The organism is Bacillus sp. RC242 (assembly GCF_044908245.1).
Lineage (GTDB): Bacteria > Bacillota > Bacilli > Bacillales > Bacillaceae_G > Bacillus_A > Bacillus_A mycoides.
The window spans coordinates 1-95,187 of sequence record NZ_JBIYCZ010000020.1; the positions used below are offsets into that span (position 1 = coordinate 1).

Sequence of the window (95,187 nt, forward strand, 5' to 3'; positions counted from 1 at the left end):
CCAGGATCAAACTCTCCAATAAAGTTAGTTTGTCTAGCATCTAAAAATAAAAATTGACGTTCACGTTGTTTGTTTCGTTCAGTTTTCAAAGAACTAAAAGCGGGTGAAGAGAATCGAACTCTCGACCAGAGCTTGGAAGGCTCTTGTTTTACCACTAAACTACACCCGCGTGGTCGGGAAGACAGGATTTGAACCTGCGACCCCCTGGTCCCAAACCAGGTGCTCTACCAAGCTGAGCCACTTCCCGTTATGGCGCGCCCGAGAGGAGTCGAACCCCTAACCTCTTGATCCGTAGTCAAACGCTCTATCCAATTGAGCTACGGGCGCTTATTCATGATGTTTTTTCGTCGTTGTATTTTGGCGACTCAATTATCTTACCATACTACATTTTCAAATGCAAGTACTTTTTAAAAGATTTTTTGATGCGGCCGAGAGGACTTGAACCTCCACGGGGTTTCCCCCACTAGGCCCTCAACCTAGCGCGTCTGCCGTTCCGCCACGACCGCGCGGAAAAAACAAAAGTGAGCCATGAAGGATTCGAACCTTCGACCCTCTGATTAAAAGTCAGATGCTCTACCAACTGAGCTAATGGCTCGTAAATGGCTGGGCTAGCTGGATTCGAACCAGCGCATGACGGAGTCAAAGTCCGTTGCCTTACCGCTTGGCTATAGCCCATCGAAATAGTTATCTTCTTTTCAAAGACAAATGTTATTTTACCATAATGTCCAATAAAAAACAACTGCTATATAGCAGAAGTTAAAATGGCGGTCCCGACCGGGGTCGAACCGGCGATCTCCTGCGTGACAGGCAGGCATGTTAACCACTACACCACGGGACCATTTGGTTGCGGGGACAGGATTTGAACCTGCGACCTTCGGGTTATGAGCCCGACGAGCTACCGTACTGCTCCACCCCGCGATAATATTATTTATATAATTTATATGGTGGAGGATGACGGGATCGAACCGCCGACCCCCTGCTTGTAAGGCAGGTGCTCTCCCAGCTGAGCTAATCCTCCGAAGTGGTGACCCGTACGGGATTCGAACCCGTGTTACCGCCGTGAAAGGGCGGTGTCTTAACCACTTGACCAACGGGCCAATATGTATGGCAGAGAAGAAGGGATTCGAACCCTCGCACCGCGTTAGCGATCTACTCCCTTAGCAGGGGAGCCCCTTGAGCCACTTGGGTACTTCTCTGTATGGCTCCGCAGGTAGGACTCGAACCTACGACCGATCGGTTAACAGCCGATAGCTCTACCACTGAGCTACTGCGGAATAATGAAGACAATTTGTATCTTATAAAAATTCTCATCGTAAGTCAAGAAGTTTTTTCACAACATCTTGCGCAAACGTGACATGTTTATAATATACTGGATTGCGTTTTCACTGTCAAGATGTTTTCACTACCAGTTTTAGTTGTCCTTTACACTTTCCACATACATATCTTTGTGTATTTATTTGACGCCTTCTTACATATTGAAAAGAACACCCCATACATTCATACATAGAAACTCTCGTTTCCTCCTCACTAATCATTCGTTTACAAAAACGTGGTGCACCTACTTTCTTTAATAACTCACGAAAATCTCTATCTCGATGCTTATACCCTTTTCCTGTGATATGTAAGTGATAATGACAAAGTTCATGTTTAACAATCCCGACTAACTCTTCTTCTCCATATACTTCGTAATATCGATAATTCAATTCTATATTATGATTCTTCAATAGATAGCGCCCACCAGTTGTACGTAACCTACTATTAAACATCGCTTTATGTAAAAACGGCATTCCAAAGCACTGTAACGATACCTCTTCCACTAACCTCTGAATTTCTTGCTCATCCATTCTCATTCCTCCTAAACTAAAAAATATTTCCACACTTTTCTCCCTTCTTATACATATAGTAAATAGTACATATACCCATCCTCATTCAAGAAGCGTGATTTCTAAAAATGCAGCATTGCTAGAAATCCACTCACCAACCTCTCATCAAAGTTACTTTAACTAAAAGGAGCTACTTTTTTTGAGAGCAGGATTAAACAAGGAGGGATTCCTATGCCCACGTGGCTAAAGAAGCAAATGCAACGTGCATATTTTGAGAAAAACCGGTATCAAATCAAGTTACTAAATGAATGCTGGTTTTATTATAGTAAAATACATCAAAGCTCATAATCAATTAAACCTTCCAGTTCATAAAAAAAGAGCAGTTTCATCTGCTCTCTTTTCTTACTATTCAATCGGTAACATTGATAATGCAACACGACCTTTTTTCGTATCAATATCATCTACCCATACCTTTACAATTTGTCCCACGGATACAATATCTAATGGATGCTTTACAAATTGTTTGCTTAGTTTAGAAATATGTACTAAACCATCTTGCTTCACACCAATATCAACAAAGGCACCGAAATCAACAACATTGCGGATCGTTCCCTCTAATTCCATACCACGCTTTAAATCTTCTAATTTTAAAATCCCTTTTTTCAGAAGTGGCTTTGGCAACTCATCCCTCATATCTCGCTCCGGGCTAATTAAAGCATCCATAATATCAACTAATGTCGGCTCACCAATCTCCGTCTCTTGAGATAATTTAGAAATATCTACTCCTTCGAAACTCTTTTGCAAGTTTGGTTTCCCCACATCATTCTTTGATAACCCTAAGCTCTTCAATAGCAATTCAACATTTTTATATTGTTCTGGATGAATCCCTGTGCGATCTAGCGGATTCGCTCCTTCTAATATACGTAAAAACCCGATACATTGTTCATATGTTTTTGCACCTAAACGTGGGATTTTCTTTAATTCAGTACGCTTCGTGAATTTCCCATCTTCCTCACGCTTAGCTACAATATTTTTCGCAACTGTTTTTGATAATCCCGAAACATATTGCAACAATGCAACTGAAGCTGTATTTACATTAACACCAACTCGGTTAACTGCCGTCTCTACTACAAATGTTAATGATTCATTTAATCTCTTTTGAGATACATCATGTTGATATTGCCCCACTCCAACAGATTTAGGGTCAATTTTCACAAGCTCTGCAAGCGGATCTTGTAGACGTCTCCCAATTGAAACAGCACTTCTTTCTTCAACCTGTAAATTTGGAAACTCCTCGCGAGCTACATCAGATGCTGAGTACACACTAGCACCCGCTTCATTTACAATAATGTAAAATACATCTCGCTCTACATTTTGTAATACATCTACTATAAATTCTTCCGTTTCCCTCGAAGCTGTACCATTTCCAATCGCTATCATTTCAACTTCATATTTATCTATAATTGAAATGATTTTCGTTTTTGCATCCTCATATTTACGAGCAGGCGGATGCGGATAAATAACATCTATGTGAAGAACTTTCCCTGTATCATCTACTACAGCTAATTTACAACCGGTTCTATATGCTGGATCTACCGCTAACACAACTTTCCCTTTCATCGGAGGTTGTAATAATAAATTACGTAAATTCTCAGAGAAAATATGAATCGCTTGTTCTTCGGCCGTTTCCATTAATTCTTTACGAATTTCTCTTTCTATTGAAGGTTGAATTAATCGCTTATATCCATCTTCCATCGCTAATTGTACATAATGCGCACTTTTAGAAGCTTCATCAAGAATCATTTTTTTATGTAAAAACTGAAGAATTTCTTCAATTGGCGTGATAACAGAAACTCTTAATACGTCTTCTTTTTCACCACGATTCATAGCTAGTACACGATGCGGCACTACTTTTTGCAACGGTTCTTCATAGCCATAATACATTTCATATATATTCTTTTCATCTTTTTCTTTATCTTTTACAGATGAAGACATAATCCCTTTTCGGAAAGTAGTATTGCGAATCCAACTACGATATGCCGCATTATCCGAAACAAGTTCCGCAATAATATCCTGCGCACCTTGCAACGCATCTTCTGCAGACGCCACTTCCTTTTCTGCATTAACAAATTCCATAGCCTTCTCTGCTGGATTTTCTTTTTTATATAATAATAGCCACTCAGCTAACGGTTCTAATCCCTTTTCTTTAGCAATTGTAGCTTTCGTTCTTCTTTTTTCTTTATATGGACGATATAGGTCTTCTACTTCTTGAAGTTTTGTTGCAGCAACAATATGACGACGCAACTCTTCGGTTAGTTTACCCTTTTCACCAATAAGACGAAGAACCTCTTCTTTCCTATCTTCTAGTTGCATCATATATTGCCATCTTTCTAAGATTGCACGAATTTGCACCTCATCAAGAGACCCTGTCCATTCTTTTCGGTAACGAGCGATAAATGGAACTGTGTTACCTTCTTCTGTTAATTGAATAACATGACGAACTTGCTTTTCTGTAAAGCCTAATTCTTTCACTAACATTTTCATTAACCCTTGTCGATTATCTACCATTTCCATATCCAACCGTAACCTCCTCTATAATAAAAAAAAGTTGCCCTGTAAAGAGAGCAACTTAAACTGCCGATTTAAAAATCTATTAGTCCTAAACTAATTTGTAACGCTTCATCTACACGACTCATCATCACTTCATCCAAATGAGTGATTTTGTCCGTTAAGCGTTGCTTATCGATTGTTCGAATCTGCTCAAGTAAAATAACAGAATCCCTCTCAAAACCGTACTTTTTCGCATCAATTTCCACATGAGTGGGTAATTTCGCTTTTTGAATCTGTGCAGTAATAGCCGCTACAATCACAGTCGGACTAAAACGATTTCCGATGTCATTTTGAATGACAAGAACCGGACGAACGCCTCCTTGCTCAGAACCAACAACTGGGGAAAGGTCTGCAAAATACACGTCGCCGCGTTTTACAATCAAAATATTACCCCCCGCTAACTAAGCGTTCTACTGTATGAGCTGCTTCATACTCTGCTAAGAAAGCTTCAGATGCAATACCAAGATTAATTTTTCCCATTTCAATGTACCCACGTCGCATTGATTCATGTTGGTAGCGTTTCTTCGTCTTATGTTGACGCAATAACAGTTGTGTTGCCTGGCAAATTAGTTCATGGCGATTCTTATTCTCTTGTTTTCCAATTCCGTCCAATTCCGTTACCATTTGCTTTGGCAACCGAACCACGATTTCAGTAGTTACACTTGATTCGGACACAAAAATACACCTCCACCGTCAACTACACACCCAAATATATATATGACACCTATTGTAATAATACCATTGTATGGAGCCTGTTGCAAAGACTTCCTTATTCCTTGCTTATGTTTTCCAATTCATAAATAAAACATTCATCTTCTTTTACTTTTTATCCCTTTCAAACAAGAAATAAAGCAATCCTTCAGTAATATTCCATTGCAACTTATATTAATAACAAGTATAAAAAGAAGCTCCCCAGCGAAAAAGAGCCTATTCTTTATTAGTGAAACTCCTCCAAATGACGAGATGCTGAGTAATAATACCTCCTTCTATATATCGTTCAAATAATTGATTACTTCTACAACTTTACCGTGTCGTATAAATATTCTCGGTACACGGAAGCTTATCGTTGCAATAATTTCATAATTAATAGTCCCGGAATATTCAGCAACCTCGGTAGCACTAATATACTCATCACCTTGTCTCCCAATGAGTGTAACTTTCGTACCAAGTGGCACTTCACAAGGAAGATGTATCATGAATTGATCCATTGTCACTCGCCCTACAATCGGTACTCTTTCACCGTTTACAAGTACCTTAAACCCTTGCAATCTTCTAAGCCAGCCATCTGCATACCCAATCGCAACTGTCGCAATCCATTCTTCGGTTCTCGTTCGGTATGTGACATTATAACTAATCCCATCCCCTTTAATCACTTGCTTAATATGAGCAACTTTCGTATGAAGTGATAACGCCGGTTCCAATTTAAACGGTAAAAAAGGACGTATTTCTACAGATGGGGATAGTCCATACATCGCAATACCAATTCGCACTGCATTAAATGTAATCCCTTGAAATCTTAACGTTGCAGCACTATTGGCTGTATGGACAAATTTAGGGTTCACTCCAAATTCTTTCAACCAACTTAACTGCTGCAAGAACGTATTATATTGCTTATCAAAGTAAGAAGTCTCAACCTCATCGGATGTTGCAAAATGTGTATATACTCCTTCTAACTCTAAAAATGGCGCGCCTTCTAAACTCTTTAAGAACCCCTTTAATTCTTTGCGTTCGCGTATTCCAATTCTCCCCATACCACTATCAAAATTAATATGGAATTTCATTATTGATGAACCATCCCAGAGCTTTATCGCGTCTTCTACCCATTCTTTTTGAAAAACAGTTAATGCTACATCATTTTCAGCAGCAACATTTACATCACGAGGAGGGGAAGGACCTAATACTAAAATCGGTGCAGTAATACCAGCCCTCCGAAGCACTAAAGCTTCATCTAAAAAAGCAACTGCTAATCTTGTTGCCCCTGCTTCTAATGCGGTTTTAGCCACTGGTACATAATCGTGCCCATATGCATTCGCTTTAACTACAGCAAAAATTTCTACATCACTTGGAATGAACTCTTTAATATGCGTAACATTGTTATAGATCGCATCTAAATCCACTTCCACCCAAGTGTCACGGTAAAACGGCGCTTCTTCCATAAATACACTTCCTTATACACGATATGCGAAGCTTATTCTTTTATATGCTTCTTTTATGAAATCCACCTTCAAACTAAGAAAAGACGTGGTGCACATATATCACCACGTCTAAGAAGTTTACTTCACCTGCTTCGCTGTAACCGAACGAGCAACCATCAACAACTCATTCGGCTCTAAACCTTTAGACACGAGCATATATTCTACTCCGTTATGTGACCACGTTACAGAGTCTTTCGTCAATGCACCAATCGTGAAACCAAGATCAACCGGCTCTCCACTTACACTTACCGCCGATGAGGCCTCTGCAACTTTTGACTTTTCTTGTATTAAAGTAAAGGATTTCTTACTTCCAGTGTATGTGAGTATTGCACGCTTGCCACTGTCTGTCTTCAACTCTTCTTCCTCTTTCAAAGTCATACCTTGCGGTGTATCACGTGGATACAAAATAGCAAACGGTTTGTCTTCTTTCGCTGCCGTCTGAACATCCACTTGTGCTCTAGACATATTTTGTTTCGTATCAAATGCACCTTTATCAAACTTTGCATCAAATTTTACTTTAGTGAAATCTACTTTTACAAGGACATTTTGATCATTATCCATCAGTTTCACAGAAACTGGCGTTAGATCACTTTTATTCAGCTTAATCTCTTGTTTCGGCAACATATTTTGATGTTGATAATTTGTTTTTGTTTTAAACACATAATACTTATCTGTTTTCTCGAAAGAGAGATTTTTCTTATCTTGCAAAATATCTCTTACAAGTGATTCATATAAATAAGCCTGGCTACTATTTTGCGGCCAATCACTTTGAAAACGGAAACTCTTATTAAGTGCCGGTGTTAATACAAATACACCTTCATCATTCCTTAAAATAATTTGACTCTGATCCTTTTTCGCATTCTGCAAATTCACACGATAATACGAAGGTTCTTTATGCCAAATTTCTACATTGTACTCTTGAGGTTCATTTCCTGTTTTAATAGATAATTTCGCTTCAGCTTGATAACTCTTCATACTTTTAACTTTCGTTTCTAAATCTCTCACAACATCTTCTTGTTTCTTTTCCATACAACCCGCCAACACAAAAACGGTCAATAAACCGACAAGAACTAAAAACAGACGCCTTTTCATCACTTCAGCCCCTTTGCCCCTATAAATGAATGGAAGATATGCCTTCCTTATCGCTACCTCAAATATATGAGACAAAGATATAAAATATGCAGACTAGCGTGACGAGCTTTCCAAAACAACTTGAGCAACGGCAAATTCTTTACTATGACTAATTGATAAATGAACAATATGCTCTGTATTTGTAATGATAATCGGCTTACCTCTATCATCATTCCTTACTTCAATATCTAAAAAACTCACTTCTTTCCCGATACCGGTCCCTACCGCTTTAGAATACGCCTCTTTTGCTGCAAATCTTCCAGCTACAAATTCTGTAAGACGACTTCCTTTCAGCCCCTCGGCAACACCACGTTCTCTTTCAGTTAAAATACGTTCCATAAATTTAAGCTTTCCATCTAGCATTTTTTCAATTCGATTTAACTCAATAATATCGATTCCAATCCCTATAATCATTTCAAAATCCCCTTCTTCTATTTAGCTTTCTTCATTCATATTGTAAGAATAACAGAGAATCTTTCTGATGCAAAAGGAGTGATACTAACAACATGCTAATACCATCCACTCGCATTTCCTTACAACCGATTATCATTTCTTTACTTCTTATACAATTAGTCATGATTATATTGAGCGACTTTTCCCTCTTTCACCTGGCAGCCTACAATGAATATATCGCTAAAGGAGAATGGTGGCGTGTCATAACTTCCTTACTTGTACACGTAGACTTACAACATTTCCTTTCTAATAGTATTTGTTTATTTGTATTTGGTTCTTCTATCGAAAAACAACTAGGACACTTTTCTTTCATCATTATTTTTTTCCTTTCTGGCATTCTCGGGAATATTTCTTCTTATATTATTATGCCTCTTGAATATATTCACGCCGGAGCATCTGGTGGTATTTTCGGATTACTAGGCGCCCAATTATTTTTATTGTATAGTCGATATCATTCTTCAAAACCAAGAGACATCGCTATTTTTTCAATAATGATACTTATATTACTACTATTTGCTTTCTTTAATCCCTCTGCCAATCCTATAAGCCATTTAACCGGCTTAATAATCGGCGGCATGTGCACCCCTTTTTTAATAAAGTGAAACTTTAATCAGTGGGGATATTTTCCATCCCCCACTGATTATTAGCCCGCACCAATCGGGCTTTTACGGGCAGCCCGGCTCCCACCTAACTCCCTCGCATTCGCCGAATTTTGAGGCGGGAGTCTTACTGCCCGGCAAATAGCGGGACCAAAAAAAACGATGGCGCAGAGCTTATTTAATATAGAAGCTCGCACCATCGATAATTTCCACATCTGTTTGTTTACTTAACTCTCTCATTAGTTGAAATAAAGACTCGTCCTTTTTCTTCGCCTCAATCATACAATCAATTCGCGGAACACTCCCCTTTATCTTTTTCAAAAAAGATAAGAAAGTATCTACATCAATAAAATCTGCATGTGCTCTCGGGTTCTTTCCATCTCTAGGACTGGAGATGTGCATTTTAACTGGTAACAAAGACGATTCCCACGTATGTACAACACGCGCCCAATCTTCATGCCAATCTTCCTGGTCATTATTCATCATATGGTGGTGCAAATCAAACACCACTGGAATGTCTAATTTCTCACCTAAATACAATGTTTCTTCTAAAGAAAAGGTCGTGTCATCATTTTCTAATATAATCATCTCTTGAATACCTCTTGGAACAGTTGACCAATTTTCTATAAAGCGTTCTAATGCAAGCTCCTTATCTTTATAACCTCCTCCCACATGTAATACACATCGTTGCTTATGTTCAATTCCCATACCCTTTAACAATTTTTTGTGCATCTGCAATGTCTTTACAGATTGTTTGAAAATACTCTCCTCAGGTGAATTTAGTACAACAAAGTGATCTGGATGGAAGTCAATTCGCATATTCATACGAATTGCATATTCACCTAATTCTTTCAGATTTTCTTTTAACGGACGAATATAGTTCCAATCTAACAAATCCTCATGATTCGCTAAAGGAATAAGCTTGGAACTAAGTCGAAAGAAAGATATATCATGCCCTTTATTATGTTTTAATAACCGTAAGCAATTTTCCAAATTCGAATTAGCGATTCTTTCAAGTTTACGAATTGCAGCCTCTCGATCATCAATCCGCTGAAACTGTGCATATGTCATCGTTTGAGATGGAGAAGCATTCTTCAAATGTACACTCATCGCAACATACCCAAGTCTTACAAGCATATAGCACCTCATTTCTATACGAGTTACTATGTAGTATGCACAATTACAGAAATAAAAAAAGAGAATGCCAGCAAAGGGCATTCTCTTTTTTATTAAGCTTGTGGACGGCTATGATGTTTTCTTTCGCCGCGTCCATTTGAAGATCCAGGGCGACCTTCACCTTTACGACCACGGTTACCATCACGGCTACCAGCATCACGGCTACCGCCATCACGATTACGATCACGGTTACGACCATCGCCACTTCCGCTTCCACGTCCATCACGATTGCGATCACGGTTACGACCATCGCCACCGCCGCGTCCATCACGACTACGATTACGGTTACCATCACGGTATCCACTTCCGTTACCACCGCGTTTTTTAGAACCGCCACCGCCACCTCTTGAAACAACTGGTGGTTCTGATGTTAAAGCGATCGGAGTTGTATCCGGCTCTTTTGTCATCATTTTTAAAGCAGCAGCTACTACTGTTACAGAATCATTCTCTTCTAACATTTCTTCTGCAATACGCTTGTAGTATGATAAGTTATCATTTTCAATTGTGCTTTGAAGTTTTTCAGCGATTAAACGTTGTTGACCTTCTAACGCCTCGTCAAGTGTCGGTGCGTCCATACGATCAACCTTACGTTTTGTTGTACGCTCGATATTTTTTAATTGTCCTGATTCACGTGGTGTTACAAATAACATTGCAATACCTTTTTTACCAGCACGGCCAGTACGACCGATACGGTGAACGTATGATTCTGGATCTTGTGGGATATCGAAGTTGTATACATGTGTTACGCCTGAAATATCAAGACCACGTGCAGCAACGTCTGTTGCAACAAGAACTTCAATAGTACCTTCTTTAAATTTACGTAATACAGACATACGCTTCGCTTGTGTTAAGTCACCGTGAATACCTTCTGCTGCATAACCACGTAAGTTTAATGCTTCTGATAATTCATCAACACGACGCTTTGTACGACCGAATATGATTGCAAGCTCTGGAGATTGAATATCTAGTAAGCGTGTTAACACGTCAAACTTTTTCTTTTCTTGCACTTCTAAATAGAACTGCTGAATGTTTGGCATTGTTACTTCTTTTGCTTTTACTTTAATGTGTTGAGGCTCAGTCATGAAACGCTCAGCAATACGACGGATTGGATCTGGCATTGTCGCTGAGAATAATAATGTTTGATGTGTTTCTGGCACATCTGTTAAAATCGCTTCAATATCTTCAATGAAGCCCATGTTTAACATTTCATCCGCTTCGTCAAGAACAACAGTCTCTACGTTTTGTAAGCGAAGTGTTTTACGGTTGATATGATCTAAAATACGACCCGGCGTACCTACAATAATGTGTGGGTGTTTTTTTAGAGCACGAATTTGGCGGTTAATATCTTGACCACCATAAATTGGTAGAATACGAACACGTTTATGTTTACCAATTTTGTATAGCTCTTCTCCAACTTGAATTGCTAATTCACGCGTTGGCGCGATAACAATACCTTGAACTGCTTCTTTATTTGTATCCACTTTATCTAATAGTGGTAATCCGAATGCTGCTGTTTTCCCTGTACCTGTTTGCGCTTGCCCAATAATATCCTTACCTTGCAATGCATGTGGAATTGTTTCAGCTTGAATCGGCGTAGCCTCTTCAAAGCCCATACTTTCAACAGATTGTAGTAAAGACTCACTTAATCCTAGTTCTCGAAATGTTGTCAATGTTACTTCTCCTTTTCTATCCTATACTTATCATTTAAAAAAAGGCGTTTTCCGAACTTGCGGAAAAGCCATTTTCCTGAATACTTACGTATATAACCGGGCGTATATTCTTCACGAAAATACTTCTAAACGTTATTACACTTTATCAATTATAAGTTTTGTAGGTGTAAAAAGCAAACCCCAACTGTTACCTTATTTCATATTCAGAGCTTTTTTCTTTACTTTTATTTTTTTATCGTTTACTGTAAGCGCTTATTATAAGTTTCCACTATTTTCGTGGCTATCATCCCTATTTATATACACCAATTATTTCAACATCGTAATTACTTCTTCTAATTTCATGCCGCGAGATGCTTTTACTAATACAACATCTTTCGTACCGACTACTGCTTGCAACTCTTTTATTAACTCTTCTTTACTATCATACGCTTTTACACGGTCTTTAGGGAAATTAATTTTTGCACCTTCAGCAATTTGAGCCCCTAATTTACCATATGTGAATACATATGAAATTTTTGCTGGATCAATTAATTTACCTACTTCATAATGAAATTGCACTTCTTGATTTCCAAGTTCTAACATATCACCAAGCACAACAATTTTTTTAGCAAATCCATCTAAACCATTCATTAGGTGGAACGCAGCTTCCATAGCTGTTGGACTAGCATTATAAGCATCATTGATAATTGTTAAACCACTATCTGTTTTTACAATTTCCATACGCATACCTGTCATTTGAAGTGTTACTAAACCTTGTTTCATTTCTTCCCACGTTACACCAAAATATTTTGCAATTGCCATTGAAGCAAGCGTATTATATACATTATGCTTTCCTAGTACTGGCAAATAGAATGACAAAGTTTCATCCCTGTTCATCTTAAAGTGTGTCCCAGTAGCCTGCAATGTTACAGTAGTTGGATAGTAATCATTTGCTCTCGCATCACCAAATGTAACTGTTTCAGCTGCTAAATTCATTTCTGGAACACGATTCGTTAATAGCGGCTCATCTCCATTATATACGAACACGCCACCCTTTTGTAAACCTGTAACAATTTCTAACTTCGCTTCAGCAATCGCCTCACGAGAGCCTAAATCCATTAAGTGCGCCTCACCAATGTTCGTAATAATAGCTGCATTAGGACGAGCTAACTTAGATAGAAATTCAATTTCTCCTCGGCTTGACATGCCCATTTCTAATACAGCTACTTCTGTATTTTCCTCTAAATTTAAAATAGTAAGAGGTAAACCGATGTGGTTGTTGAAATTACCTTCTGTTTTTTGAACTTTAAATTTAGTCGCAAGAATACTTGTTACAATATCTTTCGTAGATGTTTTACCATTACTACCCGTTACACCAATAACTTTTACATCTAATTGATCACGATAGTTTTTCGCTAACATTTGCAATGCTGCTAGTGTATCTTCTACAAAAATAACCGGAAGATTTTCAGGTGGGTTTTCTACATCTTTCATCCATAATGTAGCAATCGCCCCATTTTCAACAGCTTTGTCTACAAAAGCATGTCCATCGAAACGTTCACCTTGAATTGGAACATATAAATTTCCATTTTCAATTTTCCTCGTATCAATAGACACTCCTTGTATAGTAATTCCCTCATACTGCTCTGCTAATCCAGTACCATTTATCATCTGCTCTACTTGTTTTAACGTTCGATTTATCATGAAAACACTCCTTACATAGAGGAAGCACTATTCCTTCGAATAGTGCTTCCTCCTTTTTTGTTAGATTGTATATTTAATTTTTTGTTTTTCTTCGTGACGCTCAATCGCTAAGCGAATTAGCTCTTCAATTAATTCCGGATACGGTAACCCTGTATGTTGCCATAATAGAGGGAACATACTAAACGGCGTGAATCCTGGCATTGTGTTTACTTCGTTAATATATACTTCTCCATCTTTCGTTAAGAAGAAATCAGCTCGTGTTAAGCCCGAACCATCTAATGATTGGAATGCGATAATTGCATCTCGCTTAATTACATTAGACTCTTCTTCTATCATTTCAGCTGGAATAATTAACGCTGTATCACCATCGATGTATTTCGATTTGTAATCATAAAAATCTTTTTTCGGTACAATTTCACCTACAACTGAACATTTCGGCTCATCATTACCTAATACACCAACTTCTACTTCACGACCTACAATATTTTCTTCTACAATAATTTTACGGTCAAATTGGAATGCCTCTTCGAATGCATTCTCAAGCTCTTCACGATCGTTACACTTATTAATACCAACACTTGAACCAAGGTTTGCTGGTTTTACGAAGCAAGGATATCCTAATACTTCTTCTACTTTTTCATACGCTGTTTCACGATCTTTTTCCCATGCGCTACGAATGAAAGATGCATATTTCGCTTGTTTCAATCCAGCTTCTGCAAAGATATTTTTCATAACAACTTTATCCATACCAGCAGATGATGCTAATACACCGTTACCTACATATGGAATGTTTAGTAATTCTAATAACCCTTGTACTGTTCCATCTTCGCCATTCGGTCCATGTAATAATGGGAAAATAACATCAATTGCATCTTCTTGTTTAGAAGTTGCCGTTGGGATAATTTCTGTACTTAATGATACAGGAGAAATTGTATTCTCTTCCCCACTCATTTGTAATGCCTCAACATTTGTTACTTCGCCTTCAATACGCTCTCCACGCATCCATTGGCCTTGTTCTGTAATATAAATTGGATGAATCTCGAATTTATCTTGATTTAATGCTTTAATAGCAGCAAGAGCCGTTTGTAACGAAACTTGATGCTCAGCTGATTTTCCACCGTATAATAAACCTAATTTAATTTTTGTCACTGAAATCACCCTAACCAATTGTTTTCATTTTTCTATTTTAGCACTTTTTATAAAAATAGGTAGTTCCTATTTGAAATAAAATGTAACTTCCACAAATAATTAAAAGACACCACTTATTGGTTTTCTACACTTTTTCTCTTTAATTTCTACACACCTAAACAAAATTAAACTTTAAAGCAAAATTGCTATCTAATCTAGTTATGCACCTAAAATATGTAGAAATCCACTTTGTGTGTATGTCATCTATATTACCCTACCATTTGTGGAGGGTGAAAAAACATTGATTAAAGTTTCATTTTATTAAGAAGACTGTTTTGTAGGCGTATCTTTTTGCCTCTGCTCAACAAGACGATCTAAAGAAACATATACAAAGCCTGCAACTACACACCCTATACTTAAAATTGTAAATAAGTAGTGACCAAGCAAACGATCCAATAAAAAACCACCAAGAAGTGGACCGAATGCACTTCCTGTAATCCACTGCAAACTCGCCGCCCCCATATAGGTTCCTCTCAAATGCTCAGGGGCCAAATTCGCTACAAACGTCATCTGTACAGGCGACATAATCATCTCGCCTAACGTATATATGGCATAAACAAACATTAACGTCATTAAAATAATTGTAGCATTTGTATCATATTCTCCAAACCACTTCGGTAACCATCCTATAAAAAACAAACCAATTCCGAACAAACACGCACCGTATAACATCGTCTTTCCAACAGGTTTATCTGTCGCCCATTTTGAAATTTGAAATTGAAATAAAACAACTAATAGACCATTTAATGCCATTAAATATGGGTATGGATTGTTGACTCCAAAAATATCCTTCATTTCGTTATCAAAGTGAAGCGGTAACATGCCTTCTGTTTGAGAAAACCCCATAGAAATAATGATCCCCGCTAACAAATAAATCATTAACGCCTTATCTCTCATTAAAATTTTCCAAACTGCTCCGGATTCCTTCTCTTTATTTTTTTCCGTCATATCCGTAATTTTTGGCATTGTTTCTTTAATAAGTACTAACACTAGTAGCGCATAAAACAACATAGCGGATGAAGCAATAATAAACACGAGGTTCTTTGATAAAACAACTACTGATGCTCCCATTATCGGTCCAATTGCAGCACCAATATTGTGTCCCATTCGCAATAAACCATATGCTTCTGTTCTTTTTTCTGGCGCCGTCACATCTGCAACCATCGCTGATGCTGCTGGATGAAATAAAGAATTACTTAACCCTAAAAAAATAGATAAAATAGCGTATGGAATAAATCCTTCGATAAATAAAAAACCGAGCATTAATAACGCATTACTCGCCATTGAAAATATCATAATTGGCTTTCTTCCATATATATCAGCTATTCTTCCGCCTATAAGCGAGCCAAAGCTTGCAGCAATTGGAGAAAGCGCCATAATAATCCCAACTTGTAATAAAGAATCTACCTTATCTTTTAAATATAGTGCAAAAAAAGGCATTAACATCATCATCGCAATTCCGTTCAAAGTCTCACCGATAAATCGAATCCATACGTTACGATCCATCTCTCTTAACTCACGCCATGTATTTTTCACATTTTCACCCCTTTAGTTCGCCAACAATTATCTTATAATACATTCAGAAAAATGTAAATTTTCAAAATAAAAATCCATCCTAACAGAATTAGAATGGATTTTTCCATTTATAAATTTGCTACATCTTCTTCTTTTTTACTATTATTTAAAACACTACGCTTTCTACTATAGGCGAAATAAACTACTATACCGATAACCATCCAAACACCAAAACTAATCCAAGCTGTCGCTGATAATTGAAGCATCAAATATAAGCAAAAGATAACTGTTAATGCTGGTAAAAATGGTACGAGCGGCGCCTTAAACGCCCTTGGTAAATCAGGATGAGTTCGTCTCATCACAATGACAGCAACAGCTACAAGTGCAAATGCTGACAAAGTTCCCATATTTACAAGATGTGCTAAAACATTTAAATCTATTAATCCTGAAATAAGTGCTGCAATAATACCTGTTGTCCATGTATTTAAAAATGGTGTTTTAAATTTCGGATGAACTTTAGCAAGACGCTTCGGTAACAATCCATCTCTGCTCATTGCATATGAAACACGAACTTGCCCATACATCATAACTAGCATTACAGTTGTAATTCCTGTAATTGCTCCTACTGATATCACTCCCGCCAAACTATCTTGTCCAATAAATTGAAGTGCGAAAGCAACTGGATCTGATATATTCAACTGACCGTATGGAACAATCCCTGTCAAAATAAGTGAAACAACAATGTAAAGAACCGTACAAACTAGTAACGATGCAATAATTCCAATCGGCAAATCGCGTTGTGGGCGCTTCACTTCTTCTGCGGCTGTTGATACAGCATCAAATCCAATGAATGCGAAGAAAACTGTAGCTGCTCCAGCCATTACACCATCTAACCCAAATGGCATAAAAGGTGTCCAATTTTCAGGTTTTACATAATTAAATCCGGCGAAGATAAAAATGAGAACAACTGCTAGTTTAATAAATACCATTATATTATTTACACGTGCACTTTCACGAACACCTCTAGATAAAAGAACCGTCATAACTAGAATAATTAGAACTGCAGGTAAATCAATTATTCCACCCTTTTCAGTACCAGGGGCCGAGGAGAGAATGGTCGGAATATGAATCCCAAATCCCTTTAATAACGATTGAAAATACGCTGACCATCCATTGGCTACAGCAGATGTGGCTAATAAATACTCGAGCATTAAATCCCATCCAATTAAGAAGGCAAATACTTCTCCCATCGTCGCATACGTGTACGTGTAAACACTCCCTGAGACAGGAACTGAAGAAGCAAATTCAGCGTAACAAAATGCAGCAAAGGCACAAGCTAATGCAGCTATAGCAAATGATAATATAATAGCTGGTCCAGAATGTTTCGCTGCTACAACGCCAGTAAGAACAAAAATACCAGTTCCAACAATTGCTCCGATTCCAAGCATTGTTAAATCAAGTGCCCCTAACGTTCTCGATAATGTCTTTTGTTTACTTTCTTGCAGTAACGTTGAAATTGGCTTCTTTTGAAAAATTTGCTTCATACTGTGCTCCTCCATGATTTTAGTTTTCTGAAAATTTAATTTACTTTTTTCATTTTACCCACGGCATGTTTTTTAGTCAATACTTTTGTCGAAATAAACAGAAAACTATCGAGATACATACTATACTCTTATCATCCTTTTGATAAAAAGATTCAGACAATCATATCTATATATATTTTCATAACTTTTTTTAGTATTATTATACATGTCGATTCCATAAAAGAGGCATGCTCCCGTAGTGAGCATGCCTCTTTTTACTTATTTCGCAGTATATGAACCCTCTTCAATCCAGCTATACATATATTTTTCATCTTCCGTCTCATGTGCTTGTTTTACAATACGAAGCGGACGGAATGTATCTATCATAACAGCCAGTTCAAGTGTCTCTTTCTTCCCTATACTCGCTTCTGTTTTCCCTGGATGTGGCCCATGCGGGATCCCGCTTGGATGAAGCGTAATTGAACCTTCTTCTACACCTTTTCGGCTCATAAAATTACCTTCTACATAGTACAGTACCTCATCACTATTCACATTACTATGATAATATGGTGCCGGAATAGATTCTGGATGATAATCGTATAAACGCGGTACGAAAGAGCAAATGACGAAATTATGCCCTTCGAATGTTTGATGTACTGGTGGTGGCTGATGAATACGACCTGTAATTGGTTCAAAATCCTCCACATTAAAGACCCACGGATATAAATACCCATCCCATCCAACAACATCTAACGGATGGTGCCCTAACACATGCTTGTGCATATAACCTCTCGACTTTGTCATTACGACAAACTCACCTTTTTCATCATATGTCTCCAATTTCTCCGGTCCACGCATATCTCTTTCACAAAACGGACTATGTTCTAACAATTGCCCATATTCATTGCGATAGCGACTTGGTGTTGTAATTTGGCTATTTGCCTCTACAACAAGAAACTTAGTCTCTCCCTCATCTGGAATAACACGATAAATCGTTCCAATTGGAATTGTTACATAATCACCTTTTCTATAGTGAATCGTTCCAAACATCGTTTCAATTTTTCCTGTTCCATAATGAACAAATAACATTTCATCGCCATCACCATTACGGTAAAAATAATCCATTTTTTCTGTTGGACTCACTACTCCAATTAATAAATCCTCATTCCCAAGCATAAAGTTTCTTCCGCTTACTGCATCACCAGTTTTTTTATTTTCTTTCGTACGGAAGTGGCGATGAGCAAGAGTAACATCCTCTTCATACTGTAACTGACAAGAATGCGATAATGCCGCATGCCCTACTTCTGTTGGCATATAATGATGATACAAAATAGACTGGGTACCAGAGAAACCTTTTGTCCCCATTACCTGCTCACGATAAAGCGATCCATCTTTTTTACGAAATTGTACATGTCGTTTATGAGGTAGCTCCCCCATGTGACGATAAAACATGCCCATCACCTGCTTCCATTTCTTTTTTGACCGTATTACGTAACGTACCTAAACCCGTAATCGACAGCTCTACAACATCTCCATCTTGCAGCCACTCTTCCGTACCAAGCTCCAAAATACAGCCCGTTCCCACTGTACCAGACCCGATAACATCCCCTGGATATAACGTAACATCTTCCGAAGCACGTTCAATCATTTCAGCAAATGTATAGTAAATATCTTGGAAGTTTCCCTTTGATAATATCTTTCCATTTACATGAGCAGTCATCTCTAAATCATAACGATCACCGTTACGATAAACGTCTAATTCCTCTTTCGTAACGAGATACGCTCCTAATGAAGTTGCAAAATCTTTTCCTTTCGCTGGACCGAGTCCCACTTTCATTTCTGTTGCTTGTAAGTCCCTTGCACTCCAGTCGTTCATAATGCAGTAACCAAAAATATATTCCTCTGCTCGTTCACGAGAAATGTTTCGTCCTTCTTTCCCAATTACGCAAGCAATCTCTAACTCATAATCAAGCTTTTTAGACTTCTTCGGACCAATAACAAAATCATCTGGTCCAATAACAGCACGGTGGTTCGTAAAATAAAAAACCGGGATATCATACCATTCAGGTACAACATCTAGCCCTCTTCGTCCGCGAGCTGTTTTTACATGCTGCTCAAATGCATAAAAATCTCGAATGCTACTCGGATTAGGAATTGCCGCTGCTAATTGAACTTCCTCTAAGGAATATATACCCTTTTCAGGATTCTTAATATTACGCAATACTTCTACATACTCATCTGCTTTCTCTAAAAAGCCGAACATAGAAGAAGGTAATTGTCCATCACTCGCAAGATTCATATCGATTACTTTGTCACCTTCAAGCCATCCAGCTCGCATTTCTTTCGATGGGAGACGAAATGTAACAAATTTCATCGTGATTCCTCCCTATGAAAATGAAATTTCCACCAACAAAGGAACTCTTGCTGGTGGATACAAATTTTATAAATTTCCGCGACGCTCTTGTTCTCTTTCAATTGATTCGAATAACGCTTTAAAGTTCCCTTCGCCAAATCCACGAGAACCTTTACGTTGGATGATTTCAATAAATAGAGTTGGACGATCTACAATTGGTTTCGTAAAGATTTGTAATAAATAACCTTCTTCGTCACGGTCTACTAGAATCTTCAATTCTTTTAATCTATCAATTTCTTCATCAATTTTCCCCACTCGTGCTGTTAACTCATCGTAATACGTATCTGGCGTATCTAAAAACTCCACGCCATTTGCACGAAGTACTTCAATTGTTTTTACAATATCACTTGTTAATAAAGCGAGATGCTGTACACCTGCTCCGTTATAGAACTCTAGATATTCTTGAATTTGTGATTTTCTTTTTCCATCCGCTGGTTCATTAATCGGAAACTTAATACGGCTTCCATTCGTCATAACTTTTGACATTAATGCCGAATACTCTGTACTAATATCATCATCGTCGAAATGGATCATTTGTTTAAAGCCCATAACATTCTCGTAATAACTAACCCACTCTTCCATTTTCTCAACGTTACCAACTACATGGTCTACAGCAATTAAACCAGACTCTTCAAATGGAATATTAAACTCAACCTTTTGGAATCCTGGCATAAATGTTCCTTTATAATTTTTACGCTCTACAAGCGTGTGAATTGTATCACCATACGTACCAATAACCGCTTTTTTCAATGTACCGTCCTCATCTGTTAACTCTTCAGGAGGAGCAATCGCAACAGCGCCACGTTTTACAGCTTCAGAGTATGCTTTATCAACATCATCAACAAGTAAAGCCACATCTTTCACTCCATCACCATGAGTCTTTACAAACTCTGCAATACGACTATCACTACTTAAAGCTCCAGACACAACAAAACGCATATTTTTTTGCACAAGAACATAAGATACCTTTTCACGGTTTCCTGTTTCTAATCCAGAATAAGCTACAATTTTGAATCCAAACGCTCTCGCAAGATAATAACTTGATTGCTTTGCATTCCCTACGTAAAATTCCAAATGATCTACATCACGTACCGGAAAAAAGTCCTCCATTTGTGCAGCTAGCGTATCCATAGATTTTTGTTTCATAATATCTTCATCCCCCTGTAAATAGATTAAATGGTCCATACTTAAAACCAACCGAAAACGCTTCCAATATCAATTAATAGAAATTAGTTAGCAAGCTAACAAATTCTGACCTTTAAAATTTTCTATCTTTTCTGTCAAATTCCTCTTTTTTTCTTACATATAAAATTCGACTTTTTTCTCTTTAAAATAAAGTGAAACTTTAATCGGTGGGGGTTTTGTTCATTCTCCACTGATTATTAGCCCGACTCCTACCTAACTCCTTTTTTGAGGTAGGAGTCTTACTGTCCGCAAATAGCGAGATAAGGGGATATTATTAATACTTGAGGGTTTATATGAGAGGAAAACAAAAAAGACTCCAACATATTAACTACTTACTAATACGTTAGAGTCTTTATTTTTTTTGAATGATTGTATTTATATTTTTCATACTAATATATTTGCAAGGAATAGAATAAATGATGTTAATATTACCGCTCCGCCTAATGATCCTAATAAATCTGTTTTTGTTACTTGTAACACTTGTTCACTGTTCATATTCCTCATTCTCCTTTCATTTTGTACAATTTAAAACTTTTATTATACTAATACACTTGATAGAAATACGATTAATGCTGTTAATACTACTGCTCCGCTTGCTGATCCTAAGAAATCACCTTTTGTTACTTGTAATACTTGCTCTTTCATATCTTTCATTCTCCCTTCATTTATCTTTTGTTACAAAACTTCTATTATACTAATACGCTTGATAGAAATACGATTAATGCTGTTAATACTACCGCTCCACTTGCTGATCCTACGAAGTCACCTTTTGTTACTTGTAATACTTGCTCTTTCATATCTTTCATTCTCCCTTCATTTATCTTTTGTTACAAAACTTCTATTATACTAATACGCTTGATAGAAATACGATTAATGCTGTTAATACTACCGCTCCACTTGCTGATCCTACGAAATCACCTTTTGTTACTTGTAATACTTGCTCTTTCATATCTTTCATTCTCCCTTCATTTATCTTTTGTTACAAAACTTCTATTATACTAATACGCTTGATAGAAATACGATTAATGCTGTTAATACTACTGCTCCACTTGCTGATCCTAAGAAGTCACCTTTTGTTACGTTTAATACTTGCTCGTTGTTCATATCATTCATTCTCCTTTTTTATAAGTTATCTATATGTAATTACTAAGAAATGATTAGTTCATAGTTTTCATGTTAACGTTACATTGAAATTAATTACGTAACGTTTGTAACACTAATGTAACATAACTATTATTACGTTGCAATATAATTACGTAAATTTTATTACACTTTTTTTACGTTTTTTTTAATAAACACTCAAAAACCTTGTTTTAATGCGTTTTCTACTACAATCACATTTGTAACACTAGTGTAACATTAAGGTCATAAAGCGAAATATAATATTATTCATCTCTATTTTGTTAAAAACCAAAGTGAAACTTTAATCAACGAGAGTTTCATTCCCTACTAATTATTCCCCTCACCAATCGCACTTTTACTAGAAATTAATGCGGGATAAAATACTATCTTTCCAAGATAAGTTTATATGTTTCCTCTATATAACTATGTATAATGGAAACAAAGAGGTGGTCATTTTGAAATTAATCGCACTAGATATGGATGGTACACTACTATCATCTAATCTTGAAATCTCCAAAGAGAACTTACAAGCTATCCAAACCGCAAAAGAGGCTGGTCATATTGTAATGATTTGTTCTGGCCGCGCGAAAGAGGATGCTTTGAAATTATTGGAAGAATATAAACTATCTCTTCCAGTTGGAGCAAGCAATGGGGCAATTGTTTATGTGGACGGAAAAGTAATTAACTCGCGTTGTTTACAAAATGATAAAGTATACAAGCTTGCAAAATTACTAGAATCTGAAGGTTTTCCATATAAGTTGTACACAAATAAAGGGGTTTATTCTCCTTATACATGGCAAGGTCAAGTTATGCAGGCATTCGAAGAAAATAAACATACACTAGATGTTACACTTGAGGAACTTGAAAGAATTACAGAAAAACAAAAGAAATCTAACTTAATTACTGATTTCCAAAAAATAGAAGATGTCGTAAATAATCCAGAATTAGAAATATCTAAATTCTTTATTTTGACATTTAATGCTGCTCATCGTTCGCAGCTATTGCAAACTTTACAAGAAGATACGGACATTTCAGTTACCGCATCAGCTCCTACTAATGTAGAAATTATGGATAAGCATGGTCATAAAGGGAACGGCCTACAAGAAATGGCAGCTTATTTCAATATACCAATTGAAGATACTGTTGCAATCGGTGACAACTTTAATGATGTGCCAATGCTACAAGTAGCTGGCTTATCAGTTGCAATGGGAAATGCCGAAGAAGATGTCAAAAAACTATGTGACGTTGTAACATTAACAAACAATGAACATGGTGTTGCTCATGCAATCGAGCAATTTGTATTGAAACAAACTTCATCTAGTAAATAAAGTTCAACTTTAATCAGAGGTGGGGTTCCTCTGATTATTAGTTGAACCAATCGGGCTTTTACGGGCAGTTAATCTCCCACCTAACTTCCCCGCATGTGTCGAATTTTCAGGTGGGAGTCTTACTGCCCGTTAATGCGGGGTAAAAAAAGGACTCTTTCACATTTTGAAAGAGTCCTTTTCTTTTACACATGATGACAAGCAACAAAATGATCTTCACCCAAATTACGGAATTCTGGTACATTCGTTTTACAAATATCTGTAGCAAAGGGGCAACGTGTATGAAAACGGCAACCTGATGGTGGATTTGCAGGACTTGGAATATCCCCTTCTAAAATAATCCGTTCTCGCTTAACTGTTGGATCCGGTATTGGCACTGCTGATAACAATGCTTTTGTATATGGATGAAGCGGATTCGCAAATAACTCATCACGTGGTGCTGTTTCGACAATAGTTCCTAAATACATAATTCCAATTTTCGTACATAAGTGCTCCACAACACTTAAATCATGTGAAATGAATAAATAGGATAATCCCTTTTTCTCCTGTAATTCACTAAACAAATTAATGATTTGCGCTTGAATAGATACATCTAATGCCGCAACAGGCTCATCAGCTACAATAAATTCTGGATCTAATACCATCGCCCTTGCAATAACGATACGCTGACGTTGCCCACCGGAAAACTCATGAGGGTACCGGTCAATGTGATACGGCGCTAAACCACATAACTCCAATACTTCTATCACCTTTGCACGGACATTTTCTTTCGTCGCTAGTCCGTGAGCCAACATTGGCTCACCAAGCGCTTCTCCAATTCTCATTCTTGGATTTAATGAGCTAAATGGATCTTGAAAGACGAGCTGCATATTAGGACGATGCTTTCTCAGCTCCTCATTTGATAAAGCATGAACATCTTGACCTTTAAATTTCACTTCACCTTCTGTTTTTTGAACGAGACGGAGAATTGTTTTTCCTATCGTCGTTTTCCCACTTCCAGACTCTCCTACAAGGCCAAACACTTCTCCTTTATCAATTGTAAAGCTTACCCCATCTACCGCTTTCACATGTCCAATCGTTCTACTAAATACGCCGCCCTTAATCGGAAAATACGTTTTTAAGTTCTTCACTTCTAATAATGGTTCACTCATTGCCCAGCACGCTCCTCATATAACCAACAAGCTACTTTATGATCCTCGTCATGCACATTAAGATTTGGCGCTTCATTTTTGCATATTTCCATGCAATGTTCACAGCGGCCACTAAAGTAGCAAAACTCATCTAAGCCAACTAAATTTGGAACTTGCCCTGGAATAGAATAAAGTTTCTCTGTTCGTTTCCCCATTACTGGTTTTGATTTCAGCAACCCTTGCGTATATGGATGTTTCGGATTTTGAAATATTTCTAGTACCGGTGCCTCTTCAATAACTTTTCCACCATACATAACAACAACGTAATCAGCCATTTCCGCTACAACACCTAGATCATGTGTAATTAATAAAATGGACGTTTTAAATTCCTCTTTTACTTGTCTTAGTAAGTCTAATATTTGCGCTTGAATCGTAACGTCTAGAGCTGTTGTCGGTTCATCTGCAATTAATAACTTTGGATTACAACTAAGTGCAATAGCAATCATAATACGTTGTAACATACCACCGCTTAATTCGTGCGGATAAGAATGGACAATTTCATCAGCACGAGCAATACCAACTTTACGAATTAATTCAATTGCTTTTTTGTATGCTTCGTTTTTGCTAAGTAGTTCATGCTCTCTTAACGTCTCAACAATTTGCTCTCCAACAGTAAAGACCGGATTAAGTGATGTCATCGGTTCCTGGAAAATCATCGCGATATCATTTCCTCTTAAACTACGAAGTTCTTTCTCTTTCATTCCTAAAAGACTTTTTCCTTCATAAAGAATGTCACCACCAACGATGCCGCCAGATTCAGCAATAAGTCCCATAATAGATAAAGCCGTTACACTTTTCCCGCAACCTGATTCGCCTACTACACAAACTGTTTCACCTTCTCGAACTGAAAAGCTAACATGATTGACAGCCTTTACTGTACCTTCTTCCGTCTGAAAGTGTGTTTGTAAATCCTTTAGCTCTACTACTGCTCTACTCATGCTTTCTCACCTACCGCTTCATCTTTGGATCTAATGCATCACGAAGTGCATCGCCAAGTATATTAATTGATACAACTGTTATAAAGATTGCAAAACCAGGCGGGATCCATAACCACGGACGCTTTTGGAAATCGATTAATGAGTTTGCTGCACTAATCATATTTCCCCACGATGGTGTAGGCGGGACAACGCCAAGTCCTAGGTAACTTAGTGCAGACTCACTTAAAATAGATCCTGCCACACCTAACGTCGCTACAACAATTAATATTGGAAAAACGTTTGGAATTAAATGATGGAGAATTTTACGAGAATCTTTTAATCCCAAGACGTCCGCTGCCTGCATAAATGCTTGCTCCCGCAGCGTTAAAATTTGACCTCGTACGAGGCGTGCAAGTCCTGGCCATCCTACTAAACTTAAAATAATCATTACGACATATAACCGATATTCTGATGGTAGTTTCCATTCTGATAAAATTGCCCCCATTATAATAAGCAACGGTAATCCTGGAATGGACATTAACACATCTGCAATACGCATAATTAGATGGTCTACAATGCCACGATAAAAACCAGCAATGGCTCCTAACAGAGCACCGAGTATAACAGATAGTAACATCGATGCTAAACCGATTGTTAATGAAATACGTCCTGCTTGCATAAGCCTAGTTAAAATGTCCCGTCCTAATTGGTCTGTTCCGAGCCAATGTGAAAGGTTAGGTGGTTTATTGATTTGCGTTACTTGTACTGTCCCCGAAGCATATGGTGAAAAGATTGGACCAATGAAACTAAATAAAAACATAAATATTAAAATGTATAAACCAAACAATGCCAACTTATTTTGCTTTATTTTTTTATAGGCTTGACGCCATGGTGATGATTCGTTTCTTTTTTTCGGTTCTTTCTTTTTCTTTATTGTTGTAATAGTCTCCATATCTTCCCCCCCTTACTTCAGTCGAATTCGTGGATCAACAAGCCCATATACAATATCTGCAAAAAAGTTCGCCATAATTGTTAAACAAGAAAGAAACATCGTAAATGCCATTAATACTGTATAATCACGAAAGTTCAATGCTTCTAATTGAATACTTCCAATCCCTGGCCAGTTAAAGATTTGTTCAATAATAATTGCGCCAGAAAATAAGCCTGGTAATTCAAACGCAAGTAAAGTAATCGCTGGTAAAATTGCATTTTTCAATGCATGCTTATAAATAACTTTTCTTTCTTTCAACCCTTTTGCACGTGCAGTACGAATATAGTCTTGTCTTACAACATCCAACATACCTGTTCTAAAATATCGTGTTAATGACCCTACACCGAGAAGCGTTAAAATAAATACAGGCAGAATCATATGACGTAATACTTCCAATATGTATGTGATACCTGTCGAATTACTTCCAATATCAATCATGCCGCCAATTGGTAATAAATTTAAATCAACTGCCAATAATTTAATTAAGAACAATCCTATAAAAAATGATGGGAATGACATTGCAGCAAAAACACCAATTGTTACAAGTCTATCAAACCATGAATGCTGTTTTGTTGCTGAAACAACACCAATTATAAGAGCAATAATCCAAGTGAAAAATAAAGCTGCAACTGCAACAATAAATGTATTCCAAATGAACTTATTAAGTAATGATGTTACTGGTTCTTGATATTGTAATGAGAAGCCAAAATCACCGTGCAGTGCGTTACCTAGCCAGTGAAAGTATCTTTCAATAATCGGCTTATTTAAACCATACAGTTCCCTTAATTCTTGAGCTCTCTCTGGTGTTAACTTTGGATTCGAATCAATATAATCACCTGGCAAGAGTGCAAATAAGAAAAAGATAATAATGGACGTACCAAACAATGTAGGAATCATTTGTAGAAACCTACGAATGATGTATGTTTTCACCTTTTGTCTCCCCAATCCTATTTACTTAAAAATAGAAGAACATTTTTTCAAAGCAGCGTTTATTCCTTGCTGTATGAAAAAATGTCTTCTATTATTTCAGTTAATCTTTATTTTTCAACTGATAGCACTGGTAAGTTAGAACTAATACCATCATATTTTTCTGGATTGATGCCTTGTATACGTGCATTGTGAGCGTAAAGTAGTTTACGATAGTTTAGTAAAATAACCGGTGGATCATCGCTTAACTCTTTATACAGTTCTTTATAAACTGCTCTACGTTTTTCAATATCTGTCGTCTCTATGCCTTTTACAATTAATTCATCAACTTTCGGATTACTATAACCTGTATCACTTTTTGGGTTAGTTGATAAGTAGTCACTTACCACTTCACTTGGATCACTAATTCCTGGTGTTGAAACCGCTGCTAAATCATAGTCACCTTTTCCCACTTTTGAAAGCATCGTATTAAAGTCCATTAGCTCTGGATTTATTTCAACACCGATTGCTTTGTAGCTTTCTTTTGCAATTGGAATAAAGATATCATTTGTTTTTCCTGTATTTGATGCGTAGTATGTTAATTTTAATTTTTGACCATCTTTTTCACGAACCCCGTCAGAACCTACTTTCCAACCAGCTTCATCCAATAATTTTTTAGCCTTTTCTACATCGTATGGATATTTATTAATTCCTTCTTCCGTATATGCCCACGAAACTGGAGCAATTGGTACGTTAGCAACAGAACCATATCCTTGTAAAGCTGTATCAACATACTTCTTACGATCTAACCCATAAGTAAGTGCTTGGCGGACTTTCTTATCTTTCAAATATGGCTTCTTATTATTCACATAAATATAAGCGATATCACTAGAAGACTCGAGATTAATATTCGCAAAACCTAATCCTTTTAATTGTTCTATATTTTCAGGATTTGCTCTAAATCCACTATAATCTAGTTCACCTGTTTGGAATAATTGGAATCCAGTATCACCTGATGTTATTTTGTAAATAAAGTTTTTGATTTTCGGTTTTCCTGCATAATAATGTTCATTGGCAACAAAGCGAACTTCTTGACCTGGAACATATTTCTCAAATTTATATGGTCCCGCAGCAATTGGTTGCCCATACAACGCTTTTAAATAGTCTAAACTTGTATTTTGTTTATATTCTTTTCCATAATAAGCTTTTGATAACACTGACCCACCTAAAGCAGTTAGTGCCTGAGAATTAACTTTTTCAGTTATAATTTTAATTGTTTGTGGGTTAACAACTTGAACTCCTTCAATAGAAGTTGCTTTTCCTTCTTTATATTCTTTCCCACCTTTAATGGCATACTGAGCAATATCCACCCCACCTTCATATGCTTTATCATGGAGTAGTGTTAATGTGAATGCTACGTCATCCGCTGTTAAAGGGGAACCATCACTAAACTTTAAATCTTTACGTAAATGGAATGTATATGTTAACTGATCAGCAGAAATATCCCATTTTTCTGCAAGGTCTGGAGCAGGTTTACCTTGTTTGTCTGTTGTTACTAATGATGCAAAAATAACAGACGTTACGTTTCCATCCCAACCATTCTCTTGGAAATATGGTAAGAAAACGCCTCCTGGCTTAGAAATAGCCGTGATAAAAGTGTCCTTCCGCTGATTTGCTTTTTCTGGACTTTTCTTCTTATCTGTAGCTGGAATTGTTTCAATCTTAGAGTCTTTTAAATCCTGTTTTTGCACTGGTTCTGTAGAAGCCGTATCCTCCTGTCCCCCACAAGCAGATAACACAAGCGAACTACTCAGTAATACCGAAAATACACCAGCCCATTTTTTTGTCTTTTTCTTCATTGTCCCCACCCTAACTTTTTTTTAATAATTACACCTTATGAACTGCTTGCCTAATGTATGCCTCCCACAGCAACATTTCATAGCCGATCGGAAAAGTCGGTTTTAAACGTAAAAAAAGATGTTTTTGAGGGGTAACAATCTTATTCCGACCTTTCCGGTAGACTTTATGGTTATTAGCTTATATCTTTCAGTATATTTTGTCAATTATTTCTATATAAATATTTTGAGAATTCTTTCGAAATTATTGATCAATCTTTAATTTAAATAAACTTAGCAAAAAATTCATTCTATTACCTAATAGTCCCGCATAGAATAATAACAATTAACTACCAAGAAGGGGGCGAAAATATGGACAACCTATTCCAATATGTCCTGCACTATGTGCTATTAACAATCATGATAGTCGGGGCGTTATTACTATTCCCTTTCTTCCCAAAGTTCGTCCTCTTTTTAGCTTTTTTTATTATGCTCGGGATCGCTATTATAATTTCAACAAGGGAAGATACCACACAAAAAGAAAGCAGAGTTCAGCGCGTAAAGCTGTAACTCTGCTTTCTTTTTTCAGTCATAACGTATTCTTGTTAAACCAATTACGAAAAATACTCCTGCAAATAAAATGAGTATACCAATATATCCTCCTATATCTGCTAATGTACCTCCCCTTACAATTAACTCAGTAAAGCCACGCATCGCCCACGTTTGCGGAACAAAATTTGCCGCCGCTTGCATCCATGAAGGCTCAATTTCAATTGGCCAATAAAGACCACCAATCATACACGTTGAAATTACAACGATATTCCCTAGTGCGGACTGCTGTTCTGTTGTTTTCACGATACTTGCCAATAATAAAGCTAGACCAATAACCGCTAATAGCAATACTGAAACGAGTGTAATAACCCCTAATAAATTTCCCCACTGCACATCAAATAATGAATGCGTTAATATCATTAAAACACCAAATTGAATCCACCCTATTAAAAAGAAGGAAAGGATATATCCTGCTAGTATTTGAACTTTTGAAACTGGCGCTCCTAATAAACGAGACCAAACACCAAGTTGTCTAGCTTTCAAAATAGTTCCCGTCGCACTTAACATGACAATCATGACGAATAGAATTGAAAAACCTGCCGCTCGCCCTGTAACGTTATTTAACTTTTGATCATCGTGTAAAATCAATTCTTTTTGAATCGAAACAGGATCTATTTTTGTATAAATTGTTTCATACATCGTTTCCCACGAAGTGTTACTTTTCTTCTCAAAATCTCTTGCTGCACTAACTTCTATCTCCATCTTTTTTAATGCACTTGCTAATACTTGCTCTACAGAAGTTCCACCCGTAAAATCAGCACTGGCTTGAAATTGGATATTTTCTACTTTTCCATCTAGCATACTCTTTTGAAAATCTTTCGGAATGATGATTATACCAGACGCTTTCTTATCTTCGATCCTCTGTGTCCCTTCCCTATACGTTACCTTTTCTATAGAAATTAAATCACTTTTCTTTATTTCCTCATAATACTTGCCAGATAATACAGAACCATCTTTATCTACTAAACTAATATTTACTTTCTCATTCCCACTTCCGCCTAAAAGTCCACCGAATATGAGTGTAAAAATAATAGGCATTCCAAACATGAGTATATAACTTTGTGGCTTAATTAAAATTTGTTTTAATTCTAGCCAACAAAGCGCCCAAACTTTCTTCATCATTTCTCCTCCTATCTCGTACGTAAACGTAACGTTCCAATCATAACGGAGATAATTCCTGCACTACATAAACTTAAAATGACAGGGAATAGCACATCCCAAGATGTTCCCGACATAATATTTAAGAAGCTCGTAAGTGCCCATTTATTCGGAGCAATATTCGCAACTGTTTGAAGTGTATCGGGAAATACGTAAATCGGTAACATTGATCCTCCTAATATAGCTAGTATTTGAATACCGATTCCCCCCATTAAATCTGCCGTTTTTTCCTCACGAATAAAAGCGGCGATTAACATAGATAAACCAGAAACACAAATTGCATAAGAAATTCCCAACACTACTATTTGAGACACATCTGCGCCCCATTCCACATGAAACATAAAGTGTGTAGCAACTATAAATATTCCAAATTGTATACAGGCAAATAGTAATGTACCTAAAAACTTCCCGAATAAAATTGAAAATGAGCTCGTCGGTGTACTGAACAAACGCGCCAACGTTTCAGTTCGTTGCTCTGTTACAACTGACTTTGCACCTACTGTTATGTTATATAGTAAAAACATGACTAACATTGCTGCTGCATAATATTGCATCGCTGCAACTGTTTTTTTGCCTACCGTTCCTTTTTGGATGTTACCCACACTTGCAGTTGCTATCGTCTGTAGACTTCCACTTACCTCTTTTGCAACTTGTGCTACATCACTCTGCTGAGATTTTGCTAATTCTGTTACAACACTTTTAGTAGATACTGCGACTGTTTGAACACGTTCTGAAAAAGAGCGGATCATTGACTCAGCAATTTTTGCTTGTATATCTTTTGATGGGTCTATAAGCACCTTTGGTTCTTTTAATTTTCCATCTTGTACTTGTTCGCTCCATTTATTTGGGATGACAATTCCTACATCGATTTTCTTTCCCTTTAACATATCTTCAAGCTCTTCCTGAGAATTAACTACCTTTACTTTCACATCATCTTTTATTTCTTTAGATTGCAATACATCTTTTTGAAAGACATCTGCAAACTCATCCGTTCCCTCTTGATAATAGCCAATTACTGTTTTCGGTAGTCCACCACTCTCAAATACATCACTTAATGCTGAACCTAAAATGGCCGTTAATACAAGTGGCATAATTAACATCATCATAAATCCGCGCCGATCAATTAAACGGATTTTTAAATCTTTCCATGCAATAATGAAACTTCTCATCTCGTACTAACCCCCTTAATCACGAAGTGAACGTCCTGTTAATTGTAAAAAAAGTGCCTCTAAATTCGGTTCTTTTACTTCCAGTTTTAAAATTTGAGCTTTGTTTTCAACAACTTCTGAAACAACTATGCCAATTGCCTCGCCACCATTTAGTCCAATATCAATCGTGCTACTATCTTCGTCAAAAATAATCCGCTCAACAACAGGTAGTGCCTTCAACTTTTGTAGCAGTTCCGTACTGTAGCGATTTAATTGCAATTTCACCATAAACCCATCTGTTAGACGATTACATAGCTCTCTTTTCGTTCCTAGTGCAATTACCTTTCCATGATCAACGATGGCAATTCGCTCACATAAATACTCAACTTCTTCCATGTAATGACTCGTATAAATGACCGTCATACCTTTTTCATTTAACTTTTTAACAGTCTCTAAAATATGATTTCTCGATTGCGGATCAATCCCGACTGTCGGTTCATCCATAATTAATAACTCTGGTTCGTGCATAAGTGCTGCACCAATATTAATACGCCTTTTCATTCCACCTGAAAATGTTTCAATTTTATCTTTTCCCCGATCCTGTAAACCGACGTAAGCTAACACTTCCTCTGCCCGCTCTTTTGCAACTTTTCCATTTAAACCATACATCTTTCCCCAGAAGATTAAATTTTCCTTTGCTGAAAGTGTCGGATACAGCGCAATGTCTTGCGGGACAATACCGATTTTCTTTTTCGCTTCTAATGGATACTCTTTTACAGATTTCCCACCAACTTTTATATCACCACTATCGTATGGAATTAACCCGCAAATCATTGATATCGTCGTTGATTTCCCTGCTCCGTTTGGTCCAAGCAACCCAAATGTTTCACCTTTTTTCACTTCAAAAGAAACATTCTTTACGATTTCCTTCTTGCCAAATGATTTCGTAATATGATCTATGACTAACATATTGATTCAGCCCCTTTGTATTCATCTACACTTTCATTGTAGAAAAATTTCTTTTCTTCTCCATCACCCTTAAGATAGAAATACAAAATAAAAAAGCAGCAAATTCCGCTGCTTTTTCACACTTATATATGCCAAAAGTCATGTGTACATCGTGACGCCATACCTTACTGCGTATATTGCTGCTTGTGTTCGATCTCTCAGTTCTAGCTTACTAATCAAATTAGAAACATGATTCTTAACAGTTCCCTCTGTAATAAATAGCTTTTCGGCAATCTCTTTATTATTTAACCCCAGTCCAATTGCTCTTAAAACATCTACTTCTCGCTCAGTTAATTGTTTTAGTTGTTCTGGTGGGTTACACTCTACTGCCACTTTCGTCTTTTTTAATTCCTCTATAATTTGCGCTGTTATATCCTGAGGAAGCACAACCCCGCCACTATGCACCGTTAAAATTGCTTGCGCGATTGCATCTGTCTCCATATCCTTCAATAAATAACCACTCGCTCCTTGCTCCAATGCTTCAAAAATAAGCTCACTATCATTGAATGTCGTCAACATAAGAACCTTTATATGAGGGAACTGTTCTCTAACTAAACGTGTTCCTTCAACACCATTCATACGAGGCATCCGAATATCCATCAAAATAATTTCAGGATGTAGCTCTTTCACTTTTTGTATCACTTCGTCTCCATCCGTAGCCGTTCCCACTACTTCAAGTTCTGGACGTAAATTTAATAACATCGCTAAACCATCGCGAATGAGTGATTGATCATCAACAATCATAATGCGAATCATACCGTTCCCCCTATTACCCATGTTTTCTCCTGTAGCGGAAATTCAATCTGTAACTGGAAGCCTTTTTCTATCTCACTCTCAAATTGAATAGTTCCACCATGTTCCTCTACACGTTCTTTCATATTAAGTAAACCAAAACCCGGACTTACCTCGTTGACTCCCACACCATTATCCGAAATACATAGTTTAACTTGTTTCATTGAACAAGTTAAACTCACTTCACATAAACTCGCTTTCCCGTGACGTTTTGCATTTGTTAAAGACTCTTGCATAATACGAAGTAATGTAGGATGTAGCGACAATGGAATTGTAACAGGATCTCCTTGCAATCGAAAAGATGCTTGTACTTTCGTCATTTTAGAATATTCATTCAACATTCCACGCATATTTTCTACTATGTTTCCTAGTTTGCTTTCCTCTTTTAAAGCATGAACAGAAGCTCTTACTTCTTGAAGTGACTTTCTAGCCAGTTCATAACATGTATGTAAAACCGTTTCTGTCGTATCTGAGTTTTGCTTCCATAGCGCTTCCGCTAGTTGCAACTGCACAAGCAAAGCTGTCATATTATGACCCACGGTATCATGAATTTCTCGGGCAATATCATTTCGCTCCCGAACCGCCGTCAATTCCTCTACCTCTTTGGCATATAGCCTTAATTGTTCATGTGCTTCTTTTAAAGCTGTATGAGATAATGCTAATTCCTCATATTGCTCATCTACCATTTTCCGCGCAGCTGTAAGTTTTTTTATTAAGTTTCCAGCTAAAGCACTGAAAATGATAAACATAAAGTTAATTGCATTACTCTCCAATTCCAGACTCTCTGTATGTTGATACGTATGTAGTATATTTATAAACCAACAAAGAAAGAAAAAAGCGATAAAAAAATAAGTCATCCTTTTACGCCAATCATGAATAAATAATCCTACCGCATCAATTCCAAATATAATTAAATATAAACATGTCTCGGGAAATAAAAACCCTAATAATGCTGTGACAATACCGTTTGTGAGCAAGGTATAAAAAACAAGTTTCCTACTCCCTTTTGCTTTTACAAGCAAAATATGATTCACAATATAAATAAAAAGTGCAATACCGACAAAAATTTGTAAATTTTCTGTTTCACGTGAAACATGATTTGCGTAAACTAAGCAAATCATGACGATTGTAGCAATCCGCGCATATCCTAACATAAAATTCTCCCCACGTTTTAGTGACCTAAAGTTCATTCTCTTATCACATTAACAAGAAAATTATACCGATTTTTCTACTTTCATTATACTAGAAAGAGCAAGCCCTCCCCAAAAATATGAGAAAACAACTTGCTCTTTTTCATTCTATTTTCTTTACTCCACAATATTCTCTAACTCATTATATAACTCCGCTCGCAAAAACTCGTTTTTCGTTTTTTCTTCATACAATTGTTCAAGCATTTCAACATCAACTACATGTTCCATTTTACATTCAAGTGCATATATATCTTCTTCTATATGCATTAACTCGTTTTCAACTTCCTCTAAATTCCTAGACTCCTTCTTTTTTATAGGCATTACTTTTAACACTTTATTCCCTTGCTGTTGCTGCTTCTGTTTTGCTACTTGTTTCTCAATTCTTTCTTCCCACTTTTGACGAGCCCATGCATAGTTCCCTGCAAACTCAAATAATTTGTGCTCATCAATCCAATATGTTTTTTCAAATAACTTATTTAAGAAATAACGATCATGTGAAACAGCTAAAATAGTCCCATTATATTGTTCAAGGGCCTCCTCTAAAACTTCCCTTGATTCAATATCAAGATGATTCGTCGGTTCATCTAAAATAAGAAAATTAACATCTTGATACATAAGTTGCGCGAGTCTTAACCTCATTTTTTCTCCGCCGCTAAGTTGCGTTACTTTCTTAAAAACAGCTGGACCATAAAATAAAAATCGCGCTAATATATGTCTTGCTTCTCCCTCTGTTACAGCCACGCAATCTCTGAAAGCTTCCAATACATTGTTCTTCATATTCCCGTACGCATGTTGCGATAAATAACCGATTTTCACACTACTACCAATTCGAATTTCTCCAGCATCTTGCTGTATTTCTTTTAGTAATAGTTTTAATAGCGTAGTTTTTCCTGTACCATTACGTCCAACGATAGCTGCGCGCTCCTGAAAACGAAGATGCAAATTTACTTTCTCAAATAAAGATCGTTCAGCAAATCCTTTACTCACTTCTTTCATTACAACAACATCTTTCCCGCTTCTCTCTTGCCCTTCAAACTGAAGTCCCATCTGTTTTCTATCCAAAATGGGTCTCTTTAGTTTCTCTATACGCTCTAATGCACGTTCCATATTTCTCGCTCTCTTATGCAATCCTTCATTCGGCGGATTCGCTTGATTTGCCCATTCACGTAGACGCTTAATTGCTTCTTTCATTTTCTTTATTTTCTTTTGCTGTTCTTGATACGCTTGAAATTCTTGAAGCAGCCTTTCTTCCTTTTCCTCAACAAACTGTGAATAGTTCGTATGATATACGTGAATTTCTCCATCTTCTAAATCAAAAATTTTCGTTACAACTTCATCAAGGAAATAGCGATCGTGCGAAATGACCATAACTGTTCCTGTATATTCTTTTAGAAATTGCTCTAACCACTCGACTGCAAATAAGTCCAAATGATTTGTTGGTTCATCTAACAAAAGTAGATCTGGTTTCTGCAATAGCATATACGCAAGGCTTACTTTTGTTTGTTCTCCACCACTTATCTCCATAAATGACCTTCGAAATAGTTCCGTCACCTGTAGACCATTTGCTACCTTCATAATATTCGCTTCTATTTCATAACCACCGAGAAACGCGTACCTTTCTTGAATTACTCCGTATCTCTCCATCAATTTTTGTAAAGCAGATGATTCCTGTTCTTCTGCCATATTTTTTTCTAAAGCATGCATTTCTATCTCCAACTCTTTTTCCTTTTTAAAAGCGGAGCTTAATACATCATATACATTCATTTCATTATTGAATTTTGGAATTTGTGCTACATGACCGATGCATGTACCTTTCTTCATATGAATGGCTCCTGCATCCAAACTCTCCATTCCTGTTAGAAGCTGAAAGATAGTTGTCTTCCCACTACCGTTACGACCAACTAATCCAATACGTTCTCCATTCTTTATTTCAAGCGATATATTTTCAAATATGATGTTTCCACCAAAAGATTTCTTTACATTATTTACACTACAAATTGTCATTTTCCGTACTCCTTTCAATATAAAAAACCATGGGAAAGAAACATTCCCCATGGTTTTTGTCATAGAAAAAGGAAGCCAAATAGCTCCCTTTTCACACGTTTATCAAAAATGGGTGAAGAGACTTCTATCGTTCAATAGCTACTATGCAATTGTTAAAAAAGGGCATACGTATCCCGTTAACAACTGCATCATGAAAAATCGCACGACAAATATAGATATAATCTAAAAATTTTGCGCGCGTAGCTAAAGAACATTTCATCTCATTCACTCCTTTCGTACGGAATTTAATACTTACTTCTTTATTATACTTCCCCGATTTATGTTTGAATAGTCATTTTTCTGAAAATAATGAAGATAGACTAAACATTTCAATAAGTGACATCAAATCTTACAAAACTGTTATGTTCACGTAATGGAAAGCGATAGTACGAAAAGATGCCTCCCTATACAATAAAGATATAAACAAGAGAGACAAAAATAAGGAGGAAACAATCATGATGAAAGAAATCGTAAAAGCAATCTTTGAGGTATTAGTGAACGGACAAGCAGTTGTAAAAGAACTAAACGAACTATAAAAGGGAGGAAAGAACTATGATGAACATGGTAAAAATGATCTTACATGCTTTAGTTGATGCGAAAGCAGTTAGCCAAGAATTAAACCAACAATAAAAAGGGGTATATGAATATGAAGAAAGCCATTATTGTAATCGCAAGTACAGCAATTGCCTTATACACAATAAAAAATAGAAAAAAGAAACAAAATGAAAATGCTCTATATTATCCATACACACTATTAAAGAAAAAATAAAAGACAAGGTACCCTATTGCAATGAGGATATCTTGTCTTTTATTTTTCCCTATTCCCTTTAAAGGATTTCCTTCTCCTTTTCCCGAATGTATTAAGCGGGATTTTTACATATATTTTAAAGGGGCATATACAAATGGATACACAACAACTATATTTTTTAAACGATATCGGTAAACAAAAACCAGAAAGCATTCGGAACAGAAGCGCTGCATGTCCTTTTTGTGACAGAGAAAATTTAACGGATATTTTAGCAACTGAGGGCTCTATTATTTGGTTAAAAAATAAATTTCCTACATTAAAGGATACCTTTCAAACCGTGCTAATCGAAACAGATAATTGCGAAGACCATATCGCAACATATACAGAAGAACATATGAGAAAACTAATTCGCTTCTCTATTCTCCATTGGTTAAACTTACAGGAAAATGAAGAATTCACTTCTGTGATTTTATACAAAAATCATGGTCCATTTTCAGGCGGAAGTTTGCATCATGCACATATGCAAATTATCGGAATGAAACATGTAGACTATCTTGAAAATATTGAGGAAGCAAATTTCCAAGGGGTAATTGTTCAAAAAAATGAACGCATTGAACTCAATATTTCAGAGCGTCCTATTATCGGCTTTACTGAATTTAATATCATCATTGAAGATATTGCATTTATAGATGAAATGGCCAATTGTATTCAGCAAACTGTACGTTACATACTGACAGATTTCCATAAAGGATGTAGTAGTTATAACTTATTCTTCTATCACTTAAACAGGAAAATCATTTGTAAAGTTGTTCCTAGGTTTGTCGTTTCACCGTTGTATGTAGGATATAAAATACCGCAAGTTTCTACAAAACTAGAAGATGTGAAAATACAACTAGCGCAGTATTTCACGAAAGAAAAGGATGAAATTATTCATAAAAAAACAGAGTAGGTATAGAAAACCTACTCTTTGATTACACCTTTATTTCGATAGTATACATCCTCTAATCCGATGTTATACTTCATATTGTTATCCGTCCACTCTGGTCCTAAATTCCCTGGCCATCCAGATGTATTCGCTATATATTTCAGTAATGCAAAATCAGTCAAACCTTTTTGCACCCCGCGCTTATAACCTTTCATTAAATGCGGCATTGCAATTTGCGCATTTGTACGTGGATCTTTCAGCTCTTCATCAGTTAAATGATCTGGCGCAAGCCCACCACCGCGGTGTAATTGAAACAATCCGAATGAAGTTCCGTTATCTCCAACACTTCTTGGATTTAACCTACTTTCATGTTCGGCAATTGTAAGAGGTATCCATTCCGGAAGGTTTACTTTCTTTGCTTCCTCTATAATGATTTGTTTCATCTGTTTTGCTTCTTCTGAATCAACATAGCTTGTCTCATTCATTAGCTTACCCATTCCTTCAGACTTTCCTTGGAAATATAAATACACTCCAAGAACAACTAAAAATCCTACAAAGAATTTCTTCACTACCTCTACCTCTTTCTCCGCTGAAATTTGTCCCCTTTCAGCCTTTCTTTTACAATTACCAACACTCTATCATTCTCTTACCTTTCAATCATAGCAAATTACTATACATATTATCATCATGCTTTAGACCGATTTTGCGAAAAAACATATGGTAAATACGTGCAAAAATGTAACTTACATGGACTATAACTTATTTTTTGTATATAATTGTAAATTGAATTCTATATATAGAATAGGGGCATAAATAAATGAAAAAAACTCTACTAATCTTTTTCAGCATTTTACTACTCATTCCTATACATACCTCTGCACAAACATCATCAAAATCAAAAGTACTCGTTTTGTATAGTACAGAAGACAACAAAATTACAAACAATGTACAAATCCTTAATACTCAGTTAGGGCACTTTACAAAAGATATAACAGTAAAAAGCTTAAAGGAAGTAAAGGAAAGTACTGAATCATCTTCTTATACACATATTGTTTATATCGGAGAGAAAAAAGAAGATTTTTCTATTGCAGCAAAACAATTTCTAGAAAACTTCTCAGGTCCCATATTAGTTTTAGGACAAAATGTTGAACAATTATCTAATCGCTTTTCTTTCATTACCTCGAAAGAAACCGATATACGAATTCACACTATAGAATATCCGACTAACCAGTTAAAAAATGAATTACATGAAGAACGCTTAATGAAGAAAATTGAAACAAAAGGAACAACTCTTGCTTACGCCTTGAGTGCTGATGGAACTCATCCGTTAATCATTCAGCAAGGAACATCCTATTATGTTGCAACTCCAAACCTTTTCGATTGGATGTCTCATTACGTCGGTGAAATGTTATTTTCTTATTTCGGACAAAAACCTGAAACAAATAAAACTTCAGCTTATTTACGCCTTGAAGACGTTCATCCAGCTGTAGATGTAAAGCAATTAAAAGAAATCGCTGAATTACTAAAAGAGAAAAAGCTCCCTTATATGATTACGGTTATCCCTGTTTACAAAGATCCAGACACAGGAAAAACAGTACATTTAAAGGATAACTCTGAATTAATCGATGTTTTACACTTTATGCAAGATAATGGTGGCTCTATCGTTATGCATGGTTACACACATCAGTTTTATGATAGTGAAACTGGCGAAGGTTTTGAATTTTGGGATGTAAAAACAGATCAACCAATTCGCCAACCGAACCATGAAAAATCAAAGACAAAAGAAGATTTTCATTCTACAGAAGACTATAATAAATACGTAGAAAACGGAAAATCCTTCGAAGAAAAATATATTAAAGATCATATTGAAAAAGGGATTACAGAGCTTGTAGAAGCTAAATTATATCCAGTTGCCTTTGAAGCTCCGCACTATACAATGTCTCAAAAAGGATATGAAATACTATCACAATATTTTTCAACTTATGTAGGACAAATACAACTAAACGATACAACTTGGAAATCAATGCACTCACCGGCTTATATAAGTACACCGTCATTTTTACATGGGATGAAATTAATTCCTGAAACTGTTGGCTTTATTGAAGAAGGTAAGCCACAAGCTATAGCAAAAATGAAAGAACGTGCTTTATCTATCACTAAACTATCTGATGGAATTATCGGTGCATTTTATCATCCTTACTTGGGCGTTGAACCATTAAAAGAAGTATTAAAAGAACTAGAAAGTATTCCAAACATAGAGTGGATTGATTTACAAAAAGAAACGAATGAAGTAAAAATGAAAGATATTCATATTACTACTAATAAAGACGGCATTCACGTTAAAAAACCAACAAGTGCGAATGACATAATTGATTATATAAAACAATATGGGTTCTTCCTTATAATTGGGTTCATTATAATTGTCTTTCTTTTATTATTAAGACGTGCGAAAAAATTAGAGTCATAAAAAAACACCAAGCGAGATGCTTGGTGTTTTTTTACGACTCACTAACTTTATAAAATCGCACCGTATTCGCATATATTTGCTCAGTAACTTTCTCTACTGATATTTTTTTTATTATACTAATTTCTTGTAATACATCTTTTATCATATAAGGATGTGTCATCGTATCCTTCTGAAATTCCCACGGCCCATCTGTTTCTACCATCATATATTCAAGCGGATAATACGAAACTATTTTTCTAATTTTCTCCTTATGTAAAACATCCGGTGTGATAGAAATATAATAACCGTTCCTCATCATCCGTTTCATTGCCTCTTCACTTCCTTTAAACCAATGAAAGTGTGCACGCGAAACTTTATATTCTTCAAGTAAACCACATACAGTGTCAGTATCTTCATAAACCGCATGCAATATAATTGGTAAATCGTATTTACTAGCTAGTTCCACAAACTTTTTTAACACCGCTATGTATGGATCAATAGCAATATTTTCATCTTCTTTCCTTAAATAATATGGGAGTCCCACTTCACCAATCGCAACGATTTCCTCTACATGATCTTCAATTAATTTATAAATTTGCTCACATTCCTCTTTATGAATCGGCTGCTCCGGATGAAAACCTATTGCTGGATGTACAAAAGGATATCGCTTTGCTAAAGATAAAGTTTCTAGACATGATTGATAATTCATAGATACTGCAATAAGCCCTTGTATCTCTTTACTGTTTTCCACATCTATAAATAATCTACTTTTCTCTTCATTCTCATATTGATCAACATGTATATGGCTATCAATCAATTTCATCTTTATGCCCCCATAAAAAAAACAAGAAAGGGTCTTCCTTCTTGTTTTATCATCTATATTAGTTAACAATTAAATTTGTTATTATATCAAATAATCCAATACATACTACGGCAACAGTAAAGTAGCTACAGAAATCTTTAATTGGAAACTTCACTACTTCTTCTTTACGCATCCCAGTTTTCTCCCTTCTTAATATATCCCTAATTATTTTTTATCTATTTGTATCTATTATGCAAAAAATATGACAAATTTACTATCGAATTAACTTACGTAAACCTTACAATGTTGTAAGGTTTGAAAAAGAGCCTCATCTAAATAGAGATGAGGGCTATTAAAAATTAGTTGGTTTTTCATTCTTCATTAACATTACAAACAGAAAGTGATACAGTGAGACTTTCTAGTTACACTATATGAAATTTACTATATTTTAACCATCGAATTACATTACAGAAGGCTTACATGTTTGTAAGCTATGTGTAATGTAATTCGATAGTTTCCCTTACCTATATTTCGTACAATAAAGTTAGAAAGTAAGCCAAATAAGAAGAACACTCACATAACCAAATTACATTGCTAGTAGCCGACTCTTCTTATACCTTTCACTCATGCTACTACACTGTACCCCCTTCCCCTTTATATAATAAGAAAAGCCTTAGTCCATATGGACCAAGGCTTTTTCACGAACATAAAATACCCCTACCTAGTATTTTTATTTTCGACAAAAAATAGGCAGGGGTATAATTCGCTATCTCATCGTTAAAAGTTTACTCTTCGCATTAATAGGAATATTTACAGCTTCAATTTCTTCAATTGCCTCGCCGTAGCGTCCTTTTGCGTACACCTTTAATGCTTCATCTCTCTTTAACATATGCTTAACAGTCTTCTTTATTTTTTGTTCTCTTCCACGTTCATCAAATGCAATAAATTCATATTCATACCATTCATCACCGACATGCTGACCAATCGCATCCACAATTGTATAGTATTCTTTCGTCGTATAAAGCGGATTATATTTATCAATAACTGGTCCAAGTTTCGTAGGTAGTAATAGTAATACTACTACTATCACTACCATAGCTATTACAGTAGTAATTATTTTTTTCTTCATAATACTGATCTTCCTCCTCTACAGGATACTTATACATCCATTCTAAAGAGCAGGAATTTAATCTACCATTCAATCCCATTACATTACCCTTACATTTTTGTAAGAATAAAGTGAAGCCTTAATCAGCCCTCACCAATCGGGCGTTTACGGGCAGTTGATCTCCCACCTAACTTCTTTGCTCCAGCTGAATTTTGAGGTGGGAGTTCTACTACCCGTTAATGCGGGATAAAAAAAGATGAACGAATTTTCTCGTTCACCTTTTAGCTTGCTTTAAAGCCACCGCCAAGTACATCACGCACATCGTGAATGACAACGAAGGCATCTTCATCAACTCTACTAATAACTTGCTTTAACTTAACAAGCTCTTGTTTATTAATAACGATATATAAAACTTCTTTATTTTTACCAGTATATCCGCCGCGTCCTTCTAATACAGTGACACCGCGCGTCATGTTTTTCGTAATAGTCTCTCGAATTAAGTCTGGTTGATTCGAAATAATCGTAACAGCTGTTTTTGTATCCATACCTTCCACGATGAAATCAATTACTTTCGCTCCGACAAATACAGCTACAAGTGTATACATTGCCTTTTCTTGTCCTATTATAAATACAGAGCCAGCAATTACAACGATATCAATAATAAGTACGCCTTTACCAACGCTCCAACCTAAATATTGATTTGCTAGTCGAGCTAAAATTGCCGATCCTCCTGATGTACCTCCAGCTTTGAACATACAGCCTAATCCGATACCTACAAATACACCAGCAAATAAAGCTGCTAGTAACGTATCACTATTTACTTGATATTCGATATGTTCTGTAACATATAAAAACAAAGATGTTTCCACAATACCTATAATTGTGTAAACCATCGTTTTCTTATCAAAAAATTTATAACCTACAGCTAATAAAATTGCATTCAAACCAAAATTCACAATTCCCGGTGACCAATCAAATAAATAGTACGTAACAACTGTTAAACCAATAATTCCACCCTCTGATAAACGGTTTGGAATTGCAAAGTAATTAATACCAATTGCGAATAATAATGAACCAATTGTAATTAGTGTTATTTCCTTTATACGTTGATTAACCATAGTTCATACCTCCCCCATTTGACATTGTATCACTATCTCCTAGAGGTTTAGAAGTTGTTTTTATTCCGCATTTCCCCTCACAAAGACCAAGATATTATGTTTAAACAAAGGGGTGATTAATTATTCATATTCGCTCTAACTGTACGGACAAAGCGCTCCACACTCCCACTCTGAATATACTTAGCTCTAATGGTTTCACGATTACAAGTACATTCGAAATATGGACGGAAATCTATGTCATCTATATGCAAATACGAATACTCTTCAAATATCGCAGGATAGCACGGAAATTTCCCGTAAAATAGAAGACGTCTAGTAGTGGCAACAAAAATCCCATGTTGATAACATAAAGTAAAGTCATCCTTTTCAAATATCCCTACGACAAACGCTAAAATCTTTTCGTCATCCTCTACATATTTTTTCATACTTAATAAAAGTTCATTCATGCATATCCCTCCAAATTCTATTCATTGTTTTAACACTTGAAAAGAATCCATGGATTATTACAGACCGGTGTAACTCTTTTATAAAGTATGAAACGCGTTTCCTGTCAAAGACATTTCAAAAAATAATCCGTTATGTGATTATACACATAACGGATTATGACTAAACTGTAGAACGTTCCACAAGTTTATATGGAATTTCCATCTTTTCTTGTTTAGAACCCTCATCACTTACTTGCCTATAAAACATTTCAAAAGCCGTCTTACCTATTCCCTTTAAATTTTGGTCAATGGTTGTCAGTTGTAAAACTTGAGAAATCGGTTGATTATCAAAACCAATAATCGCTAAATCCTCAGGAACTTCAATACCTAATTTTTCAACTTCTGTCATGATCCCAATAGCAACTTCATCTCCTGCCACTATTAATGCTTCAGGAGGATTCTCCATCTCCTTGAATTGATGTGCAACTCTTACACCATCTTCTAATGTAAAGCATTCTGTGAAAATCCAATCTTCCATCACTTCTTCATCTATTAATTGTAGCTGTTGTTTATAAGCATCAAAACGTTTCTTACTACTTGGCCCTAACTTTCTTCCCGTACAATATCCAATCTTCTTATAACCTTTTTCAATAAGGTAACTCATCCCTAATTGAAAGGCATTAAAATGATCTGTATATACACTCGATATGCTTTCAATATCATTATCCTCACAAGCAATAACCGCCCCATACGCTGCATAAGGCTCTATAGTTTCCCACTCATTAGCACGAGAACAAATGATAAGACCGTCTAGTTGCTTTGTTTTCAACATATGTAAACTTTTCATTTCTTCTTTTTTATTGTAGTTCGTTTGACAAAGAAGCACCCTGTAATTATGAGCTAACGCAACTTCCATCATTCCACCCACCATCGCATCAAAAGATGGATGATTAATATAAGGTAAAATCACGCCAACAATATTCGTCTTCCCTTTTGATAAATGCACAGCATTTGCATTTTGCGAGTAATTCAATTTCTCAACTATTTCTAAAACAACTTTCCTTTTTTCTTCACTTACATATGGATGATCATTTAATACCCTCGAAACAGTCGTAACTGAAACCCCAGCCATCTTTGCAATATCTTTAATATTAGCCATACACTCACCTCTACTTTTAACTTAATGAATCACATGAACATATGTCAAATCTTCTCATCATGACACTTTCATTCGTTTTTCTTACAAAAGTGTAATTTTCCTGTAAGCTAATTCGATAGTGACTCTCCGCAACATTTCATATAATTAAGTCAGAAACAGGGCAACAACCATTTGAAAAGGAGCGGATCTATATGATGAACAAAATGAAAACGAACAATTTCTTAAATACAATGAGCTTGGTATTTTCCGCTCTTATCGATGCAAAAGCTGTTGCTTCTACATTAAACAAGTAAGGAGAATGCATTATGAACAACATCACTTTTAATAAATTAGATTTTTTAGGACTAGCTAGCGGCACGGTTCTTCTTACTGCTTTCATTTACGCTGCTACACTATAACTTTGTGTCCCCTTTCCCCTTTATATAAATAATAATAGAAAAGACGACCGTCTATACCCGGTCGTCTTTTTTAGCTTTGATTCGGCTGCAAAACTTCCTTTAGTTCTTCAAACTTTGCATTTAATTCATCTGTCATCATCTTCATAGCCGTTTTTCGATCTATTTGTTCTTCAGCATCAATTTGAATTGGGTCTCCAAAAACTAATCGCGCTTTTTTTCCTTTTATCAATTCTTTTATACTTGATGGACCAACATAAGCTGCCGGTATTAACGGAACGTTAGAACGCATTGCAATCGTAACAGCCCCAGCTTTTAGTGAAACGTCTTCTGATGACCTCGTCCCACTCGGGAAAATCCCTACTACTTTTCCTTCTTTTAATAAACGTGATGGAATTTTTAATGTGCTTGGCCCTGGATTCGCACGGTCTACAGGGAATGCATTTACATTTTTAAAAAACCAATTTTTAAATTTCCCTTCAAACAATTCTTTTTTTGCCATGTAATGAATTTGGGTTGGGTACATTCCTGCCGCTAACATTAAAACATCCATAAAACTTGTATGTGTACACGCAACAACATAAGGGCCATCTTCCGGTAATTTCTCTCTCCCTTGTACTTCTACCTTCCCAGCCATTTTAAATATATATTTCAACGAAAATGTAATTGGTTTATACATTTGTTTCGTTCCTTTCTGAATATCCGAAGTATAATCATTTTCTTACAACGATTATAACACTAAGTTTTAGGAGTTGGTAATAAAAATAAGTATTTATTGTTAAATTTCAATTCTTACAAAAGTGTAATTTTCTTGTAAGCTAATTCGATAGTGACTCCCCCCCAATATCTTATACAATCAAGTTAGAAAGTAACAACAACCATTTGAAAAGGAGCGGATCTATATGATGAACAAAATGAAAACGAACAATTTCTTAAATACAATGGGCATGGTATTTTCCGCTCTTATCGATGCAAAAGCTGTTGCTTCTACATTAAACAAGTAAGGAGAATTTATAATGAATAACATGACTTTTAACAAATTAGATTTTTTCGGACTGGCTAGCGGCTCGATTCTTCTTACTGCTTTCATTTACGCTGCTACGCTTATATAACTTTGTGTCCCCTTTCCCCTTTATATAAATAATAATAGAAAAGACGACCGTCTATGCCCGGTCGTCTTTTTAATTTTTTCTTTCCTTCAAGTCTTTTAAAAGCTGTATCAGTTCAGCTTGTTGTTTTATATTTTTACGACCGTTTCGATTAATTGCTGCAAGCTCGCAGGCAACTCCAGCAGCAAAGAAAAACAATAAACTTTCTAACATATAAAATCCTCCAGTTGCCTATTAAACAGCTTGACGCAATTGCTTTTCTTGCAAAATTTGTTTATTTATATTTTCTTCTTTTCTCTGACAAACATTATTACGAATAAGCGCTGCAATAACAAATAATGTTCCTAATACATCAAATGTCGTTATCTTATATCCTTGTATCATCATAATAACTAAAGTAGTAATTGGCACAAAGTTAATAAATAAAATACCATTAATTGATGATAAGATTTTCACACCGTAGTTCCAAGCAAGTAGCGCTACAATACCTGGTAATGTCATCATAAATAATAAATCATATTTCACAATAGAAATCAATCCCATACTTGGGACTGAAACGTATCCAAGCGCCGTAATGATTACCGTTATAATTCCTGTGACAGCCGTACCAAATACACAGGTCAACGTAGAATAACGTAACGTAGACCAATCACTACACGTTTGACCACCCATCGTATAAATAACCCATCCTACAACACCAACAAATATAAATGCTAGTGAAAACATGTTATCTTTCAATGTTAAAAAGAAACTCATATCACCTTTTGTAATAACAAATACAGCTCCTACAAATGCGATAATCATGCTCGTTATCATATACTTCTTCGGCTTTATATTTTTATATCCCCATAAAATACAAATTGAAATCATCGGCATAAGCGCCTCCATAATAGAAGCTACCATCACACCTGATTTTCCCATTAACATTTGTCCTAGAAAAATTAATACATTATATACGGTAAACGCCATTGTTCCAAAAAAGACGAGTAACTTCCCTCTTCCTTCTAAGCGAAATGCTTTCTTTCCTTCTTTCATTAGCAATAATACAATCAGTACAATTGCTACGGCTCCATAGCGAATAAGTGAAAAATAAAATGGATCTATGTATTCTAGTGCATGATCAGCAACAGGAAACATTGCCCCCCATGACATACTTGCAACTAAACATGCCAACGCACCTATTATCATTTGACTTCTTCTCACCGCAATCCCTCACTTCTTTCTATTTGCACAAAGAGAATTGTAAAAGAAAAAATATATCACGTAAAATGATTCAAAATGATGTTAACTATCATTTATAATGATAGTTAACATCAAGGAGGAGCATAAAATGGAATTACGAGACTTACAAATCTTCCAGAGCGTTGCCGACCGCGGTAGTGTAAGCGGCGCAGCAAAGGAATTAAATTATGTACAATCAAATGTAACCGCACGTATTAAACAATTAGAAAACGAGCTGAAAACACCTCTCTTTTACCGTCATAAGCGAGGCATGACTTTAACAGCTGAAGGAAGAAAAATGCTCGTTTACGTTCATAAAATTTTGCAAGATGTTGAAGAGCTAAAACAAGTGTTTTTAGATAGTGAAACACCATCTGGCATATTAAAAATTGGTACAGTCGAAACAGTCAGTACATTGCCTACCATTTTGTCTTCTTACTACAAAAGCTATCCAAATGTCGATTTATCATTACAAGCTGGTCTAACGGAAGAACTTATTAGAGAAGTGCTCGATCACCAATTAGATGGTGCCTTTATATCAGGTCCTATTAAACATCCACTAATTGAACAATACGATGTTAGTACCGAGAAATTAATGCTTGTTACACAAAATAAAGCTTTTCATATAGAAGAATTTACTACGACGCCCCTACTCGTTTTTAATCAAGGATGTGGATACCGTTCCAAGCTTGAACGATGGCTTAAAGATGAAGGTTTGCTACCAAAAAGAATTATGGAATTTAACATATTAGAAACTATATTAAATAGCGTAGCGCTCGGTCTTGGGATTACACTCGTCCCCCAGTCTGCGGTGCAGCACCTTTCTACAGCAGGTAAAGTCCACTGCCATCCAATTCCGGAGAAATACGGCAGTATTTCAACTGTTTTCATACGCCGTAAAGATAGTTACATGACCAATTCGATGCGCAGCTTTTTAAAAACAATTAAAGAGCACCATCATATCAATATGCTTTAAAAGACATTCTTACATGAATGTCTTTTTTTCTTACAAAAGTGTAATCCTCCCGTAAGCTAATTCGATAGTTGCAGCCGGCCATATTTCATATAATTAAGACAGAAAGCAGGGCAACAACAATTCGAAAAGGAGCGGATACACATGATGAACAAAATGAAATCAAACAAATTTTTCAATACAATGGGCATGGTGCTATCCGCACTTGTCGATGCAAAAGCAGTTGCAACTACATTAAACAAATAAGGAGAGATTATGATGAACAACATTACCTTCAACAAATCAGACTTTATCCCGCATTAACGGGCAGTAAGACTCCCACTTCAAAATTCAGCGAAATCAAAGAAGTTAGGTTTGGGATCAACTGCCCGTAAAAGCCCGATTGGTGAGGGCTAATAATCAGCGAGGGATACCCCGCCCTCACTGATTAAAGTTTCACTTTATCGAACTTGCAAGTGGAGCAGCTCTTCTTACAGCTTTCATTTACACACTTGCTCAAAGTCTTATTTAACACTTTGTTTCCCCCAACCCCTTTATATATAGAAAAGGCTGCTCGTCTTATAGACAAGCAGCTTTTTAGTTTGTTTCATATATAATTTGGCCTGTTTTGCTTATATCATATCCACCAATTGCTTTTAATTCATTGTGAAACTCTTCAGATTGCAAAACCTCTTTTATAACCTCAATAAGTTCCTCATTTTCTCTATTCTTCAGAAGTACTAAATCATACTGTTCTTTCATTATTGGAATAAAGTCTACGTTCACAATTTGGGAAAACTTTTCTGATCCTACCCCAACATCAGCTTTTCCATTCGCGACTTGCGAGGCAACGCCAAGGTGATTCGATTCTTCCCATTCATACCCGTTAATATCTTCTTTACTTAATTTTTGAATTCGCAATTGCTCATCCACTAACACCCTAATACCAGAACCTTTTTCTCGATTTACAAATCGTATAGATGACTGAGCTAAATCAGCCCATGTTTTTATATTTTGTGGGTTCCCTTTTTGCACATAAAACCCAACATTTCTTGCTAATAAATTCATCATAATATATGGTTGTCCAACTAAAATACGTTTTACGTAAGGAACATTATATGTACCCGTTTCACCATCAAATAAATGTAAACTAACGACGCTTCCTTCTCCTTGGTACATCTTCACTAAACTCGTTAAACTACCTTGATACGCTCTCAATATATTAGAATTTGGCAATCGATTTTCTATATGCTTTGCCAACATATCTAACGTTAGTTCTTGACCACTAATGATGCGTGTATTCGAACTACTAATTTCATCCTTCTTTACAGGAGTAAATTGTACCTTCCCTGTTTTCATTTGCTTTATATATTGTTCTAAATCAGCTGCATCAATGCGCATTTGTCTACCAACCCTATAAGAAGGAAGTTCTCCTTTTTTAATTAGGTCGTATACAGTTAATTTTGATACTTTTAATCGCTTTGCTACTTCTTCCGTTGTGTAGGAATGATGATCCATAGACGATTCCTCACTTTCTTCCTTCATTGTAACAAAGAAAAGAATATTTCTCCTAGTTTTAAAAAACAACTATACCGTTCAAATTATATTCAATTATAACTAGTTATAATTAGTTATAATTAGTTATAATTAAATATATCAAAACAAAAGGGGATTTTTTTATGAATAAGTTTACATTACGATCCATTGGGGCACTTATACTTTCTTTTCTTCTTATATTTAGTGCTGCATGTACAAGCGGAGAAAAGAAAGAGAAATCAACTGCCAAAGAAGGAAAAACAGTAGAACTTACTATATCCGCTGCTGCAAGCTTACAAGATGCACTAAAAGAAATTGAAACAAAATATAAAGAAAAAGAACCTAATATTAAACTTTCTTTTAACTTCGGTGCTTCTGGTGCACTTCAACAACAAATTGAGCAAGGTGCACCTGCTGATTTATTCTTCTCTGCAGCAGAGGATAAATTCCAAACTCTTGTTAAAAAAGGATTTATTAATGAAAAAGAAGGGAAAAACCTTCTTGGAAATGAACTAGTTCTAGTCGTTCCAAAAGATAGTGCTCTTACAAAATTTCAAGATTTAAAGGGTGAGAAAATCAAGAAAATCGCACTTGGTACACCCGAATCTGTACCTGCAGGAAAATATGCAAAAGCTTCTCTCACATATGAAAATCTTTGGAATGACGTTCAAAATAAAATCGTATTTACAAAAGATGTTCGCCAAGTGTTAACATATGTAGAAACAGGTAATGTTGATGCTGGTATTGTATATAAAACAGACGCTCTCGTTTCAGAAAAGGTAAAAATTGTAGAAGCGGTAGCAGCTAATTCTCATGAGCCAATCCACTATCCTTTAGGTGTTATAAAGGAATCTAAGCATAAGAAAGAGGCGACTTCATTCTATGAGTATTTACAATCAAAAGATGCACAATCTATCTTTAAGAAATATGGATTTACAATCCTGCCATAATCGCTATGAGCTTTGATGCAATTTTGTCACCTGTCTTTCTATCCTTGCGAGTAGCTGCGTGCGCCACAATAATCGTTACGATCTTAGGAACGATTATTGGACGAGCATTAGCGCGCTCCTCGTGGCGATATAAAGTACTACTAGAAACTATTTTCTTATTACCAATGGTGCTTCCACCAACTGTTATCGGCTTTTTTCTAATTATCATTTTTGGAAATAACAGTCCCATTGGAAAGTGGATTGAATCATTATTTCAGCAGTCCATTATGTTTACATCTACTGCTGCTATCATTGCTTCTACAGTCGTTGCATTTCCGCTCATGTACCAATCAGCAAAAACAGGATTTTCTATCGCAAATGTACAAATTGAAGATGGCGCGCGCGATCTTGGTGCAAGTGAATATCAAGTTTTTCTACATGTTACACTCCCGCTTGCATTCCCCGCACTACTTAGCGGTATGATTTTAAGCTTTGTTCGCGCACTCGGTGAATTTGGTGCAACTTTAATGTTTGCAGGAAATATACCTGGCAAAACTCAGACGATTCCAACGGCGATTTATATGGCTATTGATGCGAGTAATATGCAACTAGCTTGGACACTTGTAATCATAACGATTAGTATGTCCCTTCTATTCTTACTATGCATTCAACTCATTAATAGAAGAATTACTACTTCTTAAAGCAACTTTCGACAAAAGTTGCTTTTTATTTCCCGAAAAATAAAATGATTTGATTAATAACTGAATTTTTCTCCTTATTTAAATATACATTTTATTTGAATTCACTTTCTAAAATAGGTAATTTCCTGTTATTATATGAAAGTGTTTCAAAAAATGAAGAAATGAAAACGCATTTATATCGTAAATTCTTCATCCTGTTTTAGCGATCGGTAATCTTCTACTCTATTAGTGGGGCATTACCGATCGTTAGAACGATATGTAATTATATTGGTATAGAAAACCGAAGGGAGTCTTGTAATGGACATTTTATTAGCGCTTCTTCCTGCAATCGCATGGGGAAACATCTTATTAGTAAGCGTAAAAATGGGCGGTGGTGCATATAGCCAAACGGTAGGTATGACAATCGGTGCTCTATTCTTCGCAACAACTATGTATGTATTTACTCAACCAACTTTAACAATGACAGTCTTGATTGTTGGCTTTATTTCAGGTTTATTCTGGGCTTTAGGACAAGTAAACCAATTAAAAACAGTTGAAAAACTAGGTGTTTCAACTACTGTAACTATTTCTACTGGTATGCAACTTGTTGCAACTTCTATCTTTGGAGTTATCGCTTTTCGTGAGTGGACTACTACTACAACGATTGTTCTGGGAACGATTGCAATCCTATTAATCGTAGTTGGTGTAGTATTCACATCACTAGATGATAAAGAAAATGCACAGCCACCAGGACAATTGAAAAAGGGACTTCTTACTTTAATTGTTTCTACTTTCGGTTATCTTGTATATGTAATTATTATTCGTTGGTATAACATTGATGGTTGGTCTGCGATTTTACCACAGGCAGTTGGTATGTTCGTTGGTGCGGTTGTACTGACGTCTAAACATAAACCATTTAACAAATATGCAATTCGTAATGCTGTATCTGGTTTACTTTGGGGAACAGGAAACTTATTCTTACTTCTTTCATTACCACGTGTCGGAGTAGCGACAAGCTTCCCATTATCTCAAACTGGAATCGTTATCTCAACATTCGGTGCGATTGTCTTCTTAGGTGAAAAGAAAACAAAACGTCAATTGATCTTTATTGCTCTAGGTAGTGTTTTAATTATCGGCGGCGCTGTATTGCTTGGTATGACAAAAGCATAAATTTATACTATATTTAAACCCCCTGAAACGTATATGCTTCAGGGGGTTTTTTGATTACAATTATTTTCTAAATATAATTATTTACACGTTCTCGCTCTTTATGGTTTTTCTTCCATTCTAGCAAGCCATCGATACATAAAAATAGATTAATAATAGCTAATACTAACATGACGTATAAGCCCGTTGAAATATAAATCACAATGCTAACTATGTTATACAAAATCCATAAATGCCAATTTTCTAAGATTTTTCGGCTCAGCATAAATTGAGCTACTAATCCTAATACAGCGTTTAAAGCATCTAAATATGGACTTGTCGATTCTAAATAACGGACTTGATAATATCCCCAACCAATCCAAGCAACTAAAATAAAAAGTATATAAATAATCCATCCTTTCAAATCTAAGCGGACTGTCGGTTTTACCTTCTCCTCCCCACTACACGCAATCCAGTAATACCAACCGTACACATTAAATATAAATTGGAAGGCTGCTAATACTGCCATTGCGTATAAGCCTTGTGTAGTGAAAATATACAGAAATACCGCAACTGTAATCATCCCAAATAAAAAGTTTGATACCTTTTCCCTTGCAAGTAACCAAACATTAATAATCCCCATAACCGATGCGAAAATTTCAATATAACTTGATCGGATATAGAATCCAACTAATATGCAAATAATACTAGAAATGAGTAAAAAAAGTGGACTTCTAACCATATTTATCTCTCCCCAGATATGTAATAAACTCCCTATCAACAGTATAAGAAATAACTCTTATACTTACTATAAATTTTCTCCTGTAAAACTCCCCACTCATCTATTCCACTTACGATAAGCCGTTTCTTTTTACAAAATTCTCTTAAAAATGGTATCGTTTTTTATAACATATTCTCATCAGAAAGGAATAAAGGATATGCCTAATAAACATCGAATTTTATTTATTGGTGCCGGTCGTATGGCAGAAGCTATATTTGCTGGACTACTTACAACAAGTAAAGAATACATCGAAGAAATTATTGTTTCCAACCGAAGTAACATAGAAAAACTAACGCAATTACAAACTCAATATGATCTATCGATTACAACAGATTGGAAACAGCATATTAAATCTGTAGATACAATCGTTTTAGCAATGCCGCCTGTCGCACATGAACAGCTATTAGCGGATCTATCCCCTCTTCTAACTAATCAATTTGTCGTGACAGTTGCTGCCGGAATCGGACCATCTTATCTAGAAGAAAGACTTCCCCAAGGGACACCTGTTGCTTGGATTATGCCAAATACAGCTGCTGGAATTGGAAAGTCTATCTCCTTATATACGACGGGACATTCTGTAGATGAAACACATCAAGAAACGTTACAACTTCTTTTAAAAGGTATCGGTACCTCACAGTTTTGTACCGAAGAGGAAGTTCACCAACTTACCGCAGTTACTGGTAGTGCACCCGCTTTTCTCTATCACTTTGCTGAAGGGTTAATTGAAGCAACGAAAAGCTATGGTATTGATGAGGAAACAGCAAAACACCTTGTCATTCAAATGATTGCTGGCTCTGCCGCTATGCTCCAGCAAAATCAGGATCCAGCTATGCTCCGCGAACAAGTAACAACACCAGGAGGTTCAACGGCTGAAGGCTTAAAAGTTCTATATGAAAATAATTTTTCAGAAGTCATTCAACAAGCAGTTGAAGCGACCAATAAAAAAGCTAGGGGGAATTAATATGACTTTAACAAGTTTAAACGACTATACAACATTACATAACGGCGTGAAAATGCCTTGGTTCGGCTTGGGTGTTTTTAAAGTTGAAGATGGTACAGAAGTAATTGATTCTGTAAAAGCAGCTATAAAAAATGGATACCGTAGTATCGATACTGCTGCGATATATAAAAACGAAGAAGGCGTTGGACAGGCAATTCAAGAATCTGGTATTCCTCGTGAAGAGTTATTCATCACTTCAAAAGTGTGGAATAGTGATCAAGGTTACGAGTCAACACTACAAGCATTTGAAACTACATTAGAAAAAATAGGTCTAGAATATTTAGATCTATATTTAGTACATTGGCCTGTAAAAGGAAAATACACTGAATCATGGAAAGCTTTAGAGCAGCTTTATAAAGATGGTCGTGTTCGTGCTATCGGTGTGAGTAATTTCCATATTCACCATTTGCAAGACGTATTTGAAATTGCAGAAATTAAACCAATGGTTAACCAAGTGGAATACCACCCACGTTTAGCACAAGAAGAATTACATGCCTTCTGTAAAGAACATAACATCCAGCTTGAAGCTTGGTCACCATTAATGCAGGGGCAGCTACTTAATCACCCAACATTACAAGAAATCGCTACGAAATATAATAAATCGACTGCACAAGTTATTTTACGTTGGGATCTACAAAATGAAGTTGTAACAATCCCTAAGTCTATTAAAGAACACCGCATTATTGAAAATGCAAACATCTTTGACTTTGAATTAAGCTCGGATGATATGAAAGCAATTCAAGCTTTAAATGAAAATCATCGCGTTGGTCCAGATCCTGATAACTTTAACTTCTAGTAGGGAAACCACTGCCATATGCAGTGGTTTTTTTATTTTTAATAAAACTGAAAATTTAAACTGTATTCCATTTGATTGACACTTCATTATCTAAGGTGTAAGATTTTGAATTATCAAAGAAACACAAAAATTAATAAAATTTATTTGTTTACTCATTGTATCAAGAGAGGTGGAGGGACTGGCCCTTTGAAACCTCGGCAGCAGGTTCATTTTGAATACTGTGCCACTTCCTGCAAGCTTTGTGCTTGAAAGATAGAATGAGGGACTTCGTTTATATACGGGTGCATAACTTGTACGTAAAAATCCCTCTTTCTCAATACGAAAAGAGGGATTTTTTATTTTTCATTTCCCTCATCATCATCCAAACTTAATTATTTAGGAGGAAAATCAAATGAAAAAGAAGTTTGTACCCGGTATTGCATCAGTTGTAGGAGTAAGTATTTTATTAACTGGTTGCGGTAGTTATAAAAACGAAGCGAGCGGAGCAAATGCAAAAGACGAGGCACCTAGTAAACAGGTTTTAAACTTATCTTCACCTACCGAAATACGAACAATGGATACGGCTCGTGCTACAGATACTGATTCTGGTCAAGTAATGAGAAACGTATTTGAAGGTTTGTATAATCTTAGCGAAGGTAACAAGCCTGTCCCTGGCGTTGCAAAATCTCATGAAATAAATGGCGATAAAACGAAATACACATTCCATTTACGAGATTCAAAATGGTCAAACGGCACTCCTGTTACAGCGAAAGATTTTGTCTTCGCTTGGCAAAGAGCTGTCGATCCAGCAACAGCCTCTGAATATGCATTTCTATTCTTTGATATTAAAAATGCAACAAAAATTAACAACAAAGAACTTCCTGCCGATCAACTTGGTATAAAAGCAGTTGATGACCATACGTTTGAAGTAGAATTAGAGCGCCCTGTTCCGTATTTTATTAGCTTAACGGCGTTCCCAACATTTCTACCAATCAACGAGGAATTCTTTAAAGCACAAGGTGATAAGTACGCTTTAGAAGATAACAAAATCTTATACAACGGAGCTTTTACACTAAGCGATTGGAAGCATGAACAAAGCTTTAAATTTAAGAAAAACCCTACCTATTGGGATAAAGATAATGTCAAACTCGAAGAAATCAATTTCAACGTTGTGAAAGAAAAATCAACAGAAATAAATTTATTCGAATCCAAACAATTAGACCGTATAAAACTAACATCTGACTTCGTTGATAAATATAAAAAGGATGCTAACTTTAAAGAACGCCCGAACGTAGGCGTACAGTTTTTACGTATGAATCAACAAAACAAAGTACTTCAAAACGTTTCTGCACGCCAAGCAATCGATCAAACAATTGATCGAAAATCCTTTGTAAATACATTATTAAATGATGGCTCTACACCAACCTTTAGTCTCGTGCCGAAAAACTTTGCAAAAGGGCCTGATGGAAAAGACTTCCGTACTGCAAACGGCGATTTAACAAAAGTTGATACAACATCTGCACAAGAATTATGGAAGAAAGCAAAAAAAGAACTTGGTTCTGAAAAGATAACATTAGAATTATTAACAAGTGATGGTGACCTTGAGAAGAAAACTGGTGAATTCCTAAAAGGGCAACTAGAAAAGAATTTAGATGGCTTAACAGTAAATATAAAACCGCAACCACGTAAACAACAAGTTTCACTCTTATTAAAAGGTGACTACGAGATTGGAATTGACGGTTGGAGCCCTGACTTTGCTGATCCAATTACATTCCTTGAACTATTTACGACGAATAACCCTTACAACTTAGATCATTACTCTAATAAAGAGTTTGATGACACAATTGAAAAAGTTAAAACTACTTTGGCTGGTGATGAAAAAGCTCGCTGGGAAGCGTTACTAGCATCAGAAAAAATCTTATTTAAGGACTCTGTTATCGCTCCTCTTTACCAAAAAGGAGAATCTTATCTAGAACGTTCTTATGTAAAAGGAATTGTGCAAGTAGACTTCGCAGGCCAGTTAAACTTCAAGTGGGCAAAAATCGAAAAATAAAGTGAAACTTTAATCAGCCCTCACCAATCGGGCTTTTACGGACAGTTGCCCCCCCCTTACTTCTTTGCTTTCACTGAATTTTGAGGTGAGGATCTTACTGCCCGTTAATGCGGGATAAAATGCAACTTAGATCATTGTGTTCCCACCCACACCCATTGTTTTTTTAGCAAAATATATTAAAAGCGGATTCCCTAATATGAGGAAATCTGCTTTTAATATATATTATTCCAAGAAATTAACACTCCACTTTTTATTATTGACATATAGTTCTTTCTAGTGTTAATATTCTAAATAATCAAAGAGACGAAATATTTAACCATCAAAATGTAATGTCTACAAAGTTGAAACATATAACGTCAGATTATAGTTCAACATGTATATACATATAGAACACCTGATTACCTATATACACATATTTATAATAGGTTTTCTCTTCTGTAGCTACACTTCAAGACATGGACATTATGGCGTTACGAACAACACATTTAGGGAGGAAAGAACAATGAAGAAAAAAGTTGTACCTGTTGTTGCATCTGTTTTAGGGGCAAGTCTACTACTAACTGCTTGCGGGGGAAATAAAGATAATGCAGGCGGAGCAAAAGCGAATGATAAAGCACCTGATAAACAAGCGATTAACTTATCATTTGCTTCAGAAATTCCAACAATGGATGTTGCAAGAGCAACGGATGGGGAATCCATGAACGTAATGCGAAATGTTTTTGAAGGTTTATATGCAATAGGAGAAGATAATAAACCGATCCCTGGTGTCGCTGAGTCGGTTGACATTAGTTCAGACAAAACAAAGTATACTTTCCATCTTCGTGATTCAAAATGGTCAAACGGTACTCCTGTAACAGCAAAAGACTTTGTATTCGCTTGGCAACGTGCCGTAAACCCTGAAACAGCAGCTGAATATGCATTCTTATTCTTTGATATAAAAAATGCGAAACAAATAAATCAAAAAGAAGCAGCGATCGATCAATTAGGCGTTAAAGCTCTTGACGATAAAACTTTAGAAGTACAACTGGACCGCCCTGTTCCCTACTTCTTAAGCTTAACGACATTCTCAACATTCTTACCAATTAATGAAGACTATTTAAAATCTCAAGGCGATAAATACGGTTTAGAAACAAATCATTTAATTTACAATGGTGCTTTCACATTAGATAACTGGAAACATGAACAAAGCTTCCAATTGAAGAAGAACCCTAACTATTGGGATGCTAAAACTGTAAAACTAGAAGAAATCAACTTCAATGTCGTTAAAGATAAATCTACAGAAGTTAACTTATATGATTCAGGACAAATTGATCGCGTTGCTTTAACTGCGGAGTTTGTTGATAAGTATAAGAACGATACCAACTTCAAGGAACGTGCTGAAGTCGGTATCCAATTCTTACGACTAAATCAGAAAAATGCAGTATTAAAAAATCAACATGCACGCCTCGCTATTAACGAAGCAATGAATAAAAAAGCGTACGTAGAAACAATTTTAAATAACGGTGCAATCCCAGCAGAAGGAATGGTTCCTGCGAAATTCGCAAAAAGTCCAGACGGTAATGACTTCCGTAAAGAGAATGGAAATCTAGTCAAAGATGATGTGAAATCTGCAAAAGAAAACTGGAAAAAAGCGAAGCAAGAACTTGGTACTGACAAAGTAACAATTGAACTATTAACAAGTGATAATGCTTTAGCTAAGAAAACTGGTGAATATTTAAAAGGTGAATTAGAAAAGAATCTAGATGGATTAACAGTGAATTTAAAACCTCAACCACGTAAACAACAGTTAAAGCTACTATTAAGTGGTGATTACGAAATCGGAATCGATGGCTGGGGTCCTGACTTCGCGGATCCTATTACATTCTTAGATCTATTCACAACAGATAGTGCTTATAACTTCGATAAATACTCTAACAAAGAGTACGACGAGCTTATTCGTAAAGTAAAAACTGATTTAGCTGGTGATGAAAAAGGTCGCTGGGAAGCAATGAAGCAAGCTGAAAAAATCTTATTACAAGATGGTGCTGTTGCTCCTTTATACCAACAAGGTCGTTCTTACCTACAACGCGGATTTATTAAAGGACTTGTAACAACTGACTTCGGCGGTGAATTTAACTACAAGTGGACAGAAGTTGCAAAATAATAAACGCTAGTAAAAAAGGTATCCCACGAAGGATACCTTTTTTACTTTATGCTTCTTTAACTACAGAACTTCTCCTCTTTACTATCCCTTTTATACCTATAGTGATTCCCGCTACCAATTGTGTAACTAGTATAATAAGTAATAATGAAATAATATTTTCCTCTAAACTAATTCCACCGAATATTATTGTATAATAACCATTTGCTGCGTATGTTGCGGGAAATAATTCACCGATCGTTTGATATGTTTTAGAAAGCATTGCATGTGGTACGATTACACCTGAACTTACAAGTTGTAACGATAGCGAGATAATATTAAAAATCATACCTGCATTTCCGAAAACAGTTATGAACATTTGTGTTAATGAAAGAAATGCGAAGAAGACTATTGCTTGAAACATCAATATACTCCATACTGTTTCATGCATTTCAATTTGAAATCCTTCCATCAAGCCAATTGTAATACATGCAAGTAAAATTGATACTGTACCGTTAATGATTTGTCTTGATACGAAATTACTCCAACCGTTCTTTACTTCCTTTGCCACTTTCGATAATTCCATACTCATAATCATTGCTCCTACAAATGAAGCTAATACAATCATAAGTGGTACCATATTAACGGAAAATCCTTTTGCATCATTTACTTTATGAACTGTAAAGCCAATTGAATCTTCTGTTAAGCCTTTCATCACTTCTACATTTTCATATCCTACAGCTTGTAATTTTCCAACAATCTCTTGTTTTTTATAACTTGCTATCTCTTTATTTACGTTGTCTCGAATTTGTTTTGCTGCTCCTTCCATCATTTGTTTCGCCATCATGGCATTCGCTTGATTAATGTGGAAGTTTAAATTTGTTTTTCCCGCTTCATTTATATCTTTTGAGAAAGAAGCGGGAATTTCAATAATCATATCGTATGCATGATTGTTCATTTTCTCTTTGGCTTTTTCCATAGACGTTTCTTTTTCTGCTTGAAACGGTAAATTTTTCCGTAAACCTTCCGCCATTTTACTACCTATATTTGCATCCCCATTTACAATCGCAATACGCATTTGATCGGCCCGTTCATCCACTCCATCGTATGCTGTTAACCACACACAAAAGAAAATAAGTTGGAACGATAATGCAACTACCATTCCTACATACGTACCCGGTCGTTTTAAAAACTGTTTTAATGTATCCATCTTCTCAATCTCCTAATCGGCAAGCAAGTACACACTTGCATTTCATTTCAAATAAATACTAGGGTCTCAATGCCCTAGCATATAAGATGATATTATTCTCAATAAAATTCTCATTATCAATTTCTGTCAGTCGATTTGCAAATCGTAATTTAGATAAGAAATAACCAAAATTGATCCATATAAAATTCATTACTTGTGCTTCAATATTCGTATCAATAATCTTGCCCTGTTCCTGCATCTTTGCAAAATAAATCATTAATTCCGTTTTTAATCCTTGTGGTATTTTTGCAATTTCCTCGTCTAATTCAGGGAATTCCCCAGCCTCACGTATACCAATAGAGATAATATCTTTTGCTTCATTCAAAAATTTATGATAATGCCTTGCTAAGTTTTTCAAATCCGTTTCTAATTCCCATACAATCTCTGTTTGCAAAAACTGTTTTAAATGTGGTACATATGAAAATTCAGCAACTGCGGCTTCAATAACACCCTTCTTACTTTTGAAATTGCGAAATATCGTTACTTCATTGACACCCGCACGCATTGCAATTTCCTTCGTTGTCGCCGCTTTATATCCTTTTTCTTTCACTAATTCAACTGCTGCTTGAATGATTTTTTCTGCTGTCTTTGAGCGCGCCATAAAGTCCTCTCTTCCTCATGCAAGTGATCACTTACATTTTGATTATATTACTTTTCTAATAATTGTCAATAATTCTCTTTCGCTTCTTTTTGTATTTCAGTACCTCCTCACAACTTCAATTTACCATATACATACAAATTCTTTTTGATTTAAATTGTGGACTAATCCTTGAAGCTATAAGAAAATAATTTATTTTCATCACATACATAATTACATGAAATTAGGAAAAACTTGTATAGAACAAATTTACATAAGGAGGAATTTATAATGAGAATTTTACTATCAATTTTATTAGCTCTTATGCTAGTACCTGCATTAACAGGATGTAAAGCTCCTGCAAAAGAAGATACAACTTCTAATAAGAAAACGACTGAAGAAGCAAAAAATGAGGCTCCTGCAGATTTAAAACTAAACTTTAATGAATTTGATTTAAAGGCAGACTATCAAGATACAAAGAAAGACTACGAAGCTGATTATAAAAATGTAGCAGCCGATAAAAAAATGGAAGCAAAAGTTGAAGACCATAAAGCAGATGTAAAATTAACAGGCGACGAGGCTATTACAAAATTAAGCCCACTTCTACAAGAGTTGAAATTTGATAAAGATACTCCTGACCAAGAAGTAATTGATCAAGTAGTAAATGTATTCAAACTTGATAAAGACTATCAAAAATTCGCTTTAGAAGTTATCTTCTCTGATGGAACGAAAAAAGAATATAAGAAAGAAATAAAATAAAGAAGTAGGCAATTGCCTACTTCTTTATTTTTTAATTTTTACGTATCTTAGTTCTGGACTAGAACCAATAATGAATTGGACGCCAGATACTGATGATTTTTGCAAATACGAAGCACTTGGGAAAATAATTGGGATCAATGGTGTTTCATCAAACATAATGTCTTCTGCTTTATGCAATATATCAAAACGTTTATTTTCATCTTGTTCTGTTTTTGCTTGATTAATTAAATTATCAAATTCTTTATTGTACCACTTCGCATAGTTGCTCGGACCATCACCTGCATATAATTCTAAACGGGCACTAGGGTCTAAGTTAGAACCTCCCCACCCCATATAAGCTAATTGGAAATCACTTTGCTTGTATGTGTCGATGTAACTCTTCCACTCTTTATTTTCTAATTTAATATCTACACCAAGGTTTTTCTTAAACATTTCTTGCATTGCTTCTGCTACTTTTTTATGTTGTGTATCTGTAGTGAATTTTAATGTTACTTCAGGTAATGTAGACCATCCTTGCTCTTTCATGCCTTCTTCTAATAATTTTTTCGCTTCCGCTGGATCAAATTTTACGTAATCGCCTTTTTCTTTACGGAAATCACGGCCGCCTTGTGTTTTTGCCCCTTCTGGAACAAAAGCATATGCTTCTTGTGCATTATTTTTATACAGTTTTTCAACGATAAACTTACGATCAACCGCTAATGAAAATGCTTTACGTACTTTTGCATTTGTAAACGGCTCTTTTTCTACGTTAAACGAATAAATATAAGATGAGAATCCTGCAACACGCTTATATTCTTTATTTCCTTTTTCTTTCTCAATCATCTCTTGTGGTAAACCACTTAGTAAATCTAATTCTTTTGATTTAAATAATTGATACGCTGTTTTAGAGTCTGGAATAATACGAAACTCAATTTCTTTTAATGTTACCTTTTTATTATAGTATTCTTTATTTTTTTGTACTGTAATTGCTTGGTTATGCTTCCATTCTTTTAACGTGAATGGTCCGTTCGTAATTAACTCTTTTGGGTCTGTTTTTAATTTATTATTATCATCAATTGATTTTTTAGATAATGGAATAAATAATGAACTTGCTAGCTTTTGTTTGAAAGAAGCAACTGGATATTCAAGTGTTACTTTTAACGTTTGAGGATTAACCACTTGAATCCCAACTTGTCCCTCTTCACCTTTTCCAGTATTATATGCCTCTGCACCTTTAATAAAATACATTTCTGTCGCATTCATAGAACCCGTTTTCGGATTTAATAATCGCTTCCATGCAAACTCAAAATCATTTGCTGTAATAGGAGAACCATCTGACCATTTAATATCTTTCTTTAGATGAATTGTATATTCAGTCCCATCAGCATTTACTTCTTCTTTATCCGCTAACTCATTATGGATTTTCCCATTGTTATCCTCAGTATATAAACTTGAAAATAAGTTCCCAATTACATATCTCGAAGTAGTATCTGTCGCAATGGCAGAATCAAGCGTATACGGATCACTGCTAATATTCGTTACTAATCGATCCCCGTCTCCCTTACCAGCACTCGCCTTTTGCGTCTCTTTCTTACCGCAAGCAACAGAAGTGATCGCTAAAACAGTCATAATGACAAATAATAAAAACTTCTTCATCCTACATTCTCCTTTAACCTGAAATTTTTGGTGTTGATGCTAATAATGTTTTTGTATAAGAATGTTGTGGATTACGGAATACTTCGTCCGTATATCCAAATTCAACAAGTTCTCCTTTGTATAAGACAGCCACTTTTTCACATAAATAGTGAACCATCGGTAAATCATGTGCGATAAATAAATATGTATAGCCTTGTTCCTTTTGAATCTTTTGCAGCAAATGTATAATTTGGATTTGCAGCGAAACATCTAATGCTGAAATTGGTTCATCAAGGATTAATACTTCTGGCTCACATAATAGCGCTCTTGCAATGGCAATACGTTGACGTTGTCCACCGCTAAATTCGTGGGGATAACGATCAATATATCGTCTATCTAATCCAACACGCTCTAGTGCATCACCTGCGACTTTATCTTTCAATCCTTTATCGCCTAAACCGAATGAAATATAGCCTTCTGTTACAATATCGCGTACTTTCCAGCGCGGATTTAATGCAGCTGTGGAATCTTGAAAAATGAACTGTACTTTCTGCAAGAAATCCCGCTTATGAGCTGACTTCAGCTTGTGAACAACTTGACCGTTATAATCAATTTCACCAGACGTTGGACGCTCGATCCCAGCTATGAGCTTACCAAGTGTTGTCTTTCCAGAACCACTTTCTCCAATAATGCCAAGCGTTGTTCCTTTTGGGATAGAAAGTGATATACCTTTTAACGCTACGATTTCTTTATTTTTACTTCCATACGTTTTCGTTACTTGCTTTACAGTAATTAAATCTGTCGTCATGAGGCATTCACCCTCTCTTTTGGTTTCGCTTTATTATGCTCCAGAATATGCTGCCAGCAATGTGAACTATGCTCCTCAGAATATGTTGTTCTCTTTGGGAAGCGATGAATACATTCTTTTATCGCTACAGGACAACGATTCACAAACGGGCATCCAAAACTATTTAACGTTTCAATTGAAGGCGTTGTTCCCTCAATTGCTCTAAGTACCTTTTCTGAATCATCCATATTGGGAATTGCTTGCAATAAACTTTTTGTGTAAGGGTGCTTAGGTGAGCCAATTACTTCTTGAATCGTTCCTTTTTCAACAACACGTCCCCCGTACATAACTACTACTCGGTCAGCTACTTCACGTACAAGTGCCAAATCATGTGTAATTAATAAAATACTCGTATTTTGTTTTTCCTTTCTTTCTTTTAACAACTCCATAATTTGCTTTTGAATCGTTACATCTAATGCTGTTGTAGGTTCATCTGCAATAACGAGCTTCGGGTGACAAGCAAATGCAATTGCTAAACAAATACGCTGCCTCATACCCCCACTCAACTGATACGGGTATTGTTCAAAGCGTTTCTCTGCTTCATGTATCCCTAAATCATTTAGTAAGTTAATTGCAATTTCTTTTGCCTCTTTTTTCGATTTCTTTTCATGCTGCACAATTACTTCTGTAATTTGTCTTCCCACCCTCATCGTCGGATTTAAAGATGAAAGCGGGTCTTGAAAGATAAAGGAAATATCTTTCCCGCGAATTTGATTCCATTCTGATTCTTGTAAATCCGTTAATTCCTTTGATTGGAAAGATATATTTCCATCATCAATATGAATCGATTCTTGATTTAAGCCAATAATTGATTGTGCTGTAACACTTTTCCCTGAACCACTTTCTCCGACAAGTGCAACTATTTCACCTTCGTTAATAGAAAAGGAAACATGCTTCACAATTGCTTGCTTACTATTCTCTTTTTCAACGGCCAACGTTACGTTTTCTAAAGATAAGATTTGTGCCATGTTTTTTCTCCTTTCGATTACGTTTTACGATTTTCGGATCAATCGCATCTTGCAAACCATCACCAATCGCATTAAATGCGAACATGATGAGTGCAATCATGATTGCCGGGAAGAAAAGTTGCCACCACTCTCCGCTTAGTAATGTCCCGAGTGCATCGTTTGTCATCGTGCCCCAGCTCGCTGCTGGTGATTGTACTCCAAGTCCGATAAAACTTAAAAATGATTCTGAGAAAATAGCTGCTGGAATTGTAAATGATAAATTTACGATAATAATCCCTGTTAAGTTTGGAATTAAATGTCCGTATATAATTTTCATATGAGGTGTACCTAATCGCTCTGCTGCAATAACAAATTCTCTTTGTTTCAATGAAAGTACTTGCGCTCGAATGAGACGTGCCATGCCAATCCATCCCGTTAACGCAAGAGCTATAATAATTGTAAAAAGTCCTGGTTTCATAATGATTAGTAGTAAAATAACAATCAGTAAATATGGGATACCGTATAACACTTCAATCCCTCTTATAATCCACTCATCAATTAACGTTCCAAGACGATTACGTCCTCTCACATATCCACTAAAGCCACCGATAAGTACACCAAGCCCTATATCAAGAGCTGCTGCTACCAATCCAACTGTTAATGAAATTTTCCCACCAGCCCAAGTACGCGCCCAAATATCTCTCCCTAAATCGTCTGTTCCGAACCAATGCTCACTACTAGGCGGTAAATTAGTTGCTTCTTTTACTTGTTCACTCGCAGTAAATGGCGTTAAACTTTCGCCAATAAGCGAGAAAACAATAATTAGTAATAACGTCACTGCCCCTAAAACTGCTATAGGGTTTGATATAAACTTGCGAAACACTTCCTTTTTCCGGCTAATCGTTTGCTGATCTTTATTTATCGTTAATTCTTTTTTCTCTTCATTCGTTAATAACTGGTCATTAATGTCATAAGCCCCCATTTAAACATCACCCTCCTTACGTAATAGAACGAATGCGCGGATCAACAATACGATGAATGATATCTGTAATAAAAATACATACAATTAATAGCGCACTATAGAAAATGGTTGTTCCCATAATCACCGGATAATCTCGGTTGAAAATACTGTCTACAAAATATTTTCCTAAACCAGGAATTGAAAAGATTTTTTCAATAACGAAAGTCCCTGTTAAAAGTCCAGCCATTAATGGGCCAACAAATGTAAGTACTGGAACAATCGCATTTCGAAGAGCATGTCTTATAATGATTTTCTTAATTGGCATACCTTTCGCTCTCGCTAGCTTAATATAATCACTCTGCAACACTTCAATCATATTAGAGCGAACAAATCTTGTAATAACTGCGATTGGTCCTAACGCTAATGCGAAGGAGGGTAATACAGTATGCTCAAATGTTCCCCAAGACGCCACTGGCAAGAGTTCAAATTGGATGGCGAATACTTGTATAAATAATGGTGCTAAAATAAAACTAGGAATAGAAATACCGAGAATCGCAAGCAAGCTCACACTATAATCAATCATTTTCCCATGATATAGTGCGGCAAATGTACCTGCGGCAATTCCGACTAACAATGAAATAACAAGTGCTTGTAAACCAATAATTGCCGACGGTCCAAAACCAGTTGTTATAATTTCCGATACACCTTGACCTGTCGATTGAACAGATTCACCAAAATCAAAATGAACTACCCCATCCAAATAAGCAACATATTGATTCCATAACGGTTCATCAAGGTGATACTTCGCTCTCATGTTTTGTATTACTTCTTCAGGAAAGATTTTCGCATCTGATGAAAACGGATCACCTGGAATAATGTGCATAATCAAAAATGTTACTGTTGTAATAATCCATAGTGTAAACACCATAACTGATAGTTTTTTAATCACATACACTTCAATAACCCCCTAAACAAATGAATTTACTTTGTTTTATTGACATATTTGTTGCCATTACTCCTTCTCTACTTCTTAAAACACAAAAAGCCTTGATCTTAAAAAATAAGATCAAGGCTTAATAAACGAAGGCCCATCACTTATCTTTCAAGACTTGCTTGCTGGAATTAGCACGGTGTTCCTGTTACAGAACCCGCTGCTGAGGTGTCATAGGGCCAGTCCCTCTACCTCTCTGGATAAGTAAATTGCTATATTATTATTTGGTTCAAATTGTATATTTTGAATTATAATTCTGAAAAAATGAAAAGTCAATCAAATTGGATATATTTAGAAAAATCAGTTTTCTATTATATTAGTTATTGAAATTACAATCTTTCGCTTATAATAAAAAGAAATTGTATTAAAGGAGTTATAAGATGGATCCACTACTTCTGGCTACTATAGGATTGCCATTAACAATCGTCATACTCGTCATCATCGGCTTCTATAAACTCTTCATTAAAAAGAAAAGCATCACTTCTTTTTACACTCCATTCGATAATATTACTGGACAAACAATTTCAGAATTTCACGAAGAACAGAAGATATTAGTATCCGAGGATGAAGACGGAGATGGTAAGAAGAAAAAATAACCTTGCGCATGCGCAAGGTTATTTTTTCGCCTCTGTTTGAAAGCGTTTATAATATGTTGATGCTGTTGAAAAATGAATTTCTATATCACGAATCAACGATGAGTCTTCTTCTGCTGCTAACTTCTGCAATTTTTTCATTGCTTGTTCCGATTCATTCAAGAAACCAACATATACCTCATGTTCTTGCTCTTTCGACTTTGGAACACGAATTTCTTTACGTATATTATCAATATCTTCTAACATGCTCGTTGTTACCTTTTGCACATCTTCTTTATATGTAGCATTCGTTATTTCCTTACCGCCCTTTTCTTTTGCCACTTCAAATAACTGTAACGCCTTATTAATTTCTTTATTTATTTTCGCATCATATTTTTCATGTACTGCGCTGTATTCTTTCATTTCTTCTGTTTGCTCAGTGGATTGCTCTACCTTTTCTTTCGGTTCTTTCGTATCTTTATTTCCATTACATCCTGCTAGAAGGATCATACTTCCCATTACAGCAATACCCAAAACCTTCTTCATCTCGAATTCTCCTTTTATCTACAGCTACTACTAATTATAGTTTCTTTTATCTCCACTTGTTATTATACCGAGAACGCCCCACTTTTTACACTTAAGACGATATCTTAATATACATACCAACATTTTTGTCACAGTATCGTCACTTTATGCAAATAACTTTTGCATCACTTTACTACATCACCTTACAAAACTGTAAGCACACATAGAGAACAAACCATGCTAGACTTACATATGCATAAAGTAAGCGTAGTTCAGTTTGTAAGGAGAATCATCAATGTACAATACAATACCCTTTATGGGCGAAGATATTCGCGTCCTTATTCGCGAAAAGTCACTTCATATTGAAAATACAGAGAGCCTTCGCCGCGTATTAAAGAAGAAGCATGCTCCATTTAAGCTGGCCCAATATTTAAAGAAACAACATATAAATCAATTTCATACTGTGCTAAATATATCCGATAAATCTTTAACAATCGAGATTATCGGTCATGTCTACATTGGAAATTTTGCAGATGTCTTAAAAGAAATTCCACGCATACCGAAGATTGCTCCTATTATCGTTGAGAGGGCATATAGAATTACAGATCATACTGATATTATTGATTGCGGGGAGAAAGAGGTCGACAGTAACCGCTGGGTATGGGATAAACTTGCTTTCTTATATGATGCGATCATGAATAATATGTATGAGTTATTTCAAAGAAATGAAAAAAAGAGCTGATTCAAAGAAATGTTTGAATCAGCTCTTTTGTATTAAGCTTCTAACTTTTTATTTTGTTGCAGTTCAAACTGCTTCTCACTTCTTCTAGCCATAAATAGATAACATAATACAGCACCAATTTCACAAAGAGCTATAACAACCCCCATCGGTAATGCTGTATTACTTCCACCAATACCTACTAGCGGTGCAACAAGTGCTCCTGAAATGAACTGTAATAAACCTAGTAAAGCTGATGCTGTTCCTGCTGCTTGTTTTTGATTTCTCATCGCTAACGAGAAGCCGGTTGTTGATACAACCCCAACACTTGATACAACAAGAAATAGCGAGCATAAAACACCGATTAGCCCTATTCCAAGTGCGATTGTAAGTAGTAATGATAGACCTCCAACAGCCGCAATAATAATACCAGCAACAAATAAAGTTTTCTCATTAACTTTCCCCGCTAAGCGGCCAGTAACTTGGCTAGCAATAATAATACCAATACCGTTAATTGCAAAGAACAAACTAAACTGTTGTGGTGATGCCCCGTATATATTTTGCAACACGAACGGTGAACCAGAAATATAAGCAAACATTGCAGCTGTTACTAACCCTTGCGATAATGCATATCCCATAAATAAACGATCTTTCAAAAGCTTTCCGTATGTTGCCAGCGTTCCTGATAATCCACCTGTCTCTCTTTCTTCAGGAGGTAATGTTTCACGTAATACGAAAGTAGCTGATATTAGCATGAATACACTAATTGCTCCAAGCACGATAAAGACGCCGCGCCATGATGTGAACTGTAATAATTGTCCTCCAATAATCGGTGCCAAAATAGGTGCTGCCCCGTTTACTAACATAAGTAATGAGAAAAACTTCGTCATTTCAGAACCTGAATACATATCGCGTACCATTGCACGTGATATAACAATACCAGCAGATCCTGAAGCACCTTGTAAGAAACGTAAAAGCACTAAACTCCAAATAGATGGTGCAACAGCACAAAGTAACGAAGAAGCAACATAAATAATAAGAGCGATAATAAGAGGTTTGCGCCTTCCGTAAATGTCACTGATTGAACCAATAAATAACTGTCCTACTGAAAGCCCAAGCAGACAAGCAGTTAATGTAAGCTGCGCGAGGGATGCACCCGTTTGTAAATCATCCGTTAACTTTGGTAAAGAAGGCAAATACATATCAATAGATAATGGCCCAATTGCCGTAAGTGTCCCTAATACAAGAATCATCCATAACCTGTTTGTCTTTACAGGTTTATATACTTCGTGATTAACTCCATTCACTTTTTCCATTCACCCTTTCATATAAATACTCAATCGTAACAATTATAGTTACAACATAAATATACGTCAAGTATACCGTATTTTCCTGTTTAATAATGTAAAAAAAGCGATAGAATCTCTATCGCTTTACTTTTTCAAATTACTATTTGTAAATTTAGATACAGATGCCATCATTTCTCCTGTGTCTAAATATGTGATTTGAATTGGATCTCCTACTTCTGTAAACATTGCATATGGGAATTTCTTCGCCGGTACCATGAATACTTTTTGCTCGTTTTCTAATAGTACGTACACAATCGTATTTTCACCTGATTTTTCTTTATACACACGTTGTACAGTACCTTCTTTTTGCGCTTCTTTCCCATTTGAAGTCGGTCTAAATGAATCACCACTTCCGCTCAGCGCATTTTTATAATTCTCAAGTGCTTCTTTTTGCGTTGAACCTGTTGCAAACACTTTTGCATTAGAAGCATATATGACAGTATGAGCACGTACTAATCCGCCGTCATCAATAACCGGTACAATCCAAGAAGGTTTACCATATACGTTATAAATAACCGGCATTGTTCCATGCCATTTCTCTCTCTTAAAGGAATTATCCACTACTTCTGTAGCAGCCGAACCGTCCATAATTCCCTTTACTTCTTTTCCGTTATAGTAATACAACTTACCTGTACGCGCATCAATAAGCGAATAGCCTAGTGCAGAATCTACTCCTTCTTTCGGAGAGGTGAAATCAGTAAAATAATATAACGTTCCATCCTTACCGAAGATTGGTGTAACTCCTTCTTTCGTTCCCCACTCAGTCGGAATCTTCATATCCGTTTGTGAGAATTTTGTATTCCAAAATCCGTGAATATATTTACCGAAATACGTATTTAATGTAGATGCAGTCTCGTGATTTAATACGCCATCAACGAATTTAGGTGCCCTTCCTTTGTCGTATCTTTTCACTTCACCTGTTTGTGCGTCTACTACTACAACACCTTCTACTTCAAATCCAGATCTTCCTGAAATAAATTCACCATACGTCATTGTATAATACGGTTTCCCTTTATCATCAACTTCAAATTTTGGTTTCCCTTTAAAAACTAAATCTGGCTCTGCTTTTCGAACGACACGTTCTAATTTATTACCGAAAAACATGCTCGGCACATATTTCATTTTATAACCAAGATGCAGTTTCGCTTCCGCATCAGGATTCGTACCTGACATCGTTACGTACCCTGGAATTGTCTCAGCTTTACGTGCTTTAAAAAAGCCTGAAACTTCAATCGGTGCTACATATAAGGCCTCGCCATTTACCATTTGTGGCGTTAATTCTCCTAGCTCAAAATAAGCTACTTTCGGAATATCCCCAAATACTTTTTTCATCTTATTCTCCGCTGTCTTTGGCGGCACTGTAAACGGCTGATCATTTTCAGTAAATGGCTCTGAAATATCTTTCTCGATCTTCACAACAGAATCATATTTTTTTTGCGTGATTACTATATCGTGCAAATAACCAAAATAGCCGTAACTTGCGAGTAAAACAAACATTAGAAGTCCCTTTAACGTACCTTCTAATTTCCCTACCTGCTCTTGTGAGAATAAAACAAGCCCAATTAAAATCGCTACTGCAACAGAATAATGAGTAAGAATAGAATCTGCTCGATCATCAATTAGCCAGAAATATTCATAGATTGCAATACCTATCCAAAATAAAACAGGAATAACTAAAATAGATGATTTCTTACCCTTTACAACTTTCTCATTTCCTCCTTTATCCACCGCGCGAATTTTATTACCGCTTCTAGTCCATGGAATCAAAAACAAAGTGAGAATAGCTAAAACTATAAATTTCATCAAAGGCAATGTCCCCTTTTCTTTTGTCTTCTCCATAAGTATAACAAATAAAGGGTAATCAGGTAAAAATGGGAATAGAAATACTTTTAATTACTTATCACCGCGGCTTAATACAAATCCACTAACTACATATAAAACTGAAGCAATGTAAAAAATAGTCCCTATCGTAAAGAAATCCACTAGGTAACCAGTTGCAATTATAGCTACTGCTCCTCCAACCGATGTCCACACATGATATTTTCCAATTTCATAACCAGCTTTTTTCTGTTCTACCTTTCGTGCTAACGACGTCTTCTCCGTATTACGCTGCACAGCACCTAAAATACCCATTAAAATTTGGAGAATGTATACATGCCAAACTTCTGTTGCAATAGGGAAAAAAAGCATTAATATAGCCATGGACCATGCGTATATAATTAATAACTTTCTATCACCTACCCCATCAGAGATTCTTCCAACTAACGGATATACTAGAGCTGAAGTTAAGGCAAATAAGCCGTACGCCCAGCCAAATTGCGAGAAACTATTTCCTACATTTCGAAGCAATAGTATATAAAAAGGAAATACCATACTACCCGCCATCATAATAATGCTTTGTGAGGCTACAAATCTTCTATATGTCATTTGCTATACTCCTTATAAAATAAATTCACAAACCTTTCCTCTGGGTCTACTTCCTTCTTCTTCTGAAGGAATTCTTCTATGCGAGGATACGCTTTCTTTAGTTGCTCCTTTTCCGGATAAGAATAATACGGTAAATAATAACTTCCATTATGCTTTAACGTAACATCAATCATCTTTTGAATGACCACTTTTGTTTTCTTTATTTCATCTTCAGAACGCCCTTGATTAATTAGAAGCACAAGCGCAAACATATCATCTTTCGCATAAGATAGCACCGCATTCTCATTCTTTTCTACATAGCGGATTGTGATGTTAAGAAGGTTTAATTCCTCTTCATTTAAAACACTTCGCAAATCATCTATATACTCTGCAAAACCATCTATCGGTACAAAGTACTCTTGTAAAACTTCGGTCAAGTTTGGATTATCGTATTCCATAAAAGCACTATCAGATCTCATTACGTTATTTCGAGTTTCGTACTTACCATCTGTACGTTCAAAATAACTTCTTTGTATATCCCAAAATGCGCCCTTTCCCCAGTCACTATAACGTGATAACCCAAGTAAGAATTTCGGCGCAGCTATAATATTTTCTTCTTTTAATTTGCTGTACTCTCCCAGCTTCTGTTGATCTTCTGCCAGTACATAATCTGTCACATACATTTCTTTTAAAAATGAATTTGGGGCAACAGAAATACGTGCTAAATGCATACGTATATTCTCGTCCCTTCGCACTTTATTCTTAAAGTATGAAGAGTATTCTTTATAATCTAGTACCTTCGTGTCCGTTTCATACAATTCATCGTTTGTTAACTGTAGCGTCACATCTAAAATCACACCAAATAATCCATATCCTCCAATTACATACGGAAACAAGTCAGCATTTTCTTCTCTATTTACATTACGCACCGTACCATCTGCCATTAACAATCTGAACGACTCTACTGTATCAATCAATGCTTCATGACGAATATCACGCCCATGTACATTTACACTTAATGAACCACCAACAGTAAAAATATTTTGAGATTGCATCACTTGAACTGCAAGACCATATGGATTGATTTTCTTTTGAATGTCATTCCATGTGACACCACTTTGCACCCTAATCCTCTTCTTCTCCGGATCGAATTCTAATATTTCATTATATCCTTTCATATCAAGCATCGTACCGTTCGGATAATATGTCTGCCCGCCTTGGCTATGTTGCATACCTGCAATAGAAATCTTCTCTCCAGATACTTTTGCATCTTGCACTAACTTTTTTAATGAACTTTCATCCTCAGCATTTTCAACCCGTTTAATTTTCGTTGGAAGCAACTTCCCTACATCACTCATAATAGGATGATCCAGTTGCCCTTTGTATGTATATACAGATGTCGCGAGCAACACTGTATACGCTACAATAACAACTGCTATCTTTCTTTTTTTCAAATGGCACTCTCCTCTTCTAACGTTCTTCCTCTTCATATTGTACCTACTTTCCTACGAAGAAGGTATTAACAAAAAAGAGAGAGACCCTTTATTTTAGGTCCCTCCCTCATCAAGACTGTTACTTTGCTGCTGGCAGCTGTATTGGCTCAAACTTTTCGTACGATGTATATTTTGCATTCGTAATAATGTGTGCCTTATCCTTACCATTACTACTCATAATCATATCTATCTTCGCTGATTCATATTTAAAATCTTTTGTAATGATATATTCTGCATCCACTTCTTCTATCTTTGCGTTTTGTGCTTGTAGCATTTTCTTCTGCGTTTCATCCATGCTAGTTAACATACTCTCTGTTTCTTGCCCTTTTAATATAAACGTCAGCTTATATTTATCTCCGCTTTTCTCCATCTTCATTTTATCTAAAACTACTGCTGGCACTTCTAAATTATCTATAATATCTTGAGTGGCTTTCATTCCGCCAGCATTTAATTGCTCCTCCGGTACAGATATAACTTCTCCTGTATTAGGGTTTTTCACCTCACCAGCAACTTTACCATCCACAGTATACACTACAACATCTGTACCAGAAATATTCATTTCAGAACGAGAATTCTTTGTCTTTGGCTCTAATTGCATTTTAGCCTTTAATATATCCATCTCTGTTCCCTCAGCTTTTATCCCTACATCATATGTCATCGTTACATTTTCTTCGTTTTTAAAAGCTTCGTTCGTTTTCTTGAAAACATCCTTCGCTGCTAATTCCTTTTCTTTCTGCATGGCTTCTTTTTTCGGTTCATCAGTCTTTGTTGTTTTCTCATTACTACACCCTGCACCTAAAATAACTGCAAGGATCATACTAGAAGTTAAAATAAGTTTTTTCATAATTTCTCCTCCTTTCCAAAAGGATATCATCTATTTTCCTTTGAAATCTATATACTTTTTAATATTTCTATTTAACTTTATTTCTCGAATAACAACATGTTTAAAGAAATACTTAAATATGATGTAAATAAAAACAACTAAATTCAGGAGGTCATTATGAAAGCAATTATTTGCACAAAGTATGGGCCGCCTAATGTTCTCAAACTTCAAGATATAGAGAAACCTACTCCAAAAAAGAATGAAGTATTAGTTAAAATTCACGCAGCAAGTGTAACGACTGGAGATTGTAGAATGCGCGGCTTTAATAGCCCCCTTTTATTTTGGATTCCTATGCGGATTATATTAGGTTTAAAAAAACCAAGAAAACCTATACTCGGCGTGGAGCTATCTGGTGAAATCGAAGAAATAGGAACAGATGTAACTCAATTTAAAAAAGGAGACCAAGTTTTCGCATTAACAGAGCTTAATGTCGGTGGTTATGCAGAATATACATGTGTACATGAAAGTGGATTGATATCATTAAAACCTACCAATGTGACGTATGAAGAAGCTGCCGTTATTCCTTTTGGTGGAACTTCAGCATTACACTTCCTGAGAAAAGGACGTATAAGAAAAGGGCAACAAGTACTTATATATGGCGCATCTGGTTCAGTAGGAACAGCCGCCGTACAACTTGCTAAATATTTCGGCGCGACCGTTACGGCTGTTTGTAGTAATTCAAATTTTGAACTCGTGCAATCTTTAGGAGCTGATAAAGTAATTGATTATACGAAAGAAGATTTTACTAAGCAAGGCAAATGCTACGATATTATATTTGATGCAGTTGGGAAGTATAAAAAATCCCTTTGTACAAATACATTAACACCCAATGGAAAATATGTATCTGTTAATGGAATGATGGCTAAGGTAAGTAAAGAGGATATGATTCTATTAAAAAAACTAGTCGAAACGGAAAAACTAAAGCCTGTTATTGATAGAACTTACCGATTAGAAGAAATTGCTGAAGCTCATATGTATGTGGAAAAGGGACATAAAAAAGGGAATGTTTCTATTACCTTAAAATAAAATATATTCAGAAAATAACATTGACAATTCTTTTTGTAAGATTTACTATTAGTACCATATTTAAAAACTACATACACATACTCTTATCAAGAGTGGCGGAGGGACTGGCCCGATGATGCCCGGCAACCGAGCTTAGAACATATAAGCTAAGGTGCTAATTCCTGCAGAACGATTTTCGTTTTGGAAGATAAGAGAGGAACCTATTTCGTCTATTCGGCACCTCTCTTATTTTTGAGAGGTGCTTTTTATTTTGGAACGTATATTAAGGGGGAATTATATATGAAAAAGGTATTATTAAGTATTGTAAGCGGAGCTGTATTATTGTTAGGTGCATGTGGTGCTAATTCTGATAAAGAGGTAAAAGCATTAGATGAGAAAAAGATTACTGTCGGTGTAACAGGCGGACCGCATGAACAAATTTTTGAAAAGGTGAAAGAAGTTGCAGCAAAAGATGGCCTCCAAATCGATATAAAGGTATTTAATGATTATGTAGCACCAAACGTATCTTTAGATGAAAAAAGCCTCGATGTAAATAGCTACCAAACAAAATCTTATTTAGACGTATTTAAAGCTGAACGTAATATGAAATTAACTGAAGTATTTTCCACAGTAACATTCCCTATGGGTATATACTCTAAAAACTTAAAAGATGTAAAAGAATTAAAAGAGGGTGACGCAATTGCTGTCCCAAATGACCCAACAAATGAGTTGCGTGCTTTAAAGCTATTTGAAAAAGCAGGTGTTTTAAAAGTTGATCCAAAAGCTACAGAAAAAGCGACTGCAAAAGATGTAATTGAAAATCCGAAAAATTTAAAGATTGTTGAATTAGAGGCATCTCAATTACCAACGCAGCTAAGTGAAGTGAAGGCAGCTGCGATTAATACAAACTTTGCATTAGGTGCAAAATTAAGTCCAGCAAAAGATTCTATTTTCCGCGAGGGAAAAGATTCACCATATGTGAACTGGGTCGTTGTGCGTACTGAAAATAAAGATGATGCTGTTGTAAATAAATTAAAGAAAGCTTATCAATCTAAAGAAGTAAAAGATTTCATTGAGAAAAAATTCGATGGTTCTGTTTTACCGTCTTGGTAGGAGCTGACTATAATGATTGAATTAAAAAACATCTCCAAAGTATTTTCAACAAAAAAAGGGAATGTTGAGGCCCTTAAACCAACTTCCCTTAAAGTAAAAAAGGGTGAAGTATTTGGAATCATCGGATATAGCGGCGCTGGTAAAAGTACATTAATTCGTTGTGTAAATTTATTAGAAAAACCAACGACAGGAAATATCATTATAAACGAACAAGATTTAACAACCTTATCGACGAAAGAACTCGCAAAAGCGAGACAAAAAATCGGCATGATTTTTCAAGGATTCAATTTACTTAAAACCGTTACCGTTTATGAAAACATCGCACTACCCTTACGTCTATCTGGTCTTCCCAAAAATGAAATTGAAAAAAGGGTAGAAAAGTATTTACGCATTGTTGATCTCTTTAATAAAAAAGATGCCTATCCAAGTGAATTATCTGGTGGTCAAAAACAACGTGTAGCAATCGCTCGCGCACTATCTCATGAGCCTGAAGTTTTATTAAGTGATGAAGCAACGAGCGCATTAGATCCGGAAACGACCGATTCTATTCTTGATTTATTATTAAAGATCAACGAAGAAATCGGAATTACGATTTTGCTAATTACACACGAAATGAATGTCATCCAGCGTATTTGTGACCAAGTTGCTGTAATGGAACATGGATCTGTCGTTGAAAGTGGAACAGTGAAGGACATTTTTACAGATCCACAACATGTAACAACGAAGAAATTTGTAAATAGCGCGTTTGCAGCTAAAATTCCAGAAGAGGTACAGAAAGAACTACAAAGCACCGGGGAAATCGTAACACTTTCATTTATAGGAACCGCTTCAGGAGAACCAGCGTTAGCTGTCGCTACAAAACGTTTCCACGTATATCCTAATATTTTATCAGGCAATATTACGCAGTTAAAACATGAGGCATATGGAAAACTGATCGTTCATATGCAAGGTGAAAAAAGTGAAGTACACCGTGCCTTATCATTTTTACAAGAACAAGGGATCATCGTAGAAGGAGGTAGAACAGATTATGGGAAACAAGTCCTTTTTGGATGAGTGGGGTAACGTAATATGGGAAGCAACAATTCAAACATTTCAAATGACATCTATTTCACTACTTATCTCTATTCTTATTGCATTACCACTCGGTGTCACACTTGTTTTAACGAGACCTGGTGGACAGCGAGAAAATAAAATTATCTATCCTATTCTTAATACAGTTATTAATATCATTCGTTCTCTTCCGTTTATCATTCTATTATTCTTCATTTTACCTTTTACAAAGTTTCTAATGGGAACGTCCATTGGCGTGCAAGGTGTTATCGTACCACTTGTTGTCTTCACAGCCCCTTACATTGCCCGTTTAATGGAAACTGCTTTATTAGAAGTGGACCGTGGTGTCATTGAAGCATATCAAGCAATGGGAGTCTCTACTTTAAAAATCATTTGGCACGTTATGGTTAAAGAAGCTCGCCCGTCTCTCGTACTTGGATTAACAATCGCAACGATCGGCTTAATCGGTGCAACAGCAATGGCTGGACTTGTAGGTGCTGGCGGCCTTGGTGATTTAGCATATCGATTCGGGCATTTACGCTACGAACCTGAAGTAATGTATGCAACAGTCTTTATTTTGATTATCCTCGTTCAAGGATTACAGTCTTTAGGGAATGGTGTTGCACGAAGATTAAAGAAAGATTAAAAAGAAGGTATCTCACTAAAATGAGATACCTTCTTTTTATTTATAAATTTATCTCTTAAATCCACCTTCTGAATGAATAACTTGTCCTGTAATCCACCCGGCTTCTTCACTCACTAAAAACTTAATAAGCCTTGCTGCATCCTTTGGTTCACCAATTCTGCCAAAAGGAAACATCGGTGTTAACCCGCGCTTTATCTCTTCAGTCATCCATCCCGTATTAGTTGGACCTGGATTAATCGCATTAACCGTTATCCCTAAATGAGCCACTTCTGCTGCTAACGTACTAGTGAGAGCGTCAATAGCTCCCTTCGTCGTTGCATACGCTAATTCTCCAGCCATAGGCCCTTTAAATTGTCCCGACGTCATATTCACAATTCTACCACCAGATTTTTTATCAAATCCTTGGGCAAACTTACTACTTAACAATGTAGTGCCGCGAACATTTACCATATAATGTTTATCTAACTCTTCAGCAGTCAAATTAGAGAAATCATTATTCGTAGAATATGCTGCGTTATTAATTAATATATCAGGGTACCCCATTTGTTCAGTAACTTTATTTATAAGTTGTTCCGGCGCATCATTCCGAGTTAAATCTAACTCCATACTTGATACTTCAACACCGTTCTTTATCAGCTCTTCTTTTAATTGTATTTGTTCTTTTGGATCAACGCCCCAAGGCATCTCTTTATCGTAATTCGTCCAGTACGTAAAAAAGACATCGTATCCTGCTTCAGCTAATTCTTTACAAATCGCTGCTCCAATACCATCTAGATGACTAACACCTGTAACCACAGCTACTTTATTTTTTAATTGATTCATACTATACTCCTCCAAGTTTAAAGGACGCATATTTTATATAAGAGATATAAATTTCCCTACGCATTATCTTTACAAAAGGGATGTACAAGCCAAATATGCAATCCTTGAATGATTTACAGACAGTTAAATAAACCCTCACTTACGAGAGAAAAATTTATCTATCTAGTTTCTAATCATTACAAGTTCGTACACATATCCAGTCTTTGTCTCCTTTCCATATATCTCCACATTCCATTTTAACATTAGGGATTTAATATTCCAACAAATAAAATATCTATTCCTGTTTATGAAGTATCCTATACTATAAACCATAGTTAATAACTTATTTAAATTTAAAGTGTATACATTTATCATTACCTATCCGTTGTATAAGTGTAGGGAGGAAAAGTGATGGGAAAAGAAAATATATTGACCTCCTATCTTATCAGTTTAGGAGAGGAAGTGTTCAAACTATTACTAGCGAAAGGGGCTATAAAAGAAGATGCAGAAGTTGCTCTCTCATTCAATCAACCCTATACATTACAAGAAATTAAAGAAAAAATTCCAGATACCTTAAACATTGTATGGCTATATATGACATCACCAATTGGAGATGAAAGTAAAGGGCCTGCTGGTATGCCGGTTTACGGATTCAATCCAGATAAGTCCCCTGAAGAAGCGTACAAAGAGTTCGTTGATTCACTTAAACAATACGATGACGATGGACATGATGAAGGCATTCAGAAGTTTTTAAAATCAAACAAAAACAAACCCTTTGATCAAGTGAAAATTTTAGGTGTCATGCTAACCGGGAAAACAGAGAATTTTAAGGCGTTAGAAAACCAAGGCTTTATTCGCGGTGCCTCTGTAGGAGCTACTGCGCAAGTAGTTCCTTATATAAAACCAGAGAAATAATAAAGAAAAGATAAACTAATAGTAACTAGTTAAAAGAACGTGCATTAATCTATTTACTATGGGAGCTATCTATTTTAGTGGAAAGCTCCCATCCCTCATTTATTGTTCATCCTCCAAAAAATAAATTTCCAAATACTTTATGTACAAATGAAAAATCATAATTTTTGTTCACATTATATCCATTGTGAATCTATTCACAATGGATATATAATAAACATGTAAATACAATACATTGGAGGGATTTCAATGGTTATCAATTTTTTAAGAACTGATAAACGCGCTACTTTCATATTATTATTTTTACGACTTTACATAGGATATGCATGGCTTGCTGCTGGAATAGGAAAAGTTTTTGGACAATCTTTTGACGCAAGTGGTTTTCTAAAAGGAGCTATCGCTCAAGCATCAGGTGACCACCCTGCAGTACAAGGTTGGTGGGCAGATTTTCTTCAACATTTTGTTCTTCCAAACGCAGACCTATTTAGCTTTTTAGTTCAATGGGGAGAAATTTTAATAGGGCTAGGTTTGATTTTAGGTGGATTAACAAAAACAGCTGCATTTTTCGGCATCATAATGAACCTTTCATTTTTATTAAGCGGAACTGTTAGTGTAAACCCAAACCTGCTTATTTTAACTATGTTCATTTTAGTTGCAGGACATAATGCTGGACGTATTGGATTAGATGGTTATGTTTTCCCAAAACTTTTCAAAAAAAATAACCGTGAAGCATATAAATTAAATAAGACTGCATAAGAACAGTTCATCTTTTAAATATAAGCTAATAAGAAACACAATCATTCTCTCACATAAAGTGAAACCGAAATCTACAATCAGATTTCGGTTTTTTGATATACAATAGATTACCTAAACTATTCACAATTGGATATAATACAAACTTATCTATAGAAGTAATTTATATTTATATAAACGTTATAAGTTACCTTATAACGTTTAGCTATCTGAAAATCTAATAATACGTATACTTGCAGATGAACCAGAAGCAAGAGCTACAATCACAAGCTAAATATGAAAACAGCCCTCCTTATGAAGACTGTTTCATCCTTATGTATCCTGTGAGGATATCCATTATAAAACCCTAAAATCTTTCATACTTTCTCCAAGAATATAGTGTGAAAACCACATCAAATTCTGCTTCATAATAGCCACATTCATTCCGGGCTGGTCAGAACTATATGCCATTCCTTTAAATATAATTAATTCTGCATCCACTTCCATATCCCTTAATCCTTGATATAGCTCATATGCGTTTAGAGTTGGAATTCTTGCATCCTTTTCGCCATGTTGGATTAAGGTGGGCGTACAGGCTGATTTAATATATGTCATTGGCGATGTTTTTGTATATATATCTGGATCATTCCATGGAGTATTTCCTAAATGCATTCTAATAAAGTAAGGGATATCTGTATTTACATAATGGGTACTCCAGTTAGTAATTCCGCCCCCAACTGAAATAGCTTTAAATCTATTACTAAACGTAGAACAGAAGGCTGATATATATCCTCCGTTACTCCATCCCATAACTCCTACTCTATCTTTATCTACCATCCCTTTCTCAACTAGTTTATCCACTCCAGATATAACATCATCATAGTCAGCAATTCCCTGTTTTCTATAGTTTGCTTTTAAAAATTCATTACCATAACCAGAACTTCCCCTATAGTTTGGCTCTAAAACGATAAAGCCTTTTTCAACAAACTGTTCAATCGGATATTTCTCATTAAAACAGTCTGAAAATATCGGAAAGGATGCCCAAGCTGGTCCACCATGGATTACTACTAATAAGGGATATTTTCCATTTGCGTCAAACTCTACTGGAGTTGATAAAACACCCTCTATTTCAAGACCATCACTACTTTTCCATGAGATTATTTCTCTATTACTTTTAAGCTTTCCTTCGAAAAAGATATTTTCATTCGTTATTTTTTTATCGTCTAAATAGATTTCAAAGGTTTCATTTGTAATAGCTTTATTATAGGATATATGTTTTCCATCCCTTGTTATAGAAGCATCCATTATAAAGCCATCTACGTTTTCACTTAACATTTCTACAGTGCCATCCTCAGATAGCAAGCCAGTGAGGTAATTCGTTTTATCCTGCCATCTAATTAAAATTCCTTTAGCTGTCCACTGTAATGGCATAACCGTACTATCAAAATCTAGTAAAGGTCGAATTAGCTCTCCATTATTCATATCATATATCTCTAATGTACTGTCTTGTATATGAGTCTTATAGTACTCCTTCTCCCTTATGCTTGCTGAGTAACATATTTTGCTGCCCTCAGGAGAAAAGCAAACGCTCTCTCCTAACAACTTATCTATATTCATTTTTTGTAGTTTGCCAACTTCAATATCTAATATGTATAGATCACCATTCATATAATCGCTTAGGCTTGGCGTAGCCATAAATACAACCTTTTTCCCATCATTTGAAATATCAAAGTTATGTATATAAAAATCCTTACCCTCAGTTAATTGATAAACACCGCTAACCTCTCGCTCCTCTTTATCATTTTGTATCACTTTTTCTATTTCAATGTAATATAAACAATTATTCCGATGTTCCTTACCTGCATGTTGGAAGTCCCCATATAGCTCTTTACGTTTCTTTATTTCCTCACATTCTTTTGACTGTGCAACATAATAAAAACCTTTACCAGTAGGCTCCCATTTGAATGTACTGACCCCTTCTTCCTCATCAGTAATTTGTAACTCACTATAACCATCTATTGACTTAACAAAGATTTGATTTTTCTTATTATCCCCCTCACCAACTGGGCTAAGGTATGCGATATCCCTAGAATCTGGGGACCATAATGGGTGTATACTGTCTATATCCCCAGTTGTTAATGGGTAACTCTGCTCCTTATCTTTTTCATATATCCATATATGATTCCTATATGTATTGTCTTTCCAGTTAGCTGTCTTCTTAACAAATGCTACATTTTTGCCATCGTCACTTATGTTTGTACTTGATAAGGTTGGTAATGAAATAATCTCTTCTATACTTAAATATGTTTTTTCTTTCACCTTCATTAATAAACCCCCTCGTAATGTCTAGTAATCTAATTTGTTCAATAAAGTGAAACTTTAATCAGTGGTTTTTTTCCATCAACGAATATCCGAAAAAACAACAGAAAATTCAGTTAAATAAAAGTAGTTCCGTCCCAAATTCGATAAAACCTCATGTTGTCTGCCGGTTTTTATACTTTTTAAATCCCACTGCCAGTTCCTTGCCCCTCTTTAATCCACTTATCGATTTTAGATGTTCTTTTTTTTCGACACAAAAATGCCCCTTTAGATAATCATATCCAAAGGGGCAAAGCTTCACAACTTTTTTATAAATGTCGTGACTTTATTTTAAATTTACAATAATCTAGTTACTCTACCAATCTCCTACTCAACAGTAACAGATTTAGCTAAGTTACGTGGCTTATCAACGTCACATTCGCGGTGAAGCGCTGCGTAGTATGAGATAAGTTGGAATGGAATAACTGCTACTAGCGGTGCTAGTGCTTCGTGTACAGCTGGTAATACGAAGCTGTCTCCTTCCATTTCTAAGCCTTTCATTGAAATGATACATGGGTTAGCTCCGCGTGCTACTACTTCTTTCACGTTACCACGAATTCCAAGGTTTACGTGCTCTTGTGTAGCAAGGGCGATAACTGGTGTACCGTTTTCGATTAAGGCGATTGTACCGTGTTTTAATTCTCCTCCAGCAAATCCTTCTGCTTGGATGTAAGAGATTTCTTTTAGTTTTAACGCACCTTCTAAACCTACGAAGAAGTCTACGCTACGTCCGATGAAGAAGCAGTTACGCGTTGTTGCTAAAAATTGTTTTGCTAATGCGTCCATCTCTTCTTTTTGATCACAAAGTACTACCATTGCATTTGCTACAAGTCCTAATTCATGTGTTAAATCGAAATCAAGAACCTCACCTTTTGCTTTTGCAATGTCAGCCGCTAAGATTGAAAGTACTGCAAGCTGTGCTGTGTATGCTTTCGTCGATGCAACTGCGATTTCTGGTCCTGCATATAAAGGAAGTGTATAATCAGCTTCACGAGAAAGCGTAGAACCAGGTACGTTTGTAATTGTTAATGCTTTATGACCCATTTCATTTGTTTGCACAAGTACTGCACGGCTATCAGCTGTTTCACCACTTTGTGAAATGTAAATGAAGAATGGTCTTTCTGTTAATAATGGCATGTTGTAAGAGAATTCACTTGCTACATGTACTTCAACTGGTACTTTCGCAAATTTCTCAATGAATTGCTTTCCAACAAGACCTGCATGATAACTTGTTCCACATGCAATGATGTAAATGCGATCGCTATCTAAAATTGCGTTACGGATATCTTGATCTAATTCAATTCCGCCATTTTCATCTTGGTACTTTTGAATAATATTACGGATTACAAGTGGTTGCTCGTCGATTTCTTTTAGCATGAAATGAGGATACGTTCCTTTTTCAATATCACTTGCGTCTAATTCCGCTGTAAACGGTGCACGTTCAATCGTTTCACCTTGTAAGTTTTTAATTGTAATGCTTTCTTTTGTTACGATTACCATTTCTTTATCCATTAACTCGATAAATTGATCTGTAACTTGTAACATCGCCATAGCGTCGCTTGCAATAACATTAAAGTTATCACCAGCACCTACTAATAGCGGGCTTTTGTTTTTAGCAACATAAATCATGTTTGGATTTTCAGCATCAAGTAGTCCGATTGCGTAAGAACCATGTAAAAGAGATAACGTTTTTCGGAACGCATCTTCTACACTTAGTCCTGTACTTACTTGTTGTTCCATAAGCTGCACGATAATTTCTGTATCTGTTTCACTTACGAACGTTACATCTTGTAAATATTCTTTTTTCACTAATTCATAGTTTTCAATTACACCGTTATGAACTAGTGTAAAACGTTTTGATGTACTTTGATGCGGATGCGCGTTTAATTTGCTTGGAACACCGTGTGTAGCCCAGCGTGTGTGACCGATTCCCACGCTTGCTGCTACATTCTCTTCTACGACTTCGCGAAGTTTTGCAATACGGCCTTTTTCTTTGTATACAATAACACCGTTCTCTGCTTGTACTGCAATACCTGCTGAATCATATCCGCGATATTCTAGCTTTTCTAAACCTTTTAATAAAATTTCCTTTGCATCTTGCTCTCCAATAAATCCTACGATTCCACACATGTTTAGTCGCCGTTACAAATGCTTACACTGCTCTGCGAACATGTAACGACATAGTCCGATACCATTTTTATTTATACTAAAAAACGGATTACATATTGCTAGCCCTGTAAGCTTGTAACGGCTTTCACCTTCCTCTCGATTGGGTTAAAGTCCGTATATACTTATACAGCTAGTATTCATCCGTTCCTCTTCTCTCATCACACTTTCACCTTTGTCCACTAAGTCACCTTAATGTTTTAAGTAAAAGATTGCGGTTGTGATGAACAACCGGGAGTCATCCGCCGAAATCTCGATAAACTCCACCTCGTCAACTACACTACTTGTAGTTCTGGCGCTTTTATAATTTACAATATTTCCTTTGAGAAAAAGAACAAGACCATCGTATAACAAACAATATAAATCGTCAATGAAATTTTTTTCATTGTCTATAAAAAATATGAAAAAGGAGCACTTTTTGTGCTCCTTTTAAATAAAATCGGCTAATTATTCAACGCCAACTTCAGCTTTCACAACTTCTACAATACGATGTACATACCCATCACAAATTTCTTGTGTCGGTGCTTCTGCCATTACACGAATAAGTGGTTCTGTTCCAGATGGACGAACAAGAATACGACCGTCTCCGTTCATTTCTTCCTCTACAACACGAATAATTTCTTTAATTTTCTCATTTTCTAGTGCTAGTTTCTTATCTGTTACACGAACATTTACTAGTAATTGTGGGAATTTTGTCATCTCGCCTGCAAGCTCAGATAATGGTTTTTTCGTCATTTTCATGATATTTACAAGTTGAAGTGCACTTAACATTCCATCACCAGTTGTAATGTAATCAAGTAAGATAATATGACCTGATTGTTCTCCGCCCAGGTTATATCCACCACGTTTCATCTCTTCCATTACGTAGCGATCACCAACTGCTGTTTTATCACTTGTAATATTGTTTGCTTCAAGCGCTTTGTAGAAACCTAAGTTACTCATAACTGTTGAAACAACTGTATTATGTTTCAATTGACCAGTTTCTTTCATATACTTCGCGCAAATAAACATAATTTGATCGCCATCAACGATGTTTCCTTTTTCGTCTACTGCGATTAAACGGTCTCCGTCACCATCAAAAGCAAGACCAATGTCAGCACCTTTTTCTTTTACTAATTCAGCTAATACTTCTGGATGCGTAGAACCTACTCCGGCGTTAATATTCATACCGTTCGGTGAAGTTCCCATTGTTGAAATATCAGCTTCTAAATCTGCAAATAAATATGGAGCTAAAGAAGATGTAGCACCATGTGCACAATCTAAAACAATATGTAAACCAGAGAAATCTTCCTCTACAGTTTGTTTAATGTATTGTAAATATTTTTGTCCACCTTCAAAGTAATCACTCACTTGTCCAAGGTTAGTACCTGTTGGACGTGGTAGCTCATCAACTTCTTTGTCTAATAACGCTTCAATTTCTGCTTCTTGCTCATCTGTTAATTTAAATCCATCTGAACCGAAGAACTTAATTCCATTATCTTGTACTGGGTTATGAGATGCAGAGATCATAACACCTGCTTGCGCCCCTAAAGCTTTTGTTAAATAAGCCACACCTGGTGTAGAAATAACACCAAGGCGCATTACTTCCGCTCCAGTTGATAATAGGCCTGCTACTAAAGCTCCTTCTAGCATATGTCCAGATACACGTGTATCACGGCCAATAATTACTTTTGGACGATCTGTATCTTTTGTTAATACATAGCCGCCAAAACGTCCTATTTTAAAAGCTAATTCAGGTGTTAATTCCTTATTTGCAACCCCACGTACTCCGTCTGTACCAAAATATTTACCCATTATTATTCGCTCCTTTTTCGTGCTCTTTTTGATTATCTACTGTTGGTTCTTGGCTCGTTTCTTGGCCATTTTCTTTTTCTTTGTCTTTTTCTTTTTCCTGATCCTTTTCTGGATTAGGTTCAGGATTTTTTGGTTTTTCAGTTTGATTTTCTTGATTGTTTTTTGAATCTGGTTGTTCAATATTACCCTGTACTTCTTTATCCGGCTTTTCTTTCTTCACAATTGTGACTTTAGCACTTTTTTGTTTTGCTTCTATCGAAATATTACCAGGACCACTCACTTGAATAGAAACATCTTTCGTCCCCGGAGATACATTTTGCAGATTAATCGCCGCTGTTAGTTGAGCAACTGTTATTTTATCTACTATACTTGCTTCTCCTGAAATATCAACGCTTATCTTTCCATCTTGTGGCGAAAGTAGCTGCGCAGTAACATCATTCGGAATTCCACTTTTTTGAATCGGGATACCATCAATAGTTTTACTTTTCGTTTGTTTTACCTTTTGTACCCCTATGGAAACCTTCACTTGATTTGGTTTTGCACTTGTTACACCTTTTGGCAATAAAACAGAGGCATCGAATGTTGTAGAATCCGTCAATTGACTAAGATCTACCTCGACCCCCTCTATAGATTGTATATTATCCAAAATGTCTTTTGGACCTGCTATCGTTACTTCTTTTGGTTCAACACTAATATTTGTAACAGCTAAACCTTCTGGTAGATTCCCTTTTTTCGAATATGTTAAAGGAACTGTTTTTTCGACATTATTTGCTGTAGCTTGTGTCGCTACATTCACCGTTACACTTATTTTAGATGGACTTGTTTTTACATTTAAACGTTTTCCTTCTTTATTGTATAATGTAACGTCTGCTGTTTTTGTAACTGTTTTATTAACACCTTTTAAATCTATATATGCCTTAGCAGATGAAATACTTTCTATTTCTTCTTTTGTTCCAACTACTTCAACAGTGTCAGGCTTAATACTTGATTTCTCAATGGTAGCACCTGCTGGCATCTGGTCTTCATTTGATAATTTTAAATCTACATGAACATACTTTTTCGCTTTTTCATGAAGAGTGACTTTAATTGTTGCTGGCTGAACTGTCCCCTTCACATCATCTGGAAGCCCGTTCGCTTTTAAAGAAACTTCATAAGTTCCTTTTTGACTATCTCGCAAATCAACTGATATATCAAATTGTTTTTTTGCTTTTGCTGTAGCAACTGCTGATTTTGGGCCTTCCAACTTCACCTTGACTCCACCTGCTGGAATACCACTTACAATATATTTCTCTTCATCATACTTAAGGGTAATAGGATAATCAGTTAATGTTTCTTTCGTTTCATTTACGAAAGGTAATATACTCGATGTCGTATTTTTTTCAGTTAAAGTTGCTGACATAAAAAGCATACACGCCAATAGTAATGAGATTCCTTTTAAAAACCAATGATTCTCCATTAACTTATCCATGACGCTTTCTCCTCCAATTCCATAAAGACGAAGAAGTCGTTTTTTCGTTCCCACTAAATTCAGCTAACAACATATCCTTTAGCTGTTCTGTCTTCAAATCACGATGTAACTCACCGTTTTTCGTTAAAGAAATTTGGCCTGTTTCTTCCGACACAACTACTGTAATACTATCGGTGACTTCACTAACTCCCATTGCAGCGCGATGCCTAGTTCCTAACTCCTTAGAAATAAATGGGCTTTCTGATAAAGGAAGGTAACATGCTGCTGCTTTAATTGTACTTCCCTGCATAATTACTGCTCCATCATGAAGAGGGGTATTAGGGATAAAAATATTAATGAGTAATTCCGATGATACATTTGCATTTAGCGGAATACCCGTTTCTACATAATCATCCATCCCAGTCTCTTTTGACAAAGTAATTAGTGCACCAATTCTACGTTTTCCCATATATTCCGTTGCTTTAGCTATCGCTGTTGCAACAATTTCAGGTTCATCTTCCCCCTGATTTCCCACACGCGAAAATAAGCTACCCCGTCCTAGCTGCTCAAGTGCTCTTCTCAATTCTGGCTGGAAGATAATAATAACGGCTAAAAATCCCCACGTTAATACTTGTTCCGTTAGCCAATATAGCGTATGCAATTCAAGTAAAATACTAATCATCCGGACGACAATAATAACTGTAATACCTTTTAAAAGTTGCACAGCCTTCGTGCCCCGAATTATAAGAATTAGCTTATATATAATAAACCATACAACAGCAATATCTAATGCCGTACTAAGATATTTCAAAATGGTCGTATCTTCAAAAGGCATGCTAACCCTTCCTCCTACTTACGAGCAATTCTATCCATATATTGAAATATTATTTTATGCTCTATCTGTATGTATTTCCAACAACTAGTTAATTATACCATACATGAACCAAACGACAATTACAAACGCCCCCCTTTAGCTTAAATTGGTAAGATGTCAAACTTTCTTATCCTACAGTATAATATAAGTCATTATTATACGCCTATTTTCAAATAAAAAAAGCAACTTCTCAGTTGCTTTTCTTACATTTATTTTAGTTTTTCACCGAATAAAGAACCCATTAAAGCAACCGCTGTTGTTGCTGTTCTATTTCTCTCATCTAAAATCGTATTTACTTCAACAAATTCAGCAGATGTAACAATATCAGCTTCTGCTAACATTTCCATCGCTAGGTGGCTTTCACGATACGATAGACCACCAATTACAGGTGTTCCAACTCCTGGTGCGTCATGAGGATCAAGCCCATCTAAATCTAATGATAAATGAACACCGTCAGTATGAGATAAATACGCAATTGTTTCTTCCATAACAGCCGTCATACCCATACGATCAATTTCATGCATTGAGAATACTTTAATGCCTTCTTCACGAATAAAGTCCTTTTCTCCTTCATCTAATGCACGTGCACCGATAATTACAACGTTCTCTTTCTTCACCTTTGGATATGACCCGTATAAGTCTACAAGTGAAGAATGTCCATATCCTAAACTTGCAGCAAGTGACATACCGTGAATATTTCCAGATGGTGAAGTCTCTTCTGTATTTAAATCACCGTGTGCATCATACCAAATAACACCTAAATTTTTATAATGTTTCGCCACACCAGCTAACGTACCGATAGCAATACTATGATCGCCGCCCAATACAAGTGGAAAACGACCTTCTTCTATAATATGATCAACCTTAGTCGCTAGTTCGTTACATACAGTTGCAACTTGAGTAAGGTTTCGTAATTTTGTATTTTCATCTACTTCTTTTTCTCTCTCTATACATATATCTCCCATATCTTTTACGTCATATCCAATTTGTTCAATTCTTTCAACTACCCCTGCATAACGGATCGCGCTTGGTCCCATATCAACCCCACGACGCATCTGTCCTAAATCCATTGGAACTCCAATAACTGAGATTTCTTTTTTCATAGATAGTATCCCCCTTTTATGCCTTCACTAAATATTTTAAATCTTTTATATAGTCTGACTCAACTCGACATTTTTCTGCATGGATATACATTTTATTCACTTATATTTACGTTAAAATCCCAATTTTTAAACCATTCTATGTATAAAGTTAACTTAATGAACCAACTAACTTTTCTATCAGCTAATATTTTTATCAGTGCTTTTCTCCATCACCACCTAGGATTACACAAGATACCCTCAAATAACTGGATAAAAAAACACTTCTACATTTAGAAGCGTTTTTTTGATGCTAGTTTCCACACTGCTGCAATATTTTTTGCTGTCATTTCGATATTCTCTTCTGCCGCTTTATATGCTTCTTCTAATGTCATTGGGCTAGCCGTAATACTAAACACTGCATCAATTCCCTTTTCGTAAACAGTCGTATAATTCGAGGATACAGATCCACCAATAGCAATTACAGGAATATGACGACATTTCGCCCGCTTCGCGACACCAACAGGAGCTTTTCCATAAGCTGTTTGTTCATCTATTCTTCCCTCACCAGTTACAATAAGATCGGCACCCTCTATACACTTATCAAAATTTGTATAATCTAATACAATTTCAATCCCTTTTCTTAACTGTCCCTTTAGCACTGCAACAATAGCAGCTCCCATTCCTCCAGCTGCCCCTGTACCAGGTATTAGGGACACATCAAAAGATACGTACTGTTTAAGTATATTAGCATAATGTTTTAAATTCCCGTCTAGCTCTTTCATCATCTCTACATTCGCACCCTTTTGTCTCCCAAATACAAAAGACGCTCCCTTTGGTCCAACTAATGGATTGTCGACATCACATGCTGCTTCTAGCTTTATATCCTTCAAACGTGTATCCATACGAGAAAGGTTAAGAGCAGTAATCAAATGTAATGTTCCTCCAGAGGGCTCAATTACTTCACCTTTCCTATTAATAAACTCTACGCCTAAAGCAGACAACATACCTGCCCCACCATCATTTGTAGCACTTCCTCCAAGCCCTAAAATAATGTGTTTAGCTCCTTGATCTAATGCATGTAATATCAGTTCGCCTGTCCCTTTTGTCGTTGTAATAAGTGGGTTTCTCTTTTCAATTGAAACGTGTTGTAATCCTGATGCTGCCGCCATTTCAATAAATGCTGTCTCCCTATCCTTAGACATACCATAATAGGCTTGCACGCTCTCTCCAAGCGGCCCTGTCACATTAAGTGATATAATTTCCCCCATTGTAGCACCAACAAGAGATTCGACCGTTCCTTCACCTCCATCTCCAATTGGTACTTTAACGTACTCTGCTTTAGGAAAAACTGCTGCAAAGCCCCTTTCAATAGCTTCACATACCTCTATAGCTTTCAGGCTTTCTTTATATGAATCCGATGCAATGACAACTTTCATAATTATCCCCCCCTTATTCAATCCCTTTTTTTCATTTTAAACGATATACGGAAAAGTTTCCTTTTTGAGTGAAATTTAAACACAAAAAAAGCTTACATCATTTGATGTAAGCTTTCCCTATTTATATGGAGCCTAGCGGGATCGAACCGCTGACCTCCTGCGTGCAAGGCAGGCGCTCTCCCAGCTGAGCTAAGGCCCCTTAGTAATTAAGCGGAAGACGGGATTCGAACCCGCGACCCCAACCTTGGCAAGGTTGTATTCTACCACTGAACTACTTCCGCGAAAATGGTGAGCCATGAAGGATTCGAACCTTCGACCCTCTGATTAAAAGTCAGATGCTCTACCAACTGAGCTAATGGCTCGTAAATGGCTGGGCTAGCTGGATTCGAACCAGCGCATGACGGAGTCAAAGTCCGTTGCCTTACCGCTTGGCTATAGCCCATTAATATTTACTAGTATGGTTATCTTTTCAAAAAAATAAACCCTCTCAGGTTATTTTAAAGAAAATGGTGGAGGGGGGCAGATTCGAACTGCCGAACCCAAAGGAGCGGATTTACAGTCCGCCGCGTTTAGCCACTTCGCTACCCCTCCGACATTTAAAAATATATGGTGGAGGATGACGGGATCGAACCGCCGACCCCCTGCTTGTAAGGCAGGTGCTCTCCCAGCTGAGCTAATCCTCCAAAAGTGGTGACCCGTACGGGATTCGAACCCGTGTTACCGCCGTGAAAGGGCGGTGTCTTAACCACTTGACCAACGGGCCAAAAAAAAAACAAAAACTTTTCCCAAGCTTCCAACCGGGCTTGAACCGGTGACCTCTTCCTTACCATGGAAGTACTCTACCAGCTGAGCTATGGAAGCATAATGGCTCCGCAGGTAGGAATCGAACCTACGACCGATCGGTTAACAGCCGATAGCTCTACCGCTGAGCTACTGCGGAATAATATAAGCCTGGCAACGTCCTACTCTCACAGGGACAAGGTCCCAACTACCATCGGCGCTAGAGAGCTTAACTTCCGTGTTCGGTATGGGAACGGGTGTGACCTCTCTGC

At 36.1% G+C, this 95,187-nt stretch carries 90 protein-coding genes, 21 tRNA genes, 1 rRNA gene, 4 pseudogenes and 3 riboswitches; of the genes and pseudogenes, 28 read left to right on the forward strand and 88 right to left on the reverse strand.

The genetic code is table 11. The features are described 5' to 3' along the window. Window positions 1-98: 98 nt before the first annotated feature. The 13 genes from ABH957_RS26325 to ABH957_RS26385 all read right to left on the reverse strand — a co-directional run bounded on the left by ABH957_RS26325 (window position 99) and on the right by ABH957_RS26385 (window position 1,844). Window positions 99-169: transfer RNA gene (locus ABH957_RS26325), tRNA-Gly, on the reverse strand. 1 nt (window position 170) lies between these two features. After that, window positions 171-247: transfer RNA gene (locus tag ABH957_RS26330), tRNA-Pro, on the reverse strand. Window positions 248-250: 3 nt separating this feature from the next. Further along, a tRNA-Arg gene (locus ABH957_RS26335) sits at window positions 251-327 on the reverse strand. A gap of 96 nt (window positions 328-423) precedes the next feature. Beyond that, window positions 424-506 (reverse strand) — tRNA-Leu (locus tag ABH957_RS26340). 16 nt (window positions 507-522) lie between these two features. Beyond that, window positions 523-595, reverse strand: a tRNA-Lys gene (locus ABH957_RS26345). A gap of 5 nt (window positions 596-600) precedes the next feature. Continuing rightward, a tRNA-Gln gene (locus tag ABH957_RS26350) sits at window positions 601-675 on the reverse strand. Between the two features lie 87 nt (window positions 676-762). Beyond that, window positions 763-838 (reverse strand) — tRNA-Asp (locus ABH957_RS26355). A 3-nt stretch (window positions 839-841) separates the two neighbouring features. Next, window positions 842-918: transfer RNA gene (locus tag ABH957_RS26360), tRNA-Met, on the reverse strand. A 24-nt stretch (window positions 919-942) separates the two neighbouring features. Then, window positions 943-1,018: transfer RNA gene (locus ABH957_RS26365), tRNA-Val, on the reverse strand. A 4-nt stretch (window positions 1,019-1,022) separates the two neighbouring features. Further along, window positions 1,023-1,097, reverse strand: a tRNA-Glu gene (locus ABH957_RS26370). Between the two features lie 8 nt (window positions 1,098-1,105). Continuing rightward, window positions 1,106-1,196 (reverse strand) — tRNA-Ser (locus tag ABH957_RS26375). Between the two features lie 3 nt (window positions 1,197-1,199). Beyond that, window positions 1,200-1,274 (reverse strand) — tRNA-Asn (locus ABH957_RS26380). A 114-nt stretch (window positions 1,275-1,388) separates the two neighbouring features. Next, on the reverse strand, window positions 1,389-1,844 hold the full coding sequence (locus ABH957_RS26385) for a SprT family protein (RefSeq protein ID WP_404512537.1): 456 nt from the start codon (window positions 1,842-1,844) through the stop codon (window positions 1,389-1,391). Window positions 1,845-2,054: 210 nt separating this feature from the next. Between ABH957_RS26385 and cmpA the strand changes: the two genes are divergently transcribed. Further along, window positions 2,055-2,171: a cortex morphogenetic protein CmpA gene (gene cmpA, locus ABH957_RS26390; protein WP_001143642.1), complete on the forward strand. Its 117-nt coding sequence runs from the start codon at window positions 2,055-2,057 to the stop codon at window positions 2,169-2,171. 57 nt (window positions 2,172-2,228) lie between these two features. Here cmpA and ABH957_RS26395 read toward each other — a convergent pair whose 3' ends face one another. From ABH957_RS26395 to acpS, 6 genes are all read right to left on the reverse strand, one after another. Beyond that, the gene (locus ABH957_RS26395) at window positions 2,229-4,397 is read right to left on the reverse strand and encodes a Tex family protein (protein ID WP_002029442.1); all 2,169 of its coding nucleotides are present in this window, start codon (window positions 4,395-4,397) and stop codon (window positions 2,229-2,231) included. Window positions 4,398-4,465: 68 nt separating this feature from the next. Further along, window positions 4,466-4,816: a type II toxin-antitoxin system endoribonuclease NdoA gene (gene ndoA, locus ABH957_RS26400; RefSeq protein WP_000635965.1), complete on the reverse strand. Its 351-nt coding sequence runs from the start codon at window positions 4,814-4,816 to the stop codon at window positions 4,466-4,468. Window positions 4,817-4,820: 4 nt separating this feature from the next. Further along, on the reverse strand, window positions 4,821-5,108 hold the full coding sequence (locus ABH957_RS26405; protein ID WP_000004570.1) for an antitoxin EndoAI: 288 nt from the start codon (window positions 5,106-5,108) through the stop codon (window positions 4,821-4,823). Between the two features lie 311 nt (window positions 5,109-5,419). Continuing rightward, a complete protein-coding gene (gene alr / locus ABH957_RS26410; RefSeq protein WP_002009971.1) occupies window positions 5,420-6,589 on the reverse strand; it encodes an alanine racemase in 1,170 nt (389 codons plus the stop codon). Window positions 6,590-6,706: 117 nt separating this feature from the next. Continuing rightward, entirely contained in the window at window positions 6,707-7,657 is a 951-nt protein-coding gene (locus ABH957_RS26415) for a LolA family protein (protein WP_002091373.1), read from the reverse strand. Window positions 7,658-7,813: 156 nt separating this feature from the next. Further along, window positions 7,814-8,173: a holo-ACP synthase gene (gene acpS / locus ABH957_RS26420; RefSeq protein ID WP_002029438.1), complete on the reverse strand. Its 360-nt coding sequence runs from the start codon at window positions 8,171-8,173 to the stop codon at window positions 7,814-7,816. Between the two features lie 92 nt (window positions 8,174-8,265). On the opposite strand from acpS, the gene ABH957_RS26425 reads away from it, so the two are divergent. Beyond that, on the forward strand, window positions 8,266-8,814 hold the full coding sequence (locus tag ABH957_RS26425) for a rhomboid family intramembrane serine protease (protein ID WP_404512539.1): 549 nt from the start codon (window positions 8,266-8,268) through the stop codon (window positions 8,812-8,814). A 171-nt stretch (window positions 8,815-8,985) separates the two neighbouring features. Here ABH957_RS26425 and uvsE read toward each other — a convergent pair whose 3' ends face one another. The 14 genes from uvsE to ABH957_RS26495 all read right to left on the reverse strand — a co-directional run bounded on the left by uvsE (window position 8,986) and on the right by ABH957_RS26495 (window position 22,268). Beyond that, on the reverse strand, window positions 8,986-9,948 hold the full coding sequence (uvsE, locus tag ABH957_RS26430; protein ID WP_404512541.1) for a UV DNA damage repair endonuclease UvsE: 963 nt from the start codon (window positions 9,946-9,948) through the stop codon (window positions 8,986-8,988). Between the two features lie 92 nt (window positions 9,949-10,040). Then, window positions 10,041-11,657: a degradosome RNA helicase CshA gene (cshA, locus tag ABH957_RS26435; protein ID WP_002063522.1), complete on the reverse strand. Its 1,617-nt coding sequence runs from the start codon at window positions 11,655-11,657 to the stop codon at window positions 10,041-10,043. Between the two features lie 306 nt (window positions 11,658-11,963). Then, window positions 11,964-13,340, reverse strand: coding sequence for a UDP-N-acetylmuramoyl-tripeptide--D-alanyl-D-alanine ligase (gene murF / locus ABH957_RS26440; protein WP_404512543.1), 1,377 nt, complete (start codon window positions 13,338-13,340; stop codon window positions 11,964-11,966). A gap of 60 nt (window positions 13,341-13,400) precedes the next feature. Continuing rightward, window positions 13,401-14,489 carry a D-alanine--D-alanine ligase gene (locus ABH957_RS26445; RefSeq protein WP_404512545.1) on the reverse strand — a complete coding sequence of 363 codons (1,089 nt, stop codon included), beginning with the start codon at window positions 14,487-14,489 and terminating at the stop codon, window positions 13,401-13,403. Between the two features lie 300 nt (window positions 14,490-14,789). After that, window positions 14,790-16,064, reverse strand: coding sequence for an MDR family MFS transporter (locus tag ABH957_RS26450; protein ID WP_404449859.1), 1,275 nt, complete (start codon window positions 16,062-16,064; stop codon window positions 14,790-14,792). A gap of 107 nt (window positions 16,065-16,171) precedes the next feature. Continuing rightward, window positions 16,172-17,587, reverse strand: a complete 1,416-nt coding sequence (gene bcaP, locus ABH957_RS26455) for a branched-chain amino acid transporter BcaP (RefSeq protein ID WP_404512547.1) — start codon at window positions 17,585-17,587, stop codon at window positions 16,172-16,174. Window positions 17,588-17,845: 258 nt separating this feature from the next. Then, window positions 17,846-19,018, reverse strand: coding sequence for a homogentisate 1,2-dioxygenase (locus ABH957_RS26460; RefSeq protein ID WP_113938346.1), 1,173 nt, complete (start codon window positions 19,016-19,018; stop codon window positions 17,846-17,848). Beyond that, a complete protein-coding gene (locus ABH957_RS26465; protein ID WP_404512549.1) occupies window positions 18,984-19,940 on the reverse strand; it encodes a fumarylacetoacetate hydrolase family protein in 957 nt (318 codons plus the stop codon). Before ABH957_RS26465 ends, ABH957_RS26460 begins: the two co-directional genes overlap by 35 nt. Before the next feature lie 66 nt (window positions 19,941-20,006). Then, window positions 20,007-21,125 (reverse strand): 4-hydroxyphenylpyruvate dioxygenase, encoded by a 1,119-nt coding sequence (hppD, locus tag ABH957_RS26470; protein WP_000810917.1) that lies wholly within the window; start codon window positions 21,123-21,125, stop codon window positions 20,007-20,009. 423 nt (window positions 21,126-21,548) lie between these two features. Beyond that, window positions 21,549-21,659, reverse strand: a complete 111-nt coding sequence (locus tag ABH957_RS26475; RefSeq protein WP_001083697.1) for a DUF3948 family protein — start codon at window positions 21,657-21,659, stop codon at window positions 21,549-21,551. A 42-nt stretch (window positions 21,660-21,701) separates the two neighbouring features. Further along, window positions 21,702-21,818: a DUF3948 family protein gene (locus ABH957_RS26480; protein WP_002029425.1), complete on the reverse strand. Its 117-nt coding sequence runs from the start codon at window positions 21,816-21,818 to the stop codon at window positions 21,702-21,704. A gap of 35 nt (window positions 21,819-21,853) precedes the next feature. Further along, window positions 21,854-21,970, reverse strand: a complete 117-nt coding sequence (locus ABH957_RS26485; protein ID WP_000654250.1) for a DUF3948 family protein — start codon at window positions 21,968-21,970, stop codon at window positions 21,854-21,856. 35 nt (window positions 21,971-22,005) lie between these two features. Continuing rightward, window positions 22,006-22,122 carry a DUF3948 family protein gene (locus tag ABH957_RS26490; RefSeq protein WP_000654250.1) on the reverse strand — a complete coding sequence of 39 codons (117 nt, stop codon included), beginning with the start codon at window positions 22,120-22,122 and terminating at the stop codon, window positions 22,006-22,008. A gap of 35 nt (window positions 22,123-22,157) precedes the next feature. Beyond that, complete coding sequence (locus ABH957_RS26495; RefSeq protein ID WP_001058532.1) at window positions 22,158-22,268, reverse strand: DUF3948 family protein; 111 nt, start codon at window positions 22,266-22,268, stop codon at window positions 22,158-22,160. A 473-nt stretch (window positions 22,269-22,741) separates the two neighbouring features. Here ABH957_RS26495 and ABH957_RS26500 point away from each other — a divergent pair, with 473 nt between their 5' ends. Next, window positions 22,742-23,614, forward strand: coding sequence for a Cof-type HAD-IIB family hydrolase (locus ABH957_RS26500; protein ID WP_071744529.1), 873 nt, complete (start codon window positions 22,742-22,744; stop codon window positions 23,612-23,614). Window positions 23,615-23,796: 182 nt separating this feature from the next. Here the strand turns inward: ABH957_RS26500 and ABH957_RS26505 are convergent, their stop codons facing one another. From ABH957_RS26505 to ABH957_RS26525, 5 genes are all read right to left on the reverse strand, one after another. Then, the gene (locus ABH957_RS26505) at window positions 23,797-24,762 is read right to left on the reverse strand and encodes an ABC transporter ATP-binding protein (RefSeq protein WP_404449380.1); all 966 of its coding nucleotides are present in this window, start codon (window positions 24,760-24,762) and stop codon (window positions 23,797-23,799) included. Next, window positions 24,759-25,739, reverse strand: coding sequence for an ABC transporter ATP-binding protein (locus ABH957_RS26510; protein WP_404449378.1), 981 nt, complete (start codon window positions 25,737-25,739; stop codon window positions 24,759-24,761). Before ABH957_RS26510 ends, ABH957_RS26505 begins: the two co-directional genes overlap by 4 nt. A 10-nt stretch (window positions 25,740-25,749) precedes the next feature. Then, window positions 25,750-26,670: an oligopeptide ABC transporter permease gene (gene opp4C, locus ABH957_RS26515; protein ID WP_242311472.1), complete on the reverse strand. Its 921-nt coding sequence runs from the start codon at window positions 26,668-26,670 to the stop codon at window positions 25,750-25,752. 12 nt (window positions 26,671-26,682) lie between these two features. Beyond that, window positions 26,683-27,639 carry an ABC transporter permease gene (locus ABH957_RS26520; protein WP_061689743.1) on the reverse strand — a complete coding sequence of 319 codons (957 nt, stop codon included), beginning with the start codon at window positions 27,637-27,639 and terminating at the stop codon, window positions 26,683-26,685. 107 nt (window positions 27,640-27,746) lie between these two features. Beyond that, complete coding sequence (locus ABH957_RS26525) at window positions 27,747-29,474, reverse strand: ABC transporter substrate-binding protein (RefSeq protein ID WP_404449373.1); 1,728 nt, start codon at window positions 29,472-29,474, stop codon at window positions 27,747-27,749. A gap of 348 nt (window positions 29,475-29,822) precedes the next feature. On the opposite strand from ABH957_RS26525, the gene ABH957_RS26530 reads away from it, so the two are divergent. Beyond that, window positions 29,823-30,020 carry a hypothetical protein gene (locus tag ABH957_RS26530; protein ID WP_000369259.1) on the forward strand — a complete coding sequence of 66 codons (198 nt, stop codon included), beginning with the start codon at window positions 29,823-29,825 and terminating at the stop codon, window positions 30,018-30,020. 15 nt (window positions 30,021-30,035) lie between these two features. On the opposite strand, the gene ABH957_RS26535 is transcribed toward ABH957_RS26530, so the two are convergent. The 7 genes from ABH957_RS26535 to ABH957_RS26565 all read right to left on the reverse strand — a co-directional run bounded on the left by ABH957_RS26535 (window position 30,036) and on the right by ABH957_RS26565 (window position 37,621). Next, on the reverse strand, window positions 30,036-31,181 hold the full coding sequence (locus ABH957_RS26535) for an ABC transporter permease (RefSeq protein WP_002124789.1): 1,146 nt from the start codon (window positions 31,179-31,181) through the stop codon (window positions 30,036-30,038). An 11-nt stretch (window positions 31,182-31,192) separates the two neighbouring features. Beyond that, window positions 31,193-32,389 (reverse strand): ABC transporter permease, encoded by a 1,197-nt coding sequence (locus ABH957_RS26540; RefSeq protein ID WP_404512551.1) that lies wholly within the window; start codon window positions 32,387-32,389, stop codon window positions 31,193-31,195. A 15-nt stretch (window positions 32,390-32,404) separates the two neighbouring features. Then, window positions 32,405-33,337: an ABC transporter ATP-binding protein gene (locus ABH957_RS26545; protein WP_000960163.1), complete on the reverse strand. Its 933-nt coding sequence runs from the start codon at window positions 33,335-33,337 to the stop codon at window positions 32,405-32,407. A 138-nt stretch (window positions 33,338-33,475) separates the two neighbouring features. Further along, window positions 33,476-34,132 carry a response regulator gene (locus ABH957_RS26550; protein WP_063218196.1) on the reverse strand — a complete coding sequence of 219 codons (657 nt, stop codon included), beginning with the start codon at window positions 34,130-34,132 and terminating at the stop codon, window positions 33,476-33,478. Beyond that, window positions 34,129-35,322, reverse strand: coding sequence for a sensor histidine kinase (locus ABH957_RS26555; RefSeq protein WP_078185466.1), 1,194 nt, complete (start codon window positions 35,320-35,322; stop codon window positions 34,129-34,131). Before ABH957_RS26555 ends, ABH957_RS26550 begins: the two co-directional genes overlap by 4 nt. Before the next feature lie 153 nt (window positions 35,323-35,475). After that, a complete protein-coding gene (abc-f, locus tag ABH957_RS26560; protein WP_404512553.1) occupies window positions 35,476-37,362 on the reverse strand; it encodes a ribosomal protection-like ABC-F family protein in 1,887 nt (628 codons plus the stop codon). A 124-nt stretch (window positions 37,363-37,486) separates the two neighbouring features. Beyond that, the gene (locus tag ABH957_RS26565) at window positions 37,487-37,621 is read right to left on the reverse strand and encodes an RAxF-45 family protein (protein WP_000650295.1); all 135 of its coding nucleotides are present in this window, start codon (window positions 37,619-37,621) and stop codon (window positions 37,487-37,489) included. Window positions 37,622-38,041: 420 nt separating this feature from the next. On the opposite strand from ABH957_RS26565, the gene ABH957_RS26570 reads away from it, so the two are divergent. Continuing rightward, window positions 38,042-38,170: a hypothetical protein gene (locus ABH957_RS26570; protein WP_002029408.1), complete on the forward strand. Its 129-nt coding sequence runs from the start codon at window positions 38,042-38,044 to the stop codon at window positions 38,168-38,170. A 133-nt stretch (window positions 38,171-38,303) separates the two neighbouring features. Further along, window positions 38,304-39,098, forward strand: coding sequence for a DUF4931 domain-containing protein (locus tag ABH957_RS26575; protein WP_404512555.1), 795 nt, complete (start codon window positions 38,304-38,306; stop codon window positions 39,096-39,098). Between the two features lie 11 nt (window positions 39,099-39,109). Here the strand turns inward: ABH957_RS26575 and ABH957_RS26580 are convergent, their stop codons facing one another. Continuing rightward, a complete protein-coding gene (locus ABH957_RS26580) occupies window positions 39,110-39,643 on the reverse strand; it encodes a transglycosylase SLT domain-containing protein (RefSeq protein ID WP_000713256.1) in 534 nt (177 codons plus the stop codon). Between the two features lie 248 nt (window positions 39,644-39,891). Between ABH957_RS26580 and ABH957_RS26585 the strand changes: the two genes are divergently transcribed. After that, window positions 39,892-41,541 (forward strand): DUF2334 domain-containing protein, encoded by a 1,650-nt coding sequence (locus ABH957_RS26585; protein WP_404512557.1) that lies wholly within the window; start codon window positions 39,892-39,894, stop codon window positions 41,539-41,541. A 31-nt stretch (window positions 41,542-41,572) separates the two neighbouring features. Here ABH957_RS26585 and ABH957_RS26590 read toward each other — a convergent pair whose 3' ends face one another. The 5 genes from ABH957_RS26590 to ABH957_RS26610 all read right to left on the reverse strand — a co-directional run bounded on the left by ABH957_RS26590 (window position 41,573) and on the right by ABH957_RS26610 (window position 46,132). Beyond that, window positions 41,573-42,343: a TatD family hydrolase gene (locus tag ABH957_RS26590; RefSeq protein WP_404449361.1), complete on the reverse strand. Its 771-nt coding sequence runs from the start codon at window positions 42,341-42,343 to the stop codon at window positions 41,573-41,575. Between the two features lie 745 nt (window positions 42,344-43,088). Continuing rightward, on the reverse strand, window positions 43,089-43,451 hold the full coding sequence (locus ABH957_RS26595; RefSeq protein WP_404512559.1) for a YxeA family protein: 363 nt from the start codon (window positions 43,449-43,451) through the stop codon (window positions 43,089-43,091). Between the two features lie 260 nt (window positions 43,452-43,711). Beyond that, a complete protein-coding gene (locus ABH957_RS26600) occupies window positions 43,712-44,548 on the reverse strand; it encodes a YitT family protein (protein WP_002009911.1) in 837 nt (278 codons plus the stop codon). 116 nt (window positions 44,549-44,664) lie between these two features. After that, complete coding sequence (locus ABH957_RS26605) at window positions 44,665-44,994, reverse strand: PH domain-containing protein (protein WP_404449357.1); 330 nt, start codon at window positions 44,992-44,994, stop codon at window positions 44,665-44,667. Between the two features lie 160 nt (window positions 44,995-45,154). After that, the gene (locus ABH957_RS26610) at window positions 45,155-46,132 is read right to left on the reverse strand and encodes a LacI family DNA-binding transcriptional regulator (RefSeq protein ID WP_404449355.1); all 978 of its coding nucleotides are present in this window, start codon (window positions 46,130-46,132) and stop codon (window positions 45,155-45,157) included. 305 nt (window positions 46,133-46,437) lie between these two features. On the opposite strand from ABH957_RS26610, the gene ABH957_RS26615 reads away from it, so the two are divergent. Further along, on the forward strand, window positions 46,438-46,530 hold the full coding sequence (locus tag ABH957_RS26615; RefSeq protein WP_012260201.1) for a DUF3948 family protein: 93 nt from the start codon (window positions 46,438-46,440) through the stop codon (window positions 46,528-46,530). Window positions 46,531-46,600: 70 nt separating this feature from the next. Here the strand turns inward: ABH957_RS26615 and ABH957_RS26620 are convergent, their stop codons facing one another. Further along, window positions 46,601-47,206 (reverse strand): lysophospholipid acyltransferase family protein, encoded by a 606-nt coding sequence (locus ABH957_RS26620; protein WP_002063482.1) that lies wholly within the window; start codon window positions 47,204-47,206, stop codon window positions 46,601-46,603. A gap of 337 nt (window positions 47,207-47,543) precedes the next feature. On the opposite strand from ABH957_RS26620, the gene ABH957_RS26625 reads away from it, so the two are divergent. After that, window positions 47,544-47,639 carry a DUF3948 family protein gene (locus tag ABH957_RS26625; RefSeq protein WP_404457883.1) on the forward strand — a complete coding sequence of 32 codons (96 nt, stop codon included), beginning with the start codon at window positions 47,544-47,546 and terminating at the stop codon, window positions 47,637-47,639. Between the two features lie 69 nt (window positions 47,640-47,708). On the opposite strand, the gene ABH957_RS26630 is transcribed toward ABH957_RS26625, so the two are convergent. Together ABH957_RS26630 and ABH957_RS26635 are read right to left on the reverse strand one after the other, a co-directional pair. After that, the gene (locus ABH957_RS26630) at window positions 47,709-47,849 is read right to left on the reverse strand and encodes a YrzO family protein (RefSeq protein ID WP_002063481.1); all 141 of its coding nucleotides are present in this window, start codon (window positions 47,847-47,849) and stop codon (window positions 47,709-47,711) included. A 21-nt stretch (window positions 47,850-47,870) separates the two neighbouring features. Next, window positions 47,871-48,839, reverse strand: coding sequence for a DMT family transporter (locus ABH957_RS26635; RefSeq protein ID WP_404512561.1), 969 nt, complete (start codon window positions 48,837-48,839; stop codon window positions 47,871-47,873). A 127-nt stretch (window positions 48,840-48,966) separates the two neighbouring features. Here ABH957_RS26635 and ABH957_RS26640 point away from each other — a divergent pair, with 127 nt between their 5' ends. Together ABH957_RS26640 and ABH957_RS26645 are read left to right on the forward strand one after the other, a co-directional pair. Then, window positions 48,967-49,833, forward strand: coding sequence for a LysR family transcriptional regulator (locus ABH957_RS26640; RefSeq protein ID WP_002063480.1), 867 nt, complete (start codon window positions 48,967-48,969; stop codon window positions 49,831-49,833). Window positions 49,834-50,260: 427 nt separating this feature from the next. After that, window positions 50,261-50,341 (forward strand): annotated as a pseudogene (locus ABH957_RS26645) (DUF3948 family protein); the annotation flags it as partial. A gap of 65 nt (window positions 50,342-50,406) precedes the next feature. On the opposite strand, the gene ABH957_RS26650 reads toward ABH957_RS26645, so the two are convergent. After that, on the reverse strand, window positions 50,407-51,354 hold the full coding sequence (locus ABH957_RS26650) for a substrate-binding domain-containing protein (RefSeq protein ID WP_404449348.1): 948 nt from the start codon (window positions 51,352-51,354) through the stop codon (window positions 50,407-50,409). A 134-nt stretch (window positions 51,355-51,488) separates the two neighbouring features. On the opposite strand from ABH957_RS26650, the gene modA reads away from it, so the two are divergent. The 3 genes from modA (at window position 51,489) to ABH957_RS26665 (ending at window position 54,124) form a co-directional block, all read left to right on the forward strand. After that, complete coding sequence (gene modA / locus ABH957_RS26655; RefSeq protein ID WP_404512563.1) at window positions 51,489-52,295, forward strand: molybdate ABC transporter substrate-binding protein; 807 nt, start codon at window positions 51,489-51,491, stop codon at window positions 52,293-52,295. A 5-nt stretch (window positions 52,296-52,300) separates the two neighbouring features. After that, on the forward strand, window positions 52,301-52,975 hold the full coding sequence (modB, locus tag ABH957_RS26660) for a molybdate ABC transporter permease subunit (RefSeq protein WP_002029397.1): 675 nt from the start codon (window positions 52,301-52,303) through the stop codon (window positions 52,973-52,975). Between the two features lie 297 nt (window positions 52,976-53,272). After that, entirely contained in the window at window positions 53,273-54,124 is an 852-nt protein-coding gene (locus ABH957_RS26665; protein WP_002009926.1) for a GRP family sugar transporter, read from the forward strand. 67 nt (window positions 54,125-54,191) lie between these two features. On the opposite strand, the gene pnuC is transcribed toward ABH957_RS26665, so the two are convergent. After that, window positions 54,192-54,842 carry a nicotinamide riboside transporter PnuC gene (pnuC, locus tag ABH957_RS26670; RefSeq protein WP_404449343.1) on the reverse strand — a complete coding sequence of 217 codons (651 nt, stop codon included), beginning with the start codon at window positions 54,840-54,842 and terminating at the stop codon, window positions 54,192-54,194. A 196-nt stretch (window positions 54,843-55,038) separates the two neighbouring features. On the opposite strand from pnuC, the gene proC reads away from it, so the two are divergent. The 4 genes from proC (at window position 55,039) to ABH957_RS26690 (ending at window position 60,852) form a co-directional block, all read left to right on the forward strand. Continuing rightward, a complete protein-coding gene (proC, locus tag ABH957_RS26675) occupies window positions 55,039-55,842 on the forward strand; it encodes a pyrroline-5-carboxylate reductase (protein ID WP_002091431.1) in 804 nt (267 codons plus the stop codon). A gap of 1 nt (window position 55,843) precedes the next feature. Further along, on the forward strand, window positions 55,844-56,677 hold the full coding sequence (locus ABH957_RS26680; RefSeq protein ID WP_404512565.1) for an aldo/keto reductase: 834 nt from the start codon (window positions 55,844-55,846) through the stop codon (window positions 56,675-56,677). 154 nt (window positions 56,678-56,831) lie between these two features. Further along, window positions 56,832-56,936: riboswitch (SAM riboswitch) on the forward strand. A 132-nt stretch (window positions 56,937-57,068) separates the two neighbouring features. After that, complete coding sequence (locus tag ABH957_RS26685; RefSeq protein ID WP_404512567.1) at window positions 57,069-58,709, forward strand: peptide ABC transporter substrate-binding protein; 1,641 nt, start codon at window positions 57,069-57,071, stop codon at window positions 58,707-58,709. A gap of 502 nt (window positions 58,710-59,211) precedes the next feature. Then, window positions 59,212-60,852, forward strand: a complete 1,641-nt coding sequence (locus ABH957_RS26690) for a peptide ABC transporter substrate-binding protein (RefSeq protein WP_404457888.1) — start codon at window positions 59,212-59,214, stop codon at window positions 60,850-60,852. A 46-nt stretch (window positions 60,853-60,898) separates the two neighbouring features. On the opposite strand, the gene ABH957_RS26695 is transcribed toward ABH957_RS26690, so the two are convergent. Both ABH957_RS26695 and ABH957_RS26700 read right to left on the reverse strand, forming a co-directional pair. After that, complete coding sequence (locus ABH957_RS26695; RefSeq protein WP_404512569.1) at window positions 60,899-62,038, reverse strand: YhgE/Pip domain-containing protein; 1,140 nt, start codon at window positions 62,036-62,038, stop codon at window positions 60,899-60,901. A gap of 58 nt (window positions 62,039-62,096) precedes the next feature. Continuing rightward, entirely contained in the window at window positions 62,097-62,678 is a 582-nt protein-coding gene (locus ABH957_RS26700; protein ID WP_404457893.1) for a TetR/AcrR family transcriptional regulator, read from the reverse strand. A gap of 267 nt (window positions 62,679-62,945) precedes the next feature. Here ABH957_RS26700 and ABH957_RS26705 point away from each other — a divergent pair, with 267 nt between their 5' ends. Beyond that, window positions 62,946-63,413, forward strand: coding sequence for a YusW family protein (locus ABH957_RS26705; RefSeq protein ID WP_012260194.1), 468 nt, complete (start codon window positions 62,946-62,948; stop codon window positions 63,411-63,413). Between the two features lie 24 nt (window positions 63,414-63,437). Here the strand turns inward: ABH957_RS26705 and ABH957_RS26710 are convergent, their stop codons facing one another. The 5 genes from ABH957_RS26710 to ABH957_RS26730 are packed head-to-tail and all read right to left on the reverse strand — an operon-like array spanning window position 63,438 to window position 68,737. Further along, window positions 63,438-65,048 (reverse strand): peptide ABC transporter substrate-binding protein, encoded by a 1,611-nt coding sequence (locus ABH957_RS26710; RefSeq protein WP_404491860.1) that lies wholly within the window; start codon window positions 65,046-65,048, stop codon window positions 63,438-63,440. 13 nt (window positions 65,049-65,061) lie between these two features. After that, on the reverse strand, window positions 65,062-65,835 hold the full coding sequence (locus ABH957_RS26715; protein WP_012260192.1) for an ABC transporter ATP-binding protein: 774 nt from the start codon (window positions 65,833-65,835) through the stop codon (window positions 65,062-65,064). Next, entirely contained in the window at window positions 65,832-66,842 is a 1,011-nt protein-coding gene (locus ABH957_RS26720; protein ID WP_404512571.1) for an ABC transporter ATP-binding protein, read from the reverse strand. The genes ABH957_RS26715 and ABH957_RS26720 overlap by 4 nt, the downstream gene beginning before the upstream one ends. Further along, a complete protein-coding gene (locus tag ABH957_RS26725) occupies window positions 66,799-67,803 on the reverse strand; it encodes an ABC transporter permease (protein ID WP_404457900.1) in 1,005 nt (334 codons plus the stop codon). Before ABH957_RS26725 ends, ABH957_RS26720 begins: the two co-directional genes overlap by 44 nt. 16 nt (window positions 67,804-67,819) lie before the next feature. Beyond that, window positions 67,820-68,737: an ABC transporter permease gene (locus ABH957_RS26730; protein ID WP_012260189.1), complete on the reverse strand. Its 918-nt coding sequence runs from the start codon at window positions 68,735-68,737 to the stop codon at window positions 67,820-67,822. Window positions 68,738-68,874: 137 nt separating this feature from the next. Continuing rightward, window positions 68,875-68,980, reverse strand: a riboswitch (SAM riboswitch). A 173-nt stretch (window positions 68,981-69,153) separates the two neighbouring features. On the opposite strand from ABH957_RS26730, the gene ABH957_RS26735 reads away from it, so the two are divergent. Continuing rightward, window positions 69,154-69,369, forward strand: coding sequence for a DUF3951 domain-containing protein (locus tag ABH957_RS26735; RefSeq protein ID WP_000371388.1), 216 nt, complete (start codon window positions 69,154-69,156; stop codon window positions 69,367-69,369). An 18-nt stretch (window positions 69,370-69,387) separates the two neighbouring features. On the opposite strand, the gene ABH957_RS26740 is transcribed toward ABH957_RS26735, so the two are convergent. Continuing rightward, a complete protein-coding gene (locus tag ABH957_RS26740) occupies window positions 69,388-69,891 on the reverse strand; it encodes a hypothetical protein (protein WP_404457903.1) in 504 nt (167 codons plus the stop codon). A gap of 274 nt (window positions 69,892-70,165) precedes the next feature. Here ABH957_RS26740 and ABH957_RS26745 point away from each other — a divergent pair, with 274 nt between their 5' ends. Next, entirely contained in the window at window positions 70,166-70,612 is a 447-nt protein-coding gene (locus tag ABH957_RS26745; RefSeq protein ID WP_002167144.1) for a hypothetical protein, read from the forward strand. A gap of 32 nt (window positions 70,613-70,644) precedes the next feature. On the opposite strand, the gene ABH957_RS26750 is transcribed toward ABH957_RS26745, so the two are convergent. The 5 genes from ABH957_RS26750 to ABH957_RS26770 all read right to left on the reverse strand — a co-directional run bounded on the left by ABH957_RS26750 (window position 70,645) and on the right by ABH957_RS26770 (window position 76,680). Next, window positions 70,645-71,904, reverse strand: coding sequence for a multidrug effflux MFS transporter (locus ABH957_RS26750; protein WP_113938318.1), 1,260 nt, complete (start codon window positions 71,902-71,904; stop codon window positions 70,645-70,647). Window positions 71,905-72,021: 117 nt separating this feature from the next. After that, window positions 72,022-73,740 carry a DUF3981 domain-containing protein gene (locus tag ABH957_RS26755; protein ID WP_404512573.1) on the reverse strand — a complete coding sequence of 573 codons (1,719 nt, stop codon included), beginning with the start codon at window positions 73,738-73,740 and terminating at the stop codon, window positions 72,022-72,024. Between the two features lie 90 nt (window positions 73,741-73,830). After that, complete coding sequence (locus tag ABH957_RS26760; protein WP_404512575.1) at window positions 73,831-74,364, reverse strand: MFS transporter; 534 nt, start codon at window positions 74,362-74,364, stop codon at window positions 73,831-73,833. After that, complete coding sequence (locus tag ABH957_RS26765) at window positions 74,361-75,797, reverse strand: FAD-binding protein (protein ID WP_404512577.1); 1,437 nt, start codon at window positions 75,795-75,797, stop codon at window positions 74,361-74,363. Before ABH957_RS26765 ends, ABH957_RS26760 begins: the two co-directional genes overlap by 4 nt. A 118-nt stretch (window positions 75,798-75,915) precedes the next feature. Beyond that, complete coding sequence (locus ABH957_RS26770; protein ID WP_404512579.1) at window positions 75,916-76,680, reverse strand: hypothetical protein; 765 nt, start codon at window positions 76,678-76,680, stop codon at window positions 75,916-75,918. A 156-nt stretch (window positions 76,681-76,836) separates the two neighbouring features. Between ABH957_RS26770 and ABH957_RS26775 the strand changes: the two genes are divergently transcribed. The 4 genes from ABH957_RS26775 to ABH957_RS26790 all read left to right on the forward strand — a co-directional run bounded on the left by ABH957_RS26775 (window position 76,837) and on the right by ABH957_RS26790 (window position 80,533). Next, on the forward strand, window positions 76,837-77,745 hold the full coding sequence (locus ABH957_RS26775) for an NAD(P)-dependent alcohol dehydrogenase (protein WP_404512581.1): 909 nt from the start codon (window positions 76,837-76,839) through the stop codon (window positions 77,743-77,745). A gap of 80 nt (window positions 77,746-77,825) precedes the next feature. Next, window positions 77,826-77,939, forward strand: a riboswitch (SAM riboswitch). A gap of 85 nt (window positions 77,940-78,024) precedes the next feature. After that, on the forward strand, window positions 78,025-78,837 hold the full coding sequence (locus tag ABH957_RS26780; protein ID WP_404512583.1) for a MetQ/NlpA family ABC transporter substrate-binding protein: 813 nt from the start codon (window positions 78,025-78,027) through the stop codon (window positions 78,835-78,837). Between the two features lie 12 nt (window positions 78,838-78,849). Beyond that, the gene (locus ABH957_RS26785) at window positions 78,850-79,890 is read left to right on the forward strand and encodes a methionine ABC transporter ATP-binding protein (RefSeq protein ID WP_404457908.1); all 1,041 of its coding nucleotides are present in this window, start codon (window positions 78,850-78,852) and stop codon (window positions 79,888-79,890) included. Further along, window positions 79,865-80,533, forward strand: coding sequence for a methionine ABC transporter permease (locus tag ABH957_RS26790; protein WP_002124718.1), 669 nt, complete (start codon window positions 79,865-79,867; stop codon window positions 80,531-80,533). The genes ABH957_RS26785 and ABH957_RS26790 overlap by 26 nt, the downstream gene beginning before the upstream one ends. Window positions 80,534-80,581: 48 nt before the next feature. Here ABH957_RS26790 and ABH957_RS26795 read toward each other — a convergent pair whose 3' ends face one another. Next, window positions 80,582-81,385 carry an SDR family oxidoreductase gene (locus tag ABH957_RS26795; RefSeq protein ID WP_404512585.1) on the reverse strand — a complete coding sequence of 268 codons (804 nt, stop codon included), beginning with the start codon at window positions 81,383-81,385 and terminating at the stop codon, window positions 80,582-80,584. Between the two features lie 360 nt (window positions 81,386-81,745). Between ABH957_RS26795 and ABH957_RS29500 the strand changes: the two are divergent. From ABH957_RS29500 to ABH957_RS26805, 3 genes and pseudogenes are all read left to right on the forward strand, one after another. Further along, window positions 81,746-81,877, forward strand: a pseudogene (locus ABH957_RS29500) (RNA polymerase sigma factor); the annotation flags it as partial. After that, window positions 81,851-82,249: pseudogene (locus tag ABH957_RS26800) on the forward strand (anti sigma factor C-terminal domain-containing protein); the annotation flags it as partial. The pseudogenes ABH957_RS29500 and ABH957_RS26800, both read left to right, overlap by 27 nt. A 246-nt stretch (window positions 82,250-82,495) precedes the next feature. Further along, window positions 82,496-83,002 carry a DoxX family membrane protein gene (locus ABH957_RS26805; protein ID WP_404512589.1) on the forward strand — a complete coding sequence of 169 codons (507 nt, stop codon included), beginning with the start codon at window positions 82,496-82,498 and terminating at the stop codon, window positions 83,000-83,002. A 333-nt stretch (window positions 83,003-83,335) separates the two neighbouring features. On the opposite strand, the gene ABH957_RS26810 is transcribed toward ABH957_RS26805, so the two are convergent. From ABH957_RS26810 to rrf, 18 genes and pseudogenes are all read right to left on the reverse strand, one after another. After that, a complete protein-coding gene (locus ABH957_RS26810; protein ID WP_404512591.1) occupies window positions 83,336-85,303 on the reverse strand; it encodes a S9 family peptidase in 1,968 nt (655 codons plus the stop codon). A gap of 360 nt (window positions 85,304-85,663) precedes the next feature. Beyond that, a complete protein-coding gene (gene glmS / locus ABH957_RS26815) occupies window positions 85,664-87,466 on the reverse strand; it encodes a glutamine--fructose-6-phosphate transaminase (isomerizing) (RefSeq protein WP_113938308.1) in 1,803 nt (600 codons plus the stop codon). Between the two features lie 12 nt (window positions 87,467-87,478). Then, a pseudogene (locus ABH957_RS26820) lies at window positions 87,479-87,664 on the reverse strand (hypothetical protein). Between the two features lie 285 nt (window positions 87,665-87,949). Then, entirely contained in the window at window positions 87,950-89,296 is a 1,347-nt protein-coding gene (gene glmM, locus ABH957_RS26825; protein WP_404512593.1) for a phosphoglucosamine mutase, read from the reverse strand. Next, the gene (locus ABH957_RS26830) at window positions 89,289-90,764 is read right to left on the reverse strand and encodes a CdaR family protein (RefSeq protein WP_404512595.1); all 1,476 of its coding nucleotides are present in this window, start codon (window positions 90,762-90,764) and stop codon (window positions 89,289-89,291) included. Before ABH957_RS26830 ends, glmM begins: the two co-directional genes overlap by 8 nt. Then, entirely contained in the window at window positions 90,757-91,578 is an 822-nt protein-coding gene (gene cdaA, locus ABH957_RS26835) for a diadenylate cyclase CdaA (protein ID WP_002091475.1), read from the reverse strand. The genes ABH957_RS26830 and cdaA overlap by 8 nt, the downstream gene beginning before the upstream one ends. A gap of 248 nt (window positions 91,579-91,826) precedes the next feature. Next, entirely contained in the window at window positions 91,827-92,720 is an 894-nt protein-coding gene (gene rocF, locus ABH957_RS26840) for an arginase (protein WP_113938306.1), read from the reverse strand. Between the two features lie 269 nt (window positions 92,721-92,989). After that, on the reverse strand, window positions 92,990-94,135 hold the full coding sequence (locus ABH957_RS26845) for a glycerate kinase (protein WP_404512597.1): 1,146 nt from the start codon (window positions 94,133-94,135) through the stop codon (window positions 92,990-92,992). Between the two features lie 126 nt (window positions 94,136-94,261). Next, a tRNA-Ala gene (locus ABH957_RS26850) sits at window positions 94,262-94,334 on the reverse strand. A 10-nt stretch (window positions 94,335-94,344) separates the two neighbouring features. After that, window positions 94,345-94,416 (reverse strand) — tRNA-Gly (locus ABH957_RS26855). Between the two features lie 5 nt (window positions 94,417-94,421). Next, window positions 94,422-94,497, reverse strand: a tRNA-Lys gene (locus ABH957_RS26860). A 5-nt stretch (window positions 94,498-94,502) separates the two neighbouring features. Further along, window positions 94,503-94,577, reverse strand: a tRNA-Gln gene (locus ABH957_RS26865). A gap of 65 nt (window positions 94,578-94,642) precedes the next feature. Then, window positions 94,643-94,726: transfer RNA gene (locus tag ABH957_RS26870), tRNA-Tyr, on the reverse strand. A 16-nt stretch (window positions 94,727-94,742) separates the two neighbouring features. Beyond that, window positions 94,743-94,818: transfer RNA gene (locus ABH957_RS26875), tRNA-Val, on the reverse strand. A 5-nt stretch (window positions 94,819-94,823) separates the two neighbouring features. Further along, window positions 94,824-94,898: transfer RNA gene (locus ABH957_RS26880), tRNA-Glu, on the reverse strand. Between the two features lie 25 nt (window positions 94,899-94,923). Then, a tRNA-Thr gene (locus ABH957_RS26885) sits at window positions 94,924-94,996 on the reverse strand. 4 nt (window positions 94,997-95,000) lie between these two features. Beyond that, a tRNA-Asn gene (locus ABH957_RS26890) sits at window positions 95,001-95,075 on the reverse strand. Between the two features lie 9 nt (window positions 95,076-95,084). Then, a 5S ribosomal RNA gene (rrf, locus tag ABH957_RS26895) occupies window positions 95,085-95,187 on the reverse strand; the annotation flags it as partial.

Excerpts from the sequence above, each read along its gene's own strand:
- ABH957_RS26385 (WP_404512537.1), bottom strand. The coding sequence starts at position 1,844 with ATGGATGAGCAAGAAATTCAGAGGTTAGTGGAAGAGGTATCGTTACAG.
- cmpA (WP_001143642.1), top strand. The coding sequence starts at position 2,055 with ATGCCCACGTGGCTAAAGAAGCAAATGCAACGTGCATATTTTGAGAAA.
- ABH957_RS26395 (WP_002029442.1), bottom strand. The coding sequence starts at position 4,397 with ATGGAAATGGTAGATAATCGACAAGGGTTAATGAAAATGTTAGTGAAA.
- alr (WP_002009971.1), bottom strand. The coding sequence starts at position 6,589 with ATGGAAGAAGCGCCGTTTTACCGTGACACTTGGGTGGAAGTGGATTTA.
- ABH957_RS26415 (WP_002091373.1), bottom strand. The coding sequence starts at position 7,657 with ATGGAAAAGAAACAAGAAGATGTTGTGAGAGATTTAGAAACGAAAGTT.
- acpS (WP_002029438.1), bottom strand. The coding sequence starts at position 8,173 with ATGATTATAGGGATTGGAATCGATATTATTGAGTTAAATCGAATTGAA.
- ABH957_RS26425 (WP_404512539.1), top strand. The coding sequence starts at position 8,266 with ATGCTAATACCATCCACTCGCATTTCCTTACAACCGATTATCATTTCT.
- uvsE (WP_404512541.1), bottom strand. The coding sequence starts at position 9,948 with ATGCTTGTAAGACTTGGGTATGTTGCGATGAGTGTACATTTGAAGAAT.
- murF (WP_404512543.1), bottom strand. The coding sequence starts at position 13,340 with ATGATAAATCGAACGTTAAAACAAGTAGAGCAGATGATAAATGGTACT.
- bcaP (WP_404512547.1), bottom strand. The coding sequence starts at position 17,587 with ATGAAGCAAATTTTTCAAAAGAAGCCAATTTCAACGTTACTGCAAGAA.
- ABH957_RS26460 (WP_113938346.1), bottom strand. The coding sequence starts at position 19,018 with ATGTTTTATCGTCACATGGGGGAGCTACCTCATAAACGACATGTACAA.
- ABH957_RS26465 (WP_404512549.1), bottom strand. The coding sequence starts at position 19,940 with ATGAAATTTGTTACATTTCGTCTCCCATCGAAAGAAATGCGAGCTGGA.
- hppD (WP_000810917.1), bottom strand. The coding sequence starts at position 21,125 with ATGAAACAAAAATCTATGGATACGCTAGCTGCACAAATGGAGGACTTT.
- ABH957_RS26475 (WP_001083697.1), bottom strand. The coding sequence starts at position 21,659 with ATGAACAGTGAACAAGTGTTACAAGTAACAAAAACAGATTTATTAGGA.
- ABH957_RS26480 (WP_002029425.1), bottom strand. The coding sequence starts at position 21,818 with ATGAAAGATATGAAAGAGCAAGTATTACAAGTAACAAAAGGTGATTTC.
- ABH957_RS26485 (WP_000654250.1), bottom strand. The coding sequence starts at position 21,970 with ATGAAAGATATGAAAGAGCAAGTATTACAAGTAACAAAAGGTGACTTC.
- ABH957_RS26490 (WP_000654250.1), bottom strand. The coding sequence starts at position 22,122 with ATGAAAGATATGAAAGAGCAAGTATTACAAGTAACAAAAGGTGATTTC.
- ABH957_RS26495 (WP_001058532.1), bottom strand. The coding sequence starts at position 22,268 with ATGAACAACGAGCAAGTATTAAACGTAACAAAAGGTGACTTCTTAGGA.
- ABH957_RS26505 (WP_404449380.1), bottom strand. The coding sequence starts at position 24,762 with ATGAGTGAACCATTATTAGAAGTGAAGAACTTAAAAACGTATTTTCCG.
- ABH957_RS26510 (WP_404449378.1), bottom strand. The coding sequence starts at position 25,739 with ATGAGTAGAGCAGTAGTAGAGCTAAAGGATTTACAAACACACTTTCAG.
- opp4C (WP_242311472.1), bottom strand. The coding sequence starts at position 26,670 with ATGGAGACTATTACAACAATAAAGAAAAAGAAAGAACCGAAAAAAAGA.
- ABH957_RS26525 (WP_404449373.1), bottom strand. The coding sequence starts at position 29,474 with ATGAAGAAAAAGACAAAAAAATGGGCTGGTGTATTTTCGGTATTACTG.
- ABH957_RS26530 (WP_000369259.1), top strand. The coding sequence starts at position 29,823 with ATGGACAACCTATTCCAATATGTCCTGCACTATGTGCTATTAACAATC.
- ABH957_RS26535 (WP_002124789.1), bottom strand. The coding sequence starts at position 31,181 with ATGAAGAAAGTTTGGGCGCTTTGTTGGCTAGAATTAAAACAAATTTTA.
- ABH957_RS26540 (WP_404512551.1), bottom strand. The coding sequence starts at position 32,389 with ATGAGAAGTTTCATTATTGCATGGAAAGATTTAAAAATCCGTTTAATT.
- ABH957_RS26545 (WP_000960163.1), bottom strand. The coding sequence starts at position 33,337 with ATGTTAGTCATAGATCATATTACGAAATCATTTGGCAAGAAGGAAATC.
- ABH957_RS26550 (WP_063218196.1), bottom strand. The coding sequence starts at position 34,132 with ATGATTCGCATTATGATTGTTGATGATCAATCACTCATTCGCGATGGT.
- ABH957_RS26555 (WP_078185466.1), bottom strand. The coding sequence starts at position 35,322 with ATGTTAGGATATGCGCGGATTGCTACAATCGTCATGATTTGCTTAGTT.
- abc-f (WP_404512553.1), bottom strand. The coding sequence starts at position 37,362 with ATGACAATTTGTAGTGTAAATAATGTAAAGAAATCTTTTGGTGGAAAC.
- ABH957_RS26565 (WP_000650295.1), bottom strand. The coding sequence starts at position 37,621 with ATGAAATGTTCTTTAGCTACGCGCGCAAAATTTTTAGATTATATCTAT.
- ABH957_RS26570 (WP_002029408.1), top strand. The coding sequence starts at position 38,042 with ATGAATATGAAGAAAGCCATTATTGTAATCGCAAGTACAGCAATTGCC.
- ABH957_RS26575 (WP_404512555.1), top strand. The coding sequence starts at position 38,304 with ATGGATACACAACAACTATATTTTTTAAACGATATCGGTAAACAAAAA.
- ABH957_RS26585 (WP_404512557.1), top strand. The coding sequence starts at position 39,892 with ATGAAAAAAACTCTACTAATCTTTTTCAGCATTTTACTACTCATTCCT.
- ABH957_RS26590 (WP_404449361.1), bottom strand. The coding sequence starts at position 42,343 with ATGAAATTGATTGATAGCCATATACATGTTGATCAATATGAGAATGAA.
- ABH957_RS26595 (WP_404512559.1), bottom strand. The coding sequence starts at position 43,451 with ATGAAGAAAAAAATAATTACTACTGTAATAGCTATGGTAGTGATAGTA.
- ABH957_RS26600 (WP_002009911.1), bottom strand. The coding sequence starts at position 44,548 with ATGGTTAATCAACGTATAAAGGAAATAACACTAATTACAATTGGTTCA.
- ABH957_RS26605 (WP_404449357.1), bottom strand. The coding sequence starts at position 44,994 with ATGAATGAACTTTTATTAAGTATGAAAAAATATGTAGAGGATGACGAA.
- ABH957_RS26610 (WP_404449355.1), bottom strand. The coding sequence starts at position 46,132 with ATGGCTAATATTAAAGATATTGCAAAGATGGCTGGGGTTTCAGTTACG.
- ABH957_RS26615 (WP_012260201.1), top strand. The coding sequence starts at position 46,438 with ATGAACAACATCACTTTTAATAAATTAGATTTTTTAGGACTAGCTAGC.
- ABH957_RS26620 (WP_002063482.1), bottom strand. The coding sequence starts at position 47,206 with ATGTATAAACCAATTACATTTTCGTTGAAATATATATTTAAAATGGCT.
- ABH957_RS26625 (WP_404457883.1), top strand. The coding sequence starts at position 47,544 with ATGAATAACATGACTTTTAACAAATTAGATTTTTTCGGACTGGCTAGC.
- ABH957_RS26630 (WP_002063481.1), bottom strand. The coding sequence starts at position 47,849 with ATGTTAGAAAGTTTATTGTTTTTCTTTGCTGCTGGAGTTGCCTGCGAG.
- ABH957_RS26640 (WP_002063480.1), top strand. The coding sequence starts at position 48,967 with ATGGAATTACGAGACTTACAAATCTTCCAGAGCGTTGCCGACCGCGGT.
- ABH957_RS26650 (WP_404449348.1), bottom strand. The coding sequence starts at position 51,354 with ATGAAGGAAGAAAGTGAGGAATCGTCTATGGATCATCATTCCTACACA.
- modA (WP_404512563.1), top strand. The coding sequence starts at position 51,489 with ATGAATAAGTTTACATTACGATCCATTGGGGCACTTATACTTTCTTTT.
- modB (WP_002029397.1), top strand. The coding sequence starts at position 52,301 with ATGAGCTTTGATGCAATTTTGTCACCTGTCTTTCTATCCTTGCGAGTA.
- ABH957_RS26665 (WP_002009926.1), top strand. The coding sequence starts at position 53,273 with ATGGACATTTTATTAGCGCTTCTTCCTGCAATCGCATGGGGAAACATC.
- pnuC (WP_404449343.1), bottom strand. The coding sequence starts at position 54,842 with ATGGTTAGAAGTCCACTTTTTTTACTCATTTCTAGTATTATTTGCATA.
- proC (WP_002091431.1), top strand. The coding sequence starts at position 55,039 with ATGCCTAATAAACATCGAATTTTATTTATTGGTGCCGGTCGTATGGCA.
- ABH957_RS26680 (WP_404512565.1), top strand. The coding sequence starts at position 55,844 with ATGACTTTAACAAGTTTAAACGACTATACAACATTACATAACGGCGTG.
- ABH957_RS26685 (WP_404512567.1), top strand. The coding sequence starts at position 57,069 with ATGAAAAAGAAGTTTGTACCCGGTATTGCATCAGTTGTAGGAGTAAGT.
- ABH957_RS26690 (WP_404457888.1), top strand. The coding sequence starts at position 59,212 with ATGAAGAAAAAAGTTGTACCTGTTGTTGCATCTGTTTTAGGGGCAAGT.
- ABH957_RS26695 (WP_404512569.1), bottom strand. The coding sequence starts at position 62,038 with ATGGATACATTAAAACAGTTTTTAAAACGACCGGGTACGTATGTAGGA.
- ABH957_RS26700 (WP_404457893.1), bottom strand. The coding sequence starts at position 62,678 with ATGGCGCGCTCAAAGACAGCAGAAAAAATCATTCAAGCAGCAGTTGAA.
- ABH957_RS26705 (WP_012260194.1), top strand. The coding sequence starts at position 62,946 with ATGAGAATTTTACTATCAATTTTATTAGCTCTTATGCTAGTACCTGCA.
- ABH957_RS26710 (WP_404491860.1), bottom strand. The coding sequence starts at position 65,048 with ATGAAGAAGTTTTTATTATTTGTCATTATGACTGTTTTAGCGATCACT.
- ABH957_RS26715 (WP_012260192.1), bottom strand. The coding sequence starts at position 65,835 with ATGACGACAGATTTAATTACTGTAAAGCAAGTAACGAAAACGTATGGA.
- ABH957_RS26720 (WP_404512571.1), bottom strand. The coding sequence starts at position 66,842 with ATGGCACAAATCTTATCTTTAGAAAACGTAACGTTGGCCGTTGAAAAA.
- ABH957_RS26725 (WP_404457900.1), bottom strand. The coding sequence starts at position 67,803 with ATGGGGGCTTATGACATTAATGACCAGTTATTAACGAATGAAGAGAAA.
- ABH957_RS26735 (WP_000371388.1), top strand. The coding sequence starts at position 69,154 with ATGGATCCACTACTTCTGGCTACTATAGGATTGCCATTAACAATCGTC.
- ABH957_RS26740 (WP_404457903.1), bottom strand. The coding sequence starts at position 69,891 with ATGAAGAAGGTTTTGGGTATTGCTGTAATGGGAAGTATGATCCTTCTA.
- ABH957_RS26745 (WP_002167144.1), top strand. The coding sequence starts at position 70,166 with ATGTACAATACAATACCCTTTATGGGCGAAGATATTCGCGTCCTTATT.
- ABH957_RS26750 (WP_113938318.1), bottom strand. The coding sequence starts at position 71,904 with ATGGAAAAAGTGAATGGAGTTAATCACGAAGTATATAAACCTGTAAAG.
- ABH957_RS26755 (WP_404512573.1), bottom strand. The coding sequence starts at position 73,740 with ATGAAATTTATAGTTTTAGCTATTCTCACTTTGTTTTTGATTCCATGG.
- ABH957_RS26760 (WP_404512575.1), bottom strand. The coding sequence starts at position 74,364 with ATGACATATAGAAGATTTGTAGCCTCACAAAGCATTATTATGATGGCG.
- ABH957_RS26770 (WP_404512579.1), bottom strand. The coding sequence starts at position 76,680 with ATGAAAAAACTTATTTTAACTTCTAGTATGATCCTTGCAGTTATTTTA.
- ABH957_RS26775 (WP_404512581.1), top strand. The coding sequence starts at position 76,837 with ATGAAAGCAATTATTTGCACAAAGTATGGGCCGCCTAATGTTCTCAAA.
- ABH957_RS26780 (WP_404512583.1), top strand. The coding sequence starts at position 78,025 with ATGAAAAAGGTATTATTAAGTATTGTAAGCGGAGCTGTATTATTGTTA.
- ABH957_RS26785 (WP_404457908.1), top strand. The coding sequence starts at position 78,850 with ATGATTGAATTAAAAAACATCTCCAAAGTATTTTCAACAAAAAAAGGG.
- ABH957_RS26790 (WP_002124718.1), top strand. The coding sequence starts at position 79,865 with ATGGGAAACAAGTCCTTTTTGGATGAGTGGGGTAACGTAATATGGGAA.
- ABH957_RS26795 (WP_404512585.1), bottom strand. The coding sequence starts at position 81,385 with ATGCGTCCTTTAAACTTGGAGGAGTATAGTATGAATCAATTAAAAAAT.
- ABH957_RS26805 (WP_404512589.1), top strand. The coding sequence starts at position 82,496 with ATGGTTATCAATTTTTTAAGAACTGATAAACGCGCTACTTTCATATTA.
- ABH957_RS26810 (WP_404512591.1), bottom strand. The coding sequence starts at position 85,303 with ATGAAGGTGAAAGAAAAAACATATTTAAGTATAGAAGAGATTATTTCA.
- glmS (WP_113938308.1), bottom strand. The coding sequence starts at position 87,466 with ATGTGTGGAATCGTAGGATTTATTGGAGAGCAAGATGCAAAGGAAATT.
- glmM (WP_404512593.1), bottom strand. The coding sequence starts at position 89,296 with ATGGGTAAATATTTTGGTACAGACGGAGTACGTGGGGTTGCAAATAAG.
- ABH957_RS26830 (WP_404512595.1), bottom strand. The coding sequence starts at position 90,764 with ATGGATAAGTTAATGGAGAATCATTGGTTTTTAAAAGGAATCTCATTA.
- cdaA (WP_002091475.1), bottom strand. The coding sequence starts at position 91,578 with ATGCCTTTTGAAGATACGACCATTTTGAAATATCTTAGTACGGCATTA.
- rocF (WP_113938306.1), bottom strand. The coding sequence starts at position 92,720 with ATGAAAAAAGAAATCTCAGTTATTGGAGTTCCAATGGATTTAGGACAG.
- ABH957_RS26845 (WP_404512597.1), bottom strand. The coding sequence starts at position 94,135 with ATGAAAGTTGTCATTGCATCGGATTCATATAAAGAAAGCCTGAAAGCT.